We start from the raw sequence: 111702 nt of genomic DNA, 5'->3' as shown, positions 1-111702 counted from the left end.
TGGAACTGGCCGCCGCCGACCCGCGCGATTTGTATGAATAAGCCGGTTGTGCCTGCCAAAGCCGGCACTGCCCTAGCGGCAGCCCCCGGCTCCCCTCCCCTTCGAAAGAGGGGCCGGGGTTGGGGCCCGGCATCAAAATATATCTAAAAAACCATCCTAGCAGCTATCCTCAGCTCATCAGCGCCCCTAACCTATGCAGCACATCACCGCCGCCGACATTACGGCTTTCGAGAAGATTTACCGCCTCAATTTTGTGAATGGCCTGCCGGGCTTTAAGCCGGCCAACCTGGTGGGCACGGCCGCGCCCGATGGCCAGACCAACCTCGCCATTTTCAGCTCGGTGCTGCACCTGGGCTCCGACCCGGCGGTGCTGGGCATGGTGACGCGCCCCACCACCGTACCGCGCCATACCTACCAGAATATCAAGGACAACGGCGGCGCCTACACCCTCAACCACGTGCCCCTGACCCTGGCGGCGCAGGCCCACTACACCTCGGCCAATTTTGAGGACATATCGGAATTTGAGGCCTGCGGCTTCACGGCCGATTTTCGCGACGGCTTTCCGGCGCCCTACGTGGCCGAAAGCCCGCTCAGCATCGGGCTGCGGCTGCGCGAAGAGCACCCCATTTTCAATGGCACGCTGCTGCTGGTGGGCACCGTCGAGCACGTGTACCTGCGCCCCGAGGCCCTGCGCCCCGACGGCACCCTCGACCTGGTGGCGCTGGGCGAGGCCGCCATTTCGGGCCTCGACGGCTACCACGCCGTGCAGCCGCCGGTGCGCTACGGCTACGGCCGGCCGGGGCAGTTTCCGCAGGCACTGTAGCTAGCCCGCGCTACGCAAGAGAGCCCGCCGCAAGTGCTTGCGGCGGGCTCTCTTGCGTAGCGCGGGCTAGCAGCCGGGTAGCCTACATAGTGCCCTTTTTGGCGCTGGCGTCGTTGCTGTTGCCGCTGCCGTTGGTGCTGCTGGTGGCCTTGGGCTGATTTTTGTCGGTTGAGGCCATTTTGCCGCTGGCGGTTTGGGCCGAGGTGGTGCTGTTGCCGGCCGGGGCCGAGTCGAGCTTATCCTGGGCCGAGCCATTTTTGATGGCGGTAGCCGAGCCTTTGCCGGTGGGCTTGGTCACGGTTTGCTTGTTGCTGATACTGTCGCGGTTGATGTCGGCGTTGGTGTAGCCGTTGGGGTTGGTGAAGCCCTCGTGGGCCTGCGGGTTATCACCGGGGCTGAGCGAAGCGTAGTCGCAGGCGGTGAGCAAGGTAGCGGAGCTGGCCAGTAGCAACAACGTCAGGGCCGGGCGAAAAGAGAAGTTCATGCTGAAAGCGGGGGTGTTTACTACTGCAAAGATGCAGCCGGGCCGCGAATAGTGTTGGACGTGCTAACCAGATTTTGGTTGCCCGCGTTGAGAGAAAGCGGGGGCGGCCGCTACCTTGCCCGCCCGTTTTCCCGCCTGCCATGCTGCGTCGCACCCTTTCTACCCTAGCCAACACGGCGCTGCTGCCCGTGCGCGGCGCCACCCTGCTGTACCGGGCGGGGCAGGCCCACCAGCATTTTTTTCAGCCCGTGCTCAACGGCGCGCTCGGCGACCAGCTAGCCGTGCGCCACGACCCGCGCGCCATTACCCTGAGCTTTCGGCGCGGTGGCCAGGATGTGCCGGTGGCCAAGCTGGGCCTGAGCGAGTTTAAGCAGAAAACCGTCATTTTTATTCACGGGCTGATGGGCGACGAGCTCATCTGGCAAACCGGCTTTCAGGATGCCCCCGCGGGGCCGCTGCGCTACGGCCCGCGCCTGGCCGCCGAGGCCGGCTGCCGCCCGCTGTATCTGCGCTACAACTCGGGGCTGCACATCTCGGAAAATGGCCGCGCCCTGAGCCAGCTACTCACCGCGCTGGTCGAAACCTACCCCGAAGCCATCGGCGAGCTGGTGCTAGTGGGCCACAGCATGGGCGGGCTGCTCATCCGCTCGGCGGGGTATTATGCTTCTTCAGTTAGCAGTGAACAATCATCAGTTATCAACCCGACAGCCACAAAAACGAGCAAGCGAAAATCTAAGAAATTGCTCCCTGATGATTGCTCACTGCTAACTGAAACTGCGCCTTGGCTAGCCCACCTGCGCACGGTATTTCTGCTGGGCGTACCCAACGAGGGCTCGTACTTGGAACAAAACGGCCAGCTGGTGGAGCGCCTGTTGCGGCGCATTAATCTTTTCCCCACGCGCTTTTTGAGCCAGGCCATTGCGCGGCGCTCCAACGGCATTAAAGACCTGGGCCAGGCCCTGCTGGTGGATGAGGACTGGCAGCAGCCCGACGACCCGGCCCTGCCCCGGCCGCGCACCACGGTGCCGCTGCTGCCCGGCGTGCGCTACCACGTGCTGGTGGGCGACTGGCTGCGCGCCAGCCGCCCCCAGGCCCTGCGCGACTACTTTGGCGATGGCATGGTGGGCGCGGCCAGCGCCCGGGCCAGGTATTTGGCGATGAAACCGAGCTGCCGCCGGGCACTTTGGTGCGCATGGCCCGCTTTGGGCGGCAGCACCACGGCGGGCTGCTGTTCAACTCCGAGGTGTATCAATACCTGCGGCAGTGGGTGTAACGCTAAACAGCTTTTTATAGCCTCACGGCTTGCGCTCGTTCTCCCTTACGGGTGCCATTAGGAGGGCCGGGCAGGCTAGCGACTCACCGCAAGTTCCGGCTTTTCCGGCGCAACCGGCGCAACCGGGGCGGCCTCACCGCGCCCATAGGCCAGGCGCAGCAGGCTGGGCAGCACCACCAGCAGCAGCGGTAGCGCCAGCAGCAACCCGCCGATAACGGCGATGGCCAGCGGCTGGTGCAGCTGCGCGCCGGCCCCGATGCCCAGCGCCAGCGGCAGCAGCGCCACGATGGCCGAGAGTGCCGTCATGAGCTTGGGGCGCAGGCGGGCGGCGATAGAGTAGGCAATGGCGGCTTCCACTGGACCGCCTTCGGCGCGGAAGTCGTTGAACTGCTGAAAGGTGAAGATGGCATTTTCGCCGATGATGCCCACCACCATGATGAGGCCGGTATAGGAGCCCACGTTGAGCGGCGTGTTGGTGAGGTACAGCGCTAGGCTGCCGCCGGCCGGCCCCAGGATAGCGACGAGCAGAATCAGCCCCGCCGCCTTGATGTCGCGGAACAGGAATAGCCCGACCGCGAACACCAGCAAGCATGCCGTGCCCAGGATGGTCAGCAGCTCCTGAAATGACTGCTGCTGTTCGGCATAGGAGCCGCCATACTGGATGAAATAGCCGGGCGGCAGGGCCACCTCGCGCCCAATCTTCTGCTGTATTTCCTGCATGGCCGAGCCCAGGTCGCGCCCGTCGAGGCGGGCCGTCACGGCCGTCATGGCTTGCAGGTTTTCGCGGCCCAGCTCGGCGCTGCTCGTGGTTACGGTCACGTCGGCCAGCTCGTCGAGGCGGCGGCGCTGGCCGTTGGGTAGGAACACGGGCTCACCGCGCATCTGGGCCAGGGTCGCTTGGGCGGCCTGTGGGTAGCGCAGCCGGATATTGAGCAACTGCTCGCCGCTGAGCACGTTGCCGGCCACTGTGCCACCGAGTTGGGTTTGCAGCTGCGTCTGGAAGCTGGTGGCCGTGAGGCCAAACTGGGCCAGCCGGCGCGGGTCGGGGCGCACGTCCACGCTAGGGCCCACCTGCACGATGCCGTTGAACACGTCGGCCGTGCCGGCAGTTTTCGTCACCACTTCGGTTACCTGATTGGCGAGGGCGTAGCGCTGAGTGGGGTCGGGTCCAAACACCTTAATTTCAATGGGCTGCACGGTACTCATCAAATCGCCGAGCATGTCGCCGATAACCTGGCCAAAGTCTACTACCAGGGCCGGCTCGGTAGATTCGACGCGTTGGCGCAAGTCGGCAATCACTTCCTCGGTTGAGCGCTTACGGTCGGTTTTGAGTCGAATGAGGTAGTCGCCGCTGTTGGGCTCGGTGATGAAAAAGCCCATTTGGGTGCCCGTCCGGCGCGAGTAGCTGGCTACTTCGGGCACCTTCACGATGAGCTTTTCGGCCTGGCGCAGCATGCGGTCAGTTTCGTCGAGGCCGGTGCCGGGTGGTGAGTGGTAGTCGAGCACAATGGCACCCTCGTCCATGTCGGGCAGAAAGCCCGTGGCCAGGCGCGGAATGATAAACCACATCACGCCCACCAGCAACAGAATCCCCACCACGCTGTAGGCCGGGTGGCGAATAACCGAGCGCACCCACGGAATGTCGTGGTGCTGGGTACCAGCCGTCGTATCATGTTCCGCAGCCGCTGGCTCGCCCTTCATTTTCTTAGAAGGCCCGGACGAGCGTTTTTCCAGCTCCAGGCTGTCGTCAGCGGCCACGGTGGTGGCGTCGGTCGGGGCGTCATTAGGGCCAAACCCATCGTTAGCTGCTTGCGGGCCGGTCGGTTGGGCGACCTTCTCCTTTTTGCTGAGCAGCAGGTAGGCTACTGGTAAGCCCAGCCAAGCCACGAAAAACGAGCATACTAACGCCACGACCATCGTGGTGGCCAGTACTTTAAAATAAGCCCCCGCTACCCCCCTAGCAGGGCGAAGGGCAGAAAAATTACGATGGTACTGAGGCTAGAGCCAATGAGCGCGGGCAGCAGGTGCTGCACCGAGCGCTCCACTACCTCGCCGGGCGTGGCGGTGGGGTGCTCCTCGCCCACGCGGTGCAGCTGCTCCACCATCACCACGGCGTCGTCAATCATGAGACCGATAGCGGCGGCAATGGCGCCCAGGGTCATGATATTGAGCGAGTAGCCCAGCCCGAAATACAGCACCGCCAAGGTCAGGGCGAGGGCTACCGGGATGGTAAGCACTAGCGTAAGCGAGGCCTTCCACGAGCGCAGAAACAACGACGTCACCACCAAGGCCAGCGCCAGGCCAATCCAGAGCGAGTCCTGCACCGAGCGCACGACTTCCGACACGAAATCGGCCTGGTCGTAGTAGGGCTCCAGCTTAATACCCTTGGGCAGACCCGCGCGCAGGGCGGCCACCTTGGCGGCCACCCCTTTGCTGACTTCCACCACATTGGCCGCTGGCTGGCGCTGCACCGAGATAAGCACCGCGTCATGGCCGTTGGCATTGATGCGGATGTATTCGGGCTGCTCGCCGATGCGCACGGTGGCCACGTCGGCCAGGCGCACAATGCGGCGGTTGTCGTTACGCAGCACCACGTTTTCCAGGTCTTCTTTCTGCAGAATGGTCGCGTCCGTCACCGTGAGGTAGAGGCGGCGGTAGTCAGCTAGATAACCGTTGCTCTGCACAAAATTTGTGTTATTGAGAGCCGCTTGCACCATTTCAGGGCCAATGCCCAGGGCCGCCAGCTGGGTCGGTATCAACTCGACCTCATACTCCTTGGTGCGCCCACCTTGAATCTGCACGGCCGCTACCCCCTCAACCTGCGAAATGAAAGGTTTAATGGTATAGAGGGCTAGCCTACGCAATTCCAACGCTGAGTGCCCTGGCGCTTCCAGCGTGTAGCCCATCACCGGCAGAATAGCCGGGTTCATGCGCTCGACCGAAATGTTAATATTAGCGGGCAGGTTGCCCCGAGCTTGGTTGAGGCGGCTTTCGATGAGCTGCTGGGCCTGCACCACATCAACGCCCCAGTTGAGGTAGGCCGAGATTTCGCACGAGCCGCGGCTGGTTGTCGAGCGCAGTAGGCGCAGGCCGGGCACCTGCTTCATGGCGTCTTCGAGCGGCTTGGTCACGGTGACCATCACGCGGTCCACGGGCGCGAGGCCCACGTCGGCAATCACCTTCACTTTGGGGAACGTCACTTCCGGAAACAGGGCGACCGTGAGCCGCCGGTAGGCGAGCCCGCCCAGGGCGAGCGCCAGCGCGAGCAATACCGCGATGGGTGCCTTGTAGGCTTGCAAAAAAGGAGTGCGCATACGAAATCTGGGGAAATAAAAATGGCGCGCCTTACTCGGTCGGCGCCGGTACGGCCCGGCCGGCGCGCTGCACTTTCACGGCCGCCGTGTCGTCGAGGCCGTAGTTGCCGCTGAATAAAATCTTATCGCGGCTGGTAAAGGTGGGCGACTTGATTTCCACACGGTCGGTTTGCTGATTGCCCACGGTCACGGGTACCTTCACGGCGGTCGAGTCATTGAGCAGGCGCATGACCCAGAACTCGGTTTGCGTTTCGTCGGTGAGCAGCGCGGCGCGGGGCAGGGTGGGCGTGAGGTGGGGCGCGGTGCGGTCGAGCTCGACCTGCACGGCCAGGTTTTCGGGCAAATCGGGTACCGGGCCGGTGGGCCGCACGGTGTAGCGCTGGGTTTGCAGCGTCGCGTCGCCGGTGGCTAGCTCCTGAGTTACGCGGCCGGGCAGCACGCGCCCGTCGGGCAGCTTGATACGGCAACTCTGGCCGGTGTGCACGTAGCGCAGCTGCGTCACGGGCACGTCGAGCAGGAAGCCGAAGCGGTTGCGGTCGTAGCTCATGGCCAGCTGCTCGCCGTCCTGCACGTAGTCGCCGGCCAGCTTATCAACCGTGGCCAGCACGCCCGCCTGGCTGGCTTTTATTTGAATCGTGCCCGAAAAGCGCAGCCTAGGGTCGCCGGTGAGCTTGTCGAGGTGCAGTACCCGACTCTCCTTGGTTTGCATGGTGAAGACGGTCTGGCCCGCCGCCACGCGCTGGCCCGGCACTGGCACTGGGGCCAGCAGGTAGCCGGTGGTAGTGGCCCGCAGCACGTCTTTGGCCGGGTAGGCCGACACGGCGCTCAGCTGCAGTACATCGGTGAGGGTATCGCGCTGCACGGTACCTACCGTGACTACGGCGCGGGGCTTCACCGCCGCTTCGCCCTCGGCGGGTGCATCGGCCGCCGGGGCAGCGGCCGGGGTGCCACCCGAATGGCAGGCGGCGAGGCAAAGCAGGAGGCTAGCGAATGAAAGTCGGCTGAGCATAAGTAAGCAGGGTGAAAGGCCAGTGGCTCGCGGAAACCGTACCTGGCCCCAGCGGAGCGCCCGCGCTGGCAAAAGAATAAGCTGCCCGGGGCTAGCTGGTAAAAAGACAATACGTGGGGGCGAAGGTAGTGCTCGTGCTTAGCGAGTTGCCCGCCTTACTCACCCAGATAATCCAACGCGTACTGGCTGCGCAGGCGGTCGGTTTCGGCCTGGGTGAGGCTGAATTGCAGGGTGCGGTAGCTCGTCACCAGGTTGAGGTAATCAAGAATGAGTACGTCGCCCGTCGCTAGCTGCTGCTGGGCGGCTCCCACGAGTGCTTCCGCTATCCGCAGCTGCTCGCGGATGCGTTTACTCAGCGCCTCCGAGGCCCGGATAAGCCCCCGTAGCTGGTCGTACTGCTGCTGCCGCTGGATGGTCAGAAACTGCCGGTAGCCGCGCCGGCTCTGCTCCGTGAGGTCGATGCGCTGGTATTGCAGCTGCCGCTGGTGACCGTCGAAGATGGGCAGCGAGAGTAGGAAGCCCGCGCCAAAACCAGTGCTGTGGCCCAGGGCCAGCAGCGCCGGCTGCGACGACTGAATGCCCGCATCCACCACCGCGCTCAGCTTGGGGCGGTAGGTAGCATCCACGGCCTGGCGGTCCAGCACGTTACGCAGGCTGTCGAGCGTATACCGGCGCTGAGTGATGGAGGTGAGGCCCGCCAGCCCCCGGTGGGTAGGCGGCTCGGGCGGCGTAAGGGCCAGCAGCGCCGTGTCGCCCACGCCGGCCAGGTAGCGCAACGTGCCTAGCTCGCGCCGGTAGGCGAGGCGGTTTTGCTCCACCGTCACTTCCTGGGTGCGCACCGACAGGTAGAAGCTCAAATACTGCGTTTGCTTGAAAATGCCGGCGTTTACGAGTTGGCGCAGCTCGCTGTCCTGCTGGCGCAGCTGCGCCAGCAGCGTGCGGCTGAAATCAAGCTGGAGCTGGGCGGTGTAGGCGGTGAGAAACTGGTCGGTGACGGAGCGGCGCAAATCGAGCTGCGAGAGCCGACCGCTGTTGCGCAGCGCCAGCCCCTGGTTGCCCAGGATGCGGTAGTCGGTTTGCAGCTGAAAGCGGTTGAGTATGGGCTTGGTCGCCTGCGCGTAGCTGGCGTAATTGCCGCCGTTGCTCACGGCCTGGTCGTAGCCCACTATCTGGTCGCCGTTTTTATTGGTCAACACCGGCGTGGCCACGGCCGCCCCAATGCCGGCCACCTGCACGCCGTTCTGCGCTTTGCGCCGCAGGCTGTCGAGGCGGTTTTGGGCCACCTGGTTGCGCAGGTCGTTCAGCAGCGGGCTGCGCTGGTAGGCGGTGGCCAAAAAATCGGGCAAGGCGCGGGGGCTAGCCGGCGCGGTGGCCGGGAGGGCCGGCAGCGCGCCCAGGCTAGCCGGGGGCACGCTCGGCACCTGGGCCCAGGCTAGCCGGATTCCTACTGCCAAATAGCACAGCAGCAAGCGAAAACGAACGTCCATACGGCAAAGGTCGCGTTCAATTCTGAAGTAAAGTGGGCTTTGCTAAAAAAGCCCACTTTACTAAATGGAAGAAATTAATGAATAAATGGCAAGCTAGCGCGCTACGTACCCGGCCGCCCACTGCCCCCGTAGTTGCTGTAATACTTTCTAAGTTATTTTTTTTGCCATTGCCTGACGTTGCCCTGCCCTACGCTTTTGCCACCGGCGGGGCCGGGTACCCACTGCGGGCAGGATTTTCCGGCGGCCGGGGCCGGGGCGGCGGCGACAGAAATGCCACAGTATCGGTGGCTAGCTTCGGCTACAACTTCACTCTTATTTGTAATTAGTCATGCAACGCCACCTCTTGATTACTGCCTGCGCCCTGGCCCTGGCAGCCCCCGCTCTTACCCAGGCCCAAACGCTAAAGCCGACCCAAGTACCCGCCGCCGCCAAGGCCACGTTCAAGGCCAAGTTCCCGACCGTGACAACAAACACCTGGGAAAAAGAGGGCGATAAATTCGAGGCTGGCTTTAAGCTGAGCGGCAAAACGATGTCGGCCGTCATCACTCCTACCGGCGAGTTGCTGGAAACCGAAACGGATATGACACCGAGCCAATTGCCCACCCCGGTGCGCACCAAGCTGGCCAGCGCCTACAAAACGTATAAAATCAGCGAGGCCGCGACCATCGTGCGGGCAGATGGCAGCACCGTGTACGAGGCTGAAGTGGTCAAAGGTGGTAAGCATCAGGACGTGCTTTTTAACGCCGACGGCTCCCTGGCCAAGCAGTAGCCGCTGCCCGGCCCCGTAGCCCCAGCAAGCCCGCCGACGGACTCGCTGAGGTTACCGGGCCGGGTTTTTTATGGGTCGTATTCGAGCACGCGGAACGTGCCGGGCACGATGCCGGGGCGCGGACGCGGGGGCCGGTGGGGATGGGGGGGATGGGGGCGCCGATGGGCTTTGAGCGTCTTCAGGTCGAAGACGAACGGTGGGCAGCAGGCGATAAGGGGCCGTTTGGGCTTGGGCAGGGCATTTTTCACGGAGTTAGAAACAAGACCAGGCACGCGGCTAGGGTGAGGCGCAATGCGGTAAAGAAGCTGGCGGCGGCCAGCGTGGAAGTGCCCGGCCAAAGCAGGCAGCCGACAATACATTTCAGAACCTTGGTAGTGGCGGGGGTAGCGCAACGCTTTTGCTTTACGGCCGCGCCAGCCGCTTCAATCCCCGAGCGGCCAACTTTCGTAGGGCTAGGCTACTCAGCTCTGCGCGCATGACCCCTACGCCTTCCCTACCCCTAGCCGAACCCCGGCCCGGCCTGCGCACACCGTTTACTTACAGCTTGTTTCGGGCCATCTGGATTGCCGCGCTGGTGAGCAACGTGGGCACCTGGATGCAAAACGTGGCCGGCGTGTGGCTCGTGACCACGCTCACCACCTCGGCCCTGCTCGTGGCCCTGATGCAGACGGCCACCAGCCTGCCGGCTTTTTTGCTGAGTATGCCGGCCGGGGCCATCGGCGACCTCATCGACCGGCGCAAGCTGCTGCTCTTCACGCAGGGCTTTATGGCGGTGGTAGCGCTGGGGCTGGGGGTGTTCACGCTCACGGGCGCGGCCACGGCCATCGACGTGCTGGGCTTCACGTTTTTGCTGGGCATGGGCTCGGCCCTGAACAGCCCCATCTGGCAAACGGTGACGACCGAGCTGGTGCCCCGGCCGGTGCTGCCCTTCGCCATCACCCTCAATGGGGTGAGCAACAACATTGCCCGGGCCATCGGGCCGGCGCTGGGCGGACTCATCATTGCCTACTACTCGCCGGGCTGGGTGTTTGTGCTGAACGGCATTTCTTTCGTGGGCACCTGGGTCGTCATTTATACCTGGCGGCGCGAGGTGCAGAGCGACGGCGGCCCGGCCGAAAATTTTTCGGGCGCGCTGCGGGCGGGCATTCGCTACGTGCAGTACTCGCCGCCCATCGTGGCGGTGCTGGTGCGCACGTTTGCCTTCTCGTTTGGGGCCAGCGCCATGTGGGCGCTGCTGAGCGTGGTGGTAGCGCGGCGGCTGCACTTGCAGTCGGGCTCCTACGCCGTAATGCTGTCGTGGCTAGGGGCGGGCGCAGTATCGGGGGCGTTTTTGATTGGCAAAATCGGCCACCGGCTCAACCTCAACCGCCGGGTGCTGCTGGGCTCGCTCGTGTTTGTGGGCACCAACCTGAGCCTGGCCCTGGTGCCGGGCGAGTACTGGCTGTTTCCGGTGATGTTCTTGTCCGGCACGGCCTGGCTCATTACCATGACGAGCTTCAGCACCAGCGTGCAGCTGCACGTGCCCAAGTGGGTGCAGGCGCGGGTGGTAAGCATCTACATGCTGGTTTTTCAGGCCGGCATGAGCCTGGGCAGCATCATGTGGGGCGAGCTGGCCGACCGCGCCAACCTCACGCTGGCCCTGCTGGTGGCAGCCGGCTGGATGCTGGCTAGCCTGGCGCTGGCCCTGCCCTTCCCCATGCACCAGCCCGAGGGCCTCGACTTCAGCCCCGCTGAGCCGTGGAGCGACCAGCTGCCGGCATTGGAAGAAGAAATCGACCCCGACGACGGCCCTGTGGTGGTGATGATAGACTACGACGTGGCCCCGGCCGACCACGCGGCCTTCCGGCTGGCGGCCCAGCAGCTTACCCGCCTGCGCCTGCGCGACGGCGCGCTGCGGGCCGGCGTATTTACCGATGTGGCCCAGCCGGCGCGCATCACCGAGTTTTTTTACGTGGCTACCTGGGCCGAGCACGAGCGCCAGCACCACCGCTTCACCCGCGACGACCAGCAGGTGGAGGCCGAAGTACGGCGCTTTCACCGGGGCAGCGAGCCGCCGCGCGTGACGCACTTTCTGGCCTTCCCGCGCACGGCCAACGTGGAGGTAGCCGCCCCGCCGCTGCAAGTGGCCGGCAGCGGGCAGTAGCGGAAGCTAGCGGACTACTTCAAGCCAGCCCGTGTAGGCCCGGCCGCCGGTGGGCTGCCACAACCGGTAGTAGTAAGTACCGGCAGGCAGGCCCGGCGCAGTCCAGTCCTGCGCGTAGGCTAGCGAACGGTACACCTCTTGGCCCCAGCGATTATAGACAACGAGGGCCCACTCCATATTTACGAGGCCGGCTATTTTGAGCTGGTCATTCTGTCCATCGCCATTAGGTGTAATGATATTAGGCACTGATAGCTCAATGGGCGCCGGCGGGGGTGTAGGTTTTGGAGCCGGGGTAGGGGTTGGCGCGGGCACAGGAACCGGGGCCGGCGCGGAAGTTGGTGCGGTAGCGCAGGAAAAGCTGTCTGGGGTTGAGGGCGTGGTCAAATCACCCAATCGTGCCACAAAAAGCTGGCCGTTGGTGCTGGCAAACAGGGTAGAGACAAAGCTGGCTGTTTCGGCAAATGTGCCGGCCAGATAAATATCCTGGCTGGCCGTAACAGCAATTTGGGGCCCGTAGGCGCTGCCGCAGGCCCCTTCGCGCTGCACCCTCAACGCGCGGCCCTGGGGGTCGTATTTGGCGACAAATATATTTTTTTTACCCCCCGACACGGTCAACTGCAGGCCGCTGCCCCAGGTAGTGAGCGTGGAGCTGAATACCCCGGCCACGTAGCTATTGCCGGCTTGGTCGAGGGCCACGCTGGTGCCGTAGTTGGTATTGGTAGCGCCTATCTGGCTAGCCCAGAGAACTTGGCCGTTCGGGTCGTGCTTCACCAAAAAGCCCGCAAAGCCCGCCACCTGAAATACCGCTGTGCCAAACACGGCTGGTTGCCCCGGCACGCCCCCCAGCTGCCCCGTGGTAAAACTATTGCCCTGGTTATCGACGGCGAGGTCAAGGGCAGTAGCAGTGCCGGGACCGCCCTCGCTTTTGGCCCATAAAAAATCGCCCGCCGGGCTGCACTTTGCCAGCAAAATCTGCTGGGTGCCATTTTGAGCCTGCAGCGTGGTAGTGCCAAAGGTGGCCGTGAGGCCGAAGCTGCCCGCCAGGTAGAGGTTGCCCGCCGCATCCAGGGCCACCGCGCTAGCCCGGCTGTATCCGCCCTTACCCCCGCCCTGCCGCAGCCACTGCGGGCTGCCTTGGCTATTGAATTTGGCCAAAAACACGTTTTCGCTGCTTTCACTGGCTACCGGGCCGGTGCCCAGGTTGCCCTGCCCGCTCAGGTAGCCCGTTACATAGGCATTGGCCGCCGCATCAAGGGCTAGCCCCATACTCACGAATTTGCTGCCGGGCGCGCTGCCACCTTGCCGCACCCACAAAAGCTGGCCCTGGGGGTTGTACTTGACCAGCACCATGTCTTGAGTGCCTTGGCTAGTGAGCGTAACGCTCCCAAATACGCCGCTGCCGCTGAAATCGCCCAGCGCGTAGACATTGCCATCCGCATCAGTAGCCACCCGGCTAAAGTACATGGCCGGCGTGGCCTGCGCCCACAAGACAGCACCCTGGGCATCGTACTTAGCAATGAAAGCCGAGAGGCCCGACGGGTTGCCCGGACCGCTAGCGTTCACTTTGTTAAGGGTAAGCCCTCCGAAGCGGGCCGAACTGGTAAAGAAGCCCACTACGTAGGCATTGCCGCTACCATCGCGGGCTAGGCCATTCAGCTGCTCTAGTTGCGCACCACCTCCTGCCTGCCGGGCCCAGCGGTTTTGTGCTAGCGCCGGGCCCAGGTGCCCCAGCAGCAGTAGGAACAATGCTGCTTTTATAGAAAATGTTAACCGTGTAAAAATTCCCATAGCCAACTACTCACTAAAAATTGGGTGAAATTAAGGTGATTTGACTTATCGCATGGCGCTCAATAATTTTCCGCGCACGGCCAACGTGGAGGTGGCCGCCCCGCCGCTGCAAGTGGCCGGCAGCGGGCAGTAGCGGGCGGCGTTGCGGCTTCGTTTCCTTACTTTGCTTATGAAATTTCCCTTTTTCGCGCCCTGGCGCTCGGCGCTGGTGCTCGGCCTGGTCTGCGGCACCCTGCTTCTGGCTAGCCCCTCAGCCGCGGCCCAAACCTTTGCCAAGGGCGCCGACGTGGGTTGGCTCCAGCAGATGGAGGCTACCGGCTACGTGTTTTATAACGAGCAGGGCCAGGCTCAGGACTGCTTCGCCATCCTGAAAGCGCAGGGCATCAACTCGATACGCCTGCGGGTATTCGTCAACCCGTCCGACGACAAGGCCAGCGGCCACTGCAGCCCGGCCGAGGTGGTGGCGATGGCCAAGCGCGCCGCCGGCCTGGGCTTCCGGGTGATGATAGACTTTCACTACAGCGACACCTGGGCCGACCCCGGCAAACAGGCCAAGCCCGCCGCCTGGGCCAGCCACCCGTTTGCGCAGCTGCTGACTGATGTGTACGACCACACGTTTAACACGCTCACGGCCTTGAAAGCCAGCGGCGTAACGCCCGAGTGGGTGCAGGTCGGCAACGAGATACCGGGCGGCCTGCTCTGGCCCGAGGGCAGTACCAAAAATTTTCCGCAGCTTACCCAGCTCATCACCAAAGGCTACGAGGCGGTGAAGGCCGTGAGCCCCGGCACCAAGGTTATCGTGCACCTCGACCGCGGCAACGACAACGCGCTATACCGCGATTTCTTCGATAAGCTCACGGCCAACGGCGGGAAGTTCGACGTCGTCGGCATGTCGTATTACCCCTACTGGCTCAAGCAGGATTACACCGCCTCCATCGCCAACCTGCGCGCCAACCTGCTCGACATGGTGAGCCGCTATCCCGGCAAGGAAGTGGTAGTGGCCGAAGTCGGCAACGACTACACCGCCGTGCAAAACACCTATGCCATGCTCGTGGCCGTGCAGCAAGCCGTGCGCGCCGTGCCCCAGGGCAAGGGCTTGGGCGTATTCTACTGGGAGCCCGAGGGCGCCAAAAGCTGGAGCGGCTACCAGCTCAGCGCCTGGGGCGACGATGGCAGGCCCTCGCCCGCGCTCAAGGCCTTTCTGGCCGCGCCCCAGCCACAACCCGCGCCTGGCCAGCCGGCCAAAGCCGCTAAAAAACCAGTGAAATAACCCGCCGAAGCAAGCCCGGCCGCCGCGCCCCAAACCAAGAGGCGGGCGGCCTACGTAGGAGACGAGCATTGCCCGTAGCGTACTGCCTGCACGTTGGCCCGATTTTTCCTGGCTGCATTTTATGACCCGACTTATTATTCTCTTAGTGGCGGCCCTGCTAGCCCTGGCCGATGGCAGCCCGGCGCTGGCCCGCCCCCGGCCCGGCCACCACCGCCCGCGCTACACTTCCTATAAGCACCGCGGCGATGCCCGCAAGCGCTGGCGCCGCATGGGCGTGCTGGGCCGCTGGCGCTACCACCGCCGCTACCGCAAGGCCCACCCTCGGCGCGGCGTCATCCGGGTAGGCCGGCCGCAGGGCACCATGCCTAAGCACTAGGGGCTAGCCCCTTAAGCAAGAACCGCCGTCCGGTTCCGGGCGGCGGTTCTTGGTGTGCCTCAACGTAGTGAGCTGGCTAGCCTACCACGAGCCGCTGTTGTCATTGGTATCGTCGAAGCCGCCGCCGCCGGTGTCGCCCGAAGAAGTATCGTCATACGACGAGTTATCGGACGAGAAGTAGTCGCCCGAGGAACTGCCCGACGCGTTGTTATCCGAGAAGTAGTCGTTATTGCTGCTAAACGAGTCGTTATCCGTGCTCGCCGCACCGCCGCGCCCGGCAAAATAATCGTCGGCCGCGCCGGTGCCGGCGGCCCCGGCGCCCGCATTGCCCACGCTGCCCGTGTCGAAGTGCTGCGGCGCACTGCCCGACTCATGGCTACCACCGAGGCGGTTGCCCAGGTAGGCGCCGGCTGCGGCCGCCGCGCCGGTGGCCAGGATGCCGCCCATGCCGCTGCCGCCGCTGGTAGTGTTTTGGTTGGGGTAGCCCCCGCCGTAGCCGGGGCCGGGAGTACCGCCCTGGTTAGGATAAAAATTCGGCTGATTGGGCTGGTTAGGCTGGGGGGCACCGCCACCGCTGGGGTAGAAGTTGGGCGAGCCGTTGTTGGCAGCCGCGCTACGGCCCCGGAACAGCCGGATGACAAACCACAGAATGCCACCGATTATCAGTGCCCCGATGAGCAGCGTGCCCATGCCAAGGCCGGGCGATGGCGCCGGGGCCGACACGTCGCTTTGCTGCGCGCCGGCTGGGTCGCTCGGCTGCGTCTGCGACTGCATGGCCGAGGCCGTGCGGCCGGTATTATCGGTCAGCTCGCCGCTGGTGGCGGCCGCGGCGGCGCCCGTCGAAGCAGCCGCCGTGGTGGCCGTTTTCCTGCGCATGTCGGTGCTGGGATTGGCCGTGGCAAGCAGGTCATCGAGGCCCGTGCGCAGGCCCTGAAAGTAGTTATTCTGCTTAAAAGCCGGCGTCATCTCGCCGATAATGCGGCTAGTAACGGCGGGCGTAATCACGCTGGCCAGGCCCGAGCCGGGCTGGATGGTCACTTTGTGCTCCTGCGACGCGACGAGCACCACCACGCCGTTGTTTTTGTCACGCTGGCCCACGCCCCAGGCCGTGCCCAGCGCCCGGCCGTAGTCGGCTACCGAGCGGCCGCCCAGGCTGGGCACCGTCACCACCACTACTTGGGCGCCGGTTTTTTCGGCGTAGCTGCGCAGGCCGTTTTCGAGTTTTTTGGCATCGCCCGCGCTCAGCAGGCTAGCCTTATCCGTAACGAAGGTGAAGGGTACCGGGCGGGCGGGCAGGCCGCTATCGGTTTGGGCCAATGCGGGTCGGCCGAGCCCCGCCCCGACAAACAGCAGGGCTAGTAGAAGAAAGCGATACATGGCAGGGAAGGGAAAAGCGTGAAAGAACTTACCGGCCTTTTACGGCGCGGGCGGCCGGGCGGCTGCCCCGGCCCGGGCACAACATTCGGGTATTCTTGGCCTGCGTTGCACTTCCGGGCCCGCGCTGCCGTTAGAAGCCCAGCCGCAATGGCCGGCGGGGCAGTCCGCAGGCGCGGTTATTGCGTAGCTTTCCCCAAATCCGTTTTTGGCTTGTGCAAGGTGCAGAAGCCCGCTGTAGTTGCCCACCGGCGATGCGGCCCCGCACTCAGCGGCCCGCTTCGTAGCAGGTATTCAGCTGGTTTTCTTATCCTTATGCTTCTCCCCCGCTTCGCACCCCCGCGCTCGTTCCACGCCGAACTCAAGCGCCGCACGGCCGACTACTTCGCCACCACGGGCAAGGCCCAGACCGGCAACTCGGCTCTGCTTGGCAAGGCCCTGCTGCTGGTGGGCACTTTTATCGCCCTCTACGTGCACCTGGTTTTTTTCACGCCGCCCACGGCCTGGGCGCTGGCCGAGTGCGTGGCCACGGGCACGGTGCTGGCCCTCATTGGCTTCAACGTGATGCACGACGGGGCGCACGGCAGCTTCAGCCGTTACGGCTGGCTCAATAAGGTGGCGGCCTTTACGCTCAACGTGCTGGGCGGCAGCAGCTACATGTGGGATGCCAAGCACAATACCGTGCACCACATGTACACCAACATCGACGGCGTGGACGATGACCTCGACATCCGGCCCTGGATGCGCCTCACGCCCGACCAGCCGCGCCACCGCGCCCACCGCTTTCAGCACCTCTACTTCGGAGTGTTTTACAGCCTGCTCTACATCTCCTGGATTTTCTTCACCGACTACCAGAAGTACTTCAGCCGCCGCATCGGCAGCGTGGCCCTCAAGCCCATGAGCACCAACGACCACCTTATTTTCTGGGGTTTTAAAATCTTGAATCTGGGCCTCTACGTGGCCCTGCCCATCTACCTGGTTGGGTTTGCGAGCTGGCTAGGGGGCTTCCTGCTGGCTGGCGCCGTGGCGGGCTTCGTGCTCAGCATCGTGTTTCAGCTGGCCCATACCGTGGAGCAGGCCGCCTTTCCGGTGCCCCACGCAACGACCCGCAAGTTGGAAGACGAGTGGGCCATTCACCAGCTGCGCACCACCGCCAACTTTGCCACCGACAACCGCCTGATTAGCTGGCTAGTGGGCGGGCTCAATTTTCAGGTCGAGCACCATCTGTTCCCGAAAATCTCGCACGTGCACTACCCCAAGCTGAGCAAAATCATCCGCGAAACCTGCGCCGAGTTCAACCTCCCCTACCAGGAATACCCCAAAATGCGCTACGCCGTGGCCTCGCACGTGGCCTTTTTGCGCCAGATGGGCCGGGCGTAGGGAGCCAGCAATTTTACGTAGCGCGGACTTGGTAGCCCGCGTCCCAAGCCAGCTGTTACGGCCCGGGGACGCGGACTACCAAGCTCGCGCTACTTGTTTTTAATAGCCGCCAGCATTTTCTTCAGGTCGGCGCGCGCGTACACTTTGCCGCGCGCCACCACGGCCGCGATTTTGCGGGTGTTCGTGATGTCGGCCAGGGGGTTGGCGGTTAATAAGACTAAGTCGGCGTCTTTGCCCTCGGCGATGGTGCCGCTGCGGCCCGCCACCCCTAGCCAGGTGGCGCCGTTGATAGTGGCCGCCCGCAGGGCCTGGGCGGGCGTGAGGCCGGCTTTTACCAGCAGCGCCAGCTCGTCTTGCAGCGACGCGCCGGGGTAGGTGAAGGAGTTGAACGCCCCGCTGTCGGAGCCGGCCAGGATGGGCACGCCGGCCGCCTGCATTTGCGGCACCAGGGCCATAAACTTGGCTTCGAGCTTTTGGGTGAAGGCGCGGCTGGCGGCAGACTGCTGCTTGGCGCTGGCCAGGCGCTTGGTGTAGGTGCGCTGGATTTTGGGGTCGATGTAGGCGCGCAGGGTATCCTGGGCGTGGTCGTTGTCGGTCAGCTCGGCCAGGGTCTTGCCGATGGCCAGCGTGGGCGTGGCCGACGTGTGGTGGCTAGCCATGAGCCGGAAAATGCGCTGCGCCGCCGCCGGGCTATAGGTGTCGTACACGGCCGGCAGCATGGCAAACAGGCCAAGCGGCTTGCTCGTGCTCAGGCTGTTGCGCACCAGCGCCGTGAGGCTGTCCTCCTTGCCCGAACAGGCTTTGAAGACATAATACAGGTGCTCGGTGCCATCGAGACCGCGGTTCACGGCCTCGCCTAGCGTCACCGAATACGGCATGTGGCCGGTGGTTTTCAGGCCCCGCTGTTCAGCTTGGCTGATGGTTTCGAGGTAGGCCTCGCCCGAGATTTTGCTGTCGTAAATCTTGACGAAGTCCACCCGCAGCTTTTGCAGCGAGTCGAGGGCGTGGCGCACGTCAGCGGGCGTCACAACTTCGAGCGAGCCGGGCCAGGTGGCGCCGGGGCCGTCAATCTTGGGGCCCGAGGTAAAGATGCGCGGGCCGGCCAGGGTGCCGGCGTCCTCCTCGCGCCGCCACTGAAAAACGGTGGGCGTGAGGTCGCCGCCCGCGTCGCGCACCGTCGTGATGCCGTGGGCCAGGTACAGCGTGAGGCTTTTTTTGTTGGCCGCCGCCAGGCTGTCGCCCCCGCGAAAGTGCACGTGCATGTCCCAGAGGCCCGGGATGAGGAAGCGGCCGGTACCGTCCACCGTTCGGCGGGCCTGGTAGTGGGCCTGCGCGGCGGGGCCAACCTGCTTGATTTTGCCGCCGGCCACGGCCACCGACTGGTCGGGCCGCAGCTGGCCGCTCACCACATCCACCACATTCACGTGGCTGATAACGAGGTCGTAGGTTTCGGCCGGGGCGGCGGGGCGGCGGGCTACGCTGGCCAGCAGGGCAGCCACGGGCAAGGCAAATAGGAAGCGGGTAGCTTTCATAAATAGTGGCACGACAAGGAGCTGCCTGTAAAAGTAAGTGCCGCGGTGAGCGGCGCAACTCCGCCGGCCGCGGCTACCTTGGGGCGGCAACCACCCCTTCCCGGCATGAACGACCCCGCTACGCCCGCCACCCTGAAGCCCACGCTCGGCCCCGTGCAGCTCTGGGCCATCGCGGTCGGGCTGGTTATTTCGGGCGAGTACTTTGGCTGGAACTACGGCTGGGCGGCGGCCGGGCCGGTGGGCTTCTTGATAGCCACGCTGCTCGTGACGGTGCTCTACGTCACGTTCGTGCTCAGCTTCACGGAGCTGACGACGGCCATTCCGCAGGCGGGCGGGCCGTTTGCCTACGCCTCGCGGGCTTTGGGGCCGCTGGGGGGCTAGCGGCCGGCTACGCCACGCTGGTCGAGTTTCTGCTGACGCCGCCGGCCATCGCCTTTGCGCTGGGCAGCTACGCGCATTTTTTATGGGGGGCGCTGCCGGTGCAGGGCACGGCGCTGGGTTGCTACGTGGCGTTTACGCTGGTTAATCTGCTGGGCATTAAGGAGTCGGCCAATTTTGCTTTGGTGGTAACGATTTTGGCGGTGGCCGAGCTGCTGGTATTTATGGGGCTGCTGGCGCCGCACTTTCGGCTGGCCAACTTTCTGGCCCACCCGGTGCCGGTGCGGGCGGCGGGCGTGCTGGCGGCGCTGCCGTTTGCCATCTGGTTTTACCTGGCCATCGAGGGCGTGGCGCTGGTGGCCGAAGACGTGAAAGAACCTCGGCGCACCATTCCGCGCGGCTATGGCTACGGGCTGGGCACGCTGCTGGTGCTGGCCCTGGGCGTGCTGGTGCTCACCGGCGGCGCCACCGACTGGCGCGCCCTCAGCCACCTCGACTACCCGCTGCCCGAGGCCCTGCGCCGGGTGCTGGGCCCGGCCAGCCCCTGGACCAAGCTCTTTGCCAGCATCGGGCTGTTTGGGCTGGTGGCGTCGTTTCACGGCACCATCATTGGGTATTCGCGGCAGCTGTTTGCGCTGGCGCGGGCCGGCTACCTGCCCGCCGCGCTGGCCCGCCTCAATGGCCGGGGCGCACCGCACTGGGCGCTGGTGGCGGGCGCCGGGGTGGGCGGGCTAGCCATCGTCACGGGCACTACCGACCGGGTCATTACCCTGGCCGTGCTCGGGGCAGTGGTACTATACGCCCTCAGCCTGCTGAGTCTGTTTGCGCTGCGCCGCCGCGAGCCGGGACTGGCGCGGCCGTTTCGGGTGCCGGGCTACCCGCTGGTGCCGCTCGTGGCGCTGGCGCTCACGCTGTTGAGCCTGGGCACCATCGTTTATTATAATCCGGTTTTAAGCCTGGCTTTTGCGGCGGGCCTGGCCCTGGTGCTGGCGGCGTATCGGGCGCGGGGGCGTTAGTTTTTGCCTTCGCTCAGCTTTTGGGCAAGCGGCTGAGGCACGCCGGCGCTGTTGAGCAGGCCGCTCACCAAGGCCTGGCGCCAGAGCACGAACACGGCCGCGTGCAGGTCGCGGCGGCTGCGCAGGCGGCCGGGGGCTAGCCGGCCGTTGGCGCGCGGGTTGTTGTTGCGAATGAAAAGTGCATTGGCCGCGCCGGTCTCGATTTTCGTCAGCAAGTTGGTTTTCAATACCTCCCCCTTGCTTTTCAACACTTTCAATTTCAAGTCTGAATACTCGGCCCACATGGTGCCGTCGGCCTGCTGCAAGTCGGCGCGTAGGTCGAAGCGCATGGTGCGCAGCTGGCCGCTGCTAAACTCAAACAGCCGCGTGGGCCCAATCATGGGGTTGAGAATGGCGAAGGGCGCGGCCCCAAACGTACCCGTGACCTGGTGCCGCTCCAGGGGGTCGAGCAGCGGAATGCGCAGCTGCAAGGCTAGCGGGCACTGGCCTTGCAGCCGGGCCGTGGCCTCGCCGGTGAGTGGGTGGGCGGCCGTCATGCGGCGCGGGTCGTTGCTGAGGTTATGCAGCGTGCCGCTGAGGCCATCGAGCGTAATGTGGCCCACGATGGGGCTGCGCGGGCTGCGGTAGGGCAGGCTCACGTTGGCCCCCAGCACCCGCACTTCCTGCACGGTTGTCAGCAGCGGCACCTTGCGCACGGCCAGCGGCGTGAAAATGGACGGCTGGCTGGGCAGCGGCGCCCGGCCATCGCTGGCAATTTCGATGGTGGGCCGCTCGGCCACCAGCGTGCGGGCCACCAGCTCGTGCTGCCGCGCCAGCCGGCCAAAATCGAGTCCCAGCAGCCGCAGCGCCGGCAGCCGCACGGCCAGGTGCACCGATTGCTCGCCCTTGCGCCGGTCCTGCTCGGCGGCCGAGAACGTGGGCTGAATGGCTAGCCCCAGCAGGCTTGCCGTCTGGCGCCGGGTGTCGAGGCGCAGCCCGGCCGCCGCCAGGTGAAAAAATGGCGCATCAAAAACGGCCGTGATGCGGCCCGTGGAGGCTAGCCAGGCCCGGGCGTAGGCCACGCGGCGCGGGTCGCGGGTGGCAGCGGCATCCAACCGCAATGCCTTGCCTTCCAGATTTATATCCCGAATAACTGGCATTAGCGCGCCGCTCGTGGTTTGAATTTCGGCGTGGCGCAGGCGCAGGCTAGCCAGGTCGGCGCGGCGCAGGTAGGGGGCCAGCAGCGCGGGCAGCGGCCGGGCCGGTGCGCCGGGCGGCGGGCCCTGCACCAGCAGCTTATCGAGGGTCAGCGAGTCGGCCCGAAAGCGGCGCTGATGCAGCGCGGCGGCCGTGTGCCAGCCCGCCAGGCGCAGGCGCGGCAGCCAGATATGCGTCGGCACCGCGCCCGCCGTGAGCACCCGCAGCGAATCGAGCCCTAGCCGGCCGCCGGCCAGCTGCGCGTGGGCCAGCTGGCCCACGTAGCCCCGGGCGCGAACGGCCGCACCGCGCACCTGGCCCGCTAGGCGGACGGCGTAGGCGGTGCGGCTGGTATCGGCGGCCCCGGCGGCACTTAGCAGCACATCGTGGGCCAGCAGGTCGGCGCGGGTAATGGCGGCCCGTGTGGCGGGGCCATCGGCGTAGCGGGCGCGCACCCGGCGCAGCGCCAGCAAGCCGAGGCGCAGGCCGGCCAGGCGCCGGGGCAGGCGCGCGTACAGCGGCTGCTTATCAGCCAGCATTGCCGGGGGCAGGCCGGCCGGCAAGCTCAGCCCGACATCGGCCAGCACCAGGCTATCGAGGGGCACCACGCCACCGCGCAGCAGCGCCAGCACCCCTAGCCCGCTGAGCCGGACGCTGCCCACGGCCAAGCTAAGGTGCGGCAACGCGGCCGGCCAGCGGCCCCGCCACTGCGGGTTGTCGCGCAGCTGCAGCTGGCTCACTTCCAGGCCGCGGCGCCACAGCCGCGTGCGTAGCGACCCAAGGCGCAGCTCGTAGGCGCTGTGGCTCTGCTGGTGCACCTGCCGCTCCAGGGTGCGGCGCAGCCAGGGGTCGAGCAGCAGCGTGAGGGCTAGCCCCACTGCTACCACCACTACGCCCACAAGCACCAGCCCCCAGCCCCAGCGCCAGGCGCGGCCAGAACCGGTAGCAACAGAACGAACACTGGCGGCCGGCGGGGCTAAGCTAGACATTGAGCAGGCATTAATCAGCCCGCTAACGGCAACGCGGCCCAGGGAGCCGAAGATGCTGGCAGAATTTTTAGTATTTCTTAAAAGGCAGGCGCTTATGCCCCGCCCCTACTCCGTCAGCAGGCCCGACTCGTCCTTCAGGCCCACGCCCGAGAGCTGCCGCCGCAGCGCCTCGCGGAGCAGAAAAAACAGCTTATCCGAAGCCGCCGCGTAGCCCAGCCCCGCGGGCCGGATGTTGGACACGCAGTTGCGCGCCTCGTCGGTGAGGCCGGGCCGGGGGCCGTACGTGAAATATGCGCCCAGGCTGTCGGGCGCGCTCAGCCCCGGCCGCTCGCCGATGAGCACCAGCACCAGCCGGGCGCGCAGCAGTTGGCCTATCTCATCGCCGAGCGCCACCCGCGCCTGCCCGGCCAGCACCAGCGGGGCTAGCCGAAAGCCCGCTTTTTGCAAGTCGGGCACCAGCCGGCGCAGCAGCGGCAGCGCGTGCGTATTGAGGGCGGTGGCCGACAAGCCATCGGCCAGCACCACGGCCACGTCGCACTCGCCCGCCGCCTGGCTGGCTAGCGCAGCGCGGGCGGCCTCGGCTAGCTGCCGGCCCAGGTCGGGGCGCTGCAAGTACTGCTGGCGCGTGGCCGCCCGGCTCTGCACTTGCAGGGCGGACAAGCCCATTTCCGCTAGCTCCTTCACTATCTGGTCGCTGGCTAAGGCTGAATATACGGCGTCGCGGGCGTGGGCGTGGGCTAGCCGGAAGGCCAGCGCCTCGCGCACCGGCACGCTGGTGCCGGTGCGCCCCAGCGCAATGCGCGCCGCCGTGAAAGCGCGCAGGCCAGCCCAGGGGTCGGGCTCGGGAGCGGCAGCAGGCAGTGCAGGTAAATTGCTCATTTGTAAGAAGTCTTACTTATTCTCTTATAAACGTGTGACGGCTTCGATGGCGCGGGGCGCTGCCCCGTGCCGACTACTCTGCCGGCCTCTGGCCGGCATTCGTTAAACGGACTCCCTTTGCCCTTGCGCCCGTAGGCCAGAGGCCTGCCAATAGCCGGCACGGGGCAGGGCCCCGCGCCATCGACGTTAATCAAAGACCCAGTGCCGCCGGCAGCTGCCCCGGCAGCCGCGCCGCCGTGGCCGGCAGCTGCCGACCCTGGTCATCAAAAATGCCCTGCTGGGCTAGCCAGGCGGCGAACTCGGGCGCGGGCTGCAGGCCCAGCACCTGGCGCAGGTACAGGGCGTCGTGAAAGGAAGTAGACTGGTAGCCGAGCATAATATCATCGGCCCCCGGCACGCCCATGATGAAGTTGCAGCCCGCCACGCCCAGCAGCGTCAGCAGGGTGTCCATGTCGTCCTGGTCGGCCTCGGCGTGGTTGGTGTAGCACACATCCACGCCCATCGGCAGGCCCAGCAACTTGGCGCAAAAGTGGTCTTCGAGCGCGGCGCGGATAATCTGCTTGCCATCGTATAAATACTCGGGGCCGATGAAGCCGACCACCGAATTGACGAGCAGCGGCCGGAAGCGCCGGGCCACGGCGTAGGCCCGCGCCTCGCAGGTTTGCTGGTCGAGGCCGTGGTGGGCATTGGCCGAAAGCGCGCTGCCCTGGCCGGTTTCGAAGTACATGACGTTATCGCCCAGCGTGCCCCGGCCCAGGGCCAGCGTGGCCGCGTGGGCTTCCTGCAATAAGCTGAGGCTGATGCCAAAGCTCTTGTTGGCCGCCTCGGTGCCGGCGATGGACTGAAACGTGATATCGACCGGCGCGCCCTGCCCGATGAGGGCTAGCGTAGTCGTGACGTGGCACAGCACGCAGCTCTGGGTCGGAATGGCGTATTGCTGGCGCACACCGTCGAGCATATGCAGCAAGTCACTCACGGCCCGCAGGTTATCGGTGGCGGGGTTGATGCCCAGCACCGCGTCGCCGCTACCGTAGAGCAGGCCATCGACGAGGCTGGCGGCGATGCCGCGCGGGTCGTCGGTGGGGTGGTTGGGCTGCAGGCGCGTGGCCAGGTGCCCGCGCAGGCCCAGCGTGTTGCGAAACCGCGTGATGACTTCCACGCGCCGGGCCACGGCAATCAACTCCTGGTTGCGTAGCAGCTTGCTCACGGCGGCCACCATCTCGGGCGTGAGGCCGGGGGCCAGCGCGGCCAGGGTCGCGGCATCGGCCGCGTCCGACACGAGCCAGTCGCGCAGCTCGCCCACCGTGAAGTGGGCGATGGGCGCGAAGGCCGCTGCGTTGTGCGTGTCGATAATGAGGCGCGTCACCTCATCGTGCTCATAGGGCACCAGCATTTCGCTCAGAAACTGGCGCAGCGGCACATCGGCCAGGGCATACTGGGCGGCCACGCGCTCCTCGTAGGTGGCGGCGGCCACGCCGGCCAGCTCATCGCCCGCGCGCGGGGGCGAGGCCCGCGCCAGCAGCGTCTTCAGGTCGGCAAACTGGTAGGTGCGGGGGCCGATAAGGTGGCGGTAAGACATGGCGCGGAGACGGGCTGGCCTGTGAGCAAGATACTGCCCGGCGGCCTAACCCACGCGCGCCGGCCAGCGCCGCGCCAAACAACTTTGCCCCCCGCCCGCCGTACTCTTTAATCTTTATCGCGATGGCTAGCCCTGCCCTATCTCTGCCGTTTCGCCGGCCGGAGGTCATTTTTTTTGACGTCAACGAAACGCTGCTCGACATGAGTCCGCTGAAGGCCGCAGTGACCAGCGCGTTCGCTGACAAAGCGGCGTTTGGCCAGTGGTTTGGCCTGTTGCTGCAACACTCCCTGGTGGCTACCGTTACCGACGCGTATTTCAGCTTTGGCACCATTGCCGACGCGGCCCTCGACATGACGGCCCATATGCTGCAAACCAAGCCCCTCAGCCAGGAAGCCAAGCAGGCGCTGACGGCGCTGCTCACCAAGCTGCCCGCCCACGCCGACGTGCCCGCCGGGCTAGCCCGGCTGCAAGCCGCCGGCTACCGCCTCCTGGCCCTCACCAATTCGCCGCCCGCCACCCTGGCCGCGCAGCTGCGCTTTGCCGGCCTCACCGACTACTTCGAGCAGGCCCTGAGCATCGAGGCCGTGCGCCGCTACAAGCCCCACCCCGACACCTACCACTACGCCGCCCGGCAAGCCGGCGTGGCTCCCGCCCGGGCGATGCTGATAGCGGCCCACGGCTGGGATGTGGCCGGGGCGCTGCACGCCGGCTTACAGGCGGGCTTTCTGGCCCGGCCGGGCCAGACGCTTTATCCCCTGGCGCCTCCCCCACCTGCCAGGCCCCTACCCTGCCGGAGCTAGCCGGGCAGCTGGTCGGTTAGGCGAAACCGGGCCCGCGCCCGTATAGTACGCATACCTTTTCCCAACCCTTCAGCATTATGGCCACCACCGTCAAGACCCCTAGCCACACCGACCCCGCTACCAAGCAAAAAGAAGACGCCAACCAGACCACCATCAAGGACAAGCCCTCCGGCAAGAACGTGAAGACGCAGAAGAAATAACGGCGGCTCGTTAAATAAAAACCCGGCCCGCTTTCGCGGGCCGGGTTTTTTTGTGGCTGCTTACAAGAAATAAGCGCGCGTTAAGCATTAAAGAGAAGCTGTTCAGGAAACGAGTCGAAGCCGGCAGCCTGGGCAGACTGCTGGCTTTTCAGCCGGCAGCCCGCGGCCGGCCCGCTTCTTAAACGTCTTCGGCACCCCACGTTCCACAACCTATTGCCCGGGGCTCTGCAGCTTCGGGTCGGCGGCCGGCTCCACGGTGCGCTCGAAGCGCAGGCGGCTGTTTACGTCGGTGCCCACGGAGGTGAAGCCGTTGGCGAGCAGCACGCGCTGCGAAGTCAGGTTTTCGGGCTCGGTGTGGGCCACCAGCCGGCGCACCTGGCCGGTAGCGGCCGCCTGCTGCACCAGCCCGGCCACCAGCTCGGTGCCCAAGCCCTGGCCGCGCCAGTCGGCCGCAATCGAGTAGCCCATTTCGACGCAACCCTGGGCGTCGGGCGGCCCCATGAAACCGCCCGTGCCCACCAACGTGCGGGGCGTGGCGCCCTCGGCCTTGCGCAGGGCATACCAGTTGTACCAGCCGGCGGCGGCGCGCCCCCGGCGATGAGTTTTTCGAGAAAGTATTCCATGGCCGCGCGGTCGTACTCGCCGGGCGGCCAGTCGGTGGGCAAAGCCGCTCCCAGCAGCGTCGGGAAATACTGCGGCTTGTGCAGCTCGGCCGTGAGCAGGGCCCGGCTGGCGGCCAGAATCTGGAGCCGGGGCGTTTGGGTGATGAGCGGAATCATAGCGAGTCTATACGCAGCCAGGCAGATTAGTTGGCGGCCGGCGCCGGCACGGTGAAGGTATTGAGCAGCCCGCTGATAGTCATGTAGTGCCCGGCCAGGTAAATCATATCCACCATCCCCTTCTCGCCGAAGGTCACGATAGCCCGCTCATACAGCTCGGTATCAATCTGGTGCCTGGCCGTGAGGCGCTGGGTAACGTCAAAGGCTACGCTTTCTTCTGGGGCTAGCCCGGTGGGTTTTTGCCCGGCTACCAGCGCCCGGATGGTTGCCTCGTCGAAGCCCGCTTTTTCGGCCACGGCGGCGTGGGCATATAGCTCGTAGGCCGCCTGCCAGGCAGCGCCCACGGTCAGAATCACGACCTGCCGCACTTTCTCACTCAGCGAGGATTCCTTGCCTTCGGTGGCAGTCATGCCCATGAGGGCCTGGCTAAGGAGCGGGCTGCGCAGCATGGCGTTGAAAGGCCCGATAAGCCGGCCGGCGTAAGTATCGGCCCGAAAGCCGGACTTGTTAGCCCAGGGCACCATCGTACCCCGGAGCTGGTCGTAGAGTATTTTCTGGTCCGAGTCGAGGGTATCGGGGCTGAGCAGGGCCAGCCGCCCGCCAAGGTTTTCTTCAAAAGAGGCCATGAAGCAGCGCGTGAGTTAGCGAGTGAGTAGTGGGGCAATACGCAGAACTCTCTGCCGGCAGCCATGCGGCCAGCCACCGGCGGCACCGGCCCCTCTTTCCAGCCCCCACTGGCTAGCCCTAGTCGAAGAGGTAGCGACCGGGGCGCGCGGGGGCCGGCGGCGCTGGCTCACCGGCCATCTCCAGCAGCGTAGATTCGATAAAATAGCTCATTGCATTCAGGGCCAAAGCGTTTGCTCCTAACCCAAAAGGCTCTTCCAGCTCGCGCATAATAGCATCGAGCGCCATAAACGTGTAGCCCACAAATACCACGATAAGCGGCGTGGCCCAGCCCGTGCTATCAACCAGGCCAAATGGCAGCAGAAAGCAGTACAGGTATACCGTGCGGTGCAAAATCACGCTGTAGGTGTACGGGATGGGCGTGCCGGCTAGCCGCTCGCAGGCGCCTACGATGTCGGACAGTTGGTTGAGGTTGTGGTCGAAGGCCAGCTGCTGGGTAGTATCGAGCTGCCCCGCTTCGCGCCCGTGCTGCACCCAGCGGCCCAGCTCCAGCAGAAGCCGGATGGGCTGAAAGGTGGCGGCCAGCACCGCCCCTACCAGCGGGGGCGGCAGCAGCCGCGCCATATCGGCGGCCGCGTCGGTGCGCCGCAGCTGGTGCTTGAGGGCATACGTGAAGGCAATGAGCAGCCGCACGAAAGACGTAGCGCCGGGCAGGGCGCCCAGCGTGAGGGCCTGGCGGGCTAGCGAGCGGGCAGTATTCAACAGGGCACCCCACTGCTTGCGCCCTTCCCAAAACCGGTCGTAGCTGGCATTATTATAAAAGCCCAGGAAGATGGCCAGCGTGACGCCAAACAAGGTAAACGGCGCGGCCGTGAGCGGCACCTTGTAGTGTAGTAGCCGGCCGTGGGCATATACCACGGCTACCGACAGCCCCAGCAGCACGCCCAGGCGCGGTAGTATCTGCGGCAGCACCGAGCCGTGCCACACGAATAGCAACTGCCACCAATTGTCTTTGTCCCGAATTATCATGGCTGCTGATACGAATCGCGCGCCGAAAAGGGGCTACGCCCGCTTATGGTCTTCACCGCAAAAGAGGCCATCTGTTGCTAAATTTTTCCTCGGTCACGACCCGGAGCTGGTCACCGGCGTTTTTTTTGCACGGCGGCGGCCTGGGCTTGGCCGGCATCTTTGCGGGCGTTTGCACGGCTCCGCAAGCGGAAATGTTGCTGACCAGACTGCGTACCGATAACGCGCTAGCCTTCAGCCCCTGGCTTTATCCCTGCCCAGCCGACCAGAACGCGCCCCGTAGTTGCTGCGCGGGTAGTAGCTCCCCAAAACACGCCAGCCGCTACCAAAGCGGCAGCGGCTGGGTACCAAATGAGACTCGCCGCCCCGGCTACCAGGGGCTGATGCCGGTTTCGGGCGCGTTATCGTCGCTGAAAAACTGGCTGGTCGGGCCGTCGGGGCCCAGCACGGCGGCTTTCACCAGGCGGGCGGCGGCGTCTTGCACGCTGCCGGGGCCGCTGTGGTGGTTGAAGTCGGTGGCGGTGTAGCCGGGGTCCACGGCGTTCACCTTGAAAGGTGTGTCGCGCAGCTCGTAGGCCAGCATGATGGTGTAGGCATTCAGGGCCGCCTTGGAGGGCTGATAGGCGGCGCCCTTCACCGGGTAGTACTTCCAGCTAGGGTCATTGTGCAGCGTGAGCGAGCCCAGGCCCGAGGTGACGTTGACGATGCGCGGCGCCGGCGACTGCCGCAGCAGGTCAAGAAAGGCCTGCGTCACCGCGATTACCCCAAACACGTTGGTGTCAAACACCTCCCGGATGGTGTTGAGGCTGGTACTCGAAGCCGGCTGCACCATGCCGCCCAAAATGCCGGCATTGTTGATAAGCACGTCGAGCACCGGCGTTTTCTGGCCCAGCGTTTCGCGGGCCGCAGCGATGGAGTCGCTGCTCGTTACGTCGAGTTGAATGGGCTCTACGTTGGCTAGCCCTTCGGCCTTGAGCTGGGCTACGGCCTGCTGGCCGTTGTGGGCGTCGCGGCTGCCCAGGTACACATAGTAGCCTTGCTGGAGAAGCTGGCGGGCAGCTTCGAGGCCGATGCTTTTATTGGCGCCGGTAATGAGGACGGTTTTCATGGTGGCTGTTGGTCAGTTGATTAACAGCACAAAATTACCGGGCCCTAGCGGGGCGGCTGGCACCCATTTCGCGGTATTACTGGTACATTTTGCGGATGCTGGCGCGGTACTCGGCCGGCGTCTGGCCGGTTTCGCGCTTGAAGAAGCGGTTGAAGTACGAGGCATCCGAAAAGCCCAGGTCGTAGGCCAGCTCTTTGAGCGACTGCGGGGTGTAGAACAGCAGGCGCTTGGCCTCCAGCACCAGCCGCTCGTGCAGGTGCTTGATGGCCGACTTGCCGCTCTGGGCCTTCACCACCTCGCTCAGGTGCCCCGCCGAAATGTGCAGCAGCTCGGCGTAGGCGCTCACCTCGTGCAGCTCCCGAAAATTTTCCTCAATGTGCGCCTGGTAAGCTTTCAGCAGTCGCTGGTCGGCCGACGGCTCGCCGCCCGGAAACTGCTCGGTGTAGAGCCGGCTCAGGTAGGTGAGCAGCACCAGCAGGTAGGCGCTCAGCATCTGGTGCTGCCACTCGCCGGGGCGCTGGTGCTCGGCTTCGAGCTTGGCCAGCAGGTCGTCTATCACGGCTTCGTCGGCCGGCGTCAGGCGCAGCTCGTGCCCGTGCTGCGGATTCTGGATGAGCGGCAGGCTGCGCAGGGCCGCGTTTTGCTGCAAGGCCAGAAACTCGCTTGTAAACTGGAGCCGGGTGCCCCAGAAGGGCGTCGGCTCCTCCTTCACCAGCAGCTGGCTGGGGCTCGAAAAGTACAGCGCGTGGTCCTGGCGCACGTAGGGCACGGCATCGACCCAGTGCCGGCCGCGGGTGCGCTTCGTAAACACGAGCATGTAATAGGCCTTGCGGTGCGGCAGCAGCACGTCGGCCTCGTAGGGCAGCTCGCCCGCCGAGCGCACCAGCGAGAAGAAGCTGCTCCCGGTTAGCTCGTCGGGCTCAAACGGGTATATCGGTACCGGCGGCCGGCTACTGAGCGTCTGCATACCCCAAATTTAGGGCCGGCGCCGGGCTAGCCGCGGCGGGCGCTTTGCCCGCCCGGCCCAGGTGCGTATCCTGAAAGCCGGTGGCGTACTTAAGGCCGTAGCCCAGCAGCCGGTCGAAGGCGCTGTGAAACAGCAGCACCGTGCCGGCCAGTACCAGAGTGGGCTGCCCCAGCAGCCACCCCGCCACGCCCATGGCTATCGCCGTGGCCTTGTGGTGCACCAGGTTGTAGCTGGCGGCGCCCACGCGCGGGCCGGCCAGGTAGCCCAGCATGCTCAGGTCGGGCAGCAAAAAGGTGGCGGGCAGCACCCACCAGGCAAACGGCAGGTGGGCGAATACAAACACGGCCAGCAGCATTTCGGCCAGCTCTTCGGTTTTCAACAGCGATTTCATGGACGTAGCAGAGGTTTTTGAGTGGTAAAATTCAATACCCAAAATTCCGCCCGCCGCTAGCCCCTTGGCGATAACAAAAGCTAAGAAATACCGCGCGCCCCGCCCCTACCGCTCGCGCGCCACCCGCGCCCGGATGCGACTCAGCGACACGGGCGTGACGCCGAGGTAATTGGCCACCAGGTGCTGCGGAATGCGCGCCAGAATCTTGGTTTTGCCGCTGGCCAGCAGCGCCCGGTAGCGCTCCTCGGGCGAGAGCATGAGCTGCTCGACGAGGCGGGCATCGGTGCCCAGCAGGTGGTACTCGGCCAGCACCCGCCCGAACCGCTCGTAGGCCGGGCACTCGTCGTAGAGCCGCCGCAGCACCGCGTAGTCGAACACCACCAGCTCCGTATCGGTCAGGGCCTGGATGTTGAGCTGGCTCGGCTGGCCCGACAGGCAGCTCGGGTAGTCGGCCAGCAAGTGGTTTTCGAAGAAGAAATACGTGGTGCGCTCCTCGCCGCTGGGCCGCAGGTAGTAGAGCCGACAGCTCCCCTGGAGCACCAAGGCGATTTCGGGCCGGTACTCGCCAGCCTGCACAAAGTGCTGGCCCCGCGCCAGGTGGCACGGCCGCAGGGCCCTAGCCAGCAGCTGCCACTCGGCCTCGGTGAGGGCGGGCACGAAGCGGCGCAGGTAAGCAAGCAATGGATGCATGAATGAAAGGCTAGCCAGGTGCCAAAGCTACTGCGTGCGCAAACGGCCCATCGTCAATAGCCCCCGCGCCATCAATGGTTGCCGAAGCCACTATTTCCCGGCGGCTCAGCTTCCCAGCGCGCCCCGCCCGCTCGCCCCCAAAACACGGCAGCCGCTACCGGGGGGCAGCGGCTGGGGATACGTGGTACTAAGCGTCCTAGGAAGCTTGCTTGTACTCAGCAGTTGGCGGCAGCTTGCCTATCTTCTTCAAGTAGACAAATAACTCCCGCTTCGTCAATGGCCCGCTGATGCGGCCGGCCTCCCATTCTTCGGGGGTTTTGCCATTCATCGAGAGGTTACTCGGTTTCTTCGGCGAGTCGTCGGAGGATAACGTCTTGGATGGTTTCATAACTAGGGAGGTTTACGTCATCGACAACGAGCTGCTGCCCGGTGATGGTAAAAATAACGGAAATAAACTTGCGGCGGTTCGTATAGCCCGTTACCTCAATTTGCCCATTGGCTTGCAGGTAGGTTTGGGCACGTTCCGATACTTCTATCAAGTCGGTTATCTCGTCTAGCTCAATGCTGACGCTGTGCAACCAATTCAGATTGAGCTTACCGAAATCAATATCGTAGTTCGTGAACATACCGCAAAGCTACCGCCCCGCCCGCCCGCCGCCGAAGCCGGCGTTTCCAAGCGGCTAGGGTACCCCCTGCGCCCCGCCCGCTAGCCCCCAAAAACACGGCAGCCGCTACCGGGGGCGGCAGCGGCTGGGGAAGCTCAGCGGTGTGTAACCAGTAGCGTTCGCGACAACTCCACGTAGGAATGGTGCGCGAACACTTTGGTAAGCTGCGGCAGGAACTGCCGAAATAGCTCTAGCAAATCGGGCGTGCTGATATTACCAGTTGACACGAGCAGTAGTTTATATGGCTGACCTTGCAGCAGAAAGCTATTGACAAAGTCTGCATCCTTCGTAATTACTACGCGCTTTTCTTCCATTGACACCCGGCTAATGCTACCATCCTGCGTCCGGTTGGCTGCCGGTAAATCGAGGGTGTGCAGGCTGTCGAAACCCGCATGGAAAGCCAGCCAGCGCGCCAACTGCCTTGGCAATTGGGCATCGACTAGTACGCGCAGTGGCGCTGGCTGGCTCACGAGGCCAGCCGGTAGATGGAGCGCACTTGCAGCATATCGGCCGCGTAGGCCTGGCAGGCGCGAAGGTCTTCGGCTTCCAGGTCTTCATAGTCAGCTAGAATTTCGGCCTCCGTCATGCCCGAAGCCAGGTATTCGAGCACGTTTTGCACCGGATAGCGCAGGCCGCGCACCGTGGGCTGCCCGTGGCAGATATTGGGGTCAATGGTGATACGCGGGTGTGCCGCCGAAGCTACAGTTGCCATGCTACTAAGATACCGCCCCGTCCCCTAGTCCCCAAAAACACGGCAGCCGCTACCGGGGCGGCAGCGGCTGGGAAGCTAAAGTAGTGTCACGCTAGACTTATCTAGTTGATGATGCTTTCTTAGGAGGCTCTTGAGTCGTATTGGGCTTTTCTTTTGGTTTCTCAGGAGGAAGAGAGAAAGTAAACCCATCACCTTTGGGACTACTTTTAGTCGGCCGGTCGACAAACTTTTTCGCCATGATTTATTGCTTTGGCTTTTCTTGTGGAGGAGGATTTTGAGGCGGTTTAACTTGAGCCGGAAAAGTTAGCCCCCTAACCTCTTCTGGCCCTTGTCCCGGCTTCGTCTGGTAATCTGATTGCTTCGCCATCAAACTAAAGTTTAAGGTTACGTATGTGAGAAATGTTAAGACTGCTAGAATGAATAAGCCCGCACATGCAAGATTGTACCTATGTGTTACTTTATTCTGACGGTCAAACTTATCTGGATATGGATTTTGGGCAGATGAGGTGCTGGTAAAAATGTCAGCCGCTTTTACTGTTGACCGATGGGAGAATAAGTTGAGAACTAGTGATACAACGAAAAAAAACCAAGTAGCAGGCAATAGGGGTAAATAGACGGCCTCTTTCAGTGGTACCAAGTCTTTAACGAACCCCACTGTCAGCGTAAGACCACCCGCGTTCAAGCTTACTAATAGGGTTTCAAAATGCTCTTCTGCACTCTTTCGTCCTTCAGTAACCTGCTGTTTGAGCCAGTTATAATATTCTTCTTCCGAATCACTCATCTACCATTTGCTTAGCTAGCGATTATAAAAAAAGCCGGGAGTTAATAACTCCCGGCTTTTTTCTTACGAACCACACGCCTCGCAGGCGTCGGGGTTATCGAGCGAGCAGGCCATGTCGGCTTGGTTCTGGGCGTACATGGGCTCTAGGGTTTCGGCGGCTTGCTTTTCCACCGTGAACTTGATGGCGTCGGCGGCGGCTTTGGTGCGCAGGTAGTACATGCCGGTTTTGAGGCCGCGCTTCCAGCTGTGGAAGTGCATGCTGGTGAGCTTGCCGAAGTTGGGGTTCTGCACGTGCAGGTTCAGGCTCTGGCTCTGGCAGATGTAGGCGCCCCGGTCGGCGGCCATGTCGATGATGGTGCGCTGCGAAATCTCCCACACCGTCTTGTACAGGTCCTTGATGTGCTGCGGCACGCGGGCAATGCCCTGCACCGAGCCATTGGCCGCGATGATGTCCTGCTTCATCTGCTCGTTCCAGAGGCCCAGCTTCACGAGGTCCTTCAGCAGGTGCTTGTTCACCACCATAAACTCGCCGCTGAGCACGCGCCGCACGTAAATGTTGCTGGTGTAGGGCTCAAACGACTCGTTGTTGCCCAGAATCTGGGCGGTGCTGGCGGTGGGCATGGGCGCCACCAGCAGCGAGTTGCGCACACCGTGCTCCACTACCTGGCCGCGCAGCGTATCCCAATCCCAGCGGCCCGACTTGGGCGTCACGCCCCAGAGGTCAAACTGGAACTTGCCCTCGCTCAGGGGCGAGCCGGGGAAGGTTTCGTAGGCCCCGTCCTTCATGGCCAGGTCCTTCGAAGCCGTCATGGCCGCGAAGTAAATCGTCTCGAAGATGTCCTCGTTCAGGCCCTTGGCTTCGTCGCTCTCGAAGGGCATGCGCAGCGCGATAAACGTATCGGCCAGGCCCTGCACCCCTAGGCCGATGGGCCGGTGGCGGAAGTTGGAGCGCTCGGTTTCGGGCACCGGGTAGTAGTTCACGTCGATTACCTTGTTGAGGTTCAACGTAGTCTGGTAGGTGATTTCGAACAGCTTGTCGTGGTCGAAGCGCAGGTTGCCGTGGCTGTCTTCCACGAGGTAGCGGGGCAGCGCCAGCGAGGCGAGGTTGCACACCGCAATCTCGTCCTTGTCGGTGTACTCCATAATCTCGGTGCAGAGGTTGCTCGACTTAATCGTCCCTAGGTTCTGCTGGTTGCTCTTGCCGTTGGCGGCGTCCTTGAAGAGCATGTAGGGCGTGCCCGTCTCGGTCTGGCTTTCCAGGATGTGGAACCACAGCTCCTGCGCCTTGATGGTCTTGCGGCCGCGGCCCTCGCGCTCGTACTTGGTGTAGAGCTTCTCGAACTCGGGGCCCCAGGTGGTGTCGAGGCCGGGGCACTCGTGGGGGCACATCAGCGTCCAGTCGCCGTTGGCTTCCACGCGCTTCATGAACAGGTCGGGCGTCCAGAGGGCGTAAAACAAGTCGCGGGCGCGCATTTCCTCCTTGCCGTGGTTCTTCTTCAAGTCCAGGAATTCGAAAATATCAGCGTGCCAGGGCTCCAGGTAAATGGCGAACGCGCCCTTGCGCTTGCCGCCGCCCTGGTCCACGTAGCGGGCCGTGTCGTTAAACACCTTCAGCATCGGTACCAGGCCGTTGGAGTTGCCGTTGGTGCCCTTGATGTAGGAGCCCGTGGCGCGCACGTTGTGCACGGCCAGCCCGATGCCGCCCGCGCTCTGCGAAATCAGCGCGCAGTCCTTCAGCGTCTCGTAGATGCCCTCAATTGAGTCGTCCTTCACCGTCAGCAGGAAGCACGACGACATCTGCGGCTTGGGCGTGCCGGCGTTGAACAAGGTGGGGGTAGCGTGGGTCATCCAGCGCTCGCTCATCATGTTGTAGGTCTTGATGGCCGAGTCGATATCGTCCTTGTGGATGCCCACCGACACGCGCATCAGCATGTGCTGGGGCCGCTCCACCACCTTGCCATCGAGGCGCAGCAAATACGAGCGCTCCAGGGTCTTAAAACCGAAGAAATCGTAGTTGTAGTCGCGGTCGTAGATAATGGCCGAGTCCAGGGTGTGCGCGTGCTTGTGAATCACCTCCCACACGTCCTTGGCGATGAGCGAAGCGTTGTCGCCATTCTTGGGGTCCTCGTAGGTATACAGCCGCTTCATGGTGCTCGAAAACGACTTCGAGGTTACTTTGTGCAGGTTGCTCACCGCGATGCGCGCCGCCAGAATGGCGTAGTCGGGGTGCCGCGTGGTGAGCGACGCCGCCGTCTCCGCCGCCAGGTTGTCGAGCTCGATGGTCGTCACGCCATCGTAGATGCCGTCGATGACCTTCTTGGCCACCTCAATGGGCGACACGAAATTTTGATTAAGCCCGTAGCAAAGTTTTTCAATGCGGGCGGTGACTTTGTCGAACTTGACCGACTCGCGGCGGCCATCGCGTTTGATTACGAGCATATTATGAGGAGTGCTATGGTGGGCAAAGACTACTAATCTGGCTAGCCTCTCTTGCGAAGCTGCGGTGCTTTAAAGCCGGAAATTAGTTCCCATGTTTGGGGTAGCCAAGAGAAAAATTTAGAAGTTTTCCACATAGCCTGAAAATGAGGCTGCCGGGCCGTTTTTAAAATAAACCATCCGGCCACTCCGGCAAAAATTCGGCGCCCTCGGGTTATTTTGACTTATATCCAGCTACGTCGGGCGGCCATTTTCGCGGGGGCCCGATTCGGCAAGGCCTACCGGCTTCTGGCTAGCCGGCGTACTTTTGGGGAAGCTACGCCGGCCCGCGTCCTTTGCCAAGCCCGACTCATCCTCGCCTGGCAGCTACGCAATGTCCTTTCCACTCCCAATCCCCACTGGGCCATAGGTGCTAGCCAGGTAGTAATGAGTGAGGTAAACAAGAATATTCTGCTGGTAATCCCGTGCTTTGGCTTTGGCGGCGCTCAACAGGTTTTTCACGACCACAGCGTGGAGCTGGCCGCGCGGTTCAACGTGACCGAGTGCGTGTTCAACCTCGACTTGCCCGATGTGTACCCGAGCGGCAACCCGGTGGTGAGCCTGGAGGTGGGCGGCGGCGCCAGCGTGCTGGCTAAGCTGCAGAGCTTTTACCAGCGTTTGCAGCACCTCCGCAAAATCAAGCGCGAAAAAAATATTAACCTCAGCATCAGCCACCTGGAAGGCGCCGACTACGCCAACCTACTGAGCCGAGTAGGCGAGCGCACTATTGCCGTCATCCACGGCTCCAAGGTGCACGATGCCAACATAGCCGGCTGGCTGGGCTGGCTCCGGCAGCGGGTGCTGCTGCCCTTTTTCTACCGCCGCCCGACCACATCGTGACGGTGAGCCGGGAGCTGCGCCAGGAATTAATCGGCGCTTATGGCATTGCCCCCGAGCGCATTACGGTCATCAACAACTTCTTCCACATCGACCAGATGCTGGCCAAGGCGCACGAGCCCATTGAGCCGCAGTATGAGCAGCTGTTCAGCCAGCCCAATGTGCTGGTGACCTCGGGGCGGCTGACGGTGCAGAAGAATCAGCTGCCGCTGCTCGATGTCTTTGCGGCGCTGCGCCAGCGGCAGCCCGACAGTAAGCTGGTATTTCTGGGCGATGGCGAGCGCCGCGCGGCGCTGCTGGAGCGTACCCAGGAGCTGGGCCTGCGCGCCTACCAAGCCTGGAACAACGACCCGCTCGACCAGGAGTACGATGTGTACTACCTGGGCTTTCAGAAAAATCCGTTTCGCTACCTGCGGCGCGCCACGCTGTTCGTGTTTCCCTCCGATTGGGAGGGCTTCCCGCTAGCCTTGTGCGAAGCGATGGTGTGCGGCGTGCCGGTCGTGACGACTGACTGCCCAACGGGCCCCCGCGAAATCCTGGCCCCTACCACGCCGCCCACCCACGTAGCCACCACCACGGAATGGGCCGACTACGGCGTACTGATGCCCTTGCTCAGCGCTGATTTTCAGCAGTCTGCCTTGGCCGAGTGGGCCAATACGCTCTACCTGCTGCTACAGGACCCCGCCCGCCGGACTTATTACGCCCGGCAAGGGCAGCTGCGGGTGCAGGACTTTACTCCCGCCAAGATGATGCAGAAGTGGCTGCACATCATCGAGGACGTTTTTGCGCGAAAGTAGCCGCCAGGAGTCGCGCAGCCAACCCATTCGGTAGTCGCCACCGCTAGGGTATCTGCCTCGTGCCAGGGACGACTACGGTCCAGTGGAATTTAAGCCCTTAGCTAACGAAAGAAGCCCTGACTGCCGGCCGGCAGTCAGGGCTTCTTTCGTTAGCTAAGGGCTTAAAAATCCTCGTCGAGTGAGAAAGCGTTATCGGCCCGCTCACTCATCACGCCCGACTTCTGGTACTCGGCCACGCGCTTCTCGAAGAAGTTGGTTTTGCCCTGCACCGAAATCATTTCCATGAAATCGAAGGGGTTGGTGGCATTGTAAATCTTGGCGCACCCTAGCGACACCAGCAGGCGGTCGGCCACGAACTCGATGTACTGGCTCATGGTGCGCGCATTCATGCCAATGAGGCTCACCGGCAGCGCATCGGTTACGAACTCCTGCTCAATGGTCACCGCGTCGCGGATGATGGCGTGCACGCGCTCCTCGGGCAGCTTGTTTTCGAGGTAGCTGTAGAGCAGGCAGGCAAAGTCGCAGTGCAGTCCTTCATCGCGCGAAATCAGCTCGTTGGAAAACGTGAGGCCCGGCATCAGGCCGCGCTTCTTAAGCCAGAAGATGGAGCAGAACGAGCCCGAGAAAAAGATACCTTCTACGGCCGCGAAGGCAATGAGGCGCTCGGCGAAGTTGTCGGAGTTAATCCACGTCAGCGCCCACTGGCCTTTCTTCTGCACGGCGGGCACCGTTTCGAGAGCGTTGAAGAGATAGTCCTTTTCCTTGGGGTCTTTGATGTAGGTGTCAATCAGCAGCGAGTACGTTTCGCTGTGAATATTTTCCATCATAATCTGGAAGCCGTAGAAGCAGCGCGCCTCGGGCATCTGCACTTCCTGCATGAAGTTGATGGCCAGATTTTCGTTCACGATGCCATCGCTGGCGGCGAAGAACGCCAGCACGTGCTTAATGAAATGGCGTTCGTTGTCATTCAGGCCGTTCCAGTCTTTCTGGTCCTGCGAGAGGTCGATTTCCTCGGCCGTCCAGAACGAGGCTTCCGCCTTTTTATAAAACTCCCACACCTGCGGGTTTTGGATGGGGAAGAGGACGAAACGGTTGGGGTTTTCGGCGAGTAGGGGCTCCATAAAACGTAACGGGTTTCGGAATTAACGAAGTGACAAGCTAGCGGGCTAACCGAACCGGCTGGCGGTTGTTCGGCCCTGGCCCGACCGGTTTTCAAAGATAGCCGGGCAACCCCCTAGCCGAAAGCACCGTTTGCAATGGCCGGCTTTCACTGCCCGCGCCGCCTACTCTGAGTAGCGCATGAACTAAAAGAGGCAAAATTGCCGATTTATAGCTACTTATCCACATTCTTTCTGTGGATAACGTTGGTTGTCCACAAAAGCCCAGGTAACCTGTGCAGCTTCTTGCTTTCAGGCACTTAGCCACTGCGGTAGAAAATATGCTTGAACCAGCGCTATTTTTTGCCCAGTGAATGACGATTAATGACTTAGGTTTGGTTTTACCGAAAAGGCACCGTACTTTTGCGTTCCCTTTTGAGAAACCTCCAGCGGAAATAAGATGTACGCCATTGTCAATATCGCCGGCCAACAGACTAAGGTTGAGGCTAATAAATTTGTTTACGCCCAGCGTCTGGCCGGTAATGTCGGTGACTCGGTAGAGTTGGGCAAAGCCCTGCTGACCGACGACAACGGCACGCTCAGCATCGGTGCTCCCGAGCTGAACGTACTGGTGAAAGGCACCATCGTAGCCCACGTGCAGGGCGACAAAGTATTGGTGTTCAAGAAGAAGCGCCGCAAAGGATACAAGAAACTGAATGGCCACCGCCAGCAGTTCACCAAAGTTCTGATTAACAGCATCGGCTAGAAATTTTGAAGGGTGAATGTTGACTGTTGACTGCGCTAACCGCCATCATACTTCCTCATTCAGCACTTAAAATTCAGCATTCAATATTTAACTTACCATGGCACACAAAAAAGGCGTAGGCTCGTCAAACAACGGCCGTGAATCGCATAGCAAGCGCCTCGGCGTGAAAATCTTCGGTGGGCAGTCGCTCATCGCTGGCAACATCATCGTGCGTCAGCGTGGCACCAAGCACCACCCCGGCACCAACGTGGGCATCGGCAAAGACCACACGCTGTTTGCGCTGGTTGATGGCACCGTGCAGTTTAAGATTGGCCGCGGCGACCGTTCGTTCGTGTCGGTCGTGCCCGTAGCTCCCGAAGCTGCCGTTGCTTAATTGCTGCTTCGCCTAGTACAATGAAAAGGCTGCTCCTTACCGGAGCGGCCTTTTTTGCGTTGATTTGCAGTGCTGGTGCAGGCGGCTAGCGTGCAAGACCCCGTCGGCGCTACTGCGGTGCTGGCCGAGGCGAGGGCCAACGCGCCGCAGTTGCAGTTGCTCTGGGCTGACGCCCGCTACCAAGGGCCGTTAGTGGCCACGGCTGCCGCGGCACTGGGCCTGCGCGTGGAGGTGGTACGGGCCCCACACGGTACCAAGGGCTTCGTGGTGCTACCCCGGCGCTGGGTTGTGGAGCGCAATTTCGGTTGGCTCAGTAAGTACCGACGCGTGGCGGGCCGCGACTACGAGACCAATCCACTTGTGAGCGAGACGATTATCGAAGCCGGTTTCTGCCAGTTCATGTTGCGTCGATTAGTAAAATTTATCACTTATACATATTTATTTAAAATACTAAATGTTTGGTGAAAAAATCGATTGGCTAACAGCTTAATTTCTGGATGAGCCAGCGGCGGGTGCCAGCTCATTAAGTAGCTGGCTTACTCGTGCCACCTGACTTACGAACGTAAGGTGTAATTATCAGTACTACCTAATGAGAATGCTCCATGTGTCATCGCCACTAGCGAGGCTAATCAATCAGCTTATAGTGGATTAGCGAACGGTGTAGCTGCTTTTGGGTGCCTTGCGTAACTAGCTGCTAGGCAAGCTTATTCTTTGGATTTGCGCCAGCGCATCGTGCAGGCGTGTGCCGTGCCAGGTGCCCGACAGGTACAGGTGGCGGCTCGTTTCTGTGTGAGTGTGGCCTTTGTGGGCAAGCTGTTGCGCCGTCAGCGGCACACGGGCCCTGTGGCTGCGCGGCCCGGCCGGGGCGACCGCGCCCGCTACCTCGACGCGGCGGCGCACATCTGGCTCGTGGTTCAGGTGAAGCAGAGGCCGGACCAGACGCTGGCCAAATTGCGCACGGCTTGGGTAGCCGCCGGGGATGCCCCGTGTGTTTACCTGTTCTTTGGCGCGTGCTCGACGAGCACGGGCGGCGGCGCAAAAAAAAGCCTACATGCCACTGAGCGGGAAACTGAACGCGTGGGCCTGTTGCGCCAGCAGCATGTCGAAGCCATCGCGGCGCGTGTGGACGTAGGGCGGTTTCACTTTCTCAATGAGATCGGTCTGCGCTTGGACTATACCGGCGTTACGGCCGAGCTCGGGGCGGCCGGCGCGTGGGTGGGGCCGTGCCCTTGCGCCGCCCTACCTGCTCGCTGACGCTGATTGACGCCTTGTCCGTGAACGGGCTACATGGGGTACAGGTGCTGGAAGGAGCCTTGAATCAGCACAGTTTCGCTCTATACATCGCGCGCATCCTGGCCCCGCAATTACGGCGCGGGGACGTGCTAGTCCTCGATAACCTACGGGTGCACCACCTGACCGGGCTGCGGGAGTGGCTGGGGCAGCGCGGCATAGAAGTGCTGTTTCTGCCCCTTACTCGCCCGACTTTACCCCCATCCAGCAGGCCTGCAGCAAGCTCAAAACCAAGCTGCGCCAAGCCCAGGCGCGGACCCGCCAAGCGCTGGAAGAGGCCCTACATTCCACCATCGACTGGATTACCAGCTACGATGCGAAAGCATGGGTTAATCACTGCGGCTATCACGTACACCGTTCATGAATCCGCTATATGCTGGGATAATACTAAGCTGGCGCCCTTTATTGTAGTAAAGTCTTAATGCGTCGCCAACTCTTAGATAGTAATTCATTATCAGTATAAAAATTATTAAGTTTGAATTTTAGAATACGCATTAGTTGCGCTTTATTCACTATACGGTCTGTGTACTTTCCTTTGGTAGCATATGGGCTTTTCTTCAAATAAAAGTAATATAAGAACTTTAGCCGATTAGCACACTCCACAAGCCATGGCTTATTGCCTGTAGTAAAATGTATAATCACTTTGTCGGAGAGCAGAGCAGGTATAGCAGTTTTAGAAATAGGATTGGGAATGTAATTGAATTGTAAATTATATCTATTGCTCAACTTTTTCCAATTATTAACCAGCACTCCATTTAGCGCATCTTGGTCGGGCATAGCAATGCATTTTTCAGGGTTTTCATGCATAAATTCCAATGCACGCTCGGTAACTCGTTGATTTCGCCAATTTTGAACGTTGATAAGCAATACACCAGAGTTGAAGTACCCTTCCTCATCATAAATATTGAGGTACGAATGGTCGTAAGGCCAAGCATCGGTTACGGCGCCAACAGGATACGAACCTGTATCGGTGCTAGCTAGCTCTCGAAGGCTTTTTATAACAATAGTATCAACGTCTAAGTACACTAAATTTTTCAGACTTTCTTCGACTAATAATGGAAAAAATAATCTGTAAAAGATTGCCAAAGATTTGAAATGACTTTCTTTATGAATAAAAAGCTTATCGACGAAGCTTTTTTCTATAGTGTAAAATTTGACAATGGAATTGTTATTTTCGGCAAATTGATTAATTTCTTCTTTATCGAAGTCACTTATACCAGTAGCAATAGCATGAACTGCTATAGTATCCTGCTTATTATTCTCAAAAACAGAAGCCAATAAAGCATGAAAAGGAGGAAGATATTCCTTATCAAATGCAACAGCTATATTAATAATCATATTTTTTATTTTTCTTAGCGCTCGAGAACTTGACAAAGATAGTACCGTAAGGAGCGTTCGTCAGGTGACTTATAGTATCGGAGAGGTCCTTGAAAAGCTTTTAATTCTCGAGTCGAGAACTGAGTACCTGACTTACCTGGGCCGCGTGGCTCACGATGAGGAAATGCCCGGCGCCGGGCACCAGGTAGTCGATGCGGGCCGCCCCGGCTGGTAGCAGGCGGTCGCGGGTGCCGTGCAGGCGCACGGCGCTGGGCAAGCCGGGGCCGCGCCAGGCGAGCAGCTGCGTGGTAGCCCACCGGGCGAAAGCCGGGTCAGTATCGCGCAGTATCTGGCGCAGCAGGCGGTATTCGGTGCCGCCCCGCGCCCCAAAAAACCATTGGGCCAGCCGAGGCAGCCACTTTAGCAGGCCGAAGGGTACCAAATGATGTAGCCCCGTAGCGCCCGCCAGCCGCAGCAGGGGCGGCAGGTCGGATGGGCTACCCAGGCTGGAAACGAGCACCACCCGGGCCAGCGGCCGCAGCCGGGCTATTTCCTGCGCCAGCAGCCCGCCAAACGACACACCCACCAGCCAGCAGGACATATCGGCGGGCACGGCCTCGGCCAGGCGGGCGGCGTAGTGGGCCAGCGGCTCGGTGGGCGACTGCGGGGCTAGCCAGTTCAGCACGTGCACGGTGCCCGTTAGGCGCAGGCGCCGAAACACGCGCTCATCGGCCCCCAGGCCCGGAATGAGGTACCACGCTGGGCTCACGGGGCTAGCCGGGCGTAGATACCTTCGAGGTAGAAGATATTATGGGGCTGCGGGTCGTCGGCCTCGTCGGCATCGGCCGGGAAAGTGACGGCCAGCTTGAGGGCCACGCCGGGCAGCGCCACGGGCGGACTTTCTTCGCTGGTGTATTCGAGCAGGCAGGGCCATTGCTCGGTGGTGGCGAGGGCATCGGCTACTTCTTCGGCCAGGGTTTCGGCGCGGTCGCCGGCCACGCGCAGCAAGGTATCGAGGGCTTGAAAAGGCAGGCCGAGGTGGAAAAAATGGTCATCGTCGTCGCGAAACGTGGTGGCCCAGACGGTTACGTCGTCAGTATTGTCGAAGACGATGGCCGTGAGCTGGATTTGCTCCACAAAAAAGTCGTCGTTGCTGACCAGGGCATCGCTCAAAAGCTTCACGGCTGTGCAGGGGAAAGGTGGGACGAAGGAAACCGGCGGCCCGCCCGGCCGCCGCCGCAAGCTACGCCGCAGCGGCCGGCGCGGCGGCAAATAGTTCGAGCGTGATGTGGTCGGCCAGCAGCTTGCCGGCATCGGTGAGGCGCAGCACGTCGCCTTCCAGCGTAGCCATGCCCTGGGCCGTGAGGCTAGCCAGGTAGTCGGCACGCCCGGCTAGCAGGTTGAGGCCCAGCGCGTCGCGCAGATGCGCCAGGTCGCAGCCCCGGCTGGTGCGCAGGGTGGTGAGCAGGTATTCATTGGCCTGGTCGAGGGGCGAAAGCTGCTCCACGGTGGCCGGCACTTCGCCGCGCTCGAGCACGGCGGCTACGTACTGCGGGTTGTTGGCCACCGCGTACTGGCGGCTGCGGCCATCGAAGGAGTGCGCGCTCGGCCCCAGCCCCAGGTAAGGCACGCCGCGCCAGTAGTTTGAGTTGTGGCGGCTCTCGCGGCCGGGCCGGCAGAAGTTGCTGATTTCGTACTGCTCGTAGCCATTGGCCCGCAGCTGGCTCAGCAGCATTTCAAACTGCGTGGCCACAAATTCGTCGGGCGGCGCCACGAAGGTGCCTTTTTTCAGCCTTCGCCCGAAGGCCGTATCGGGCTCAATGGTGAGCGCGTAGGCCGACACGTGGGGCACGTTCAGGGCAAAGAGCCTAGCCAGGTCTTCCTGCCAGCTATCGTGGCTGGGGGCCGGCACGCCGTAAATCAAGTCAATCGAGATGTTTTCGAAGCCCGCCGCCTGCGCGGCCCGCACTGCCTGGCCCGACTCCTGGGCCGAGTGCGCGCGGTTCATGAGCCGCAAGTGCGGCTCGTGGAAGCTTTGCAGCCCAATGCTGAGGCGGTTGATGGGCGAGGCGGCCAGCTCGGCCAGCTTGGCGGGACTAAGGTCGTCGGGGTTAGCTTCGAGGGTAATCTCCGCCTGCGGCGCTACCGGAAAGTAGTTATGAATGGCCTCAAAAATGCGGGCTAGCTCATCGCCCGTGAGCAGCGAAGGCGTGCCGCCGCCGAAGTAAATAGTTTCGAGCGGCGCGGCCGGGTCGGGCAGGTAAGTTTGGCGCAGCGCCATTTCCTGCACCAACGCCTCCACAAACGGCCCTTTCAACCCGAGCGAAGTGCTGAAGTGGAAGTCGCAGTAGTGGCAGGCCTGCTTGCAAAACGGAATGTGAAGGTAGAGGCCGGGCATGAGTGAGTGGAAAGCGCGATTTTTGCGGGTGCGAATAGCTCATAACAGCCATCGTTCGCTCCGAATTCAACAAAAATCGGGCTCCTGAAATTAAAAACCGCCCGGCGCGTTTGCTCTCCCAACGATGGCCCGACTCGCTACCTTGTTTTTGCGCGGCTGCTGGCTGGTGCTGCTCCTGGGCGCCGGGCTGGCGCGCGCCCAAACGCCCGATGCCGGGCCGGGCGTGGCCGTGCCTAATGCGCCGGGGCTAGCCTCCCCGCCCCTGCCGCCGCGGGCTAGCCCTGCGCCGATGGCCCCGGCAGGCCCGGCCGCGCGCCAGCTGAGCCGGACCCGCAGCTTGAAAATTGACGTTGAGCCAGCTGGCCGGGCGCTGGTACGCCGCCTGCATCCGCGCGCCACGGTGCCCGACTCGCTCACGGCCCTGCGCACGGTGCGCGAGCTGGTGCTGGCCCTGCAAGCCGACGCCTACCTCACCGCCTCGGCCGATGAGCTGCACTGGGGCCGCGACACGGTGCGCGTGCGCCTCTACGTGGGCGAGCAGTTTCGCTGGGCGTACCTGCACAACGGCAACCTCGGCGACGGCCTGCTGACCCGCGCCGGCTACCGCGAAAAGTTCTTCCGCCGCACGCCCTGGCACCCGGCCGACTGGGCAGCCCTGCAGGAGCGCGTGCTCACGGAAGCTGAGAATCAGGGCTATCCGTTTGCCACCGTGGGCATTGACTCGCTGCGCATGAGCGGGCGCGATATCGCGGGCCGGGTGGTGCTCAAGCGGGGGCCGGCCGTGTATTTCGACTCGCTGCAAATAGTGGGCAGCAGCAAAACCAAGAAGCGCTTTCTCACTAAATATCTGCAGCTTACCCCCGGCCAACCTTATAGCCAGCAGCGCGTGGCCGCCGCCGCTGCCCTGCTGCGCCAGCTGCCCTACGTGCGCCTGCGCGCCGAGCCTGAGGTGCGCTTTGCCAAGAACCGGGCGCGGGTGTACCTGTTGCTCGACGAGCGGCCATCCAACCAGTTCGATGCCATTGTGGGGCTGCTGCCCAATAGCAACGGGGCTAGCGGCGTGCAGTTTACGGGCGATGTGACCATCAACCTGCGCAACCTGCGCGGCGGCGGCAAGCAGGTGGGCTTGCAGTGGCGCAAGACCGACGCCACCTCGCAGCTCTTGGATGCCAGCTACTTGCACCCTAATATTTTCGGCACGCCGCTCGAAGTGGGCGGCACGTTTAATTTGTATAAGCAAACGGGTAATTACCTCACCATCCGGCCGCGCCTTCAGGTGAGCTACCCCACGGCGCGGGCGGGCCGGCTCACGTTCTTTGCCGAGCAGCGCAGCTCGCGCCTGCTGCTCGACAGCGCGGCCTACGCCCAGCTCGGCACCCTGCCCAACTATGTCGATTCGGAATACAATTCCTACGGCCTGGGCTACTCGCGGGCCAACCTCGACGACCTGTATTTTCCGCACCGGGGGCTGTTTCTCAGTGCGCAGGGCGGCGTGGGCACCAAGACCATCCGGCGCAATGCCTCTATCAATGAGGCGCTTTACGACGGCGTAGCCCTGCGCTCGACGCAGTACAGCTTTAGTGGGCGGGCCGAGCGCTATTGGGCGCTGGGCCGGCAGGGGGTGCTGCTGGTGCGGGCGCGCGGCGAGGGCTTGTTCAACCAGCAGTTTTTCCTCAACGACCTGTTCCGGCTAGGGGGCCTCAACTCGCTGCGCGGCTTCCAAGAAAACCAGTTCTACACCAATGCCTACGGCGTGGGCACCATCGAGCTGCGGCAGTTTACCGGTCCCGAGGGCTACGTGTTCGTTTTTGCCGACCAGGCGGTGCTGCAAGCCTACACTTTTACTACTACCCAGCGCAGCACCCACGCCCTCGATTCGCCCACCGGGCTGGGTGCCGGCCTCAGCTTTCGCACGGCGGCCGGCCTGTTTCAGTTTGTGTACTCGGTGGGCCGGTCGGAGTTTCTGAATACGACGTTCTCGCTGACTAACTCGAAGATTCACTTTGGTTTGACGAGCCGGTTCTAACGAAAGTAGGTGCGAAGCACCGGCTTTGTGTTGCGCTTTCTGCCACTTCGGCGGACTTTCGGCCAGGGTGTCACTTTCGGGGTAACTGACTGGATAGAAAGCAGTCATAACGACTGAAAGCCAGTGCGCCCGGAGCTTTGTGGAAGCTGGTACGGGGTTTGATTAAACAGACCCGAAGCCACTACTAAGGCTCGTTGTTATGAAACTTATCAGCCGCGAATTTATCCGTACTATCGCCCCCCAGCTCGATTTGCTGAACACTATCGGCGGCGGCGTGGCCCAGCCCAAGTTGCGCGTGAACGAGCGACCCAAGGGGGTGGTGCTGCACGTGGCCATGCCCAGCGTGCCGGCCGAAAGCTTTCACGTGGTGCTCAAAGACAGCAAGCTCACCGTGTATGGCGAGTTCCGCCATACGCCCGAGGACCAGCTGGCCGCGCCGCTCTTCGTGCAAACACTCGACCTGCCCCATAACCTTGACCTGACGGGCATCAACGCCACTCACGACAACGGGGAGCTGCGCGTGGCCATCCCGTTTCGCGATGCGGAGGCTAGCCAGCCCCGCGAGATTGACATTCAGCCGGGCAGCTAGGCTGCCCGGCCCGTCGATACGGCCGGGACCGACCGGCCACTTTCTTCCTCCGCGATAACGCCGGGACCGACCGGCGCCCTTGGTTTCACCCTCTTGAGAGCCTCTGCGATGAGCAGGGGCTTTGTTATTTCTGTTCAATAAAACAGCGGAATGAGTAGCCCGAACCCCACCAGCAAGCTCAGCAGCAGCCAGCCCACGAGCTGGCCCCGGTAGCGGCGCGGCAGCCGGTTGCTGAGCACCAGCACGGCCGCCAGCACCAGCGCCAGGTGCAGCACCAGGAAGGTCACCGTCTTGACCCAGTTGCTGACGATGGTATTATGGGCCTGGTACTGATTGGTTTCGCCCAGGCCCGCCGTGGCAAAGCTGAGCAGGTAGAAGGCGCCGACCTCAAAAGCTATAAAGCCGGCCAGCCCCACTAGCAGGGCTAGCGGCCCCGATTTTTCGCGTAAGTCGGCCATGGGTGCAGAGAAGACAAGACGATGCGGCTAAGGCAAGGGCCGGCCCAGCACCTCGGCCGTGCGCAGGCACACGTACAGGTCTTCGACTTTGGCCCGCGCCCAGGACGTGCGCCGCAGGAAGGTAAGGCTCGATTTCACACTCGGGTTGACGGCAAAACAATTGAGCTTGAGGCGCGCATCGAGGCCCGCAAAACCGTAGTGCGCCACCAGATATTCCAGGATAGAAGCCAGCGTAACGCCGTGTAATTCGCGGATTAAGTGACCGTTAGCATCACGAGCATCGGGCATAAGCAATAGCAGAAAATGAACCAGCACTAAGCCTAGCGGCTTTATCAGTGCAAGCTACGGCCCCGGCCGGCATACGCCGGGCGGCGGGCCGTGCGTTATTTTTGGCTTGCTGCCCATGCCCATGCCTGCTTCGCCTCTGTCTGCTGCTCCGGCTACCGCGCCGCCGCCAACCCCGCGCGGGCGCTGGCGGCGCTGGGTACTGGCCGGGCTGCTGCTGGGGCTGCTGGGCGGCACCTACTACCTGCGCCACCAGCGCCAGCTCAATCGCTATGCCCGGCGCACCTGGGCCACGCTCACCACGCGCTACCTCACGGGCCGCGAAAGCACGCCGCTGCTGGCCGGCTACTCGGTGCACGGCATCGACGTATCGGCCTACCAGGGCCGCATCGACTGGCCCGAGGTGGCGCGGCAGCACGTGCGGTTTGCCTTTATCAAGGCTAGCGAAGGGGCTACCCTGCGCGATGCGCGCTTCCAGCGCAACTGGCGCGAGGCGCGGGCGGCCGGCATCCTGAGCGGCGCTTATCATTATTTTCAGCCCAACCGCGACGGCAGCGAACAGGCTAGCCTGTTTATCCAGACGGTGCCCATCCGGCCCGGCGACCTGCCGCCGGTGCTCGACGTAGAGGCGCCGCGCTTTCACGACGTGGCCGAACTGCGGCGCGAAATCCGCCAGTGGCTGGAGGCCGTGGAGGCACACTACCACGTGCGGCCCATCCTGTACTCCAACTATACCTTCTACCGCCATTACCTGGCCGGGCACTTCGACGACTACCCGCTGTGGCTAGCCCACTACGAGGTCGAGCGCCCCGCCCTGCCCGCCGAGCGCTGGATTATCTGGCAGCATTCCGACGAGGCCTACGTGCCCGGCATTCGGGGCACCGTCGATTTTAATGTGTTTCAAGGCAGCTACGCGGCCTTGCAGGCGCTGCGGGTGGCGCCCGTGCCGCCGCTGGCGAGCCCGCCGCCCGCCGCAGTGCCAAAAAAGGCCGCCCGGCCCGGCAGCTTTCGCAAGCTGCTGAACCGGGCGGCCGAACTGGTGCGGCGCTAACCGCAGCCCTACATTTTGGCCTTCATCTTTTCGCCGGCCATCTTGCCTTTGTGCATTTTGCCGTGCATTTTGCCGTGCATCTTCTCTTCTTTTTTCTCTTCCATTTTGCCTTCCTTCTTCTCTTCCATTTTGCTACCCTCTTTCATAGGAGTAGTTTGGGCGTGGGCAGTGAAGAACAGACCCGACAGAGCAAGGCCAGCGGCGAGTTTCAAGGTATTTTTCATGGGTAGTGTGAGGGGGGAATTGAGAAAAAATGAATTTCGGCCGAAAGATGAGCTTTTATTTCGATACCCCGCGTGAAGGAAAAATGAATTTCATAATTATGCACAAAGCCCCAACTAGCAGCTTGCGCAGCTCATTCTTTGTCAGCTTATTCGCAATCGGATTAGCTTCCTGCGGAACCAGCAAATCAGCGTTCACTGAGTCGGGGCAGGGCTCGTACTATGCCGATAAGTTCAACGGCCGGGCCACGACCAGCGGCGAAATCTATCGGCCCGGCCGGCTCACGGCGGCCCACAACACCCTGCCTTTCGGCACCAAAATAAAAGTAACCAATACCCGTAACGGCCACTCGGTAACCGTGGTCGTAAATGACCGCGGCCCCCACGCCAAAGGCCGCATCGTGGACGTATCGAAGCGCGCCGCCCGCAAGCTCGACCTCATCGACGCCGGCGTAGTGCCCGTAAAAATCAAAGTGCTGCGCATGGGGCCAGTAGCGCACAAGGGTCGCTAGGCCTTCCCTTAAGCAAAAGCGGCCCTCGCCAAGGAGCAAGGGCCGCCGTGAGCCATTTTTGCAGCATGAATATTCGTAAGCAGCTAACCTGGACGCCGCCCGCCGGCGCCAACCGCTTTTCGGCCCTCGACAGTTTCGTACGCGCCGCCGAGGACGAGGACTGGACCGAGGCCGAAATCCAATTTGTTATCGACGAGGTGGTAGAGGCCCGCGACGATGCCGCGGGCCTGGCCATCCTGGTCGGCTACACGCAGCCCTGGCGCTAGCGGCCGGCTTTGGCCTTGGCTTTGGCAGCTTCCTTTTCGGCTTTTTCGCGCTCTTTTTCGGCCTTCTCGCGGGCTTTTTCCAGCTCCTTGCGCTTGCCAGGGTGCTTGAGGTCATAGGCCACGAGCTTACGCACGCTGTCGGCCTCCACCATTTCGCGCTTGCTGGTGATGCGGCCGGTCAGGGAAACATAGTCGCCTTCGTTAAGCTGCGAGGTTACGCCTTCCACATTGGTAACCTGCCCTTTAGTGGTAATAAGCGTGCCGTTTAGCAGGCGCTTATCCTGCTCAATGGGAGCCGTCAGGCCCAGCTCGGTGAGGATGACACGGCCGTTTTGCATAGTCAGGCCATCCTTAGCCATCACGCCGCTGGTTTTGGGGCGGGCCGTGGGGGCGGACCCGGTGCGGCGCGGCGCCACTACCCGGCGCGGGGCTAGCACCCGGCGGGCGGCCGGATTTTGGGTAGCGGGCGACGGCGCAGCAGCGGCCGGCGCGGGAGCCGCAGCCGGCTGCGTTTGGGCCTGGCTGTCAAGTGCAACTAAAAAGGCGCCGCCTAGTAGCAAAGCCGGAATAAGTAACTTCATTGACTGTAAAAGAAATGGTTAAGAAAAATATATAAAACCAATGGGGGTAAAAATACGCAAAATCGTGCCAGTGGCACGCCAAAGAACCGTCATGCGTAAGGCCTGGCCTACGCTGGCTCAGAGCAGCCCATGCTAAAGCCTGAAGTTATGTGTAAAATACAAATCTACGCCACGCACTGCACTTCCCCTGGCTCAACACAACTGGCTTTTTCCGCGTTCAATAAGCTCCCTACCCAACTACTTGTTGCCTCGCTGATTTTTTCTCGTCATGGACTATAAAGATTATTATAAAATTCTGGGCGTCGAAAAGACGGCGACGACCGACCAGATTAAGAAGGCTTACCGCAAACTGGCCCGCCAGTATCACCCCGACGTGAACCCCAACGATGCCACGGCCGAGCAGAAGTTCAAAGAAGTGAACGAGGCCAACGAAGTACTGTCGGACGCGGAAAAGCGGCAGAAATATGACCAGATGGGCGCCGATTACGCGCGCTACCAGCAGGCAGGCAGCGGGCGCGGCCAGGGTGCCGGCGGCTTCGACTGGAGCCAGTATGCGCAGGGCGGCGCTGGTGGCTTCGGGGGCTTTGGCGGCGGGCAGTTTGGCGGTGAAGGCGAAGACTTTTCCGATTTCTTCAGCTCGCTCTTTGGCGGCATGGGCGGTGCCGGGGGTGGCGGGCGCAGCAGCCGGCCCGGAGCCGGCCAGGACTACCAGGCCGAGCTAGAGTTGAGTTTAGCCGAAGCCTACGAAGGTGGGCCGCGCACTATTACGGTGAATGGCAAGAACTTGCGCATTACCATTCAGCCCGGCGTGGCCGATGGCCAGACCATTCGGCTGCGCGACCAAGGCGGCCCCGGCCGCAACGGTGGCCCCAATGGCTCGCTGCTCATCACATTTCGCATCTTGCCCGATGCCCGCTACGCCCGCACCGGCGACGACCTCACCCAGGATGTGCCGGTGCCGCTCTACCGCGCCCTGCTGGGGGGCGAGCAAACGGTGGAAACCCTGGGCGGCCCGGTCAAAATCAAAATTAAGCCCGAAACCGCCAATGGCAGCCGCCTGCGCCTGCGTGGCAAGGGCTTTCCGGTGTACCGCGAGAAAGACCAGCACGGCGACCTCTACCTGCGCCTCAACGTGCAGCTACCCACCAACCTGACGGAAGAGGAGCGCGGGCTCTTGCAGCAGCTAGCCAAGCTGCGCGGCGAAGCCTAACCATTACTCATCAATAATCAGCTAGCAATTAACATTTTAGCTATGGAAACCCGCGTTTTGCTGCTCACCTTTCAGGAAGTTGACGCCCGCTACGGCCTGGGCCGCGCCGAATTGCACCAGTTTGTGGAGCTGGGCCTGCTACGCCCCGCCCCCGCTCCCGAAACCATCGAAGTGGAAGAGCCCGACGAGCTGCTGCCCCGCCTGGCACGCCTGCACCACGGCCTGGGGCTAGCCCCCGAGGCCATCGACCTAGTACTGTTGATGCGCCAGCGCCTACTTGGCCTGCAAGCTGCCCTGGCCCGCGAAACCGCCCGCGCCCGCCAGCTCGAAAACTTTCTGCACGGCACCGGCCCGCTGCTAAGTGAGTGATGAGCAGCAAGGGAGTGTATTGCTGTTTTATTTATTCGAACGACAGTGCGCCCTTACTGCTCATTACCCGTTGCTCACGGCCAGGGCCAGCAGCAGGCCGCCTAGCGTGGCAGCGAGCTTGGGCCAGTTGAGCCGGTGCTCGGGGCTGGTTTCAAAGAGAATGGTGGTCGAAACGTGCAGAAATGTCCCCGCCACGAAGCCAAGCAGCGCGGCGTAGATGCCGCTGCCCAGCAGCTGCTCCAGCACGATGTAATTGCTGAAAACGAGCCCCGCCGGCGAGGCCAGCGCAAACACCAGCAGCCACGGCAGCACCCGCCGGAACAACCCTAGCCGCAGCCGCAGCAGGGTGGCCAGTGCCACGGCGGCCGGCACGTGGTGCAGCGCCACCCCCAGCACCAGGGCGTAAAAATGCTCCCCTATTTTACCGCTGCCCGCCCCGCGCACCAGGATGCTGCCTTCCAGCAGCGAGTGTATCACTAAGGCCAGTACCAGCAGCAGCGGCACCCGGCCTTTTTCGGTGGCATCAGGCGCGTGCACGTGGCCGTGCTCGATGCCCTGCGAAAGTACCTCTAATAGGAGTTGTCCAAAAAAACCAGCCAGCACCCAGTAGCCCACTCGCTGCGGCGTGGCCGGCAGCAACGTTAGCGCCTCGGGCAGAATGTGGGTGATGGTGAGCGCAAACAAATACGCCCCGCTGAATGCCAGCAGGGGCTTGAGCCACTGCCCCGTGCGCGCCGCCGGCACCCTACTCACCAACAGGCCGGCGCCCAGCACTGCCACGGTCAACAAAAGTATCGCAATCCACATAGAGGTACCAAACAGAAAGCTTGCAGCAATGTTGCGAAATTATTCGCAACATTGCTGCAAGCTTTGAAATGAGTGACTGGCACGGGGCCAGCCGCGTTTAGTAGTGAAAAGGCTTACTTGCGGCGAGCGCCAGCCTGGCCCTGGGCCGTATCGGGCGTGGGCGAATCGCCAGCACCTTTTTTCGCCGCTGGTGCCGGGCTGTCGCCGGGCTTCTCGGCGGTGCCCTCCTGGGTGTCGGCCGACATTACGGCGCTGGCCGAGGGGGCGGCGCGCTTGTCGAGCACGGTGCCCGAGTTAACGGGCCGGCTGATGGCGCCGCCTTTCTCTTGGCTAGGGGCCTCGGGCGTGCCCTGGTCGAAATTGTCGCTAGGACGGGTGCCGGGCTCAATCATATCGAGCGACACTTTTTTGTCGGGGCGCCAGTCAGATGGTTCACTGCTGCACGAGGCGAGCAGCACTACGGCGGCCGTAGCCAGGTAGGAAAGCAGCTTTTTCATACGGGTCAAAAAATCCTTACGGAAAACTAAATAAGTTAAAAACTTGGAGCGAGCCGCTAGGCGGCCGGCGCATCGGTCAGCAGGCCTTTGCGGCGCAGCAACGACTCAAACAGCTTACGGTCGTTATCGTTGTTGAACAAACGCAGGGGCAAATGTAGAAACACCGGCACGTCAAACGTGCTGGCTATCCAGCGGCGCCAGGGAGCTAGCTCGGCGGGCGGCGCGCCGGGCTTCAGATACAGGAGGTAGGCATCGGGCTCGCGGCGCACCCGGCCAATCTGGTCCCAGGGCAGGGCCATGGCCCGCTGCTCGCTCTGGCGCAGGATGAGTTGGCGCTGGTCGGCCTCGTAGTTCATGCGCTCAAACAGCGGCTTGCTTTGCTCCATCTGGGTCACGCCCGTCACGAGCGATGAGCGGATGAGCACGAATAGCAGCGCCATGGCTAGCCCCAGCAGCAGCCACCACCACGAGTGCCAGATGGCCGCCGGCAGCACGCCCACCGCAAACGGGATGAGGGCGTACCACCACTCCTTGCGCCACACCTCGCCCATCGCAATGCGGGTGTAAGTGTTGGGGTCAAACTGGTATTTCTTGGTCTTGATGGTGCCGGGCAAGGACTGCGGCGCCTGCTGCTGGCGAAAGCCGCCACTACCGCCGCGTTGATTAGGAGGAATCATAATTTTCTTGTCATGCCATAGCTGGCGTATGCCTGCGAAGCATCTTATCACGTTCGCAGGACTCGAAATAACAGGTGTGCTGGCGGAGGCAGCCGTGATAAGATGCTTCCTTCGTCAGCAGGACATCAATTAGTATGCTTTTAAGCTTAAATCCAAAATAGTAGCTGAGTGCGTGAGCGCCCCGACCGAGATATAATCGACGCCCGTGCTGGCTACTTCGGCAATGGTTTGCTCGGTGATGCCGCCGCTAGCCTCCAGGGGCAGGCGGCCGGCCACCAAGGCCACGGCCTCACGCAGCTGGGCGGGGGCCATATTGTCGAGCATAATGCGGGTGATGCCGCCGGCCCCCAAGGCCTGTTGCACCTCGGCCAGGGTGCGGGTTTCGACCACAATGGGCAGCTGCCGACCGGTGCGGCGCAGGTAGTCGTGGGTGGCCGCGATGGCCGCCGCCACGCCCCCGGCGTAGTCTACGTGGTTGTCCTTCAGCATTATCATGTCGAAGAGTCCGTAGCGATGATTCACGCCGCCGCCGATGAGCACGGCCCATTTTTCGCAAAGGCGGAAATTGGGCGTCGTCTTGCGGGTGTCGAGCAGGCGGGCCTTGGTGCCAGCCAGCAGCGCCGTAAGGTGCGCCGTGTAGGTGGCGATGCCGCTCATGCGCTGCATGCAGTTGAGCACCAGCCGCTCGGCGGTGAGGATGCTACGGGCCGGGCCTTCTACAATGAAGGCTACGTCGCCGTACTTTACCCTAGCCCCGTCTTCGAGCTGCACGCTCATCGTCAGGGCCTCGTCTACCTGCTCGAAAATCAGTTCGGCCAACTGCACACCGGCTAGCACGCCCTCGGCTTTTACCAGGAGCTTGGCGCGGTTGCGGGCCTCGGCCGGAATGGCGGCCAGGGCCGAGTGGTCGCCGTCGCCGACATCCTCGGCCAGGGCCGTGCGAATGAACGTGGTGAGCGCTGCGGGCGTGAGGTAGGGGGCGGGGTAGGCTGGCACCCCGCAAAGGTACGCCGGCCGGCCGGCGCATAAAAAGCCCGGCCGCCTGAGGGGCGGCCGGGCTTCAGCAATTGCGTTTGGGTTATTCTTTAGTGAATTCGAGCGTATCTATCATCGGGTTGGGCTGCTTAGGCTTAAGCTTGATAAAAACCCGGTAGTTGCCATTGCGTCCTACGTAGTGCCCGATAGCGTAGGGAATGCCATCGTTGCTGGCTCCCTGATGCACAATGTCGAAGCTAGCGGGCGGGTTTTTGGCGAATAGATTCTTCATTACCAGCTCGGTCTGGGTGGCGTTGTAGCTCTGCTTATCGCCATCGAACCCGACTTCCACCGACGGAGCCAGAAACTGCGCCAACTCGCGCGACGAGCCGCTGGCAATAGCCGAGCGCACCGCCGAAAGCTGGTCGGCGCCCTGCGCCCGGCCAGGCAGCCTCATTACCAGCAACAGGCAGCTAAAAAGTAATATTCTGGTAAAAAGTCGATTCATAGGAGAAAGCTTCGCGAGCAGGTCGGAGGCGCTTGATGCGGCATAAGCTAAAACTATGCCAGCGAAAGATAATTTGACGAGATTCTGAAGCCTTGTCAGTCGGCCGGAGCCTACTACGGAGCAGAGGTGCTTTAGGGTGCGGCGCGTACTTTTGCTGGCATGAACAAGCAGGTCCTCTTAGTTATTCTGGATGGGTGGGGCATCGCCCCGAACGTAGAAGTGTCGGCCGTTGACAAAGCACAGACACCCTACTTCCACGACTTACTTAAACGCTTTCCGCACAGCACGTTGCAGGCCTCGGGCGAGGCCGTAGGGCTGCCCGATGGCCAGATGGGTAACTCGGAGGTGGGCCACATGAACATCGGCGCGGGCCGCGTGGTCGACCAGGAGCTGGTGCGCATTGCCAAGGCTATTCGGGAGCGCAAGCTCGGGCAGGTACCGGCTTTGAAAGAAGCCCTGGAGTATGCTAAGCAGCACAATAAAGCATTTCATCTTATTGGCCTGCTGTCGGATGGCGGCGTGCACTCGCACATCGACCACGTAAAGGCGCTCTGCACCATTGCCCATGAAGCCGACGTGCATAAGGTTTTCGTGCACGCCTTTACCGATGGGCGCGATACCGACCCCAAGAGCGGCGTGCACTACGTGAACGAGCTGGAACAGTACAATGAGCGCACGGGCGCCAAAATTGCTTCCATCGTGGGCCGCTACTACGCTATGGACCGCGACCAGCGCTGGGAGCGCGTTAAAATTGCCTACGACTTGCTCGTGAATGGCGTGGGCACGCCCTCGCAAAACCTGATTCAAAGCATTCAGGAACAGTATAAAGACGGGGTTACGGATGAGTTTTTGAAACCTATCGTGAAGGTGGGCGCCGACGGGCAGCCGCTCGCCACCATTCAGGAAGGCGACGTGGTGCTGTGCTTCAACTTCCGCACCGACCGGGGCCGCGAAATCACGGAGGCGCTCACGCAGCAGGATTTCAACGCCTATCAGATGCACCGGCTGAACCTGCGCTACCTCACCATGACAACGTATGACGAGACGTTTGTGGGCGTAACACCGATTTTTGAGAAGGATAACCTCGACAATACGCTCGGGCAGGTGCTGGCGGCGCACGGCAAAACGCAGATTCGCATGGCCGAGACGGAGAAATACCCGCACGTCACGTTCTTTTTCTCGGGGGGCCGCGAAAAAGAATTTGCGGGCGAAAGCCGGATTCTGCGCGCCTCACCCAAGGTGGCGACCTACGACCTGGCGCCCGAAATGAGCGCCTACGAGCTGCGCGACGCGCTGGTGCCCGAGCTACAAGCCAATTCGGCCGATTTTGTGGTCATCAACTTCGCCAACCCCGATATGGTGGGCCACACCGGCATATTCGAGGCCGTGGTAAAGGCTGTGGAAACGGCCGATACCTGCGCCCACGACGTGGTGGAGGCTGCCCTGGCGGCTGGCTACGCCACCATCGTGATTGCCGACCACGGCAACGCCGAGTTTATGCGCAACGCCGACGGCTCGCCCAATACGGCCCACACGACCAACCTGGTGCCCTGCATTTTAGCCGACAATAATTACCACGGCACCCTAGCCAGCGGCAAGCTCGGCGACATTGCGCCCACCATTCTGGAGCTGATGGGCGTGCCCCAGCCAACCGAGATGACGGGCCAGAGCCTACTGCGCCCCTAGCCGGCGGGCCGGAACAAAACGGCGGCTTTTTTCTTTTGTCGCAGTGTCCCGCCCCGTGGCAGCACCGGGCGGGACATCTTTTTGCTATGAGTTGTAGAGTACCATTTTACGCGATTGTGGGCACACTGCTGGCCCTCACGGGCTGCGATAAGGGCGCGGCCGCCGACCCGGCCGCGCCGGGCGCGGCGCACCGGGCCGGGCCTTATTTCGACGTGCGGGGCCTGCTCGATGGGCAGGTGCGCCAGCTCACGGCTAGCCACCCCGGCGTAGAAAAGCGCGTGAGCCTGCGCGGCGGCGCGCCCGAAACCGTGCGCGTGCCGCAGGTGAAATGGGCCGATGAATTACAGATTTTTTACCAGGCCGACATCAACAAAGCCGCCCTGCGCGGGGCCTACGCCGTCGATTCGACTAGCCTGCCGGGCGGGGCCGTGCGCCGCACCTACCGCCTGCGCCCCGGCCACGACAATGCGCCCGTGCTGCGCCTCGACGTGACAAGCCAGGCCAGCCAGCCGCAGGAAATAGCTGCCACGCTACGCCAGGATAACACGCTGTTTTTCGGGCAGAAATTGCTGCAGCTACGCCTGCAAAATGGGCGCCTTAGCCAGTACAGCGCCAGTGGCGTGCAAAAGCTGGTGCTGTTCGATACGCTGCGCTACCACACGGCGGCGCGCGTGCTGTAGCGCGAAGCCAGCGCTGCGCGCTACTCGCCCATGAGGGTAGCTACTACCCAGCGGCGGCCGCCGTGGCGGCGGTGCTCGCCCAGGCACAGGCCCTGCCAGGTGCCCAGCAGCAGGCGGCCATTGGCAATGGGCACCGTGACCGAGGTGCCCAGCATGGCCGCTTTCAGGTGGGCCGTCATGTCGTCGGCGCCTTCGAGGGTGTGCTGAAAGTAAGGGGCATTATCGGGGGCTAGCCGGCGGAAATACTCCTGAAAATCGCGCCGCACGGTGGGGTCGGCGTTTTCGGTGATGAAGAGGCTAGCCGAGGTGTGCTGGAGGCAGAAATTGGCGGTGCCCACGCGCAGGGCTTCCAGCTCGGGCAACTCACTCAGCAGCAAATCAGTGATGAGGTGAAAGCCCTCGGCCACGGCGGGCAGGCGCAGGCGTTTTTGAATAAAGCGCATGGTGGCTAGGGCTTGGTGGCGCGGTAGGCCCCAAGGTCGGGGGTAGTCTGGTTGCGCAGCAGATTCAGCAGGTCGCGGGGCGCGGGGGGCGGCACGGCCGTTTTGCTGGCCAGCGCGGGCGAGCCGGGGCCTAGCCGATAGTCACTGCTGGTGCCGGCGTTGATTCGCACAAACTTGGGGTCAGTAAACAGATTATTCAGCCCGGCTTTCGCCAGACCCGGCACGCCGGACGCGTCGGTGGCCGCGCCATAGAGCTGGCTCTTGAGCAGCGTATTCTGCACCTTTACATTAGCCTTATACTCCTCATAATTCTCCAGGTATAACTCATCGTCGGCAGCGCCCCACACGATGGAGTTTTGCACGCTCACGGTCAGGCCCGACGATTTGCGAGGCTGGCCATCGAGCGGCGAAAGGTTGGTAAACGTCAGCGAGGCCGTTTTGCGCACCGCCGAGGTAGCCGGATAATTCGCTATCGTGCAGTAATTGAGCGAGTAGCTGCCGCCTCCGTAGCCGCGCAGGGCGTATTCGTAGCAGTCGCTGAAGAGCGTGTTCTCAGCGGTGACTTTCCCCGAAAAGCTCAGGATGCCGGCGCCTTCCGTGATGCCAAGCAATTTGTAGCTAGCTAGCTGGGTGGCTGCCCCGGCAAAGTTGGCGTTAGCCCCCGATATGTAGCGGATAACACTGTTTTGCAGCAACAAATCGGGCTGGTTAGCTAGGTTCTCGGGGTTGAAAAGCAAGGCGCCATACGCGGCGTTCTGAATCTGGGCGTAGCGAATGACATTGCCGTGGCTGGTGGCGTCGAACAAAATGCCCGTCCATTGGCCCGGCGCGGTAGCGTACTGCGCCTCGCCGCTGCGGTCGCCGGCAAAGCGCACGATGTTGGGGTTGGTAGCCTTCACCGTGTCGGTGTCTTTGGTGCCGGGCTGGTAGTCGCTAGGGTCATTCACGAGCAAGGTGCCCCGCACAATGAGCGCCGCCCCGGCGTGGGCATAAATGCGCGTACCGGGCCTGATACGCAGCGTGCAGTTCGGGGGCACCACCAGGTTGCCGTAGAGCACGTGCGGCCGGTCCTTGGTCCAGATGGTGCCGCAGGGCAGCTCTAGCGGTTTGGCCGTGCCGTCGTGCAGGTAGATATTCTGCCCAAACGAGCGCAGCAGCACGTGCTGGTCCTGGCCGTTGGTACGAAAATTCAGGTTTTCCTGCACTACCAAGGCCTTGGCCGCGCCATTCTGGCCGTTGTCTTTGAGTTGCGCCCGCACCAGGATGAGCAGGCTGTCGTTGCCCCGGATGTAGACGCCGCTCGCCGTCTGCTTCAGGTCGCCGTTGATAAGCAGCGTGTAGGGCGAGGTAGCCGGGTTGTCGAGGCTGATAAGGTCCACGTTTACCGCCTTGGGGTGGCGGTTGTACACCCACAGCCGCTTGGTAACAGTGCGCAGGGTGGTAAACACCGTGTCGAATTTCACCGTGTCGGCCGAGAAGGCTAGCCCGCCCGTAGTTTGCAGCTCTTCCTCGCGCGGCTTGCAGCCGGGCAGCGTCAGGCTAAGGATAGCGCTGGCCAGCAGCAAAACGGGCAATAGGTAGCGAATGTTGAGCACAATAGGGAAACGTCGAAAACCCGTCTGTCATTGCGAGCGCAGCGAAGTAATCGCACCAGAGCGTAGCCGTTCGCACTTTTTAATTCTAATGGGGTCATTTTGATGCGATTGCTTCGCTGCGCTCGCAATGACAGACGGGTTTGCTGGCTAGCCCTACTCCACGCCTACTTTCAGGCGCTCGGCGCTTTCGGCCAGGCGCAGCTGCTCCACAAAGTCGTCGATGTTGCCGTCCATCACGCTCGGCAGGTTATACACGGTGTAGCCGATGCGGTGGTCCGTGACGCGGCCCTGCGGGTAATTGTAGGTCCGGATTTTGTCGGAGCGGTCGCCGCCGCCAATCATGCCCTTGCGGATGGCACCTTCGGCCTCGTTTTTCTTGGCCAGCTCAATCTCAAAGATGCGCGAGCGCAGCACCTGCAGGGCCTTGTCGAAGTTTTTGAGCTGCGATTTCTGGTCCTGGCACTGGGCCACGATGCCCGTCGGGAGGTGGGTGAGGCGCACGGCCGAGTAGGTCGTGTTCACCGACTGCCCGCCGGGGCCGGAGGACATGAATAAATCCTTACGAATATCATTCATATCTAACTCAATGTCGAATTCTTCCGCTTCCGGCATCACCACGATGCTAGCCACCGAAGTGTGAATGCGGCCCTGGGTTTCGGTGGCCGGCACGCGTTGCACGCGGTGCACGCCCGATTCAAACTTGAGCTTGCCGTACACGTCCTCGCCCTTCACGGCCAGCACAATTTCCTTGTAGCCGCCGGCAGTACCTTCCATGGCGTCCACCAGGTCCATTTTCCAGCCCTGCTTTTCGGCAAAGCGCAGGTACATGCGCTGTAAGTCGCCGGCAAAGAGCGAAGCCTCGTCGCCGCCCGCGCCGGCCCGAATTTCCATAATAACGTCTTTCGAATCGTTCGGGTCCTTCGGAATTAATAAATCTTTAATCACGCCTTCGAGGCGCTCGACCTCGGGCTGCAACTCATCGAGCTCGGCCTTGGCCATCTCGCGAAAATCTTCGTCTTTCTCGGTTGCGATAACCTGGCGCGCACCTTCTATATTACTGAGCACCTGCTGATAAGCGCGGTATTCAGCCACAATTTTACCTAGTTCTTTATACTCCTTATTAAGGGACTTGAAGCGCTTCATGTCGCTCATCACCTCGGGCTGCATAAGCTCGTGGTTCACGTTATCGTAGCGCTCGCGGATGGCTTCGAGTTTATCCAGCATTTTGTGGTCGGAAAAAATAGTCAGTAGTTTGCAAAGATACGGCTGAGTAACAACGTCCTTTGCGGTCGGCGTTCCGCGCCCATTCTTCACGCTGGCCTAGGGTTGTCTTTCCCACCCCCGCTAGGCCCTCTCCTACTGCGCGGCCAGCGGCCAGCTAGCCGGGCTTTCGACACCCGTTTGTATGCAAGTCTTGAAGTTCGGGGGCACATCGGTGGCCTCCGCCGAAAATATCGGGAAAGTAATCGCCATCGTGACGAGCGCGCTGGCCCACGGACCAGTGGCCCTGGTCGTATCGGCGCTGGGCGGCACCACCGACGCGCTCATTAGTATCGGCCGCACGGCGGCCGCCGGCAACGAAGCCTTCCGCCAGACCCTGCGCCAGCTCGAAGCCCGCCACCTCACCGCCGCCGAGGCGCTGCTGCCCGACGCGGCAAGCCAGACCGAGATTCAGCCCTGGCTCACCGCCCAGTTTACCGAGCTGGCCCTGCTGGCCGACGGCATTTTTGCGCTGGGCGAGCTCTCGCCACGCACTCTGGACCGGCTGATGAGCTACGGCGAGCTACTGTCGTCGCGCCTCGTGGTGGCTGCGTTCCAGGCTAGGGGCATCGCCGCCGCTTGGGCCGACAGCCGCCAGCTTATCCGCACCAACTCGCGCTTCGGCATGGCGCTGGTCGAGGAGGCCGCGACCGAGCGTCAGGTGCGCCAATTTCAAGCCGAAACCACTGAAAGCCTATGGGTAGCGCCCGGCTTTATCGCCGCCGATGCCGAGGGCCACACCACCACGCTGGGCCGCGGCGGCTCCGACTACACGGCCGCCATTTTGGCCGCCGCGCTGGGGGCCGAGAAGCTCGAAATCTGGACCGACGTGAGCGGCATGCTCACCGCCGACCCGCGCCTGGTGCGCTCGGCCCGGCCCATCGCGCGCATCAGCTACGAGGAAGCCATGGAGCTGTCGCACTTCGGGGCCAAGGTGCTGTACGCACCCACGGTGCAGCCGGTGCGCCGCCGCAGCATTCCGCTGTGGATTAAAAATACCTTCGCGCCCGCCGATTACGGCACGCTGGTGGAGGTGGCGCCGCCGCCCAGCATCGGGGTGGTGCGCGGCCTGTCGAGCATCGGCCACCTGGCTTTGCTCAATTTGGAAGGCAGCGGCATGGTGGGCGTGCCCGGCTTTTCGGCGCGGCTGTTTGCGGCGCTGGCGCGGGCCCGCATCAACGTGGTGCTCATTACGCAAAGCTCTTCGGAGCACAGCATCTGCGTAGGCGTGAGCGAGGGCGACGTGCCCGCCGCGCAAGAGGTAGTAAATGAAGAGTTTGCCGCCGAAATCGCGGCCGGCCGCCTGGAGCCGTTGCGGCCCGAAACGGGGCTAGCCATCGTGGCGCTGGTGGGCGACAATATGCGCAACCACCCCGGCATCAGCGGGCGCCTGTTTAGCGCACTGGGGCACAACGGGGTGAATATCCGGGCCATTGCGCAGGGGGCGAGCGAGCGCAATATCTCGACCGTCATTCGGGCCGACGACGTGCGCAAGGCCATCAACGTGCTGCACGAGGAGTTTTTTGAAGCGACTTATAAGCAAGTCAACCTGTTCATCCTGGGCCCCGGCAACGTGGGCGGCAAGCTGCTCGGCCAGCTGGCGCAGCAGCAGGCGTATTTGCGCGAGAAGCTGAGCCTCGACCTGCGCGTGGTGGCTATTGCCAACAGCCGCCACTGCCTGGTGAGCGACGAGGGCGGCCTCGACCTGCGCACCTGGCCCGGGGACCTGGACGCCGCGCCCAAGCTCTCGCTGGCGGAGCTCACCCAGCTCATTATCAGCAAGAACCTGCGCAACTCCATCTTCGTGGACGTAACGGCCAACCCGGCCGCCGCCGGCCAGTATGCGCCGCTGCTCGCCAAGAGCGTGGCCGTAGTAGCCTGCAATAAAATCGCGGCTTCGGACACCTACGCCACCTACCGCCAGCTCAAGCAGCTAGCCCAGGATTTCAATACAAAGTACCTCTTCGAAACCAACGTGGGCGCGGCGCTGCCCGTCATCGGCACTTTGGGCGACCTCACGCGCAGCGGCGATGTGGTACGCCGCATGCAGGCGGTGCTCTCGGGCACGCTCAACTTCGTATTCAACAACTACGACGGCACGCGGCCCTTCGCCGCGGTAGTGGCTCAGGCCCAGGCCGAAGGCTACACCGAGCCCGACCCGCGCCTCGACCTCAACGGCTCGGACGTGGCCCGTAAAATCCTCATTCTGGCCCGCGAAGCCGGCCAGCAGCTCGAAATGAGCGACGTAGCCAACGAAAGCTTCCTGCCCGCCAGCTGCCTTGCCGGCGACGTGGCCGCGTTCTACGAGCAGCTAGCCGTGCACGAGCCGCACTTCCGCGCCCTCTACGACGCGGCCGCCAGCCAGGGCAAGCGCCTCAAATTCGTGGCTCAGTACGCCGATGGCAATGCCTCAGTGGGCTTGCAGCAGATTGCGCCCGGCCACGATTTATATGAGTTGCGCGGCAAGGATAATGTGGTGCTCTTCTACACCGACCGCTACCCCGAGCAGCCCCTGGTGGTGAAGGGTGCCGGCGCCGGGGCCGAGGTCACGGCCTCGGGCGTGTTTGCCGATATCATCCGGGCGGCCCGATTGTAGTCAATCCATTACTGAATCATCGTCATGCTGAGCTTGCCGAAGCATCTCGCGTGCAGCAGTAATTTAATCGTTTAACGATGCGGGCGAGATGCTTCGACAAGCTCAGCATGACAACGATTTTTCGTATCCAGTAGCCATGCCACTTCCTTCCTCCGTCACCGTGCACGCGCCGGCCACCATTGCCAACGTTGGCTGCGGCTTCGATGTGCTGGGCCTGTGCCTCACCGCGCCCTACGATACCGTGCGCCTCACGCGCCGCGAGCAGCCCGGCCTCGTTATTCACCACCTCGACGACTACGACCTGCCCACCGACCCCAACCGCAACGTGGCCGGCGCGGCCCTGCTAGCCCTGCTGCGCGCCGTGCCCGAGCCGCTGGGCTTCGAGGTCGAGATTACGAAAGGCATCCGGCCGGGCAGCGGCATCGGCAGCAGCGCAGCCAGCGCGGCGGGCGCCGTAGTGGCCGCTAATGCACTGCTCGGCAATCGCTTCAGTAATAAAGAGCTGATTGACATGGCTATGTATGGCGAGGCCGTGGCCTCGGGCGTGCGCCACGCCGACAATATTGCGCCGGCCATTTGCGGCGGCTTCACGCTGGTGCGGGCCATTACGCCCACGCTCGATGTGCTGGCCCTGCCCGCCCCGCCGCTGTGGGTGGCCGTGGTGCACCCGCAGTTTGAAGTTAAAACCAAGGAGGCCCGCGCCGTGCTGCCTACCTCGGTGCCGCTAGCCCTGGCCGTGCGCCAATGGGCCAACGTAGGCGGCTTGGTAGCCGGCTTCCTCACCCACGACAACGAGCTGATTGCTCGGGCTCTGGAAGATTATATTGTGGAGCCGGCCCGCGCCTCGCTCATCCCCGGCCTGGGCGATGCCAAGCGGCTGGCCCTGGCAGCCGGTGCGCTGGGCGGTGGCATCTCGGGCTCGGGGCCAGCCATTTTTATGCTCAATAAAGATGAGGCCACGGCCCACGCCGCCGCCGAAGCGCTGGGCAGCGTGTACCGCAAAATGGGCATCGATTTTCACCTGCACGTGGGCCCCATTGCCAGCCAGGGCGCGCGGGTAGTGGCATCGGCATCGGAATAGATTTTAATGAACAAGACCGTCATACTGAACGCAGGGAAGCATGACGGACGGTACGGTAGCCTTAAAAACCATGAACTACTACAGCCTCAACCGCCAGTCGCCACTCGTCGATTTTCGCACGGCTACCATTGCCGGGCAGGCGCCCGACGGCGGCCTGTACTTCCCCGAAACCATCCCGCAGTTTTCGGCCGATTTTCTGCAAAACCTGGCTAGCCTCTCCCGGGCCGACATTGCCTATGCTGTGATGCAGCCCTACGTGGGCGGCACCATTCCGGAGGCCGACCTGCGCCGCATCTGCGCCGAAACGGTTGATTTTGCCTTTCCGCTGGTGCCCATCACCGGGCAAATTGGCGCGCTGGAGCTGTTTCACGGCCCCACGCTGGCCTTCAAGGACGTAGGGGCGCGCTTTATGAGCCGCTGCCTGGGCTACTTCTCACGGGGCGAAGCCAAGCCGGTGACGGTGCTGGTGGCTACTTCGGGTGATACGGGCGGGGCCGTGGCGCACGGCTTTCTGGGCGTGCCGGGCGTGGAGGTCGTTATCCTCTACCCCTCGGGCAAGGTGAGCCCCTTGCAGGAATTGCAGCTTACCACGCTGGGGCAAAACATCACTGCCTTAGAGGTTAGCGGCAACTTCGATGACTGCCAGCGCCTCGTGAAGCAGGCTTTTCTGGATGAGGAACTGACGAGCCGCCGGACCCTTACCTCGGCCAACAGCATCAATGTGGCGCGCTGGCTGCCGCAGCAGTTGTACTATTTATTCGCTTTGCAGCAGTGGGCGCCGGCCGCGCCGCCGGTTATTGCAGTACCCAGCGGCAATTTCGGCAACCTCTGCGCCGGGCTGCTGGCTCAGGCTTCGGGCTTGCCGGTGGGCCACTTTATTGCCGCCTGCAACGCCAACGACGCGGGCGCCGAGTACCTGCGCACCGCCGTTTTCACCCCCAAAACGGCGGTGGCGACTATCTCGAATGCCATGGACGTGGGCCACCCGAGCAACTTCGTGCGCATCCTAGAGCTGTTCCGGCACGAGCACGCTGCCATCCGCCAGCTGCTGAGTGGCTACACGGTGAGCGACGCCGCCACCAGCGCCACCATCCGGCGCGTGGAAGCCGAACACGGCTACCTGCTCGACCCGCACGGCGCGGTGGCCTTTTTGGCGCTAGAAAAATACCTGGCCGAGTACCCGGCCGCGGCGGGCTTTCTATTGGCCACTGCCCACCCGGTGAAGTTTCCGGAGGTGGTAGAACCACTCATCGGCCGCAAGATTGAGCTGCCGGCCGCCCTGCACTACCTATTGGAAAAGCCCAAGCATAGCGTGCCGCTGGCTCCCAGCTACGAGGCACTGCGGGCGTGGCTGCTGGCCTAGCCGCAACCTTCGGCCAGCCTTAGCAGTTGCCGCAATATGGTTTTGTCAAAAATCAAGTTTATGCTTCCCGCCTTGCTTGGGCTGGCCGCTTGCCGGCCCGACCAGGTGCGGCACCTGCCCGGCACCAAGCAGATAGCCGAAGAAACTGCCAACTGGGAGGCCATTCGCATCATGCCCGCCGACTTGCTGCACGCCACGCGCTGGGCCGGCGACTCCCTTACCGCCTACGCCGACACGCTGCTGCGCCGCACCCTGGCCCGCGAATTGAAAAAAGGCACCCTAGCCCAGGCAGCCAACTTCTGCCGGCCCCAAAGCTACCCGCAGGTCGATTCGATGGCCCGCAAGTGGCACGCCAGCCCCCGCCGGGCCGAGTGGCAGCCCACCCCGGCGGCGGCCACGCCCGCCGCCGTGGCCGCCGCCGGCCTGCAGCCCGATACCATGCGCCTGATTGGCCGGCCCGCCATTGACACATTTTACTACCAGCGGCCTATTATTCTAGCCAATAATATTTGCCTGCGCTGCCACGGCCAGCCCGGCCGCGACCTGACCCTGGCCGAAGCCCAGCTGCTGCGGCAGCAGCACCCCGGCCTGCGAGCGGTAAGCCGGCAGCGGGGCCAGGTGCTCGGCGCCTGGCAGCTCACCCTGGAGCGCAGTGGCGTAGCTGAGTTTTATACCATGAAGACGCGCAAGAAGTGGAAGGAGCACAAGATGCCCAAGCTTTTTTAGCGGCGCCGGCCGTTTAGGCTGAACGGTGCCGTTTGTACGTAAAGCTGCTTTTCTCGCTTCTGCTATTCGTTATGGCTAATTCTACTGGTTCTACTGACCCCATTATCATTATCGGCGCGGGCATGGCCGGGCTAGCCTGCGCCAACTGGCTGCACCGCGCCGGGCGGCCCGTGCTGGTGCTCGAAGCTACCGACGCCGTGGGCGGCCGGGTGCGCACCGATGTCACGCCCGACGGCTTTCGGCTCGACCGGGGCTTCCAGATTTTGCTGACCAACTACCCCGAGGCCCGGCGCATGTTCGACTACGGGGCGCTGAACCTCAAATCGTTTCGCTCGGGCGCAGTTGTTAGAATGACCGACGGGCACGAAACCACGCTCGAAAATCCGCTGCACGCGCCTATTATGGCCTTTGCCGCCCTGGCCTCGCCCATCGGCACGGCCAAGGACAAACTTTTATTGGCCAAGCTGGTAGCGCAGTTGGCTGGCTGCACGCCCGCACAGCTGCTAGCCCGGCCCAGTGTGGCGACAATTGACTACCTGCACCGCTACGGCTGGAGCGAGCAGATTATCACGAATTTCTTCAAGCCTTTCTTTGGCGGCGTGTACCTCGACCGCGAGCTTGGCACGGCCAGTAATTTCTTCGAGTTCGTGTTTCAGCAGTTTGCGCAGGGTGCGGCGGCGGTGCCCGCCCTCGGCATGCAGCAACTGCCCGAGCAGCTGGCCGCCCGCCTGCCCGCCGAGGCTATTCGCCTAAGTATGCCTGTAATGGCCGTATCCGAAGGTGGCCGCCGCGTGCACCTGGCCAGCGGCGAAACCCTGGCCGCCGCGGCCGTGGTGCTGGCCACCGATGGCCCGGCCGCCGCCCGCCTGCTGGGGGCCGACTTGCCGGCCCCGGCTAGCCCCGCTGCCCGGCCCACCACCTGCACCTACTTTGCCACGGCCGGCGCCGCGCCCAGCCACGGCCACAACATTCTGCACCTCAATGCCCGGCCCGGCGCGCTGGTACACAACGTGGCCTTCCCGGCCGAAACGGGTGCCAGCGTGGCGCCCCTTGGCCAGGGCCTCGTATCGGTGAGCACCCACGGCGAGCACGGCTTGCCGGAAGATGCGCTAACTGCCCGCCTGCGCGCCGAGCTGATAGCCTGGTTTGGGCCAGTGGCTAATATGTGGCGGCACCTGCGCACCTACCGCATCGAGCAGGCGCTGCCCGTATACGGGCCCGGCCAGCCCGCCCAGCAGGAATTGCAGCTCGGCGATACGCTTTTTCGCTGCGGTGATTGGGTTAGCTACCCCTCGCTCAATGCCGCGCTGGGCACCGGCCGCCAAGTAGCCGACATGCTGTTAGTGCATTAAGTAGCTGGAATGAGGAGTGGAGAAGTAGCTACCCGGTAATTTTTCATGCCAACTTCTTGGTTTCTTATCATACCAGCGCCACTAGCGCCTGCAGCAATGGCGCGGGCCGCTCGGCCAAATAGGCCACGCACTGCGTGAGCAGCACGTTTTCGCCGCCCGCCACGCGCAGGGGCCTAGCCACCACGCCCGGTACCGTGCTTAGGTCGAAGAACGAAGGCACGAAGGCCACCCCCAACCCCAGCCGCACCAGGTTGCTGAGCAGTTCCAGCGACGATACTTCCTGCACAATGGCGCCGCGCCGACTGAAGCCCGCCTGCTGGCACAGGTGCTCTATCTCATCGTATACCGGGTGCAACGGGCGGCTGATTTCGACCCATTTTTCGTGGGCTAGCGCTTCCAGGGGCACTTCGGCTAGGCTAGCCAACGGGTGCGCCGTGGGCAGGGCCACGGCTAGCCCGCCCTGGCCAAAGGGCCGCGCCGCCAGCTCCGTGTGCAGGAGCGGCAACATGGTGAGGCCTAGCCCGATGCGGCCGGCCACCAGCGCCTCCTGCACCGCCCGAAAAGTGGGCAGCTCGTGCAGGTGAAATTGCACATCGGGAAAGCTGGCGCTGAAGCGCTGCACAATACCCACCAGCCGGTCGGGGCGCAGCAGCTGGTAGTAGCCCAGTTCTACCGTTTTCTGCTGCGAGCCCACGCGGCGCACGTTCTCAATGGCCTGGCGGCTAAGGTGCAGCAGGTTTTGTGCTTCGGCCAGAAACGCAACGCCGGCTTCGGTGAGCACCACCCGGCGCTGGCGCGTGCGCTGCTGGTGGTCAAATAACTCGACCCCTAGCTCGCTTTCCAATAGCTGAATCTGCTGGCTCAAAGCGGGCTGCGACACGCACAATTTCTCGGCGGCCCGGCCGTAGTGCAGCGCGGTGGCAACCTCGGCAAAGTAGCGCAGCTGGCGAAGTTCCATCTGGCAAATTTCGATAAGAAATTCTTATTAGCCTCATAAGAAGCCGATATTGGACAAGCTGGCTAACAGGCATTAGTATTGCGCTCAAAGCCAACCTTATCCCACCCTTATCCCATCATGGAAACCCTCGTTGCCCAGGAGCTACAACAGCGCGCCACCACCGATTTCTTGCCGCTGCTCGGCACTGATTACCTGGAATTTTACGTCGGCAATGCCAAGCAGGCGGCCTACTATTACAAGGCCGCGTTCGGGTTCCAAACGGTGGCCTACGCCGGCCCCGAAACCGGCGTGCGCGACCGTGCCAGCTACGTAGTGCAGCAGGGCAAAATTCGGCTGGTACTCACTACCGCTATGCACTCCGACCACGAGATTTCGGAACACGTGCGCCAGCACGGCGACGGCGTTAAAATCTTGGCCCTGTGGGTGGATGACGCCTTCGAGAGCTACGAAAAAACCATGAGCCGCGGCGCCCGCAGCTACCAGGAGCCCCAGGTGCTCACCGATGCGCACGGTGAGGTGCGCACGGCCGGCATCTACACCTATGGCGAAACGGTGCACCTGTTTGTGGAGCGCAAAAACTACCACGGCGCCTTTCTGCCCGGCTACGTGGCCCAGCAGTCCGATTTTAGCCCTAGCGAAGTGGGCCTGCGCTACGTAGACCACTGCGTGGGCAACGTGGGCTGGAACCGCATGAATGCTACCGTGAAGTGGTACGAGGACGTGATGGGCTTTGCCAACATCCTGAGCTTTGACGATAAGCAAATTACGACCGAGTACTCAGCCCTGATGAGCAAGGTGATGAGCAACGGCAACGGCTACGTCAAATTTCCCATCAACGAGCCGGCCGAGGGCAAGAAAAAGTCGCAGATTGAGGAGTACCTCACCTTTTACGAGGGTGAGGGCGTGCAGCACATCGCCGTAGCTACCGACGATATTATCGGCACGGTGCGCGAGCTGCGTAGCCGCGGCGTGGAGTTTTTGAATACACCCGATAGCTACTACGATACGCTGCTGGCCCGCGTGGGCCACCTCGACGAGGATGTGGAGGCCCTGCGCGCCCAGCGCATCATGGCCGACCGCGACGAAGAAGGCTACCTGCTCCAGATTTTCACTAAGCCGGTAGAGGACCGTCCCACGGTATTTTTTGAAATCATCCAGCGCAAGGGTGCCAAGAGTTTCGGCGCCGGTAATTTTAAAGCTCTGTTTGAGAGCCTGGAGCGCGAACAGGACCGCCGGGGCAATTTGTAATGTGCGCGCCGATTGTCGTTGCGCACAAAGCGAAGCACTCGCCCTAGAACGAAACTAGCAGAACGAGTTAGTAGCACAGGTATCGTTCAGGTACGATTGCCGCGCCGCGCTCCACTGCGTTTCGCCGCAGTGACAGACGTTTTTATTCAGTCCTTCCCCACCCACCCAATGCCCATCTACCACAAGCTTGGCCGCTTGCCGCACACGCGCCACACGGTATTTGAGAAGCCTGAGGGCGGCCTGTACTACGAGCAATTGTTCGGCACCATCGGCTTCGAGGGTATGTCGTCGCTACTGTACCACCTGCGCCGGCCCACCACGGTGCAGGAAATTGTGGGCGAGACCGACCTCACGCCCAAAATTGCGATTGCGAAAAGCATCAAGGCTCGGCTCTTAAAAGGCTTCGAGGTGCCGCCGCAGGAGGATTACCTGGCTAGCCGCACGCCGGTGCTGGTAAATAGCGACGTGCATATCGTGCTGGCTGCCCCGCGCCACTCGCTCACGGCGTATTTCTATAAAAATGCTGATGCCGACGAGCTGCTGTTTATTCACAAAGGCAGCGGCAAGCTGCACACCCAACTCGGCAACATCCGCTTCGGGCCGGGCGACTACCTGTTGGTGCCACGCGGCATTATCTACCAAATCGAGTTTGATACGGAGGATAATCGGCTATTTATTGCCGAGTCGTTTCACCCTATTTATACGCCCAAGCGATACCGCAATTACTTTGGCCAGCTGCTGGAACACGCGCCCTACTCGGAGCGCGACTACAAGCTGCCGGAAGAACTCGAAACGCACGACGAGCTAGGCGACTTCACCATCAAAATCAAGAAGCAGGGTATCTTGCACGAGTTGGTGTACCCTAGCCACCCCTTCGATGTGGTGGGCTGGGATGGGTATAATTATCCCTACGGGATGAATATCCGCGACTTTCAGCCCGTCACCGGCAAAGTGCACCAACCGCCACCCGTGCACCAGCAGTTCGAGACGAAGGCATTTGTGGTGTGCTCGTTTGTGCCCCGGCTGTTCGATTACCATCCGCAGGCCATTCCGGCGCCCTACCACCACTCCAATATCGACTCCGACGAGGTGCTGTATTACGTGGATGGCAACTTCATGTCGCGCAACAACATCGCCCAGGGCCACATCACGCTGCACCCCGGCGGCATTCCGCACGGCCCCGCGCCGGGTGCCTATGAGCGCAGCATCGGCAAAACCGGCACCGACGAATGGGCAGTGATGATTGACACCTTCCGTCCGCTTATGCTGACCGAAGCCGCGCTAAAACTTGATGATGGCGTGTACTACCAGTCGTGGCTGGAGCCCGCCAGCCCCACTACCGCTAGCCCCGACCAACGCCTCGAACGTCTTGAATAACAAACTTATCAACTCCTCACTCTACTCCTACTCTTAGCGGGCGGGAGTAGAGTGAGAAGTTGATAATTACATAAAGGAATTACTCGCTCAATTTGAGCAGCATCCCGAAATAGTCTCTTAACGACAAGACTCCAAAAACGAAGGCTGGTAGTCATCAGTTTGCTACGCGGTGGCATGGCCGGTGGTGGTACCCACATGCGCAAAAGCCTTAACAAGCGCAGGGCCAAAAAACTGGTGCTGTCACTCGAAGAAATTAATCAAAAAGTCTGGACGGCCAGCCCCGAGATTTTTGTGCGCGCCGCTTCGCGCCTCGTTATGACTCAACGCAAGAGTCCTCCTGCTAGTCGCTGGTGAAAGCGAAGCAGGAGGACTCTTGTTGCAAAAAAGTTGGCGGCGACCGACTCTCCCACCGGTGAGGGCAGTACCATAGGCGCACCGGGGCTTAACGACTCTGTTCGGAATGGGAAGAGGTGAACACCCGGGCTAAAGCCACCATTGCTGGCGTTACTGGTCGTGTTCAGGGACCAATAGCAAAACCGTTGACATAAGGGAAAAGAAAAAGAAGTAGAAAGCTAGTGGGCCAAGCGTAAGTCCTCGGTTCCTTAGTACGGCTCAGCTATGCTGTTTCCAGCTTTACACCTGCCGCCTATTTACGTGGTCGTCTACCACGAACCTTTCATTGGGATGACTCATCTGGAGGTGAGTTTCGCACTTAGATGCTTTCAGCGCTTATCTGCTCCCAGCGTAGCTACCCGGCGCTGCCCCTGGCGGGACAACCGGCGCACCAGCGGCTGGTCCAACTCGGTCCTCTCGTACTAAAGTCAGGTCCTCTCAATCATCCAACGCCCACCACAGATAGGGACCGAACTGTCTCACGACGTTCTGAACCCAGCTCGCGTGCCACTTTAATCGGCGAACAGCCGAACCCTTGGGACCTTCTCCAGCCCCAGGACGTGACGAGCCGACATCGAGGTGCCAAACCTCCCCGTCGATATGAGCTCTTGGGGGAGATCAGCCTGTTATCCCCGGCGTACCTTTTATCCTTTGAGCGATGGCCCTTCCATGCGGAACCACCGGATCACTATATCCGTCTTTCGACCCTGCTCGACTAGTCAGTCTCACAGTCAAGCCCACTTCTACTATTGCGCTCTACATCCGGTTACCAAGCGGATTGAGTGGACCTTTGAAAGCCTCCGATACGCTTTTGGAGGCGACCACCCCAGTCAAACTACCCAGCAGCCACTGTTCTCTTGCAAAGCAAGAGTTAGGCAACAGGCACAGTAAGGGCGGTATTTCAACGTTGGCTCCACGAGAGCTAGCGCCCCCGCTTCGACGCCTCCCGCCTATGCTACACATACTGAACCCATCACCAATGGCAACCTATAGTAAAGGTGCACGGGGTCTTTCCGTCCCGTGGCGGGTACTCGGCATCTTCACCGAGACTACAATTTCACCGAGCTCACGGCTGAGACAGCACCCAAATCGTTACACCATTCGTGCAGGTCGGAACTTACCCGACAAGGAATTTCGCTACCTTAGGACCGTTATAGTTACGGCCGCCGTTTACTGGGGCTTCGATTCAAGCCTTCGCCTTGCGACTAAGCTCCCCTCTTAACCTTCCAGCACCGGGCAGGTGTCAGGCCTTATACGTCCGCTTACGCGTTAGCAAAGCCATGTGTTTTTGTTAAACAGTCGCTTGGGTCTTTTCACTGCGGCTTCTCTATCGCTAGAGGAAGCGTCCCTTCTCCCGAAGTTACAGGACCATTTTGCCGAGTTCCTTGGCCGTGATTCACTCGAGCGCCTCAGGATGCTCTCCTTGACTACCTGTGTCGGTTTGCGGTACGGGCCGAGCTAGGATACAACGTTTAGCAGCTTTTCTTGGCAGTCCTTAGGTACACTATCCACGTGGCCCGAAGGCCGTGTGGTACTATCACCTTTCCCCTAAGTCGGCGTACTTAACTACCATCTCAATAGGTACGGGCTTTAACGAGCACTTCCGTCCGCTCGCGGTACTTTCATTCCTGCGTCCCTGCATCACTTCCTAGTCCGGGGGCCAGAATATCAACTGGCTTGCCATCGGGTACACCTGTCGGCTCTCCCTTAGGTCCCGCCTAACCCAATTCCGATTAGCGTTGAATTGGAAACCTTAGTCTATCGGCGAATAGGTTTCGCACCTATTTTATCGTTACTCATGCCTACATGTGCTTTTCTGGACGCTCCACCATGCCTGACAGCACGGCTTCGCCGCAACCAGAATGCTCCCCTACCACTTACACAAAGTGTAAATCCCGCGCTTCGGTGCCTAGCTTGATGCCCGCGTATTATCGATGCCCGGTCGCTCGACCAGTGAGCTGTTACGCACTCTTTAAAGGAATGGCTGCTTCCAAGCCAACCTCCTGGCTGTCAAAGCAACTGGACCTCCTTTGTTCAACTTAGCTAGAACTTAGGGACCTTAGCGGCGGGTCTGGGTTCTTTCCCTCTCGGCCGGGGACCTTAGCACCCCAGGCCTCACTGCCGTGTATGAATTTGCTGGCATTCGGAGTTCATCAGGATTCGGTAGGCTCTGACACCCCCTAGTCCTATTGGTAGCTCTACCTCCAGCAAACCTAACCACGACGCTGTACCTCAATACATTTCGGGGAGTACGAGCTATTTCCTAGTTTGATTGGCCTTTCACCCCTACCCTCAAGTCATCCAAATCCTTTTCAACGGAAACTGGTTCGGACCTCCACAGCGTGTTACCGCTCCTTCATCCTGCTCAAGGGTAGCTCACTAGGTTTCGCGTCTACCCCCACTGACTACGCGCCCTATTCAGACTCGCTTTCGCTGCGGCTGCGTGTATCTATACACTTAACCTTGCCAGTGAGGAGTAACTCGTAGGCTCATTATGCAAAAGGCACGCTATCAGGGTATTGACACCCCTCTAACTGCTTGTAAGCACACGGTTTCAGGTTCTTTTCACTCCGCTATCCGCGGTTCTTTTCACCTTTCCCTCACGGTACTGGTTCACTATCGGTGTCTCAGGAGTATGTAGCCTTAGCGGATGGTGCCGCTCGCTTCAGACGGGGTTTCTCCGGCCCCGCCCTACTCAGGGTATCGCTACCGTGAATCAGAAATGTCACTTACCGGGCTCTCACCGTCTCTGGCGTGTTTTCCCACACACTTCAGTTATCTCGATTCAATCAGATGTTGCGACCCTACAACCCCACAGCGGCCGTAACCGCCGTGGTTTGGGCTCCTCCCCGTTCGCTCGCCACTACTTGGGGAATCATGGTTATTTTCTTTTCCTGCCGGTACTGAGATGTTTCAGTTCCCGGCGTTTGCCCCAGTCCAATACAGGAGTGGTCATCGGTCTTCAACCGATGGGGTTGCCCCATTCGGAAATCTCGGGATATAACGGGTATGTGCCCCTCCCCGAGCTTATCGCAGCTTATCGCGTCCTTCCTCGCCTCTGAGACCCTAGGCATCCCCCGTGTGCTCTTGCTTACTTCTCGCTTGCGATTCTCTACACTCGAAGTGTAGGAGAACTGTGCATCCGTCTGTGACGGACACACCCGCTTTGTACTTCTCTTTCTTGTTTTCCCTTACGTCAAAGAACGTTTACTACCCAATCGGTAGCAAATGAATAATATAACTCTAAAGTCATATTATTTAATAACTTAGAATGAGGAAATAGACAATGAATAGGAGGATATTTTGTGTAAAATATTTTAAATGTAAAACGTCACGAGTCGAGATTGCTCCAGAAAGGAGGTGATCCAGCCGCACCTTCCGGTACGGCTACCTTGTTACGACTTAGCCCTAATTACCTGTTCTACCCTAACTGGCTTCGTTGCGGAGCACCAGCTTCAGGTCTACCAGACTTTCATGGCTTGACGGGCGGTGTGTACAAGGCCCGGGAACGTATTCACCGCGCCATGGCTGATGCGCGATTACTAGTGATTCCAGCTTCACGGAGTCGAGTTGCAGACTCCGATCCGAACTGAGAACGGCTTTTCGAGATTGGCATCTGGTCGCCCAGTAGCTACCCGCTGTACCGTCCATTGTAGCACGTGTGTCGCCCTAGGCGTAAGGGCCATGATGACCTGACGTCGTCCCCGCCTTCCTCACTGCTTGCGCAGGCAGTCTGGCTAGAGTCCCCACCATTACGTGCTGGCAACTAACCATAGGGGTTGCGCTCGTTGCGGGACTTAACCCAACACCTCACGGCACGAGCTGACGACGGCCATGCAGCACCTTGCTTTGTGTCCCGAAGGAAAGGCTCATCTCTGAGCCGGTCACGCGCATTCTAGCCTAGGTAAGGTTCCTCGCGTATCATCGAATTAAACCACATGCTCCACCACTTGTGCGGGCCCCCGTCAATTCCTTTGAGTTTCACCGTTGCCGGCGTACTCCCCAGGTGGGATACTTATCGGTTTCCCTAAGCCACGGACAATCTTTAGCCCGCAGCGAGTATCCATCGTTTACGGCGTGGACTACCAGGGTATCTAATCCTGTTCGCTCCCCACGCTGTCGTGCCTCAGCGTCAGTAACAGCCTAGTCAGCTGCCTTCGCAATCGGGGTTCTGGACCGTATCTATGCATTTCACCGCTACTCGGTCCATTCCGCCAACCTCGTCTGTACTCAAGCCTCGCAGTATCCAGGGCAGTTCCGTTGTTGAGCAACGGGCTTTCACCCCGGACTTACAAGGCCGCCTACGCACCCTTTAAACCCAATAAATCCGGACAACGCTCGCACCCTCCGTATTACCGCGGCTGCTGGCACGGAGTTAGCCGGTGCTTATTCTGCAGGTACCGTCATCACTGCTCACGAGCAGCTTATTCTTCCCTGTCAAAAGCAGTTTACGACTCAGAAAGCCTTCGTCCTGCACGCGGCATGGCTGGGTCAGGCTCTCGCCCATTGCCCAATATTCCCTACTGCTGCCTCCCGTAGGAGTCGGGCCCGTATCTCAGTGCCCGTGTGGGGGACCAGCCTCTCAGCTCCCCTAGTCATCGTCGCCTTGGTCAGCCGTTACCCAACCAACTAGCTAATGACCCGCAACCCCATCTATACCCAATAAATCTTTAACTATCACCCGATGCCAGGTAAAAGCCTTATGCGGTATTAATCCGCCTTTCGGCGGGCTATCCCCCAGGTATAGGTAGGTTAGTTACGTGTTACGCACCCGTGCGCCACTATCAGTATTGCTACTGACCGTTCGACTTGCATGTATTAGGCCTGCCGCTAGCGTTCATCCTGAGCCAGGATCAAACTCTCCATTGTAAAATATTCCTGCACCCATGCGAACATGGGCTGATGTCGAGTGCTAATCCGACTCGTATTGACGAGTTAAATCTAATTCATTTTACGTAGTCGTTTCCTTTGCCGAAGCATCTGGAAACGCCTTCCTATTTTTGTCTATTTCCGTCATTCAAAGAACGTTGGTTGCTTCCAGTTGAAGCAACTTGGTGGGCTAAGTAGGCGGCCCCTTTTCGCTGTTTGCAGCGCCCTGTTTTAATTGGGAGTGCAAAGGTAGCTGAATTTTTTGACTTTCCAAATTTGAAAAGAAAAATTTCAGGTTTTTTCTTTTCTCGTTTTTTCAGTCTAGCCGCCTCCGGTTGAAGCGGGGTGCAAAGGTAACTCTTTTTTGGCTCCGCAACAACTGAAAAAGGAAATATCTTTCGTTACTATTACGAAGCGAGTTATTAGACAAGTAGGCGAGCCGTTAGGTTCCTTCCCAAATCTTTTTCTAAAAACAAGCGCTTTTATCCTCTCCCAAAGGCCAGTTGCCGTTTTGGGACTGCAAAAGTACTGCTCCTTTTGACTAGGGCAAGCTGCTACGTCAAAATTTTAGCCAGGATTAAAGTAAGTGCCTGAGAATAGGGCGTGAAAGTTTACAACTTCATTTGTAGTGGAGGCCCCCACTATGATGACATTGGCAATGCAAGCCAATCTTAGTCCGTTTGATGCCAGTGTTCCTTGGTACAGTGTCGCCCGAGAGATAGGCCTAGCTTTGTGAGCAAGCAGCAATATGCAGCTTTTGCTTACCTATTGTTTTCAAATTGAAATGGCGTTAGTTGAGGTAGCAGAGGTCAGCTTTGTAGAAAGAGGCATTACTGTATTATATCCGCTAAGCTTTAGGCAGTTGCAAGGCCAAAGACTGGCTCTGGCCGGGGAGAGCGGGGCCGGAAAAAGTACGTTGCTACAATTGATTGCGGGCTTGGTGCAGCCAAGTACCGGGGAGATACGCATTGCGGGCAGCCGGGTGCGCGGGCCGGCGGTAGCCTTGGTACCGGGCCATCCGGGGGTGGCTTATCTATCCCAACGGTCTGATTTGCCGAAGTTTTTGCGGGTAGTCCAGGTATTACAGTACGCCAGCAAACGTCCTGCTGGTGAGGCCCAGGCTATTTATACGCTGTGCCGCATCGACCACTTGCTGGCCCGGCGCACCGATGAGCTATCGGGCGGGGAGCAGCAGCGGGTAGCACTGGCGCGCCTGTTGCTAGGAGCACCTCGCTTGTTATTGCTGGATGAGCCATTTTCTAATCTGGACCGGGTGCACAAGCAGGTAATGCAGGGAATTATCGAGCAGCTAGGGCAGCAACTGGGTATTACCTGCCTGTTGGTATCGCATGATGCGGCGGATACACTATCGTGGGCCGATGAAATTATGGTGCTGCAGCGAGGGCAGGTGGTGCAGCGGGGAACGCCTTTAGAAATCTATAGCCACCCCGTAAACGAATACACCGCCGCTCTTTTTGGGGACTATAATTTGGTGGTTGGAAATGAAGCGCAACAGTTGGCCCCAACTCTCCGGCAAGCCAGCCCACTCATGGTACGTCCCGAGCAGGTGCGACTGGCAGCCACTGGCCAAGGCCTGCCCGGTATCGTGCAAGCAATACGCTTTTTTGGCAGCTTCTACGAAGTAGCAATTCAATTACCTGAAAATACGATACGGCTGCGTACTGCTACTATAGAAGGAGTGGCGCCAGGCCAGGAAGTGGGCATTGAGCTGGCGGCGAGCGGCGGCTGGGTGCTGGCGCACTAGAAGTAGCACAATTGCTCAGACAGCCTAGCTCTTTACTGAACCAGCTCGGCGTGCAGCCTAGCCAGAGTTGCGGCGGCATTATCGCAGAGGCCGGGGTGGACGGGTGAGGTCTGAACGATGGTGCTGCGCTGGGCCGTGAGCCAGCGAAAGCGCGAGGCAATGGCTAGCTGCCCGATGGGCCCGCCCGTGGCCCGGCCCTGGCAAATGCGCTCGAACGAGCGCAGGCGCGCGCGCACATCGGCCAGGTCGAGCGACGCGCCAGCAAAGGCGTGCAGGCGGGCCTCGTTTAGCTCGCAGGTGGCTTGCAGAAAACCCTGAGCCGAGCAGTAAAGGATAACGCCCACATTAAGAAACTCTTCGCGCTCCACGCGGGGCACCACGCGCAGCACGGCGTACTCATACAAGTGCTTGGCGGGCATGGTCGGCTTCCTGGGTGAAGGTGGCGGAAACGGCCAGGCGCGCCTCCAAAAACTGCTGGTAGTTGGCGCGCTGCTCGGCAGCGGTGAGGTCGGGCTCCTGAAACCATTCATCGGGCACGGTGGCAATGATGCCCGCTAGCACTGCGGGGGTAAGGCGGGCGCGGGCTTCGGCATCGGCGGCGGCCAGGGCCGTGGCCTGAGGCAGCAGCACATGGTCTTTCACGGAAGGAAAGGGCCTGGTGGCCGATTTCACCCAGCTAGGGCCGGTGTGATGCACGTAGAGCGCCGCACCGTGGTCAATAAGCCATAATTCTTTGTGCCACAGCAGCATATTCGTATTGCGGGCGGTGCGGTCCACATTCAGCGTGAGGCAGTCGAGCCACACGATAAGGGAGGCAAGGCGCGGCTCAACGGTAGTTACCAGCGGGTCGAAGGTGCTAGCCCCCGACAAGAAATGCAGGGCCAGGTTTTGGCCGGTGCTGGCGCGCAGCAAGTCCTGGATTTCCTCGTCGGGCTCGGTGCGGCCGAAGGCTTCGCTCAACTCCGCAAATACCAGTTCGGGCACGCGCAAACCCAGCGCGCGGGCCAGCTCACCAATCAGCAGCTCGGCAATCAGCACCTTAATTCCCTGGCCGGCCCCCCGAAACTTGAGCACGTAGCGAAACCCATCGTCGGCCTCGACCAGGGCGGGCAGCGAGCCGCCCTCCCGCAGCGGTGTGATGTAGCGCGTAACCTCGACGGTGCGCAGCGCGGGGGATGGTGGTTCGTTTATCATCAATAAAAAGGTGGCGGCTAGCCTGCTGTCGGCCGCTAAAGCTAAACTGAAACGGCCACCCAGACTTGCATCCGGATGGCCGTTAATTACTGAGCGAGAAACGAGGTTCGAACTCGCGACCCTCAGCTTGGGAAGCTGATGCTCTACCAACTGAGCTACTCTCGCGGGGGTGTTGGTGAAGCAAAGGTACGTGCGCGCGGGTATTTAACAAGGGAACATCGCGCCGGGCCGGTGTGTTTAGTCGGCAATCATGCCTTCTGCCCGTCGCCCTACCTCCCGCGTCATCCTGACGCCCGCTTCGCGCCGTATAGTGGCCGGGCTACTCATTGCGGCGGGCGTATTGTTCATGATTGGCTATGCCCTGCAACTGTACGTGCTGCTGTATGACTGGCGCCGGCTAGGGGTGCTGGGTGCCGGGCCGCTGGCCAAAACCCTGGTGGGCCTGAGCGCGGGGGCGCTCACCAATTATGCGGGCTGGCGCGTGGGGCTGCACCGACCCACGTAGCTGCGTAAGTAAGATTGGGAGGCGCTGCCGACCTTTACGGGCCTATGTCTTCTCCCCTTCGTATTGCCGTGGCCAAGGCCAACCTGGCCACGGCCACCCGCCTGGCGGCGCTGGGCCGCCAAACCTTCAGCGAAACCTTTGCGGCCAGTAATACCCCCGAGGATATGGCGGCCTACCTGGCCGAGACCTATGGCCCCGACTTGCAGCTAGCCCAGCTGCAAGACCCGCGCTGCACCTGCCTGCTGGCCGAGATGCAGGGCCAGACCGTGGGCTACGCCCTACTCCAGGAGGAATCGCGGCTGGGCCTGCCCGACGACGCCCCCGCTAGCCGACAGCTCGAAGTCAAGCAGCTCTACGTGTTGGAGGACTGGATTGGTACCGGGCTGGGGGGCGCGCTCATGCGCCGTGCCCTGGAGGTGGCGGCGGCGGCCCAGGCGACGGCCGTGGTGCTGGGCGTGTGGGAGCACAACACGCGCGCCCAGGCCTTTTACCAGCGCTTCGGCTTTCACGAAGTGGGGGCGGTGGCGTTCCGGCTGGGGCAGGATGTGCAGCGCGACCTTATTTACCGCAAAGGGCTGGCGGGGCGGGCTAGCTAGTACTTTTGGCGTATGCCGCTTCGCCGCTTGTTTCGTTGCGCCCCTCCCCTGCTGGGCTGGCTGCTGGCTAGCCTGGCGGCCTGCCAGCCCCAGCCCGACGCAGCTCGGGCTAGCCCGCCGGTGCCCCCACCGGCCACTACGCCGGCGCGCTGCAAGTGGCGGGCCAGCCCGAGCTGCGCGCCATGCTGGAAGTGCGCCACCCCCGCCCCGGCCACTACGAGGCTGAGCTGGTGCTGCCCCAGCAGCCCGCCTTCAGCTTTGTGGCCGACAGCCTGAGCTTTGCCCACGACACGCTGCGCCTGGCGCGGCCCGGCCGGGCCGGCGAAACCCTGGCCCTGGGCCACCAGGGCAACTTCTGGCGCGGCACCCTCACCCTCGACTCGGTGCGCTACCCGCTGCTGCTGGTGCGGCGCGGCGACCCGGAGCCGGCCGTGTACCGCGTGCGGCGCGATGAGGTGGCCGGCACCACCGGCCCCGCCCTGCTCTTCAGCCCCGCCGATGAGAGCCTGCCGGGCCTGGGGCTCGCTTTTTTTACTACGCCGGGCACGGCGCTGGCCGCCCCTAGCTGGGCCGATGCCCTAGCCCGCCAGGGCCACACCGTGCTGCTGCTGCCCCCGGCCGATACCCTCACGGCCCCCGCCCTGGCCAATGCGCTGGCCCTGCTGCGCCGCACGGCCGGCGTCGATACGGCCCGCGTGGGCGCCTGGGTGAGTGGGCGGCCGGCGGCCTCCCTGCCACTGCTGCTGGCCGAGAATACCGCCTCGCGGCCGGCCTTTGTGGTGGTGCAGGCCCTGCCTGCCCTACCCCCGGCCACACGGGCGGGCTGGCACACCCTGGCGCAGCACCGCCGGCTGCTCGCCCTCTACGGGGCTAGCCAGCCCAAGGCCGATGCCGCACAGGCCCGCGCCCTGCTGGGCCGCCAGCAGGTGCGGCAAGGCACGGAGGCCGCCTTGCAGACCCAGGTTATCGACTGGCTGCGGGCGCGCTAGGCGCGGCCTGGCCCCGGCCTACACCAGCAGCAGGCCTTTTTCGCGCAGCAGCTGCCAGGCGGGGCTAGCCAGAAAGCTCTCCCACGAGCCGGCGCCGGCGGGGAAGCTGGCGGCGGCTTCTTTGAGCAGGATTTTGGTGTCGTAGTCGGTGCTGAGGCGCGTGAGCAGCGCGTGCAGCCAGGGGCCGATGAGGGCGGTGGTTTTCACCTCGAAGTCTTCGGCCTGCTCGTAGCAGGTGAGGATGGCGCGGGTGGTGGGCTGGCCTTTGGGGCCGCCGGTGGGCTTGAGGTGCAGCGCGGGCGCGTTGCCGAGCCAGAACAGGCGCCGGTTGGGCTGGGCCGCGTCGGGCTTGGTGGGCTCGGCCAGGGCCTGCTGGATGAGCTGGCGCGGCACCGTGGGGCGCGGCACCTTAAAGTCGAACCAGAAGCTGAGGGGCTCGCGCAGGGCCACGCCGTGCAGGTAGTTGTAGAGGCTCTTGGCCAGGCCGGGGCCGAAGAGCTCGTGGTTGGCCCCAAGGGGGTCGTCGTGCCAGAGGTCATTCCAGGCGAAGGGGCCGGGCGCGGGGCCGGTGGCCACCACCTGGTACTTGGCGGGGTTCTTGCCCACCGGCGAGTGGGCCGTCATCGAGAAGCGGTGCCAGTAGCCGCTCTGCACAATACCGGCCTCGAAGAGCTGGCGCACTACCTCCAGCGAATCCACGGTTTCCTGGGCAGTTTGGGTCGGGAAGCCGTACATGAGGTAGGCGTGCACCAGGATGCCGGCCTCGGTGAAGCCCTGCGTGACGCGCGCCACCTGGGCCAGGGTCACGCCCTTCTCCATGAGGGCCAGCAGGCGGTCCGACGCCACTTCGAGGCCGCCCGAGATGGCGATGCAGCCGCTGGCGGCCAGCAGGCGGCAGAGGTCGGGCGTGAAGGTCTTCTCAAACCGGATGTTGCCCCACCAGCTGATGCTGACGCGGCGCTTGAGCAGCTCCACGGCCAGGTCGCGCAGGGCCAGGGGCGGCGCGGCTTCGTCCACGAAGTGAAAGCCGGTCTGCCCGGTCTGGGCCACGATTTGCTCGATGCGGTCCACGAGCAGCGTGGCGGGCGCGGTTTCGTAGCGGCCGATGTAGTCGAGCGTCACGTCGCAGAACGAGCAGCGCTTCCAGTAGCAGCCGTGGGCCACGGTGAGCTTGTTCCAGCGGCCGTCGCTCCAGAGCCGGTGCATGGGGTTGAGCACCTCAATCACCGAGAGGTAGTCCGTGAGCCGGAGGTCGGAGTAGTCGGGCGTGCCCACCTCGGGGTGCGGAATGTCGGGGTGCGGGTAGTTGACGTACTCAACCTGGCCGGCCTCATTGCGCAGAAAGGTGCGCTGGAGCAGGTGCCGGCCGTCGTCGCTAGCCTCAGGATGACCATCACTACCCTGCTCGTCATGCTGAGCTTGTCGAAGCATCTCTACCGCTTCATCCGAGCTGTGCTGATGAAGCGGCAGAGATGCTTCGACAAGCTCAGCATGACGCTCCTTTTTGTCTTTTTTGTTCTGCAAATACGCGAACAGCCGCAGCCAAGGGCCCTCACCGTCGTCGAGGGTGAGGTAGTCGATGTAGTCGAAGAAGCGCGGCTCCCGGAGGCCGCGCAGCTCGGTGTTGGGGTAGCCGCCGCCCATCACGGTCACGATGGCGGTGTGGGTTTGCTTGATGCGCTGGGCTAGCCGCAGGGCGGCGTAGAGGTTGCCGGGAAAGGGCACGGTGAAGCCCACGATATCGGGCTGCACCTCGGCCAGCCGCTCGTCGAGCAGCTCCAGCAGCATCGTATCGACCAGGTTAGGAGCGGCTTGCAGGGCTTCGTGCAGCGGGTCAAAGTGAGTGGCCGACATGGCCAGGCTCTCGGCATAGCGCGAGAGGCCAAACTGCGGCCCCACGGTTTCTTTGATGAGGTCGGCCAGGTCCTCTAAATACAAAGTGGCCAAGTGGCGGGCCTGGTCGGTGAGGCCCATCGTGCCGAAGGCCGTGTCGAGGTCGGCCACGTTGTCGAAGCGGCTGGCCTCGGGCAAGAAGCGGCCATGGCAGATGCGGGGGGCTAGCGTGAGGTCCTTGTTCTGCAAAAACCGGATGGCCGGCCCGATGGTGGCCTCGTAGCGCCGGCGCAGGCGCAGCATGCGCCGGGCATTGTCGCTAAGGTCGTAGCCGCCGGCTTCCAGCTCGTCAAACACCCTGGTCAGGCCCGCCTGCGAGAAGAGGCGCAGCACCAGCTCGAGGCTGAAGTCGGCCTGGTGCACGTCGTAGCCGCGCCCTACCAGGAAGCCCTTGATGTAGGCCGTGGCCGGGTAGGGCGTGTTGAGCTGCGTGAGCGGCGGGGTGAGGAGCAGGAGGCGGGGCAAGGAGCGAGGCACGGGGGTACAAACCTACGGCGCGGCCCAGAGGTTCAGGCGGCCGCGCCGCTCAGAGCGACACTGGCATTTTCATGCCTCCGATACGTCCGGGATAAAAAAGGCCGGGCCATCCGTTGAGCGAAGTTGCGCTGTACCCAAGCTACTTAAGTCGCCTCAGGTGGGCTAATCAATGCTGGCAACTTTGGCGCCCTCCAAGGTGTGGTGGCGGTTTTGCGCGGTGGCGCCAGGAGGACATCTCACCCCTAGCCCGCCACCGTCTGCCAGAGCAGGAAAGCATTGAGGGCCATGATGAGGCCCGCCACGGCCCAAGCCACCACGCGCACCCAGGGCCGGTTCACAAACACGCCCATCTTAAGCTTGTCGTTGGTGAACAGCACCAGGGGCACCACCGCGAAGGAGAGCTGGAGCGAGAGCACTACCTGGCTGAACACCAGCAGTTGGCCCGTGCCCCGCTCGCCGTAGAGGATGGCCACTACCAGGGCCGGCACCACCGCCACCAGCCGCGTAAGGAGCCGCCGTACCCAGGGCTTGAGCCGCAGGTTGAGGAAGCCTTCCATTACAATCTGGCCGGCCAGGGTGCCGGTGAGCGTCGAGCTCTGGCCCGATGCTAGCAGGGCCACGGCAAACAAGACACTGGCCGCCCCCGCCCCGAGCACCGGCGTGAGCAGCTTGTGGGCGTCGGCAATGTCGGCCACGTCCTCGTGCCCCTTGCCGTGGAAGGCCGCCGCCGCCGTGACCAGGATGGCCGCATTGACAAAGAAGGCCAGAAACAGCGCCACCGTGCTGTCGATGGTGGCAAACTTGATGGCTTGGCGCTTGCCCGCCTCGGTGGGCTCAATCTGGCGCACCTGCACGATGCTGCTGTGTAGGTAGAGGTTGTGGGGCATCACGGTAGCCCCCAGAATGCCGATGGCTACGTAGAGCATGGCCGGATTGGTAACCACCGCCGGCTGCGGCACCAGCCCCCGGGCCAGGCCTAGCCAGTCGGGGTGCGAGGCCACAATCTCGTAGACAAAGCAGGCGAAGATGAGGAAGATAAGCCCCGCCACCAGGCTCTCAATCAGCTTAAACCCTTTGTTCTGCATCAGCAGCACCAGCAGCACATCGAGCGTGGTAATGGCCACGCCCCAGGGCAGCGGCAGGCCAAAGAGCAGGTTGAGCGCAATGGCCGAGCCGATGACTTCGGCCAGGTCGCAGGCCGCGATGGCGACTTCGCAGAGCAGCCATAGGGCAATGGCTATCGGCCGCGAATAATTATCGCGGCAGGCCTGGGCCAGGTCGCGGCCCGTTACGATACCGAGCTTGGCCGCCAGGTGCTGCAAGAGCATGGCAAACAAGTTGGAAACCAGCACCACGCTCAGCAGCGTGTAGCCAAAGCGGGCGCCGCCGGCCAGGTCGGTGGCCCAGTTGCCGGGGTCCATGTAGCCCACGGCCACCAGCAGCCCCGGCCCCCAGTAGGCCCGGAAGCGCTGCCAGAAGCTGGCGCCCGGCCCCGGCATCGGGATGCTGGCGTGGACTTCGCTGAGCGAGGTGCCCTGGCGGGCGTGGCGCCAGCCCGGCTCGGCAACGGCGGGCGCAGTAGTGGCAGGAAGCGTAGTAGTAGGCGGCAAGGGGCGTGGGGAGGACGACTGCAAAGCTAAGCCGTTTTTAGGGTAGTCTAAAAATATTTTTAAGCTACCCTAAATACTGTTTTGCCTCAAAAAAGTTGCTGCTGCGGAGCGGGAATTTGCGGCGCTGGGCCAGGGTGCTGGCTTACCAGCGCCGGGCTAGCCCGGCCGTGCCGACCTTTGCCGGGGCTTTTGCTCCTAGCCTTCCCGTATGCCCGCATCTCCCGGCCTCAAGCGGCGCCTGGGCCTGCTCTCCCTGATGGTGAGTATTGCCTTAGTGCTCACCAAATTCTACGCCTACCGCCTCACCCACTCGCAGGTGGTGCTGACGGATGCGCTCGAAAGCATTATCAACGTGTTTACCAGCGGCTTTGCGCTCTATAGCCTCTACCTGGCCGACCTGCCCAAGGATGAAAACCATCCCTACGGCCACGGCAAAGTCGAGTACCTGAGCATTGGCTTTGAGGGCGCGCTCATCTTCATTGCGGGGGTATTTATTCTGTACAGCGCCACGCTGGGGCTCATTCACCCGCACCCGGTGGCCCGGCCCGACTGGGGCGTGGCCTTGCTGGCGAGCACGGCGCTGGTCAATTTTGGGCTGGGGCTGTGGCTGGTGCGGGCCGGGCGGCGGGTGCAGTCGGTGGCGCTGGTGGGCGATGGCAAGCACCTCTACATCGACGCGCTCACGAGCATTGTGTCGTCGGCGGCGCTGGTGCTGGTGCATTTCACGGGCATTATTCAATTCGACGCGGGCGCCGCGCTGGCGCTGGGGGCCTTTATTCTCTACAACGGCTACCAGCTGGTGCGCAGCGCCGTGGGCGGCCTCATGGATGAGAGCGACCTGAGCACCGTGGCCGAGGTCATTGCCGAGTTGCAGCGCCTGCGCCGTCCCTGCTGGATAGACGTGCACAACCTGCGCGTGCAGCGCTACGGCGCCAACCTGCACATCGACTGCCACATGCAGATGCCCTACTACTACTCGCTGGAGAAGATTCACACCGAGATTCACGAAGTCGAGGAGCTGATTCGCGCCCGCTTCGCGGCCGTGGAGGTTGAGATGTTTGTGCACGCCGACCCGTGCTCATTTGCGGCCTGCTCGCTGTGCCACATGCCCGACTGCCCGGTGCGCCGCCACCCCTTCGAGCGCGAAATCGAGTGGGACATTCACAACGCCGTGAAGGACGAGCGGCATCACCTGTCAGTTATCAGTTAGCGATGAGGGGGGCATTAATCAGTTTATCCTTGCGTGGCGCTCGCAATAACAACCTGCTTATGCTCACTTCGCCGGGCTAGTCCACCTGCTGTCTTTGAGGCGGAAGCGCCAGGGCAGCGCCGCGGCTTCGGGGCCGGCGTATTCGAGGCCCACGCGGGAGCTAGCCAGCACATTATCAGCGCTTATCACTTCGCCCGCGTCCTCAATCCATACAGCCGGGCCGGTTAGCAGCTCCCCGTTGAGGGCGGGCGTGAGGCCCAGCGCCTGGCTCAGCACGCCGGGGCCGGCGGTGAGGTTGCGGGCCACCGTGGCTAGGCCCCGGCGGCGCAGCATAGTATCGATGCCCTGCAGCGGCTCGATGGCCCGGATGAGCACCGCATCGGGGTGCGCGGCATCGTGGGTGGTGATATTGAACAGGGTATGCACGCGGTACACCGTGTACAAATAGGCGTGGCCGCCGGGCTGGTATAAGGCCTGCGCCTGCTTGGCCTTGCGCTGCAAATGCAGGGTAATGCTGGGGTCGCCCTCGTGCCGGTAGGCCTCCGTTTCGACGATGCGGCCGGTGGCCAGCTCGCCCTCGAGCAGCGTGCACACGTGCTTGCCGAGCAGCTCGCGGGCAATGGTGAGCACGTTGGGGCGCTGGTAGAAGGCTAGCGGAAGACTATTGCCAGGCTTGCTTTGGGGAAGGTCAAAGTCGGTTGTCATAGCGAGCGGAACACGGCAAGAAAAGCTCGCCCGTTCTACTTTGTTACGCTCACTACGACGGACAGTTTTTAATTACGCCTCGAAAGCAGCGTACCTTTGCCCTCGCCACGGTGACCAGACTCCTATCCAGGGAGCGAGGTTGAAAAGGGAATCCGGTACCAAGCCGGAGCTGTCCCCGCAACTGTACGCGCTACATCGGGGTGGGCACCCCACGCCACTGCCGGCCTTGGCTATCAGCTTGATAGCCGGGCTAGCGGGAAGGCCGCCCACCCGGCAGCGCAAGCCAGGAGACCTGCCAGGGCACTCACAGGTTCAGCGCTCGCGGAGGACGGGCGGAGAACGGAAGCAGCGTGCCCGACGCGGTCCTGGTGGCGGCGCGGGCCCGGTGGTTTCGGCCTCAGCCCCGGCGCGGTTTGCGGCTTCGGCCCCGGATTTCGACAGGGTTTTGGACTGAATTTTCGCTTGAAAATTTAGTTCGTGTTGGTTTTCAGTCTCTTTGCAACAGCGTTTTCTCGCCCGGCCGGCGGGCGGCTACTCGGTGCCCTGGCGGTACTGCTGGCCGCTAGCCCCGCCGCGCGCGCCCAAACGCCCCGCCCGGCCGACACACTCACTACCCGCGCCCACCGCCTGCCCGAGGCGCAGGTACGGGCCGTGCGCCCGAGCCGCTTCGCCATCGGCAGCCGCCGGCTGGTGCTCGACTCCACGGCCCTGGCCCAGTACCGGGGCGCGGCGCTGGTTGAGCTGCTGGAAGCCCGCACCCCGCTGTATATCAAGAACTATGGGCCGGGGCAGCTGGCGTCGATTTCGCTGCGCGGCACCTCGGCGCGGCACACCGCCGTGCTGTGGCAGGGACTGAACATCACTATTCCGTCGCTGGGCGAGGCCGATTTTGCCATTCTGCCGGTGGGGGCGGCCACGCGCATTGCGGTGCAGCCCGGGCCGGCCGCCGCGCTCTACGGCAGCGGCACCATCGGCGGGGCCGTGCTGCTCGACACCGACCTCGACTGGCGGCCCGGCCTGCGCGGCAGCGTGCAAGCCGATGCGGGCAGCTTTGGGCTGCGCGGCGGCAGCCTGGAGGCGCGCGGGGCCGCCGCCGGCGTGGCGGCCCGCACCGCGGCCAGCTGGCGCACCGCCCAAAACGACTACCTCTACACCGTGCAGGAGGCGCGCGGCCCCGTGCAGCGCACCCTCACCAATGCGGTGCTGCACCACCAGTGGAGCTTCAGCCAGGATGTGGCCCTGCAGCTGGGGCTAGCTGGCGAACTCACGGCCAGCGCCTGGCTCACCGATACCGACCGCGACATTCAGCCCAGCGTGTATGCCGCGCCCACCCTCACCCGCGAGCGCGACCAGAGCCGCCGCCTGCTGCTGGGCTACCGCCGGGTGGCCGCGCCGGGGCGGCAGTGGTCGGTGCGCGGCGCGTGGTTTGAGGACGTGCTCGACTACAGCGACAACGGCGCCACCAGCCACTCGCTCATGCACACCACCCAGGCCCAGGCCGACCACACGGCTGCCCTGGGCCAGCGCGGCAGCCTGCGGCTAGGAGCCGAGGTGCAGCACTTTGCCGCCCGCATCGATGGCTACGGGCCGGGCGAGGTGAGCGAGAACCGCGCCGCCGCCTTCGCCCTGCTGCGCTATGACCCGCGCCCTGGCCTGCGGCTGTCGGCCAACCTGCGGGCGGCGGCGCTGCCCGGCGGGGCCACGCCCCTCACGCCCACGGCCGGCCTGGAGTGGGACTGGCTAGGGGGCCACCTCACGGCTACCGGCGACTCGGCCCACCATACGCTCACGCTGCGGGCCAGCGCCTCGCGCAGCTACCGCGCCCCTACCCTGAACGAGCGCTACTGGCACCCCGGCGGCAACCCCGACCTGCGCCCCGAAACCGGCCAGGGCTACGAGGGTGGCCTACAGCACCGCCTGCGCCTGGGCACCCTGGCTAGCCTGCAAACCGAAGTAGCCGCCTTTCATCAGCTGGTGGATGACTGGGTGCAGTGGATGCCCGACGACCAGGGCATCTGGACGCCGCGCAACCTGCGCCGGGTGCGCAGCCAGGGCCTCGAAACCACCGCCGCCCTGCGCCTGCGCCGCCAGGGCTACCGCCTGCACGCCCGCGCCGCCTACAGCCTCACCCAAACCACTAAGCTCCAGGGCTCACCGGCCGACTACGACCCCGTGGGCGTGCAGCTCATGTTTGTACCCCGGCACCAGGCTTCTTTCACCACCGACCAGCAGTGGCGCGGCTGGCTGCTCAGCACCCAGGCCAGCGCCGTGGGCCAGCGCTACACCGATGCCTCGGGCACGGCAGCCCTGCCCGCCTACGCCGTGGCGGGCGCCACGCTGGGCTACACCTGGCACCTGGCGGGCTGTGACCTCACCGGCACGGTGCGCAGCTATAATCTTCTTAATCAGCAGTATTCGGCTTATCCCGGCCGGCCCGCGCCGCCGCGCGGCTGGCTAGCCAGCCTGCGGCTGGGCTGGCGCTAGCCGGCCCTGGCGGGGCTAGTACACATTTTCTTTTTCCCTTTTTACAAGACGCCTTTTTAGCGTCGCCTTTCTATGAAAAAATTGTTTCGCCCTTTGGTGCTGAGCACCGCGCTACTTGGTTTCCTGGCTAGCTGCCACAACAGCGACCCGTCGCCTTCGCCCACGCCCACCGGCGCGGGCCAGTACGCATTCGTTATCAACGAGGGCAACTTCAGTAACGGCATTGGCTCGGTGAGCCGCTTCGACAAGACGAGCAAGGACCTCGTGACCGATGCCTTTGCCACGGCCAACGGCGGGGCGGTGCTGGGCAGCGTGGTCGAAAGCATGACGGTAGTAGATACCAAAGGCTACGTGGTCGTCAACAACAGCAACAAGATTGAGGTCGTGTCGCTGCCCGATTTCAAGTCAACGGCCACCATTGCGGGCCTCAACCAGCCGCGTTTCCTGGTGCGCTCGGTGGCCAACCCCGGCCGCGCCTACGTAACCGAGTGGCTCGGCGGCCCCTACCCGGCGCCGTACACGGCCGGCCGCATCAGCATTATTGACCTCACTACCAACAAAGTAACCGGCACCATCCCGGTGGGCATCAACCCCGAAAAGCCCGTGCTGGTGGGCGGCAAGCTCTACGTGCCTAATACGGGCAGCACCTTCCTCACCGTCATTGACGACGCTACCCCCACCAACACCCCCACCACCGTTGCCGTGCCCACCCCGGCCGGCAGCGTGGTGGCCGACAAAAACAATACCCTGTGGGCATTGTGTAGCACCGATTATGGCAGCCAAGCGGCCACCTTGCTTCACTACAACGCCAGCCCCAGCGCCGGCACACTACAAAAGGCCTTTCCCTTCCCCACGGTGGGCTCGGGCGGCGGCCTGCGCATCAGCCCCGATGGCTCGCAGCTCTACTACAGCTACGGCAAGGGCGAGTACCGCATGAGCATTACCGACGCGGCGCTGCCTGCCACGCCGCTCATTCGGCGCAGCTTCTATGGCTTTGATATTGACCCCGCTACGGGCCTGCTCTACGGCACCGACGCCCTCAACTACAGCAACCCTGGCCGCCTGCTGCGCTACCAGCCCAGCGGCACCCTCATGGACTCGACCACCGTGCAGGTGAGCCCCAACGGGGTGGTTTTCTACTAGCCCACCCGGCCAGCCTCAGCCCACGAAAACGGCCTGCTTCTTTCTGAAGCAGGCCGTTTTCGTGGGCTGAGGCACCCTGAAATCGACTAGTCGGCAATGCCGTCGTGGTTGCGGTCTATGGCGCGGTCGGCATTTTTATAAATCTGCTTGCCGGTGGGGCGGTGCGCGGTGTCGCGGGCCAGGCCAGCAGTGGCCGAGTCGGCGCCGGCGTTGGCGGGCTTGGTGTTAGGAACCATCTTTTTAGTTGAGCCAAGCTCAACGTTGGTATCACCGGCCTTGGTGCCGGTGTTGCAGGCGGCGAGGGGCAGGGCCAGGGTGGCAAGCAGCCCTAGCAGGCGGGTAGTGCGGGTCATTGGAAAGAAAAGTTTGAGCGCCGACGGGCGGCCGGTGAGAGTAGGCAAGCAAGGTACTGCGCAGCTGCGAACCTGGGAGCTAGTACCGCAAAAAGCCGGTGCGGGTTGCTAGCCACCGGGCCGCGCGGCGCAGTTGCGGCGTGGGCGGTAATTTTGCGGCATGGCTCGTTCGGCTCCCGCTTCTCTTCCGCAGCGCCTGCGCCGCCGCCTGGCCGCCTACAATTGGCGGCCGGCCGGCGTGCTGGCGCTAATCAGCTTCGTCTTGAGCTTCAGCCTGATAAGCTATTTATTCGGGTTCGGTGACCGTTTTTTTGGGCGGTTCAGCGCAACCTTCTTCATTGGATTTTCTTTATTAGCCGTTACTTTTCTGGCTGTTATTCCGTTTATTGGCTGGGCCACCAGCCATTGGTTTGGTAAAAGCTGGTCGGGGGCACCTACCCCGGCGCCGGCGCGGCGGGCCGGCCCACCGGCTAGCCCGCCCCCAGCCCCGCGTCGTTCCACTTCAGTATCTTAATTTCTAGTCCGTGAAAACCAATCTGCTGCACATCAAGAACATGGTTTGCCCGCGCTGCGTCGAGGCGGTTCAGAATCTGCTGGTGAAAGCCGGCTACGAGCCGACCAAGGTGACGCTGGGCCAGGCGCAGCTAGCCCCCGGCACGCCCGTTGACCCCCGCGTGGTGGCCCCGCTGCTGCGCGAAGCCGGCTTCGACGTGCTGCTCGACCGGGCCGAGCAGCTCACCGAGCAGATTAAGGCGGTGCTGCAAGAATATCTGGAGCACCTGCGCACTGCGCCGGCCCCGCTCACGACCTCGGCTTTCCTAGCCGACCGCTTCGCGACTACTTACTCGCACCTGAGCAAGGTGTTTTCGCGCACGGCCAACCTAACCATCGAGAAGTACCTCATTCGCATGAAGATAGAGCGCGTGAAAGAGCTGCTCAGCTACGGCGAAATGACGCTGGTGCAGATTGCCGACCAGCTGCGCTACAGCTCGGGCCAGCACCTGAGCAACCAGTTTCGGCAGGTGACGGGCCGCTCGGTGAGCGAGTTTCGCCGCATGCTCCAGCCCGAGCGCCTGTCAATGGATGCGCTGAGCTAATTAATACCAATTAGACCAATAAAAAAGCCCTGCTTGCAGAAGCAGGGCTTTTTTATTGGTCTCGCTAGCTACTAGGCCGCGTAAGCCTGGCAGGCTTCCAGGCAGGCTTGGCAGGCCTGAGCGCACTGCTGGCAGTGGTCGTGCGGATGCTTGGCACATTCATCGTGGCACTTCTGGCACAGCTCAATGCACTCTTTGATAATATGCGGAGCGTGGGGCGAGTTGCGGGCGATGAAAGCGGCCGTGACCCGGCAGATATCCGCGCAGTCGCGGTCAAGGCGAATACACGGCACCATCATTTTTACATTGTCTTCACTCAGGCAGGCGTCGGCGCAGTATTCGCAGGCGGCCACGCAGCGGGCCAGGGCATCGAGCAGGGAGCGGTAATCGGCGAGAGCATTTTTCATACGAATTGGGGAGTTGGGTGAGCGACGACCCTGGTGGCCGGCGGGTTTCTTGTACGCGCCTGGTGCCTAGGGCGGCCGTGTAAAGTGCGGGCAGCCAACGTGCAAAATCCTGGGCTAGCCCCCGCCCTGCCCGAATTATGCACCTCCCCCGCCCTAACCTTATCGGGCCGGCAGGCCACTCCCGGCTCGGTTTCCCCGTTAAATAGGCAGTTGCTTATCTGTGCGTTCAAATGAAAATACCGGCTTACCTGCTTTCGCTAGCTACCCTGGGGGTGGCCCTAGCCACTACTCCGGCCCTGGCCCAGCACGACCACCACACCATGCCCGGCATGGCCATGCCGCCCGCCAAGCCCGCCCCGCCCGACACCACCCGCCGCTCCAAGCCGACTAAGATTGCCGCGCCGATGCCGGGCATGAGCCTGCCGGCCGACACCAGCCATAAGCACCAAATGGCTGGCGGCCAGATGCATGGCATGGACGGGATGGACATGGGCGGCATGGGTTCCATGAGCCACAGCTACTCGCGCCACTTGCCTATGAGCCGCAACGGCTCGGGCACCGCCTGGCAGCCCGACCAGACCGACATGTACATGTGGATGCAGCACAAAGGCCCTTGGATGCTGATGTATCACGGCGCCGCCTTTGGCCGCTACACGAGCCAGAATTTCAACCACGCCGGCCAGCGCGGGCAGGCTAGCCGCGTCGATGGCCCCAACTGGTTTATGGCGATGGCCCAGCGAACCGTGGGCGAGCGCGGCCTGCTCAACCTGAGTTTGATGACGAGCCTCGACCCGCTCACCGAAACGCGCGGCGGCTACCCGCTGCTGTTTCAAACCGGCGAATCGTACAAAGGCCAGCCCCTCATCGACAAGCAGCACCCACACGACCTGTTTTCGGGCCTGAGCGTGGGCTACACGTATGCTTTTTCGCAGGATGTGGACCTGACTGCTTACCTGGGCTACCCCGGTGAGCCGGCCATCGGGCCCACGGCGTTTATGCACCGCTTGTCGGCCATGCCCAACCCCGACGCGCCGCTCTCGCACCATTGGACCGACGCTACGCACATCACCTTCGGGGTGGCGACGCTGGGGCTGCGCTACAAGCAGTTTAAGCTGGAAGCCAGCAACTTCACCGGTCGCGAGCCCGACCAGTACCGCTACGACTTCGACCGGCCCCGCGCCGACTCGTGGGCCGGCCGCCTCAACTGGAACCCGACTTCGTCGCTGGCCCTGCAAGTAAGCCACGCCTACATCAAGAGCCCCGAAGACCTGCACCCCGATGAAAACGTGCGCCGCACCACCGCTTCGGTGCTGCACAGCCGCAGTTGGGGCGAGCGGCACTACATCGCCTCGTCGCTCATCTGGGGTATGAACCAGGGTACTGGCCACGGCGCCGAGCACGCCGTGCTGGCCGAAACCAACCTCACGCTAGGCCGCCCCACCTTCTACGGCCGCTACGAGTTTGTGCAAAAAGACAGCGAGGAGCTGGATTTTTACGCCTCCGGCCCTAACGACCAACTGCTAGCCATGACATTTAATATCCATGCCCTTACGCTGGGTAGCAGCTACCGGCTGGCTAGCCTTGGCGGTCCGCACGGCCCCGAGCTGAGCGTGGGCGGCCAGCTCACGGGCTATTTCATTCCGCAAACGCTGCAAGCCGACCGCTATGGCCTGGGCTACGTGGGGCCGGGCTACGGCCGCCTACCGCTCTCGGCTTCGGTGTACGTGCGCCTGAATGCGCCGTGGATGAAAGCTATGTAATTCGCTAGTTATTCATTTTGAGGCTGGTACATCAGCCCACAGCAACAAGGCTTCGGACAGCGGACTAGCGTCCAAATCAATGAACCGCACCCCGTAGTGCAGGGCGCTGTCGGCCATTATTTCGCGGCTACCCAGGCTGATGACGCGGCGCAAACGCTGAGCATTGCGCCAGTCGCGCAGCGCCACGGCATCGGCAAAGGCCGTGGTAGTGGCCGAAATGCCGTAGCCTAGCAGCAACGGGCCACTATCTACATCGCCGGCGGTGGTAGCGTAGCGGCCCGGCCATTCCCGATACAGGCGCAGCACGCCCAGATTGGTGCTGCCGCTGGCCTGGTAGCGCTGGTACTGCTGCCGGGCAAGCACCGAGTCGAAACGCGCGATAAACCAGATGCCCCAGCCCAGCATCGAGCCGCGCGGACCTTCGCGCACCTGGCCCCGCGCATCGACCTGCGAGGCCAGCAGGCCGGTAGCCGGGGCTAGCCACCGGGTGCGGGCGGCCGCCACCCAGCGCCGGCCAGCCGCGGCGTAGCGGCTGCCGGTGAGGCGGCTGTGCAGGGCGAGTGAGGCGAGCGCCACGGTATTATCGGGCAGCCAGCGCAAGCCAGGGTACGACTCCAGATTACCGGCTGGCTCGTGGGCGTAGCGCCGGTATAGGACCGCGGAGAGGCTATCGTGCAATACGCGGTAGGGCGAATTGGCGGCCAGTTGCCGGTGGCACCCCAGCATCAAGTTCAGGTGCCCTAAATAGAGCACCGAGCTGGGCAAAGAGTAGCCCGCATACTCTTGCGGGCCGGGCTCCCCGAAGGGCAGCCGGCTGCTACTGCTCAGCACCTGCCTGATTGCCAGGCCGATATATTCGCTGGCTTCCCGCCGAAAGCTCGAATCCTGGGCAGCCAGGTTGGCCAGCCCATAGGTAGTAAATGAGCGCGTAAACAGGGCCCATTCCGGATTTTGAGTCCCTAGCTGGCCTAGCGTCGTGGCTGGTCCACTGCCTTCCCGAATGACGCGTTCCAGATAATTGAGGCGCAGGCGCACAATGGCCGCGACCGGCGGGGCGTAAGTAGGCCGACTGAAACTGACCCACAGCAGGGCTAGCAGCATAATGGGCAGCAGCCAGCGGCGGCGTTTCATATAATTGTAATCGGCAAAAAAGAACGTCCCGCGGCGCTTTGGCAAGCGCCACAGGGCGTTCTGATTGAATCCAACACTCTCCTACACCAGTCCCTTCGCCGCCAGATACTCGGCAATCTGCACGGCATTGGTGGCGGCGCCTTTGCGCAGGTTATCGGCTACCACCCACATATTGAGGGTGTTGGGCTGAGTTTCGTCGCGGCGCAGGCGGCCCACCAGCACGGCGTCGCGGCCGTGGCTGTCCTTGGGCATGGGGTATTGGTTCTGGCTAGGGTCATCTACCAATTCCACGCCATCGGTGCGGCGCAGGATGTCGCGCACCTCATCGAGGTCAAACTCCTGGGCAAACTCAATATTTACCGACTCGGAGTGGCCGCCCATCACGGGTACGCGCACGCAGGTGGCGGTAACGCGAATGCTGTCATCACCCATGATTTTCTTCGTTTCGTTCACCATTTTCAGCTCCTCCTTGGTGTAGCCGTTGGGCTGAAACACGTCGATGTGGGGCAGCACGTTCAGGTCGATGGCGTGCGGGTAAGCCGGGTTGCCAACGGGCTGGCCGGCGCGCTCCTGCAGGAGCTGGTCCACGGCTTTCTTGCCGGTGCCGGTTACGCTCTGGTACGTGCTTACGACAATGCGCTCGACCTTATATTTTTTATGCAAGTCATTGAGCGCCACTACCAGCTGAATAGTCGAGCAGTTGGGATTGGCAATGATTTTATCATCTTTGGTCAGCACATTGGCGTTCACTTCGGGCACCACCAGCTTCTTGCCGGGGTCCATGCGCCAGGCCGAGGAGTTATCGACGACCACCGTGCCCACTTCGGCAAACTTGGGGGCGAACTCCAGCGATACGCCGCCGCCCGCCGAGAAAATGGCGATGGCCGGCCGCGCCGCAATGGCGGTTTCCATGCTCACCACCGGGTAGTCGGTGCCCCGGAAATGCACCACCGTACCCACCGATTTGGCCGAAGCCACGGGCAGCAGCTCGGTCACGGGAAACTGGCGCTCGGCCAGCACTTTCAGCATTTCGGTGCCCACCAGCCCGGTGGCACCCACTACGGCAACTTTCATGAGAAAAACAGTTAATCAACGCGTTAGGCGGGACTTTGCACCGGCCACTAGCGGGCAAATGTCGGGATAAAATTGCTTAGCTGGCGCGCTGCCGGACTCCGGACCCAGCTTTGGGAATCAACGTAGCCAGGAATTGCAAAATAGTTGCCGGGCCAGCCAGCCAAAATTGCCAATCAGCCGTTGATACAAAAACCCGGCAGCGCCCCCCGACGCCTAGCTCAAGTCTTTTGCCAGCTCTGTAATCTTCTCACTACCAATCTACTCAGTTACTCATGCCGATTAATCCCAAAACCAAGGGCCTGGCCCACGTAGCCCTGCGCACCACCGACTTTGCCCGCGCCAAGGCGTTTTACCACGATTTGCTGGGCCTGCCAATCGCCCTCGACACCCCCGAAATACTCGGTTTTTTGGTCGGGTCCACGTTTATCGGCTTTAAGAAAGCGGCGCCCACCTACCCCGGCGGCGGCACCTTCACGCCCTTCAACGTAGGCCTCGACCACATTGCCATCGCCTGCGAAGACGAGGCTGAGCTGCACCGCGTGGCCGATGCCCTCCAGGCGGCCGGCGTCGAAAATACTGGTGTAAAACAAGATGTTGTGGGCCCCATGAAGTACGTAGCTTTTAAAGACCCCGACCGCATTTCCTGGGAATTTTACATGGTTTAGTGCCTAGCCAGCGGGGGCGGCCGCAGTACGTTGCCGGGAATTGCGCGGCCAGCAGAAGCTATACCCTGGCTTTTGCATGCATATTTGGGGCTAGCTATCCTTAGCGTTCTCCCCATGAAGCATTTCGTGCTTTTCTTTTTCTGGCTGCCGCTGGTGGCGCAGGCTCAACTTGCGGATTCCTTTACCGACGGTAACTTCACCGCCAACCCTACCTGGACCGGTGACGCGGGCAGCTTTGCCGTAGCCAACCAACTACTGCAAAGCGCCGGGCCGGCCGTCACGGGCACTCAAATTCAATTGGTTACCCCCTGCCAGGCCAGCACTGGCACCAGCTGGGAGTTTTGGGCCAACCTGCGGCTCGCTACCTCCTCGGGCAACCTGGCCGATGTGTGGCTGCTGGCTTCGCAGGCCGACCTCAAAAACCCCGCTACCAAAGGGTATTTCGTGCGCCTGGGCGGTACCGACGATGAAGTAAGCCTGTTTCGCAAAGACTCGGCCCGCAGCCCGGTGCTGGTGATTGATGGCCTGAATGGCACCCTGGCCAGCACTACCAACAACGTGGTGCGTGTGCGCGTAACCCGCTCCCTACAAGGCCAGTGGACACTGGCGCGCGACCTGACCGGCGGACGCGCCTTCGTGGCCGAGGCTAGCCAGCCCCTCGACAATACTTACCAGCGCAGCGCCGTGGTGGGCGTATCGCTGCTCTACTCTTCAGCTAATAGTAAGAATTTTTACTTCGACGACTTCAACGTTGTAGACACAATGGCGCCGCTGCTCGTGCGGGCCGCCGCCGTGGATGCTCGCACCGTGGACGTGGTTTTTAACGAAGCCGTGAGCCCCGCCTCGGCTACCGACCCTGGCCACTACCGGCTGGGCACGGGCGCGGGGCCCACAACGGCCACGGTTTCGGCACTGAACCCGGCCGTGGTGCGGCTCACCTTTGGCCGCGACCTGGGGGCCAGCAATTCATTAGAGGTGCGCCAAGTGGCTGACCTTTACGGTAATGTGGCGGCCGGGCTGCTCACCGCCACCTTTGGCGGGGTGCCGGTGGCGCCGCGCGTGGGCGAGCTGCTCATCACCGAAATACTGGCTAAGGAAACGCCCGTGGTGGGCCTGCCCGCCTCAGAATTCATTGAGCTTTACAATAACTCCGCTAAAACGCTGAGTTTGCGCGGCGTGCGCTTACTGAAACCCGGCAGCACTACCGCCGCTGGGCTGCCCGACACGGCCCGGCTGCTGCCCGGTCAGTACGCGGTGGTGTGCAGCAGTACCCGCGCGGCGCAGTTTGCCGGCTATGGTAAAGTGTACGGAGTCAGCAATTTTCCGGTTCTTACCAATGCTGGCGACCAGCTGGTGCTGCGCGGCCGCGATGGCAGCACGCTCTTCGAAATTGCCTACGCCGACACCTGGTACCGCGACCTGCGCAAGGCCCAGGGCGGCTGGACCCTCGAAATGCTGGCCCCCGCCAACTACTGCGGCGGCGCGCCTAACTGGCAGGCTAGCCAGGACCCGAGCGGCGGCACGCCCGGCCGCCGCAACAGCGTGGCCGCCCCCAACCCCGACCGCTCGCCCCCTGGCCTGCTCGGCGCCGTAGCCCTTACGCCCACCACCATCCGGCTGAGTTTTGGGGAGAAGCTCGACAGCGCGGCGGTGGCTAGCCCAGCGCTCTACACCTTGCAAAGCAGCACCGGCGCGGCGCCGACCGTAACCCGCGCGGCACCCGTCGGCCCCGATTTTCGGGCCGTGGACCTGGCGGTGAGTCCGGCGCTGCTGCCTAGCCGGGCGCTGACGGTGGCCGTGGCCCGCGCTACCGACTGCGTAGGCAATGCTAGCGGCGCGCTCAGCACGGCCGGCGTGGCCTTGCCCGAGGCCGCGCAGCCCGGCGACGTGGTCGTGAATGAGGTATTATTCAACCACGCCCCCGGCGGCGTGTATTTCGTGGAGCTGCTTAATCGGTCGCTGCGCTACGTCAATCTGCAAGGCTACCAGCTTGCTACGCAAAAAGCAGGCGGGGGCGGCACGGCCGTCATCAGCCCCGGCGCGCCCTACGTGCTGGCGCCCGGCCAGCTGGTGGCCCTTACTTCAGCTACGAGCAGCTTGCAGGCACAGTATCCTACCAGCAGCGAGCCGGCCGCGCTGCTGGCCGTGGCCGGCTTCCCGGCCCTGGACAACAGCGCGGGCACCGTGTTTATTTACAGCGCAACCGGCACGGAGCTAGACCATTATGCTTATGACAAAAGCCAGCATCTATCCCTGCTCAGCACGCAGGCGGGGGTGTCGCTGGAAAGAATACGGGCGAACGGGCCGAGCCTGGCCAGCAATTTCCATTCGGCCGCCGGCACGGTAAATTATGCCACGCCCGGCCGGCCCAACTCGCAGGCGCAGGACGCCGTGGGCAACGGCCAGGAACTGCGTATGGTGCCCGAATTATTTACGCCCGATGACGATGGCCAGCAGGATTTTACGACCCTCAATTACGAGCTCGACCAGCCTGGCTACGTGGGCTCGGTGACGGTATACGACGCGCAGGGCCAGCTGACGCGCCGCTTATTGCGCAATGAGAGCCTGCCTACTACCGGCTTTGTGCAGTGGGATGGCCTCAACGAGCACGGCCGCAAAGCGGCCGTGGGCTACTACCTGGTGCACGTCGAGCTGTTTCGACCCAGCGGCGGCGAGCGGCGCGAATACCGCAAAACGGTGGTCGTGGGCGCGCGGCTGTGAGGCGCGGCTAGCCGGCCTACCAGGCGTTGAAATACAACTCTTTATTGACGTAGTCGATGGTGGGGCAATACTGGCTTAGCAGCGGGTAGCCCACCAGTCCTTGCAGGGGCGCCCGATTCGGATTTTGGTTGAGGTGCGCCATATCGGCAAACACTGTGGCCTGCTTGCGAAACACCAGCGGGCCGGCCAGGCGCACCTCGGGCAGGCGGGCAGTGGCCACGGTGCGGGCGGTGGCGTCGGCTCCGCTGAGCTGGGCGGTCGAGGCCCGGCGCAGCACGCGGGCTAGCCCCGCCTGGTACTGCTGGTCGAGCAGGTTGGCCTGCGCCCCGCAGTCTACCCCCACCTGAAACGTTTGGCCGCCCACGGTCAGGGCCACCACGGGCAGGTGGCCGCTCAGCGTGAAGGGCACGCGCATGAGCGCGGCCGGCGGGGCGGCCGCCAGGTCGGGCTTGCGCAGTCGCACCTGGCCGCCGCGGTAGTCGAGCGTCAGGGCGTATTGGTTCAAGATATTGTAGCCGATGAGGCCGAGCAGCGTGAGGCCACCCAGCTTTTGCTGCAGGCTGGTCAGGTCGAGCGTGGGCACTGCTTTCTGCTGAAAGCTAATGCCTTGCCAGTCGAAGTGCTGCACCAGGTGGTGCGACATGCCGGCCATCTTGCCATTTACGCCGGTGCCGCCCGTAGCAGCCGGCGAGGCTTCGGGGGCAGGGGCCGCAAACTCGCGCTGGTTCAGCACCAGCGCCGGGGCGCCGGTGTCGAGCAGGAAATTGCCGCGCCGGCCATCCACCTCGGCCTCTACCAGCAGCAGGCCGTCGAGTACCCTAGCGGGCGCCACTACGCTGGGCGGTGTGGTCAGCTCCTCGGGGCCAAAGGTGGTACCGATTTGCTTCGTGCTGGCCGGTAGCAAGTCCAGCTCAGCAAATTGCCCGGCGGGGGTGAGCACCAGGGTCAGCTCTTTTTCGGCGCCCTGGCGGGCTAGCGCGCACATGTAGCGGGTGTTGGGGCCGGCCGGTTCCTGGCGCACGATGCGCAACCCCTCGACCGGACCCACCTGCGGCAGCAGCTGCGCCAGCGCCCGCCCGGTGTAGGCCGGCGGCAGGCTACCCACGCGCGTATCGGGGGTGAGGTAGGGCTGCACCGGCGCCAGCGACTTGCTATTGAGGGCCACCACGAGTTGGTCGAGGGCCGCCACGCCGGTGGGCTGCTGCGCCAGTCCCGCCCGTAGCAGGCCAAAGTAGAGGAGCCAAAAGATACCTAGTTGTCGCATCGGGTAAAGCTACTTGCCAGCGCTGGTCTGGCCTGGTCAACCGCCGGCCCGCCGTGCTGGCTGCGGCGGGCGGAATTCTGTCGTTGCGCCCTACATTATTGGGTGATTATTAAACCTTCACGCAGCATTTCCCTCCAAGGTTCATGAACACGCAGCAGCTCCAGCATTTGTATTGGCGGGCCGGCTTCGGCCCGCGCCCCCAAGAGGTGGCCGCTGGCCTCAGCCCCAGCAAGGCCCTGCGCCAGCTGCTGCACGAGGCCCGCGCCTACGAGCCCATTCCGAGCGCCACCCTGGCCGGTTTTCAGGACCCGCTGGGCGCGGTGATGGCGGTGCCGCCCGGCAGCCCGGCGCCGGCTAGCCAGGGTGCGGCCGGCCCGGCCGCCGCGCCTCCGGCGCCGGCCAGCTCGGCGCAGCCGGGCACGGCTAGCCCCGCCGCGCTGGCCCCGCCGCTGGCCCCCGTTGAGGAGCTGCGGCCCCGTTCGGCGCTGGCGCTGCGTCGCCAGGGCTTGCCGGTGCTGCGCCGGGCCGACCTCACGCCCGCGCAGCGCAAGCTGCAAAACGAGAGCATCCGCGACGCGTTTATTAGCATGAGCACGGCCTGGATAGACAAAATGGCGACCTCGCCCGGCCAGCTGCGCGAGAAAGTGGCGCTGTTCTGGCACGGGCACTTTGCCTGCCGCACGCGCCGGCCCGACGACTCGCTGGCTTTGCTCAATACCATTCGGGAGAAGGCGCTGGGCAAGTTTCCGGATTTGCTGCTGGCCGTGAGCCGCGAGCCGGCCATGCTGCAATTTCTTAATAACCAGCAAAATCGCAAGGAGCACCCCAACGAGAACTTTGCCCGCGAAGTGATGGAGCTGTTCACGCTGGGCCGGGGAAATTATACCGAGGCCGATGTGAAGGAAGCCGCCCGCGCCTTCACCGGCTGGGGCTTCGATGGGCAGAGCCGCTTCGTATTTAGAGAACGCCAGCACGATGCGGGCTCGAAAACGCTGCTGGGCCAGACGGGCAACTGGGGCGGCGAGGACGCCCTGCGTATCATCCTGCAGCAGCCGGCGGCGAGCACGTTTATCGTGACCAAGCTGTACCGCTTCTTCGTGAACGACGTGCCCGACCCGGCCCACATTGCGCCGCTAGCTGCGGCTTTTCGCAAAAGCGACTACGACGTGAGCGACTTGCTGGAGCGGATGTTTTCGGCCGACTGGTTTTACGCGCCGGCCAACACGGCTAGCCTCATCAAGTCGCCGGTGGCGCTGGTGGCCGGCCTGCGCCGCACGCTTAACCTGAAGGTGGACAACGACAAGCAACTGCTGGGCTACCAGAAAGCCTTGGGCCAGACGCTTTTCATGCCGCCCAACGTGGCCGGCTGGCCCGGTGGCCGCGCCTGGATAGACTCGTCGTCGCTGCTGCTGCGCTTGCAGCTACCGAGCATTCTGTTCAAAAACGCCGAATTTGCGGTGCGTCTCAAAGACGATGAAAATGACATCACGCCCCAAACCACCGGCAAGGAGCGCTTAGTCAAGAACACCGAAACTACGCACCTCCCGCTAGCCCCTATTCAGCTGCTGCTGGGCCCGGCCCCGGCCGACCAGCAGCCGCAGCTGCTGGCCAGCTTCCTGCTGCAAGCCCCGCTGCGCCCCGAAAACCTGGCGCTGGTGCAGCTAGCCGCCGCCAAAGCCACCACGCCCGAGGAGCGCCTGCGCAACACGCTGGTGAGTCTGCTGAGCCTGCCGGAGTACCAGTTGGCCTAGCCATCATTTACCCTGAAACCTGGCTGTCATTACAAGCGCAATGACGAATATTTTCTCTTATAAATCAATTTCTTATGCAACGCCGTAGCTTTCTGCAAACCTCTGCCCTGGCCAGCACGCTGCTGCTGGTGCCCAAGTTTTTGCACGCCCTCGACCGGTCCGAAACGGCGCTGGCGGCCCGGCTGCGCGATGCGCCCGGTGGCGCGGCGCGCCGGCTCATTGTGGTGCAGCTGGGCGGCGGCAACGACGGCCTGAATACCATCGTGCCGTTTCGCAACGACTTGTATTACAAGGCTCGGCCTACGCTGGCACTCAAAGACACCGATGGCCTGCTCCCGGTGAGCGACGACCTGGCGCTGCACCAGAGCATGAAGGGGCTGAAAGGCTTGTTTGACCAGGGCCAGCTGGCTATTTGCAACGCCGTGGGCTACCCTAATCCTGACCGTTCGCACTTCCGCTCGATGGATATTTGGCAGACCGGCTCGGGCTCGGAGCAACTCTTGAGCACCGGCTGGCTAGGCCGCTACCTTGACAGCTCCTGCGCCGGTGGCGCGCCGGCCTACCAGGCCCTCGAAATCGACGACACCCTGAGCCTGGCCCTGAAGGGTGCACAGCGCAACGGCTTGGCCCTCAAGAACCCAGGCAAGTTTCACCAACTCACGCAGAGCCGCTACCTGAGTGCGCTGAGCCAGGAAAAAGCCACCGCCCCGGCCGGCTCGGAGCTGGACTACCTCTATAAAACGCTGGCCGAAACGGCCTCCTCGGCCGACTACCTCTACGACAAGTCGAAGATTCATACCAGCTCGGCCACGTACCCGAATACCGAATTTGGCAAGAACCTGAAAACGACTGCCGAGCTGATAACTTCGGGTGTTGAGTCGCGGGTGTACTACCTGGCACTCAGCGGCTTCGATACCCATGTGCGGCAGCACGAGCAGCAGGGCCGCCTGCTGGGCGAGCTGTCGGACGGGCTAGCCGCGCTGGCTGCCGACCTGCAAAAAAACAACGAGTGGAACAACACCCTGGTAATGGTATTCAGCGAGTTTGGCCGCCGCGTGAGCGAAAATGCCAGCAACGGCACCGACCACGGCACCGCCAACAACGTGTTGCTGCTCAGCGGCGCGCTGCGCAAGCCGGGCCTGCTCAACCAGCCCGCCAGCCTCGCCGACCTCGACCAGGGCGACCTACGCTACCAGCTCGATTTCCGCAGCCTCTACGCCAGCATTCTTACCGACTGGCTAGGGGCCGACGATAAGCTCGTGCTCGGGCCGGGTATTGAAAAGCTAGCGGGGCTGGTTTGAGCTTAGCTGTGTAAAAAAGAACGTCCTGCTTTAGTAAGCGCAGCAGGACGTTCTTTTTTAAGCCTTTACAGCTATACCTAAATCGGCACGTTGAAGCCGAAGCCATAAATTAATTGGGCCGAGCCAAAGTGGTGCGTGACGCGGCCCAGGCGGTCGGCGCCGATGTAGCTATTGGTGTAGCGTGCGTAAGCGCCCTGAAAATCAGTATTCAGGAAAAAATACTTGTAAAACTCCAGGCGCAGGCCGGCGCTCGCCCCGGCCACCCAGCCTTCGTAGTGAAACGGTCCTTCGGCGTGGCTGGTGAAGATGGATGAGATGGTGTAGGAAATCATGGGGCCGCCGCCCACCTTGCCCACGGCGCTGAGCGTGACGTGCCGGCCAGCCATGAGGCTATGGCGCTTCACCAGGTTCACCATCAAGTAGTTGTTGCCATTGGTGTGTTGCAGGTGCACAAAGTCGGGCGTCACGAGCGTGTCACGGTCAAACTTAAAGCCCCGGATTTCGCCCGACACGCGCATGGTCTGGTAGTCATCGACCACGTACTTGAGGTGGTTCCAGCTTACTTCGATACCCAGGTCGTTCTTATCGTGAAACAGGTAGCCCACCGTGAGGTCGTACTGCGGCACGGTAAGGTTGCTGGGCTTCCAGAAGTCGCTCATGCTAGGGTGGTCGTGGGCCACCGCATTGTGAAAAGTAAAGTCGTAATCGTCTGACTTATCGTTCTTAAAGCGAATATCCGACTTGGTATACCAGTCGCGGTTGTAGCTCCAGTTGAGGTAGATGCTGCCGTGGTCGTGGGCTTTGGGCGAAAAGCTGCCGAGCACAGCATTGGGCACGGGCGGCGCCGTTTGGGCCTGCCCCACGCTGGCCAGGCCCAGCAGGCTAGCCAGCAGTAAATAATTTTTCATTATAGCGGATAGAAGACCTTGCCGGATACGCAAGGCTACCCAAAGTTACGGCCGAGGCTATGGATGCCGATTAACTGGCTAGGCTGGGCACCAAAAAATTATCTAATCGCGCTCGTCCTTTTTCATTTTCCATTCATAGCTTTGCAACACCACCTTATTTCGGCTTGATTAAGGTATTTACATTCTTTTTTTTATCACTTTTTCTGCATGAAAGTAACTTTACCTACCTGTTTACTTGCCAGCACCGCGCTGCTTAGTTCTTGCGCCTCCATCGTCAGCCATTCTACCTGGCCAGTATCGCTTAGCAGCGCGCCAGTGGGGGCCAGCGTTTCGGTTATCGACCGGGGCGGCCGGGAAGTATTCACGGGCACCACCCCGGCGGCGGTACAGCTAAAATCCGGCGCCGGCTTCTTCCAGCGCGCCAAATACACAATTAAGTTTACCAAGGCGGGCTTCGCCACGCAAAGCATTCCGCTCGAAGCCAACGTGAATGGCTGGTATTTTGGTAACATCATTTTTGGGGGCTGGATTGGCATGCTCATCGTAGACCCCGCCACCGGCGCCATGTACCGCATTCCGCAGAAAGACGTGCAGGTGGCCATGGCCCAAACTACGGCCTTCGACCTGAATCCGACCGACCCCACCGGCCTGCGCATCGTGTCGCTCGATGATGTGCCCGCCAGTGCGCGCGCGCTTATGGTGCAAGTGCAGCCCTAATACCAGCTGCTTTAGGATGAAAAAGCGTTGGCCTCAGGGCTGGCGCTTTTTCATTTTTCGAATACGGCCCCGGCCAGCGCCAGCACGGCCCGGCGCGTAGCTTCGGGCTGCTCCAGATAGGCCTGGTGCCCGCTGCCTTCCAGGAACAGCGCCGCGCCGGTGGGGGCCAGCGCGGCCTGGGCGATGGAGTCGGCCAGCGGCACGGCCACGTCGTGCTTACCGGCCACCAACAGCACCGGAAACTGGGCCTCGCGCAGCACCGCCGTGCGGTCGGGCCGGGCGGCCATGGCGCGCAGCGCGCCGGCAATGGTAGCCTCGGGCGTGGCCTTGGCAATGTCTTCGAGCAGGGCCAGTGCCTCGGGCAGGCGGTCGCGGTTGTGGGGTGCGAAAAGCGGGCGCACGAAGCTATCCATAAACTTTTCGAGGCCGTGGCGCTCGACGAAGCCGATGTTTTTTTCGCGGTTCTGGCGCTTCTCGTCGGTATCGGCGTGGGCCGTCGAGTTGATAAGGGCTAGCCCGGCCACGCGGTCGGGGTAGCGCTCGGCCAGGGCCAGGGCCACGTAGCCGCCCATGCTGTGGCCCACCACCAGCACCGGGCCGGGGCAGCCTTTCTGGTCGAGGTAGTTCACCACGTAGCGCGCCTGGGCCTCCATCGAGAAATCGGGCACGGCGGCGCGGTTGGTGCCGTGGCCCAGCAGGTTGGGCGTGAGCAGGCGATAGCCGGCCGGGAAGGGCCGGGTGAATTCGGTCCAGACCTCGCGGCTTTCGGCAAAGCCGTGCAGGAAGAGGATGGTAGGCGGCGGAGCAGCAGACATAGCAATACTACCTTGCGGGCGGCAAGACTTGATGCCAAAACTACGGTATGATTTCACGGCGGCGCTACCCGTTTTTATTCGCCGCTGGCAGCGGACTACTTTTTGCCTTGGTTGCGCGCTACTTCTTCGATGATAATCCTGGAGGGCTTTTAACTGTCAGTTTCTTGCTTCTGGTACCGATGGCACTAGGAGCAATTACCGCGCATTTTGTGCCACCTGCGCATTTTGGATGGCAGCTGTTTGGTGCGCCTGGACTTACCGTTCTTCTATTTATACTCACCGCATTCATATTTCACTTAGAAGGCGCTATCTGCCTAATTATTATTGGTCCGTTGTTTTTTGTTCTGGCTTCGATGGGTGCGCTGATTTATACCAGCGTGGTCGACCTGCTGCCGCCCCGACGCGACAAAACGCTGGTGGTGATGGGCTTCGCCCTCCTCCCCTTTTTAGCCATCAGTATTGAAAATCGCTTCGACAACCCCGACGACTTCCGGCGCGTCGAAAACACCGTCGAGATAGCCGCCCCAGCCGCCGTGGTGTGGCAGCACATTATTCGGGTGGCGCCCATCGGGGCTAGTGACCTGGGTCACAGCATCATCGACGACATTGGCTTTCCACGCCCCGTCGAGGCTACGCTCACCCACGAGGGCGTGGGCGGGGTGCGCCACGCCACCTTCGAGCGCGGTGTCGAGTTTATCGAAACCGTGGACGACTGGCAGCCTCTGCAGCGCCTCTCGTTCAGCATAGTGCCCAATACGGCCACTATTCCGCCCACTACCTTTGACGAGCACGTGATTGTGGGCGGACGGTTTTTCGACGTGCTGCGCGGCACCTACGAGTTGCGGCCCGCCGGCCCCGGGCGCACCCTGCTCGTGCTGCACAGCCAGCAGCGCCTCAGCACCCACCTCAACTGGTATGCCGGCCTCTGGACGGGCTTCGTGATGAGCGAAATCCAGCGCCGTATTTTATTGGTGCTCAAGCATCGCTGCGAGCAGATAAGCTAACCCACTATCGGCTTCGCGCTCCAAAATGAAGCCTACCAGACAACCCCGGCCCGGCAAAAGCGTCTGTGGCTTATGGTGGCGGGCTAGCCCGGCCGCAACCTTCTCCCGCCGTTGGCAGTTGGGGAGAGAACCGATTTTATTCTTTTTTTTACTTCGTTAGTTCCCAGCCTCATGCGCTCCTTTTCCCCTCGCCTACTGCTAGCCGTGCCCGCCCTGGCGGGCAGCCTGGCGCTGCTGGCTAGCCACCCCAATGCCCCGCAGGTAGCCCCCGACCCCAACAACGCCGGCCTGAAGCTGCCCGCCGGCTTTGGCGCGCTGGTAGTGGCCGAAACCGGCGGCCGAGCCCGCCACCTGGCCGTGACGCCCCAGGGCACTATCTACGTGAAGCTCAACAAAGTAAAGGACGGCAAGGGCATCCTGGAGCTGCGCAGCCAGCCCAGCGGCAAGGCGGCCGTGGTAGGCGGCTTCGGCGACTACGGCGGCACCGGCATGTACGTGAAGGATGGCTACCTCTACGCTTCGTCGGACCACGCGGTGTACCGCTACAAGCTCGACGCTAAAGGCGAGGTGACGGACCCTGGTAAGGGCGAATTAATCGTGCGCGGCCTGAAAGTGGGTAGCCAGCACGAGTCGAAATCTATCGTGCTCGACAACGCGGGCAACCTCTACGTGAACATCGGGGCTTACGCCAACGCTTGCCAGGAGCAGGACCGCACGCGCGGCTCGAAAGGCATCCCGAACTGCCCGATTCTGGATTCGGCCGGCGGCATCTGGCAGTTCAAGGCTAGCCAGCTCAACCAGCGCTACCCCGACGGCACGCGCTACGCCACCGGCCTGCGCAACGTGGTGGGCCTCGACTGGAATTCGCAAGACAATCAGCTCTTTGTGATGCAGCACGGCCGCGACCAGCTCTCCGACAACTGGCCCCAGTTTTACAACGAGAAGCAGTCGGCCCAGCTGCCCGCCGAGTGCCTATACGCCCTCAAAAAAGGTGACAACGCCGGCTGGCCTTATATGTACTACGACCAGCTTCAGCATAAGAAAATGCAAGGCCCCGAGTATGGCGGCGATGGCAAAAAGGAAGCGACCGGCAACTACATCGACCCCGCCGCCGCCTACCCCGGCCACATGGCGCCCGATGGCCTGCTGTTTTACACCGGCAACATGTTTCCGGCTAAGTACCGCAATGGCGCCTTCATCGCCTTCCACGGCTCCTGGAACCGCGCGCCCGAGCCGCAGGCCGGCTACTACGTCGTATTTCAGCCCTTCGTAAATGGCAAGCCTAGCGGGCAGTGGGAAGTTTTTGCGGACAACTTCTCGGGCTCGGCGGCCAAAACGGCCAGCGGCCGCGCCGACCACCGTCCCTGCGGCCTCGCCCAGGGCCCCGACGGCTCGCTCTACGTGAGCGACGACTCGAAGGGCACCATCTACCGCATCGTGTATAACGCTAAGAAATAATGACTGTTAAGCAAGCTTTCCTGGCGCTAGCCTTGGCCGGCGGCGCGCTGTCGCTGCAAGCCCAGCACCGCCCGGCTCCCAAAAAAACCACCGCCAAAGCTGACCCGGCCACGGCGGCTAGCCTCACCCGCGGCGCCGTGGTGTATAAGAACGTGTGCATCACCTGCCACCAGGCCGACGGCGGCGGCGTGCCCAATATGAACCCGCCGCTCATCAAAACCAGCTACGTGCTCGGCGACAAAGCCAAGCTGGCCCACATTGTGCTTGCTGGCCTGGCCGAGCCTATCGAAATCGACGGCAACGACTACAAGCAGCACATGCCCGCCCAGAACTACCTCACCGACCAGCAGGTGGCCGACGTGCTCACTTACGTGCGCAACAGCTTCGGCAACAAAGCCAGCGCCGTGCAGGTAGCCGAGGTAAAAGCCGTGCGCGCTACGCTGCCCAAGTAATTGCTGCTCAACGCCTACGCGCGGCGGTTCCGGCAACGGGGCCGCCGCGCTTCGTTTGTAGCACGAGTAGTAATAAACCGCTGTCTTACCGCTTTTGCATGCCCCAGCGCAGCCGCCGCTAGGGCTAGTAGCTAAACTACCGCCTATCCTATACTTTATATCGCTAGCCTTGTTATAGTCAGGTTCGTACCATAAGTCCTTGTCTTATGCGCCCCGCTCCCCTGCTGCCGGCTCAGCACCGCCTCACCACCGCTTGGTTTCACGGCTGCTGGCTTTATGGCAATTTGGGTATCGGGCTGGTTTGGGGGTTGCCGCATCTTACCTGGCCGCGCAGTCTGGCTTCAGTGAGCTTAGCCGTGCTCACGGTGGGGCTGGGCCACGCGGTGGGCCTGCACCGGGGCATCATTCACCGGGCGTTCCAGACTTCGCGCTTTTGGCGCAGCGTGCTGGCGTACTTGAGCG

105 protein-coding genes, 1 tRNA gene, 3 rRNA genes, 1 pseudogene and 1 riboswitch (2 of these 111 only partly in view) are annotated in these 111702 nt (G+C 62.4%); of the genes and pseudogenes, 52 read left to right on the top strand and 58 right to left on the bottom strand.

The genetic code is table 11. From position 1 onward, the window contains the following. Together GKZ68_RS19465 and GKZ68_RS19460 are read left to right on the top strand one after the other, a co-directional pair. Positions 1-41, top strand: partial view of a creatininase family protein gene (locus tag GKZ68_RS19465; protein WP_173117735.1) — the end only. Its footprint begins 724 nt before the window's first position; only the last 41 of its 765 coding nucleotides appear in the window; its start codon lies beyond the left edge, outside the window; the stop codon is at positions 39-41. Positions 42-193: 152 nt separating this feature from the next. Beyond that, positions 194-823: a flavin reductase family protein gene (locus GKZ68_RS19460; RefSeq protein ID WP_173117733.1), complete on the top strand. Its 630-nt coding sequence runs from the start codon at positions 194-196 to the stop codon at positions 821-823. An 82-nt stretch (positions 824-905) separates the two neighbouring features. Here GKZ68_RS19460 and GKZ68_RS19455 read toward each other — a convergent pair whose 3' ends face one another. Next, positions 906-1307 carry a hypothetical protein gene (locus GKZ68_RS19455; protein ID WP_173117731.1) on the bottom strand — a complete coding sequence of 134 codons (402 nt, stop codon included), beginning with the start codon at positions 1305-1307 and terminating at the stop codon, positions 906-908. A 140-nt stretch (positions 1308-1447) separates the two neighbouring features. Here GKZ68_RS19455 and GKZ68_RS19450 point away from each other — a divergent pair, with 140 nt between their 5' ends. Next, positions 1448-2641 carry an alpha/beta fold hydrolase gene (locus GKZ68_RS19450; protein WP_173117729.1) on the top strand — a complete coding sequence of 398 codons (1194 nt, stop codon included), beginning with the start codon at positions 1448-1450 and terminating at the stop codon, positions 2639-2641. Positions 2642-2655: 14 nt separating this feature from the next. Here GKZ68_RS19450 and GKZ68_RS19445 read toward each other — a convergent pair whose 3' ends face one another. From GKZ68_RS19445 to GKZ68_RS19430, 4 genes are all read right to left on the bottom strand, one after another. Then, entirely contained in the window at positions 2656-4467 is a 1812-nt protein-coding gene (locus tag GKZ68_RS19445; RefSeq protein ID WP_254244074.1) for an efflux RND transporter permease subunit, read from the bottom strand. A 62-nt stretch (positions 4468-4529) separates the two neighbouring features. Continuing rightward, a complete protein-coding gene (locus tag GKZ68_RS19440) occupies positions 4530-5894 on the bottom strand; it encodes an efflux RND transporter permease subunit (protein WP_173117725.1) in 1365 nt (454 codons plus the stop codon). 31 nt (positions 5895-5925) lie between these two features. Next, positions 5926-6903, bottom strand: coding sequence for an efflux RND transporter periplasmic adaptor subunit (locus tag GKZ68_RS19435; RefSeq protein WP_173117723.1), 978 nt, complete (start codon positions 6901-6903; stop codon positions 5926-5928). Between the two features lie 155 nt (positions 6904-7058). Next, positions 7059-8390: a TolC family protein gene (locus GKZ68_RS19430; protein ID WP_173117721.1), complete on the bottom strand. Its 1332-nt coding sequence runs from the start codon at positions 8388-8390 to the stop codon at positions 7059-7061. Between the two features lie 328 nt (positions 8391-8718). Between GKZ68_RS19430 and GKZ68_RS19425 the strand changes: the two genes are divergently transcribed. Continuing rightward, complete coding sequence (locus GKZ68_RS19425; RefSeq protein ID WP_173117719.1) at positions 8719-9159, top strand: hypothetical protein; 441 nt, start codon at positions 8719-8721, stop codon at positions 9157-9159. A gap of 68 nt (positions 9160-9227) precedes the next feature. Here GKZ68_RS19425 and GKZ68_RS19420 read toward each other — a convergent pair whose 3' ends face one another. Further along, a complete protein-coding gene (locus tag GKZ68_RS19420) occupies positions 9228-9431 on the bottom strand; it encodes a hypothetical protein (protein WP_173117717.1) in 204 nt (67 codons plus the stop codon). 203 nt (positions 9432-9634) lie between these two features. Here GKZ68_RS19420 and GKZ68_RS19415 point away from each other — a divergent pair, with 203 nt between their 5' ends. Next, positions 9635-11302, top strand: a complete 1668-nt coding sequence (locus GKZ68_RS19415) for an MFS transporter (RefSeq protein ID WP_173117715.1) — start codon at positions 9635-9637, stop codon at positions 11300-11302. 6 nt (positions 11303-11308) lie between these two features. Here the strand turns inward: GKZ68_RS19415 and GKZ68_RS22255 are convergent, their stop codons facing one another. Continuing rightward, positions 11309-13048: a gliding motility-associated C-terminal domain-containing protein gene (locus tag GKZ68_RS22255; RefSeq protein WP_254244073.1), complete on the bottom strand. Its 1740-nt coding sequence runs from the start codon at positions 13046-13048 to the stop codon at positions 11309-11311. A 211-nt stretch (positions 13049-13259) separates the two neighbouring features. On the opposite strand from GKZ68_RS22255, the gene GKZ68_RS19405 reads away from it, so the two are divergent. Together GKZ68_RS19405 and GKZ68_RS19400 are read left to right on the top strand one after the other, a co-directional pair. Further along, positions 13260-14360: a glycosyl hydrolase 53 family protein gene (locus GKZ68_RS19405; RefSeq protein ID WP_173117712.1), complete on the top strand. Its 1101-nt coding sequence runs from the start codon at positions 13260-13262 to the stop codon at positions 14358-14360. 121 nt (positions 14361-14481) lie between these two features. Further along, positions 14482-14736, top strand: a complete 255-nt coding sequence (locus GKZ68_RS19400; RefSeq protein WP_173117711.1) for a hypothetical protein — start codon at positions 14482-14484, stop codon at positions 14734-14736. 81 nt (positions 14737-14817) lie between these two features. On the opposite strand, the gene GKZ68_RS19395 is transcribed toward GKZ68_RS19400, so the two are convergent. After that, the gene (locus GKZ68_RS19395; RefSeq protein ID WP_173117709.1) at positions 14818-16113 is read right to left on the bottom strand and encodes a YgcG family protein; all 1296 of its coding nucleotides are present in this window, start codon (positions 16111-16113) and stop codon (positions 14818-14820) included. Between the two features lie 312 nt (positions 16114-16425). Here GKZ68_RS19395 and GKZ68_RS19390 point away from each other — a divergent pair, with 312 nt between their 5' ends. After that, positions 16426-17490, top strand: a complete 1065-nt coding sequence (locus GKZ68_RS19390) for an acyl-CoA desaturase (protein ID WP_173117707.1) — start codon at positions 16426-16428, stop codon at positions 17488-17490. A gap of 89 nt (positions 17491-17579) precedes the next feature. On the opposite strand, the gene GKZ68_RS19385 is transcribed toward GKZ68_RS19390, so the two are convergent. Then, positions 17580-19022, bottom strand: coding sequence for an amidohydrolase family protein (locus tag GKZ68_RS19385; protein ID WP_173117705.1), 1443 nt, complete (start codon positions 19020-19022; stop codon positions 17580-17582). A 105-nt stretch (positions 19023-19127) separates the two neighbouring features. On the opposite strand from GKZ68_RS19385, the pseudogene eat reads away from it, so the two are divergent. Continuing rightward, positions 19128-20416 (top strand): annotated as a pseudogene (eat, locus tag GKZ68_RS19380) (ethanolamine permease). On the opposite strand, the gene GKZ68_RS19375 reads toward eat, so the two are convergent. The 3 genes from GKZ68_RS19375 to GKZ68_RS19365 all read right to left on the bottom strand — a co-directional run bounded on the left by GKZ68_RS19375 (position 20413) and on the right by GKZ68_RS19365 (position 25039). Next, positions 20413-22581 (bottom strand): DUF748 domain-containing protein, encoded by a 2169-nt coding sequence (locus tag GKZ68_RS19375; protein ID WP_173117703.1) that lies wholly within the window; start codon positions 22579-22581, stop codon positions 20413-20415. The pseudogene eat and the gene GKZ68_RS19375 sit on opposite strands and share 4 nt — an antisense overlap. Positions 22582-22686: 105 nt before the next feature. Then, positions 22687-23460, bottom strand: a complete 774-nt coding sequence (gene eutC / locus GKZ68_RS19370; protein ID WP_173117701.1) for an ethanolamine ammonia-lyase subunit EutC — start codon at positions 23458-23460, stop codon at positions 22687-22689. A 190-nt stretch (positions 23461-23650) separates the two neighbouring features. Then, positions 23651-25039 carry an ethanolamine ammonia-lyase subunit EutB gene (locus tag GKZ68_RS19365; RefSeq protein ID WP_173117699.1) on the bottom strand — a complete coding sequence of 463 codons (1389 nt, stop codon included), beginning with the start codon at positions 25037-25039 and terminating at the stop codon, positions 23651-23653. Between the two features lie 122 nt (positions 25040-25161). Between GKZ68_RS19365 and GKZ68_RS19360 the strand changes: the two genes are divergently transcribed. After that, positions 25162-25839, top strand: a complete 678-nt coding sequence (locus tag GKZ68_RS19360) for a haloacid dehalogenase type II (RefSeq protein ID WP_173117697.1) — start codon at positions 25162-25164, stop codon at positions 25837-25839. A 77-nt stretch (positions 25840-25916) separates the two neighbouring features. Continuing rightward, complete coding sequence (locus tag GKZ68_RS22455; RefSeq protein ID WP_302051999.1) at positions 25917-26039, top strand: hypothetical protein; 123 nt, start codon at positions 25917-25919, stop codon at positions 26037-26039. Between the two features lie 210 nt (positions 26040-26249). Here the strand turns inward: GKZ68_RS22455 and GKZ68_RS19355 are convergent, their stop codons facing one another. The 12 genes from GKZ68_RS19355 to GKZ68_RS19300 all read right to left on the bottom strand — a co-directional run bounded on the left by GKZ68_RS19355 (position 26250) and on the right by GKZ68_RS19300 (position 36221). Then, positions 26250-26657, bottom strand: a complete 408-nt coding sequence (locus tag GKZ68_RS19355; RefSeq protein WP_302052019.1) for a GNAT family N-acetyltransferase — start codon at positions 26655-26657, stop codon at positions 26250-26252. 187 nt (positions 26658-26844) lie between these two features. Then, positions 26845-27444, bottom strand: a complete 600-nt coding sequence (locus tag GKZ68_RS19350) for a carboxymuconolactone decarboxylase family protein (protein ID WP_173117695.1) — start codon at positions 27442-27444, stop codon at positions 26845-26847. A 118-nt stretch (positions 27445-27562) separates the two neighbouring features. Beyond that, positions 27563-28471, bottom strand: a complete 909-nt coding sequence (locus GKZ68_RS19345; protein ID WP_173117693.1) for a bestrophin family protein — start codon at positions 28469-28471, stop codon at positions 27563-27565. 367 nt (positions 28472-28838) lie between these two features. Further along, positions 28839-29576 (bottom strand): SDR family oxidoreductase, encoded by a 738-nt coding sequence (locus GKZ68_RS19340; protein ID WP_173117691.1) that lies wholly within the window; start codon positions 29574-29576, stop codon positions 28839-28841. Between the two features lie 76 nt (positions 29577-29652). Continuing rightward, the gene (locus GKZ68_RS19335; protein WP_173117689.1) at positions 29653-30543 is read right to left on the bottom strand and encodes an AraC family transcriptional regulator; all 891 of its coding nucleotides are present in this window, start codon (positions 30541-30543) and stop codon (positions 29653-29655) included. Then, positions 30527-30934, bottom strand: coding sequence for a DUF4260 domain-containing protein (locus tag GKZ68_RS19330; RefSeq protein ID WP_173117687.1), 408 nt, complete (start codon positions 30932-30934; stop codon positions 30527-30529). Before GKZ68_RS19330 ends, GKZ68_RS19335 begins: the two co-directional genes overlap by 17 nt. A gap of 105 nt (positions 30935-31039) precedes the next feature. Beyond that, on the bottom strand, positions 31040-31624 hold the full coding sequence (locus GKZ68_RS19325; protein ID WP_173117685.1) for a Crp/Fnr family transcriptional regulator: 585 nt from the start codon (positions 31622-31624) through the stop codon (positions 31040-31042). 335 nt (positions 31625-31959) lie between these two features. Then, on the bottom strand, positions 31960-32202 hold the full coding sequence (locus GKZ68_RS19320; protein WP_173117683.1) for a hypothetical protein: 243 nt from the start codon (positions 32200-32202) through the stop codon (positions 31960-31962). 182 nt (positions 32203-32384) lie between these two features. Next, a complete protein-coding gene (locus GKZ68_RS19315) occupies positions 32385-32759 on the bottom strand; it encodes a DUF5615 family PIN-like protein (protein WP_217275278.1) in 375 nt (124 codons plus the stop codon). Beyond that, positions 32756-33001, bottom strand: a complete 246-nt coding sequence (locus tag GKZ68_RS19310; protein WP_173117681.1) for a DUF433 domain-containing protein — start codon at positions 32999-33001, stop codon at positions 32756-32758. The genes GKZ68_RS19315 and GKZ68_RS19310 overlap by 4 nt, the downstream gene beginning before the upstream one ends. Positions 33002-33242: 241 nt before the next feature. Beyond that, positions 33243-33782 (bottom strand): hypothetical protein, encoded by a 540-nt coding sequence (locus GKZ68_RS19305; protein ID WP_173117679.1) that lies wholly within the window; start codon positions 33780-33782, stop codon positions 33243-33245. Positions 33783-33845: 63 nt separating this feature from the next. Continuing rightward, positions 33846-36221 carry a ribonucleoside-diphosphate reductase subunit alpha gene (locus GKZ68_RS19300; RefSeq protein WP_173117677.1) on the bottom strand — a complete coding sequence of 792 codons (2376 nt, stop codon included), beginning with the start codon at positions 36219-36221 and terminating at the stop codon, positions 33846-33848. A 423-nt stretch (positions 36222-36644) separates the two neighbouring features. Between GKZ68_RS19300 and GKZ68_RS19295 the strand changes: the two genes are divergently transcribed. Next, a complete protein-coding gene (locus tag GKZ68_RS19295; RefSeq protein ID WP_173117675.1) occupies positions 36645-37097 on the top strand; it encodes a hypothetical protein in 453 nt (150 codons plus the stop codon). Next, complete coding sequence (locus GKZ68_RS19290; RefSeq protein WP_173117673.1) at positions 37094-37891, top strand: glycosyltransferase; 798 nt, start codon at positions 37094-37096, stop codon at positions 37889-37891. Before GKZ68_RS19295 ends, GKZ68_RS19290 begins: the two co-directional genes overlap by 4 nt. A 161-nt stretch (positions 37892-38052) precedes the next feature. Here the strand turns inward: GKZ68_RS19290 and GKZ68_RS19285 are convergent, their stop codons facing one another. Next, complete coding sequence (locus tag GKZ68_RS19285) at positions 38053-39012, bottom strand: ribonucleoside-diphosphate reductase small subunit (protein WP_173117671.1); 960 nt, start codon at positions 39010-39012, stop codon at positions 38053-38055. Positions 39013-39448: 436 nt separating this feature from the next. On the opposite strand from GKZ68_RS19285, the gene rplU reads away from it, so the two are divergent. The 5 genes from rplU to GKZ68_RS22820 all read left to right on the top strand — a co-directional run bounded on the left by rplU (position 39449) and on the right by GKZ68_RS22820 (position 41839). Further along, the gene (rplU, locus tag GKZ68_RS19280; RefSeq protein WP_173117669.1) at positions 39449-39754 is read left to right on the top strand and encodes a 50S ribosomal protein L21; all 306 of its coding nucleotides are present in this window, start codon (positions 39449-39451) and stop codon (positions 39752-39754) included. A gap of 97 nt (positions 39755-39851) precedes the next feature. After that, positions 39852-40127 (top strand): 50S ribosomal protein L27, encoded by a 276-nt coding sequence (gene rpmA, locus GKZ68_RS19275; protein ID WP_173117667.1) that lies wholly within the window; start codon positions 39852-39854, stop codon positions 40125-40127. 69 nt (positions 40128-40196) lie between these two features. Next, on the top strand, positions 40197-40592 hold the full coding sequence (locus GKZ68_RS19270; protein ID WP_173117665.1) for a transposase: 396 nt from the start codon (positions 40197-40199) through the stop codon (positions 40590-40592). Positions 40593-40874: 282 nt separating this feature from the next. Next, positions 40875-41381, top strand: a complete 507-nt coding sequence (locus GKZ68_RS19265; RefSeq protein WP_173116998.1) for a hypothetical protein — start codon at positions 40875-40877, stop codon at positions 41379-41381. After that, positions 41339-41839: a transposase gene (locus GKZ68_RS22820; RefSeq protein ID WP_173117663.1), complete on the top strand. Its 501-nt coding sequence runs from the start codon at positions 41339-41341 to the stop codon at positions 41837-41839. Before GKZ68_RS19265 ends, GKZ68_RS22820 begins: the two co-directional genes overlap by 43 nt. Here GKZ68_RS22820 and GKZ68_RS19255 read toward each other — a convergent pair. The 4 genes from GKZ68_RS19255 to hemW all read right to left on the bottom strand — a co-directional run bounded on the left by GKZ68_RS19255 (position 41820) and on the right by hemW (position 45132). Continuing rightward, positions 41820-42755 carry a glycosyltransferase family 8 protein gene (locus GKZ68_RS19255; protein ID WP_173117661.1) on the bottom strand — a complete coding sequence of 312 codons (936 nt, stop codon included), beginning with the start codon at positions 42753-42755 and terminating at the stop codon, positions 41820-41822. The genes GKZ68_RS22820 and GKZ68_RS19255 overlap by 20 nt on opposite strands. A gap of 100 nt (positions 42756-42855) precedes the next feature. Then, the gene (locus GKZ68_RS19250) at positions 42856-43503 is read right to left on the bottom strand and encodes an alpha/beta hydrolase (RefSeq protein WP_173117659.1); all 648 of its coding nucleotides are present in this window, start codon (positions 43501-43503) and stop codon (positions 42856-42858) included. Further along, entirely contained in the window at positions 43500-43916 is a 417-nt protein-coding gene (locus GKZ68_RS19245) for a hypothetical protein (RefSeq protein ID WP_173117657.1), read from the bottom strand. The genes GKZ68_RS19250 and GKZ68_RS19245 overlap by 4 nt, the downstream gene beginning before the upstream one ends. 61 nt (positions 43917-43977) lie before the next feature. After that, on the bottom strand, positions 43978-45132 hold the full coding sequence (gene hemW, locus GKZ68_RS19240; RefSeq protein WP_173117655.1) for a radical SAM family heme chaperone HemW: 1155 nt from the start codon (positions 45130-45132) through the stop codon (positions 43978-43980). Positions 45133-45256: 124 nt separating this feature from the next. On the opposite strand from hemW, the gene GKZ68_RS19235 reads away from it, so the two are divergent. Both GKZ68_RS19235 and GKZ68_RS19230 read left to right on the top strand, forming a co-directional pair. Beyond that, the gene (locus GKZ68_RS19235) at positions 45257-47158 is read left to right on the top strand and encodes a BamA/TamA family outer membrane protein (protein WP_173117653.1); all 1902 of its coding nucleotides are present in this window, start codon (positions 45257-45259) and stop codon (positions 47156-47158) included. A gap of 199 nt (positions 47159-47357) precedes the next feature. After that, on the top strand, positions 47358-47747 hold the full coding sequence (locus tag GKZ68_RS19230) for an Hsp20/alpha crystallin family protein (protein ID WP_173117651.1): 390 nt from the start codon (positions 47358-47360) through the stop codon (positions 47745-47747). 134 nt (positions 47748-47881) lie between these two features. Here GKZ68_RS19230 and GKZ68_RS19225 read toward each other — a convergent pair whose 3' ends face one another. Together GKZ68_RS19225 and GKZ68_RS19220 are read right to left on the bottom strand one after the other, a co-directional pair. Next, positions 47882-48205: a hypothetical protein gene (locus GKZ68_RS19225; RefSeq protein WP_173117649.1), complete on the bottom strand. Its 324-nt coding sequence runs from the start codon at positions 48203-48205 to the stop codon at positions 47882-47884. A 27-nt stretch (positions 48206-48232) separates the two neighbouring features. Beyond that, entirely contained in the window at positions 48233-48493 is a 261-nt protein-coding gene (locus GKZ68_RS19220; RefSeq protein ID WP_173117647.1) for a VF530 family DNA-binding protein, read from the bottom strand. Positions 48494-48608: 115 nt separating this feature from the next. Here GKZ68_RS19220 and GKZ68_RS19215 point away from each other — a divergent pair, with 115 nt between their 5' ends. Next, the gene (locus GKZ68_RS19215) at positions 48609-49541 is read left to right on the top strand and encodes a glycoside hydrolase family 25 protein (protein WP_173117644.1); all 933 of its coding nucleotides are present in this window, start codon (positions 48609-48611) and stop codon (positions 49539-49541) included. Positions 49542-49549: 8 nt separating this feature from the next. Here GKZ68_RS19215 and GKZ68_RS19210 read toward each other — a convergent pair whose 3' ends face one another. Continuing rightward, positions 49550-49765, bottom strand: coding sequence for a hypothetical protein (locus GKZ68_RS19210; protein ID WP_173117642.1), 216 nt, complete (start codon positions 49763-49765; stop codon positions 49550-49552). A gap of 98 nt (positions 49766-49863) precedes the next feature. Between GKZ68_RS19210 and GKZ68_RS19205 the strand changes: the two genes are divergently transcribed. Then, positions 49864-50274 (top strand): septal ring lytic transglycosylase RlpA family protein, encoded by a 411-nt coding sequence (locus tag GKZ68_RS19205; protein WP_173117640.1) that lies wholly within the window; start codon positions 49864-49866, stop codon positions 50272-50274. A gap of 65 nt (positions 50275-50339) precedes the next feature. Further along, the gene (locus tag GKZ68_RS19200; protein WP_173117638.1) at positions 50340-50540 is read left to right on the top strand and encodes a hypothetical protein; all 201 of its coding nucleotides are present in this window, start codon (positions 50340-50342) and stop codon (positions 50538-50540) included. On the opposite strand, the gene GKZ68_RS19195 is transcribed toward GKZ68_RS19200, so the two are convergent. Next, positions 50537-51121, bottom strand: a complete 585-nt coding sequence (locus tag GKZ68_RS19195; RefSeq protein WP_173117636.1) for a DUF6799 domain-containing protein — start codon at positions 51119-51121, stop codon at positions 50537-50539. The genes GKZ68_RS19200 and GKZ68_RS19195 overlap by 4 nt on opposite strands. Before the next feature lie 268 nt (positions 51122-51389). On the opposite strand from GKZ68_RS19195, the gene GKZ68_RS19190 reads away from it, so the two are divergent. Next, on the top strand, positions 51390-52331 hold the full coding sequence (locus GKZ68_RS19190; protein ID WP_173117634.1) for a DnaJ C-terminal domain-containing protein: 942 nt from the start codon (positions 51390-51392) through the stop codon (positions 52329-52331). A gap of 42 nt (positions 52332-52373) precedes the next feature. Beyond that, positions 52374-52700, top strand: a complete 327-nt coding sequence (locus GKZ68_RS19185) for a hypothetical protein (RefSeq protein ID WP_173117632.1) — start codon at positions 52374-52376, stop codon at positions 52698-52700. Positions 52701-52763: 63 nt separating this feature from the next. Here GKZ68_RS19185 and GKZ68_RS19180 read toward each other — a convergent pair whose 3' ends face one another. The 5 genes from GKZ68_RS19180 to GKZ68_RS19160 form a co-directional block, all read right to left on the bottom strand. Then, positions 52764-53480 carry a zinc/iron permease gene (locus tag GKZ68_RS19180; RefSeq protein ID WP_254244296.1) on the bottom strand — a complete coding sequence of 239 codons (717 nt, stop codon included), beginning with the start codon at positions 53478-53480 and terminating at the stop codon, positions 52764-52766. 140 nt (positions 53481-53620) lie between these two features. Continuing rightward, positions 53621-54004: a hypothetical protein gene (locus GKZ68_RS19175; protein WP_173117628.1), complete on the bottom strand. Its 384-nt coding sequence runs from the start codon at positions 54002-54004 to the stop codon at positions 53621-53623. A 56-nt stretch (positions 54005-54060) separates the two neighbouring features. Beyond that, positions 54061-54681 carry a YcxB family protein gene (locus GKZ68_RS19170; protein WP_173117626.1) on the bottom strand — a complete coding sequence of 207 codons (621 nt, stop codon included), beginning with the start codon at positions 54679-54681 and terminating at the stop codon, positions 54061-54063. A gap of 129 nt (positions 54682-54810) precedes the next feature. Then, entirely contained in the window at positions 54811-55677 is an 867-nt protein-coding gene (gene nadC, locus GKZ68_RS19165) for a carboxylating nicotinate-nucleotide diphosphorylase (protein WP_173117624.1), read from the bottom strand. Between the two features lie 82 nt (positions 55678-55759). Continuing rightward, the gene (locus GKZ68_RS19160; protein WP_173117622.1) at positions 55760-56164 is read right to left on the bottom strand and encodes a DUF4783 domain-containing protein; all 405 of its coding nucleotides are present in this window, start codon (positions 56162-56164) and stop codon (positions 55760-55762) included. A gap of 159 nt (positions 56165-56323) precedes the next feature. Between GKZ68_RS19160 and gpmI the strand changes: the two genes are divergently transcribed. Further along, positions 56324-57850 carry a 2,3-bisphosphoglycerate-independent phosphoglycerate mutase gene (gpmI, locus tag GKZ68_RS19155; protein WP_173117619.1) on the top strand — a complete coding sequence of 509 codons (1527 nt, stop codon included), beginning with the start codon at positions 56324-56326 and terminating at the stop codon, positions 57848-57850. A 116-nt stretch (positions 57851-57966) separates the two neighbouring features. After that, positions 57967-58530: a hypothetical protein gene (locus GKZ68_RS19150; RefSeq protein WP_173117617.1), complete on the top strand. Its 564-nt coding sequence runs from the start codon at positions 57967-57969 to the stop codon at positions 58528-58530. A gap of 20 nt (positions 58531-58550) precedes the next feature. On the opposite strand, the gene GKZ68_RS19145 is transcribed toward GKZ68_RS19150, so the two are convergent. The 3 genes from GKZ68_RS19145 to prfA form a co-directional block, all read right to left on the bottom strand. Beyond that, complete coding sequence (locus GKZ68_RS19145) at positions 58551-58973, bottom strand: secondary thiamine-phosphate synthase enzyme YjbQ (RefSeq protein ID WP_173117614.1); 423 nt, start codon at positions 58971-58973, stop codon at positions 58551-58553. Positions 58974-58978: 5 nt separating this feature from the next. Continuing rightward, the gene (locus tag GKZ68_RS19140; RefSeq protein WP_173117612.1) at positions 58979-60568 is read right to left on the bottom strand and encodes a hypothetical protein; all 1590 of its coding nucleotides are present in this window, start codon (positions 60566-60568) and stop codon (positions 58979-58981) included. 153 nt (positions 60569-60721) lie between these two features. After that, a complete protein-coding gene (gene prfA, locus GKZ68_RS19135; RefSeq protein ID WP_173117610.1) occupies positions 60722-61792 on the bottom strand; it encodes a peptide chain release factor 1 in 1071 nt (356 codons plus the stop codon). A 181-nt stretch (positions 61793-61973) separates the two neighbouring features. Here prfA and thrA point away from each other — a divergent pair, with 181 nt between their 5' ends. The 5 genes from thrA (at position 61974) to GKZ68_RS19110 (ending at position 68946) form a co-directional block, all read left to right on the top strand. Next, complete coding sequence (gene thrA / locus GKZ68_RS19130; protein WP_173117608.1) at positions 61974-64424, top strand: bifunctional aspartate kinase/homoserine dehydrogenase I; 2451 nt, start codon at positions 61974-61976, stop codon at positions 64422-64424. A 136-nt stretch (positions 64425-64560) separates the two neighbouring features. Beyond that, positions 64561-65505, top strand: a complete 945-nt coding sequence (locus GKZ68_RS19125; protein WP_173117606.1) for a homoserine kinase — start codon at positions 64561-64563, stop codon at positions 65503-65505. A 40-nt stretch (positions 65506-65545) separates the two neighbouring features. Beyond that, positions 65546-66868, top strand: coding sequence for a threonine synthase (thrC, locus tag GKZ68_RS19120; protein ID WP_254244072.1), 1323 nt, complete (start codon positions 65546-65548; stop codon positions 66866-66868). A gap of 60 nt (positions 66869-66928) precedes the next feature. Next, positions 66929-67594 carry a DUF3365 domain-containing protein gene (locus GKZ68_RS19115; RefSeq protein WP_173117604.1) on the top strand — a complete coding sequence of 222 codons (666 nt, stop codon included), beginning with the start codon at positions 66929-66931 and terminating at the stop codon, positions 67592-67594. A gap of 71 nt (positions 67595-67665) precedes the next feature. After that, positions 67666-68946 carry an NAD(P)/FAD-dependent oxidoreductase gene (locus tag GKZ68_RS19110; RefSeq protein WP_173117602.1) on the top strand — a complete coding sequence of 427 codons (1281 nt, stop codon included), beginning with the start codon at positions 67666-67668 and terminating at the stop codon, positions 68944-68946. 67 nt (positions 68947-69013) lie between these two features. On the opposite strand, the gene GKZ68_RS19105 is transcribed toward GKZ68_RS19110, so the two are convergent. Further along, complete coding sequence (locus GKZ68_RS19105) at positions 69014-69904, bottom strand: LysR family transcriptional regulator (RefSeq protein ID WP_173117600.1); 891 nt, start codon at positions 69902-69904, stop codon at positions 69014-69016. Positions 69905-70021: 117 nt separating this feature from the next. On the opposite strand from GKZ68_RS19105, the gene hppD reads away from it, so the two are divergent. Together hppD and GKZ68_RS19095 are read left to right on the top strand one after the other, a co-directional pair. Next, positions 70022-71152: a 4-hydroxyphenylpyruvate dioxygenase gene (hppD, locus tag GKZ68_RS19100; RefSeq protein WP_173117598.1), complete on the top strand. Its 1131-nt coding sequence runs from the start codon at positions 70022-70024 to the stop codon at positions 71150-71152. Between the two features lie 168 nt (positions 71153-71320). Beyond that, complete coding sequence (locus tag GKZ68_RS19095; protein ID WP_173118553.1) at positions 71321-72529, top strand: homogentisate 1,2-dioxygenase; 1209 nt, start codon at positions 71321-71323, stop codon at positions 72527-72529. Positions 72530-72914: 385 nt separating this feature from the next. Here GKZ68_RS19095 and rrf read toward each other — a convergent pair. The 3 genes from rrf to GKZ68_RS19080 all read right to left on the bottom strand — a co-directional run bounded on the left by rrf (position 72915) and on the right by GKZ68_RS19080 (position 77791). Beyond that, positions 72915-73026, bottom strand: a 5S ribosomal RNA gene (gene rrf / locus GKZ68_RS19090). A gap of 85 nt (positions 73027-73111) precedes the next feature. Next, a 23S ribosomal RNA gene (locus tag GKZ68_RS19085) occupies positions 73112-76024 on the bottom strand. Positions 76025-76275: 251 nt separating this feature from the next. Beyond that, positions 76276-77791 (bottom strand): 16S ribosomal RNA (locus GKZ68_RS19080). Together the 16S, 23S and 5S rRNA genes form the textbook arrangement of a ribosomal RNA operon. Before the next feature lie 748 nt (positions 77792-78539). On the opposite strand from GKZ68_RS19080, the gene GKZ68_RS19075 reads away from it, so the two are divergent. Continuing rightward, positions 78540-79556: an ABC transporter ATP-binding protein gene (locus tag GKZ68_RS19075; protein WP_254244071.1), complete on the top strand. Its 1017-nt coding sequence runs from the start codon at positions 78540-78542 to the stop codon at positions 79554-79556. A 32-nt stretch (positions 79557-79588) separates the two neighbouring features. Here the strand turns inward: GKZ68_RS19075 and GKZ68_RS19070 are convergent, their stop codons facing one another. From GKZ68_RS19070 to GKZ68_RS19060, 3 genes are all read right to left on the bottom strand, one after another. Further along, positions 79589-79975 (bottom strand): DUF3037 domain-containing protein, encoded by a 387-nt coding sequence (locus GKZ68_RS19070; RefSeq protein ID WP_173117596.1) that lies wholly within the window; start codon positions 79973-79975, stop codon positions 79589-79591. Beyond that, entirely contained in the window at positions 79953-80750 is a 798-nt protein-coding gene (locus GKZ68_RS19065; protein WP_173117594.1) for a HipA family kinase, read from the bottom strand. The genes GKZ68_RS19070 and GKZ68_RS19065 overlap by 23 nt, the downstream gene beginning before the upstream one ends. Positions 80751-80842: 92 nt before the next feature. Continuing rightward, positions 80843-80915: transfer RNA gene (locus tag GKZ68_RS19060), tRNA-Gly, on the bottom strand. An 85-nt stretch (positions 80916-81000) separates the two neighbouring features. Here GKZ68_RS19060 and GKZ68_RS19055 point away from each other — a divergent pair. The 3 genes from GKZ68_RS19055 to GKZ68_RS19045 all read left to right on the top strand — a co-directional run bounded on the left by GKZ68_RS19055 (position 81001) and on the right by GKZ68_RS19045 (position 82840). Continuing rightward, a complete protein-coding gene (locus GKZ68_RS19055; RefSeq protein ID WP_173117592.1) occupies positions 81001-81255 on the top strand; it encodes a hypothetical protein in 255 nt (84 codons plus the stop codon). A 44-nt stretch (positions 81256-81299) separates the two neighbouring features. Beyond that, positions 81300-81851 carry a GNAT family N-acetyltransferase gene (locus GKZ68_RS19050; RefSeq protein WP_173117590.1) on the top strand — a complete coding sequence of 184 codons (552 nt, stop codon included), beginning with the start codon at positions 81300-81302 and terminating at the stop codon, positions 81849-81851. A gap of 155 nt (positions 81852-82006) precedes the next feature. After that, positions 82007-82840, top strand: coding sequence for a hypothetical protein (locus GKZ68_RS19045; protein WP_173117588.1), 834 nt, complete (start codon positions 82007-82009; stop codon positions 82838-82840). Positions 82841-82858: 18 nt separating this feature from the next. Here GKZ68_RS19045 and GKZ68_RS19040 read toward each other — a convergent pair whose 3' ends face one another. Next, positions 82859-85198 (bottom strand): radical SAM protein, encoded by a 2340-nt coding sequence (locus tag GKZ68_RS19040; protein WP_254244070.1) that lies wholly within the window; start codon positions 85196-85198, stop codon positions 82859-82861. Between the two features lie 254 nt (positions 85199-85452). Next, entirely contained in the window at positions 85453-86820 is a 1368-nt protein-coding gene (locus GKZ68_RS19035) for an Nramp family divalent metal transporter (protein WP_173117586.1), read from the bottom strand. 208 nt (positions 86821-87028) lie between these two features. Between GKZ68_RS19035 and GKZ68_RS19030 the strand changes: the two genes are divergently transcribed. Further along, positions 87029-88030 (top strand): cation diffusion facilitator family transporter, encoded by a 1002-nt coding sequence (locus GKZ68_RS19030; protein WP_173117584.1) that lies wholly within the window; start codon positions 87029-87031, stop codon positions 88028-88030. Positions 88031-88093: 63 nt separating this feature from the next. On the opposite strand, the gene GKZ68_RS19025 is transcribed toward GKZ68_RS19030, so the two are convergent. Then, the gene (locus GKZ68_RS19025; RefSeq protein ID WP_173117582.1) at positions 88094-88735 is read right to left on the bottom strand and encodes a DNA-3-methyladenine glycosylase; all 642 of its coding nucleotides are present in this window, start codon (positions 88733-88735) and stop codon (positions 88094-88096) included. 91 nt (positions 88736-88826) lie between these two features. Then, positions 88827-89050, top strand: a riboswitch (cobalamin riboswitch). Positions 89051-89212: 162 nt separating this feature from the next. Here GKZ68_RS19025 and GKZ68_RS19020 point away from each other — a divergent pair. Continuing rightward, positions 89213-91219, top strand: coding sequence for a TonB-dependent receptor (locus GKZ68_RS19020; protein WP_173117580.1), 2007 nt, complete (start codon positions 89213-89215; stop codon positions 91217-91219). Positions 91220-91291: 72 nt separating this feature from the next. Continuing rightward, complete coding sequence (locus GKZ68_RS19015; RefSeq protein WP_173117578.1) at positions 91292-92362, top strand: YncE family protein; 1071 nt, start codon at positions 91292-91294, stop codon at positions 92360-92362. A gap of 86 nt (positions 92363-92448) precedes the next feature. Here the strand turns inward: GKZ68_RS19015 and GKZ68_RS19010 are convergent, their stop codons facing one another. Further along, positions 92449-92715 carry a hypothetical protein gene (locus GKZ68_RS19010; RefSeq protein ID WP_173117576.1) on the bottom strand — a complete coding sequence of 89 codons (267 nt, stop codon included), beginning with the start codon at positions 92713-92715 and terminating at the stop codon, positions 92449-92451. A 524-nt stretch (positions 92716-93239) separates the two neighbouring features. Here GKZ68_RS19010 and GKZ68_RS19005 point away from each other — a divergent pair. Beyond that, positions 93240-93812, top strand: a complete 573-nt coding sequence (locus GKZ68_RS19005) for an AraC family transcriptional regulator (RefSeq protein WP_173117575.1) — start codon at positions 93240-93242, stop codon at positions 93810-93812. 71 nt (positions 93813-93883) lie between these two features. On the opposite strand, the gene GKZ68_RS19000 is transcribed toward GKZ68_RS19005, so the two are convergent. Then, on the bottom strand, positions 93884-94219 hold the full coding sequence (locus tag GKZ68_RS19000) for a four-helix bundle copper-binding protein (RefSeq protein WP_173117573.1): 336 nt from the start codon (positions 94217-94219) through the stop codon (positions 93884-93886). A 230-nt stretch (positions 94220-94449) separates the two neighbouring features. Between GKZ68_RS19000 and GKZ68_RS18995 the strand changes: the two genes are divergently transcribed. Beyond that, positions 94450-95979, top strand: a complete 1530-nt coding sequence (locus tag GKZ68_RS18995; protein ID WP_173117571.1) for a hypothetical protein — start codon at positions 94450-94452, stop codon at positions 95977-95979. A 12-nt stretch (positions 95980-95991) separates the two neighbouring features. On the opposite strand, the gene GKZ68_RS18990 is transcribed toward GKZ68_RS18995, so the two are convergent. Then, a complete protein-coding gene (locus GKZ68_RS18990; RefSeq protein ID WP_173117569.1) occupies positions 95992-97110 on the bottom strand; it encodes a hypothetical protein in 1119 nt (372 codons plus the stop codon). 81 nt (positions 97111-97191) lie between these two features. Beyond that, entirely contained in the window at positions 97192-98184 is a 993-nt protein-coding gene (locus GKZ68_RS18985) for an aspartate-semialdehyde dehydrogenase (RefSeq protein WP_173117567.1), read from the bottom strand. Positions 98185-98456: 272 nt separating this feature from the next. Here GKZ68_RS18985 and GKZ68_RS18980 point away from each other — a divergent pair, with 272 nt between their 5' ends. Next, a complete protein-coding gene (locus GKZ68_RS18980) occupies positions 98457-98849 on the top strand; it encodes a VOC family protein (protein ID WP_173117565.1) in 393 nt (130 codons plus the stop codon). A gap of 114 nt (positions 98850-98963) precedes the next feature. Then, on the top strand, positions 98964-101570 hold the full coding sequence (locus GKZ68_RS18975; protein ID WP_173117563.1) for a lamin tail domain-containing protein: 2607 nt from the start codon (positions 98964-98966) through the stop codon (positions 101568-101570). Between the two features lie 16 nt (positions 101571-101586). On the opposite strand, the gene GKZ68_RS18970 is transcribed toward GKZ68_RS18975, so the two are convergent. Continuing rightward, positions 101587-102834: an aspartyl protease family protein gene (locus GKZ68_RS18970; protein ID WP_173117561.1), complete on the bottom strand. Its 1248-nt coding sequence runs from the start codon at positions 102832-102834 to the stop codon at positions 101587-101589. A gap of 143 nt (positions 102835-102977) precedes the next feature. On the opposite strand from GKZ68_RS18970, the gene GKZ68_RS18965 reads away from it, so the two are divergent. Both GKZ68_RS18965 and GKZ68_RS18960 read left to right on the top strand, forming a co-directional pair. Continuing rightward, positions 102978-104585 (top strand): DUF1800 family protein, encoded by a 1608-nt coding sequence (locus GKZ68_RS18965; RefSeq protein ID WP_173117559.1) that lies wholly within the window; start codon positions 102978-102980, stop codon positions 104583-104585. Between the two features lie 74 nt (positions 104586-104659). Further along, the gene (locus GKZ68_RS18960; RefSeq protein ID WP_173117557.1) at positions 104660-105886 is read left to right on the top strand and encodes a DUF1501 domain-containing protein; all 1227 of its coding nucleotides are present in this window, start codon (positions 104660-104662) and stop codon (positions 105884-105886) included. Positions 105887-105963: 77 nt separating this feature from the next. Here the strand turns inward: GKZ68_RS18960 and GKZ68_RS18955 are convergent, their stop codons facing one another. Next, a complete protein-coding gene (locus GKZ68_RS18955; RefSeq protein ID WP_254244069.1) occupies positions 105964-106794 on the bottom strand; it encodes a hypothetical protein in 831 nt (276 codons plus the stop codon). A 207-nt stretch (positions 106795-107001) separates the two neighbouring features. Between GKZ68_RS18955 and GKZ68_RS18950 the strand changes: the two genes are divergently transcribed. Further along, positions 107002-107511, top strand: coding sequence for a hypothetical protein (locus GKZ68_RS18950; RefSeq protein WP_173117555.1), 510 nt, complete (start codon positions 107002-107004; stop codon positions 107509-107511). Positions 107512-107561: 50 nt separating this feature from the next. Here the strand turns inward: GKZ68_RS18950 and GKZ68_RS18945 are convergent, their stop codons facing one another. Continuing rightward, entirely contained in the window at positions 107562-108326 is a 765-nt protein-coding gene (locus GKZ68_RS18945) for an alpha/beta fold hydrolase (RefSeq protein ID WP_173117553.1), read from the bottom strand. 353 nt (positions 108327-108679) lie between these two features. On the opposite strand from GKZ68_RS18945, the gene GKZ68_RS18940 reads away from it, so the two are divergent. The 4 genes from GKZ68_RS18940 to GKZ68_RS18925 form a co-directional block, all read left to right on the top strand. Then, a complete protein-coding gene (locus GKZ68_RS18940; protein WP_173117551.1) occupies positions 108680-109330 on the top strand; it encodes a hypothetical protein in 651 nt (216 codons plus the stop codon). 171 nt (positions 109331-109501) lie between these two features. Further along, on the top strand, positions 109502-110788 hold the full coding sequence (locus GKZ68_RS18935) for a sorbosone dehydrogenase family protein (RefSeq protein ID WP_173117549.1): 1287 nt from the start codon (positions 109502-109504) through the stop codon (positions 110786-110788). Continuing rightward, entirely contained in the window at positions 110788-111240 is a 453-nt protein-coding gene (locus GKZ68_RS18930) for a cytochrome c (RefSeq protein WP_173117547.1), read from the top strand. The genes GKZ68_RS18935 and GKZ68_RS18930 overlap by 1 nt, the downstream gene beginning before the upstream one ends. A 206-nt stretch (positions 111241-111446) precedes the next feature. Next, on the top strand, positions 111447-111702 hold the start of the coding sequence (locus GKZ68_RS18925; RefSeq protein ID WP_173117545.1) for a fatty acid desaturase. 644 nt of this gene lie beyond the right edge of the window; the window shows 256 of its 900 coding nt (coding positions 1-256); the start codon lies at positions 111447-111449; the stop codon falls past the right edge of the window.

This window comes from Hymenobacter sp. BRD128, assembly GCF_013256625.1.
Classification (GTDB): Bacteria; Bacteroidota; Bacteroidia; order Cytophagales; family Hymenobacteraceae; genus Hymenobacter.
The sequence above is the reverse complement of the archived record's forward strand: the minus strand, read 5'-3'. Positions and strand labels throughout refer to the sequence as shown.

Excerpts from the sequence above, each read along its gene's own strand:
- GKZ68_RS18960 (WP_173117557.1), top strand. The coding sequence starts at position 104,660 with ATGCAACGCCGTAGCTTTCTGCAAACCTCTGCCCTGGCCAGCACGCTG.
- GKZ68_RS19065 (WP_173117594.1), bottom strand. The coding sequence starts at position 80,750 with ATGATAAACGAACCACCATCCCCCGCGCTGCGCACCGTCGAGGTTACG.
- GKZ68_RS19400 (WP_173117711.1), top strand. The coding sequence starts at position 14,482 with ATGACCCGACTTATTATTCTCTTAGTGGCGGCCCTGCTAGCCCTGGCC.
- GKZ68_RS19205 (WP_173117640.1), top strand. The coding sequence starts at position 49,864 with ATGCACAAAGCCCCAACTAGCAGCTTGCGCAGCTCATTCTTTGTCAGC.
- GKZ68_RS19405 (WP_173117712.1), top strand. The coding sequence starts at position 13,260 with ATGAAATTTCCCTTTTTCGCGCCCTGGCGCTCGGCGCTGGTGCTCGGC.
- thrA (WP_173117608.1), top strand. The coding sequence starts at position 61,974 with ATGCAAGTCTTGAAGTTCGGGGGCACATCGGTGGCCTCCGCCGAAAAT.
- GKZ68_RS19295 (WP_173117675.1), top strand. The coding sequence starts at position 36,645 with ATGAGTGAGGTAAACAAGAATATTCTGCTGGTAATCCCGTGCTTTGGC.
- prfA (WP_173117610.1), bottom strand. The coding sequence starts at position 61,792 with ATGCTGGATAAACTCGAAGCCATCCGCGAGCGCTACGATAACGTGAAC.
- GKZ68_RS19000 (WP_173117573.1), bottom strand. The coding sequence starts at position 94,219 with ATGAAAAATGCTCTCGCCGATTACCGCTCCCTGCTCGATGCCCTGGCC.
- GKZ68_RS19390 (WP_173117707.1), top strand. The coding sequence starts at position 16,426 with ATGCTTCTCCCCCGCTTCGCACCCCCGCGCTCGTTCCACGCCGAACTC.
- GKZ68_RS22455 (WP_302051999.1), top strand. The coding sequence starts at position 25,917 with ATGGCCACCACCGTCAAGACCCCTAGCCACACCGACCCCGCTACCAAG.
- GKZ68_RS19395 (WP_173117709.1), bottom strand. The coding sequence starts at position 16,113 with ATGTATCGCTTTCTTCTACTAGCCCTGCTGTTTGTCGGGGCGGGGCTC.
- GKZ68_RS19230 (WP_173117651.1), top strand. The coding sequence starts at position 47,358 with ATGAAACTTATCAGCCGCGAATTTATCCGTACTATCGCCCCCCAGCTC.
- rpmA (WP_173117667.1), top strand. The coding sequence starts at position 39,852 with ATGGCACACAAAAAAGGCGTAGGCTCGTCAAACAACGGCCGTGAATCG.
- GKZ68_RS19310 (WP_173117681.1), bottom strand. The coding sequence starts at position 33,001 with ATGGCAACTGTAGCTTCGGCGGCACACCCGCGTATCACCATTGACCCC.
- GKZ68_RS19435 (WP_173117723.1), bottom strand. The coding sequence starts at position 6,903 with ATGCTCAGCCGACTTTCATTCGCTAGCCTCCTGCTTTGCCTCGCCGCC.
- GKZ68_RS19330 (WP_173117687.1), bottom strand. The coding sequence starts at position 30,934 with ATGAAATCGCTGTTGAAAACCGAAGAGCTGGCCGAAATGCTGCTGGCC.
- GKZ68_RS18985 (WP_173117567.1), bottom strand. The coding sequence starts at position 98,184 with ATGAAAGTTGCCGTAGTGGGTGCCACCGGGCTGGTGGGCACCGAAATG.
- GKZ68_RS19200 (WP_173117638.1), top strand. The coding sequence starts at position 50,340 with ATGAATATTCGTAAGCAGCTAACCTGGACGCCGCCCGCCGGCGCCAAC.
- GKZ68_RS18955 (WP_254244069.1), bottom strand. The coding sequence starts at position 106,794 with ATGAAAAATTATTTACTGCTGGCTAGCCTGCTGGGCCTGGCCAGCGTG.
- GKZ68_RS18965 (WP_173117559.1), top strand. The coding sequence starts at position 102,978 with ATGAACACGCAGCAGCTCCAGCATTTGTATTGGCGGGCCGGCTTCGGC.
- GKZ68_RS19440 (WP_173117725.1), bottom strand. The coding sequence starts at position 5,894 with ATGCGCACTCCTTTTTTGCAAGCCTACAAGGCACCCATCGCGGTATTG.
- GKZ68_RS19070 (WP_173117596.1), bottom strand. The coding sequence starts at position 79,975 with ATGCCCGCCAAGCACTTGTATGAGTACGCCGTGCTGCGCGTGGTGCCC.
- GKZ68_RS19360 (WP_173117697.1), top strand. The coding sequence starts at position 25,162 with ATGGCTAGCCCTGCCCTATCTCTGCCGTTTCGCCGGCCGGAGGTCATT.
- GKZ68_RS19145 (WP_173117614.1), bottom strand. The coding sequence starts at position 58,973 with ATGCGCTTTATTCAAAAACGCCTGCGCCTGCCCGCCGTGGCCGAGGGC.
- GKZ68_RS19215 (WP_173117644.1), top strand. The coding sequence starts at position 48,609 with ATGCCCATGCCTGCTTCGCCTCTGTCTGCTGCTCCGGCTACCGCGCCG.
- GKZ68_RS19010 (WP_173117576.1), bottom strand. The coding sequence starts at position 92,715 with ATGACCCGCACTACCCGCCTGCTAGGGCTGCTTGCCACCCTGGCCCTG.
- GKZ68_RS19075 (WP_254244071.1), top strand. The coding sequence starts at position 78,540 with ATGCAGCTTTTGCTTACCTATTGTTTTCAAATTGAAATGGCGTTAGTT.
- eutC (WP_173117701.1), bottom strand. The coding sequence starts at position 23,460 with ATGAGCAATTTACCTGCACTGCCTGCTGCCGCTCCCGAGCCCGACCCC.
- GKZ68_RS19430 (WP_173117721.1), bottom strand. The coding sequence starts at position 8,390 with ATGGACGTTCGTTTTCGCTTGCTGCTGTGCTATTTGGCAGTAGGAATC.
- GKZ68_RS19340 (WP_173117691.1), bottom strand. The coding sequence starts at position 29,576 with ATGAAAACCGTCCTCATTACCGGCGCCAATAAAAGCATCGGCCTCGAA.
- GKZ68_RS19305 (WP_173117679.1), bottom strand. The coding sequence starts at position 33,782 with ATGAGTGATTCGGAAGAAGAATATTATAACTGGCTCAAACAGCAGGTT.
- GKZ68_RS18975 (WP_173117563.1), top strand. The coding sequence starts at position 98,964 with ATGAAGCATTTCGTGCTTTTCTTTTTCTGGCTGCCGCTGGTGGCGCAG.
- GKZ68_RS19450 (WP_173117729.1), top strand. The coding sequence starts at position 1,448 with ATGCTGCGTCGCACCCTTTCTACCCTAGCCAACACGGCGCTGCTGCCC.
- GKZ68_RS19030 (WP_173117584.1), top strand. The coding sequence starts at position 87,029 with ATGCCCGCATCTCCCGGCCTCAAGCGGCGCCTGGGCCTGCTCTCCCTG.
- GKZ68_RS18940 (WP_173117551.1), top strand. The coding sequence starts at position 108,680 with ATGGGTGCGCTGATTTATACCAGCGTGGTCGACCTGCTGCCGCCCCGA.
- GKZ68_RS18990 (WP_173117569.1), bottom strand. The coding sequence starts at position 97,110 with ATGAAACGCCGCCGCTGGCTGCTGCCCATTATGCTGCTAGCCCTGCTG.
- GKZ68_RS19185 (WP_173117632.1), top strand. The coding sequence starts at position 52,374 with ATGGAAACCCGCGTTTTGCTGCTCACCTTTCAGGAAGTTGACGCCCGC.
- GKZ68_RS19255 (WP_173117661.1), bottom strand. The coding sequence starts at position 42,755 with ATGATTATTAATATAGCTGTTGCATTTGATAAGGAATATCTTCCTCCT.
- GKZ68_RS19110 (WP_173117602.1), top strand. The coding sequence starts at position 67,666 with ATGGCTAATTCTACTGGTTCTACTGACCCCATTATCATTATCGGCGCG.
- GKZ68_RS19335 (WP_173117689.1), bottom strand. The coding sequence starts at position 30,543 with ATGCAGACGCTCAGTAGCCGGCCGCCGGTACCGATATACCCGTTTGAG.
- GKZ68_RS19460 (WP_173117733.1), top strand. The coding sequence starts at position 194 with ATGCAGCACATCACCGCCGCCGACATTACGGCTTTCGAGAAGATTTAC.
- GKZ68_RS19455 (WP_173117731.1), bottom strand. The coding sequence starts at position 1,307 with ATGAACTTCTCTTTTCGCCCGGCCCTGACGTTGTTGCTACTGGCCAGC.
- GKZ68_RS18950 (WP_173117555.1), top strand. The coding sequence starts at position 107,002 with ATGAAAGTAACTTTACCTACCTGTTTACTTGCCAGCACCGCGCTGCTT.
- GKZ68_RS19190 (WP_173117634.1), top strand. The coding sequence starts at position 51,390 with ATGGACTATAAAGATTATTATAAAATTCTGGGCGTCGAAAAGACGGCG.
- thrC (WP_254244072.1), top strand. The coding sequence starts at position 65,546 with ATGACGGACGGTACGGTAGCCTTAAAAACCATGAACTACTACAGCCTC.
- GKZ68_RS19025 (WP_173117582.1), bottom strand. The coding sequence starts at position 88,735 with ATGACAACCGACTTTGACCTTCCCCAAAGCAAGCCTGGCAATAGTCTT.
- GKZ68_RS19015 (WP_173117578.1), top strand. The coding sequence starts at position 91,292 with ATGAAAAAATTGTTTCGCCCTTTGGTGCTGAGCACCGCGCTACTTGGT.
- rplU (WP_173117669.1), top strand. The coding sequence starts at position 39,449 with ATGTACGCCATTGTCAATATCGCCGGCCAACAGACTAAGGTTGAGGCT.
- GKZ68_RS19115 (WP_173117604.1), top strand. The coding sequence starts at position 66,929 with ATGCTTCCCGCCTTGCTTGGGCTGGCCGCTTGCCGGCCCGACCAGGTG.
- GKZ68_RS19345 (WP_173117693.1), bottom strand. The coding sequence starts at position 28,471 with ATGATAATTCGGGACAAAGACAATTGGTGGCAGTTGCTATTCGTGTGG.
- GKZ68_RS19325 (WP_173117685.1), bottom strand. The coding sequence starts at position 31,624 with ATGCATCCATTGCTTGCTTACCTGCGCCGCTTCGTGCCCGCCCTCACC.
- GKZ68_RS18995 (WP_173117571.1), top strand. The coding sequence starts at position 94,450 with ATGAAAATACCGGCTTACCTGCTTTCGCTAGCTACCCTGGGGGTGGCC.
- GKZ68_RS19195 (WP_173117636.1), bottom strand. The coding sequence starts at position 51,121 with ATGAAGTTACTTATTCCGGCTTTGCTACTAGGCGGCGCCTTTTTAGTT.
- GKZ68_RS19175 (WP_173117628.1), bottom strand. The coding sequence starts at position 54,004 with ATGAAAAAGCTGCTTTCCTACCTGGCTACGGCCGCCGTAGTGCTGCTC.
- GKZ68_RS19425 (WP_173117719.1), top strand. The coding sequence starts at position 8,719 with ATGCAACGCCACCTCTTGATTACTGCCTGCGCCCTGGCCCTGGCAGCC.
- GKZ68_RS18945 (WP_173117553.1), bottom strand. The coding sequence starts at position 108,326 with ATGTCTGCTGCTCCGCCGCCTACCATCCTCTTCCTGCACGGCTTTGCC.
- GKZ68_RS19170 (WP_173117626.1), bottom strand. The coding sequence starts at position 54,681 with ATGATTCCTCCTAATCAACGCGGCGGTAGTGGCGGCTTTCGCCAGCAG.
- GKZ68_RS19095 (WP_173118553.1), top strand. The coding sequence starts at position 71,321 with ATGCCCATCTACCACAAGCTTGGCCGCTTGCCGCACACGCGCCACACG.
- GKZ68_RS19350 (WP_173117695.1), bottom strand. The coding sequence starts at position 27,444 with ATGGCCTCTTTTGAAGAAAACCTTGGCGGGCGGCTGGCCCTGCTCAGC.
- GKZ68_RS19300 (WP_173117677.1), bottom strand. The coding sequence starts at position 36,221 with ATGCTCGTAATCAAACGCGATGGCCGCCGCGAGTCGGTCAAGTTCGAC.
- GKZ68_RS19105 (WP_173117600.1), bottom strand. The coding sequence starts at position 69,904 with ATGGAACTTCGCCAGCTGCGCTACTTTGCCGAGGTTGCCACCGCGCTG.
- GKZ68_RS19160 (WP_173117622.1), bottom strand. The coding sequence starts at position 56,164 with ATGAATCGACTTTTTACCAGAATATTACTTTTTAGCTGCCTGTTGCTG.
- GKZ68_RS19365 (WP_173117699.1), bottom strand. The coding sequence starts at position 25,039 with ATGTCTTACCGCCACCTTATCGGCCCCCGCACCTACCAGTTTGCCGAC.
- GKZ68_RS19225 (WP_173117649.1), bottom strand. The coding sequence starts at position 48,205 with ATGGCCGACTTACGCGAAAAATCGGGGCCGCTAGCCCTGCTAGTGGGG.
- GKZ68_RS19220 (WP_173117647.1), bottom strand. The coding sequence starts at position 48,493 with ATGCCCGATGCTCGTGATGCTAACGGTCACTTAATCCGCGAATTACAC.
- gpmI (WP_173117619.1), top strand. The coding sequence starts at position 56,324 with ATGAACAAGCAGGTCCTCTTAGTTATTCTGGATGGGTGGGGCATCGCC.
- hemW (WP_173117655.1), bottom strand. The coding sequence starts at position 45,132 with ATGCCCGGCCTCTACCTTCACATTCCGTTTTGCAAGCAGGCCTGCCAC.
- GKZ68_RS19210 (WP_173117642.1), bottom strand. The coding sequence starts at position 49,765 with ATGAAAAATACCTTGAAACTCGCCGCTGGCCTTGCTCTGTCGGGTCTG.
- GKZ68_RS18970 (WP_173117561.1), bottom strand. The coding sequence starts at position 102,834 with ATGCGACAACTAGGTATCTTTTGGCTCCTCTACTTTGGCCTGCTACGG.
- GKZ68_RS19285 (WP_173117671.1), bottom strand. The coding sequence starts at position 39,012 with ATGGAGCCCCTACTCGCCGAAAACCCCAACCGTTTCGTCCTCTTCCCC.
- GKZ68_RS19125 (WP_173117606.1), top strand. The coding sequence starts at position 64,561 with ATGCCACTTCCTTCCTCCGTCACCGTGCACGCGCCGGCCACCATTGCC.
- GKZ68_RS19055 (WP_173117592.1), top strand. The coding sequence starts at position 81,001 with ATGCCTTCTGCCCGTCGCCCTACCTCCCGCGTCATCCTGACGCCCGCT.
- GKZ68_RS18930 (WP_173117547.1), top strand. The coding sequence starts at position 110,788 with ATGACTGTTAAGCAAGCTTTCCTGGCGCTAGCCTTGGCCGGCGGCGCG.
- hppD (WP_173117598.1), top strand. The coding sequence starts at position 70,022 with ATGGAAACCCTCGTTGCCCAGGAGCTACAACAGCGCGCCACCACCGAT.
- GKZ68_RS18935 (WP_173117549.1), top strand. The coding sequence starts at position 109,502 with ATGCGCTCCTTTTCCCCTCGCCTACTGCTAGCCGTGCCCGCCCTGGCG.
- GKZ68_RS19385 (WP_173117705.1), bottom strand. The coding sequence starts at position 19,022 with ATGAAAGCTACCCGCTTCCTATTTGCCTTGCCCGTGGCTGCCCTGCTG.
- GKZ68_RS19235 (WP_173117653.1), top strand. The coding sequence starts at position 45,257 with ATGGCCCGACTCGCTACCTTGTTTTTGCGCGGCTGCTGGCTGGTGCTG.
- GKZ68_RS19050 (WP_173117590.1), top strand. The coding sequence starts at position 81,300 with ATGTCTTCTCCCCTTCGTATTGCCGTGGCCAAGGCCAACCTGGCCACG.
- GKZ68_RS19415 (WP_173117715.1), top strand. The coding sequence starts at position 9,635 with ATGACCCCTACGCCTTCCCTACCCCTAGCCGAACCCCGGCCCGGCCTG.
- GKZ68_RS18980 (WP_173117565.1), top strand. The coding sequence starts at position 98,457 with ATGCCGATTAATCCCAAAACCAAGGGCCTGGCCCACGTAGCCCTGCGC.
- GKZ68_RS19375 (WP_173117703.1), bottom strand. The coding sequence starts at position 22,581 with ATGTCTAGCTTAGCCCCGCCGGCCGCCAGTGTTCGTTCTGTTGCTACC.